This is a genomic window from Sulfitobacter pacificus, from assembly GCF_030159975.1.
GTDB classification, from domain to species: Bacteria; Pseudomonadota; Alphaproteobacteria; order Rhodobacterales; family Rhodobacteraceae; genus Sulfitobacter; species Sulfitobacter pacificus.
Genome location: NZ_BSNL01000001.1, coordinates 1925209 through 2038591, shown reverse-complemented (window position 1 = coordinate 2038591; position 113383 = coordinate 1925209). Strand labels below are relative to the sequence as shown.

109 protein-coding genes and 1 tRNA gene (1 of these 110 cut by a window edge) are annotated in these 113383 nt (G+C 58.1%); 53 read left to right on the top strand and 57 right to left on the bottom strand.

Annotated features, from left to right (window positions below; translation table 11 throughout):
• Nucleotides 1–622, bottom strand: partial view of a DNA topoisomerase IV subunit B gene (parE, locus tag QQL78_RS10195; RefSeq protein WP_284373083.1) — the beginning only. It extends 1340 nt beyond the left edge of the window; 622 of the gene's 1962 nt are visible here — the first part of the coding sequence; the start codon lies at nt 620–622; its stop codon lies beyond the left edge, outside the window.
• 168 nt (nt 623–790) lie between these two features.
• On the opposite strand from parE, the gene QQL78_RS10190 reads away from it, so the two are divergent.
• Nucleotides 791–1399 carry a carboxymuconolactone decarboxylase family protein gene (locus QQL78_RS10190; RefSeq protein ID WP_284373082.1) on the top strand — a complete coding sequence of 203 codons (609 nt, stop codon included), beginning with the start codon at nt 791–793 and terminating at the stop codon, nt 1397–1399.
• Nucleotides 1400–1511: 112 nt separating this feature from the next.
• On the opposite strand, the gene QQL78_RS10185 is transcribed toward QQL78_RS10190, so the two are convergent.
• Nucleotides 1512–2384, bottom strand: coding sequence for an alpha/beta fold hydrolase (locus tag QQL78_RS10185; protein WP_284373080.1), 873 nt, complete (start codon nt 2382–2384; stop codon nt 1512–1514).
• Between the two features lie 359 nt (nt 2385–2743).
• Between QQL78_RS10185 and QQL78_RS10180 the strand changes: the two genes are divergently transcribed.
• Complete coding sequence (locus QQL78_RS10180; protein ID WP_284373078.1) at nt 2744–4114, top strand: MATE family efflux transporter; 1371 nt, start codon at nt 2744–2746, stop codon at nt 4112–4114.
• 10 nt (nt 4115–4124) lie between these two features.
• Here QQL78_RS10180 and QQL78_RS10175 read toward each other — a convergent pair whose 3' ends face one another.
• Entirely contained in the window at nt 4125–4526 is a 402-nt protein-coding gene (locus QQL78_RS10175) for a hypothetical protein (protein WP_284373076.1), read from the bottom strand.
• Nucleotides 4527–4540: 14 nt separating this feature from the next.
• A complete protein-coding gene (locus QQL78_RS10170; protein ID WP_284373075.1) occupies nt 4541–5743 on the bottom strand; it encodes a pyridoxal phosphate-dependent aminotransferase in 1203 nt (400 codons plus the stop codon).
• Between the two features lie 98 nt (nt 5744–5841).
• Here QQL78_RS10170 and QQL78_RS10165 point away from each other — a divergent pair, with 98 nt between their 5' ends.
• The 3 genes from QQL78_RS10165 (at nt 5842) to QQL78_RS10155 (ending at nt 7086) form a co-directional block, all read left to right on the top strand.
• Entirely contained in the window at nt 5842–6240 is a 399-nt protein-coding gene (locus tag QQL78_RS10165; protein WP_284373074.1) for a helix-turn-helix domain-containing protein, read from the top strand.
• Nucleotides 6233–6499, top strand: a complete 267-nt coding sequence (locus QQL78_RS10160; RefSeq protein ID WP_284373072.1) for a succinate dehydrogenase assembly factor 2 — start codon at nt 6233–6235, stop codon at nt 6497–6499. The genes QQL78_RS10165 and QQL78_RS10160 overlap by 8 nt, the downstream gene beginning before the upstream one ends.
• 86 nt (nt 6500–6585) lie before the next feature.
• Nucleotides 6586–7086: a MarR family winged helix-turn-helix transcriptional regulator gene (locus QQL78_RS10155; RefSeq protein ID WP_284373070.1), complete on the top strand. Its 501-nt coding sequence runs from the start codon at nt 6586–6588 to the stop codon at nt 7084–7086.
• Between the two features lie 12 nt (nt 7087–7098).
• Here the strand turns inward: QQL78_RS10155 and QQL78_RS10150 are convergent, their stop codons facing one another.
• From QQL78_RS10150 to QQL78_RS10125, 6 genes are all read right to left on the bottom strand, one after another.
• Nucleotides 7099–7548 (bottom strand): YHS domain-containing (seleno)protein, encoded by a 450-nt coding sequence (locus QQL78_RS10150; RefSeq protein ID WP_284373068.1) that lies wholly within the window; start codon nt 7546–7548, stop codon nt 7099–7101.
• A 79-nt stretch (nt 7549–7627) separates the two neighbouring features.
• Nucleotides 7628–8338 carry a DUF1194 domain-containing protein gene (locus QQL78_RS10145; RefSeq protein ID WP_284373066.1) on the bottom strand — a complete coding sequence of 237 codons (711 nt, stop codon included), beginning with the start codon at nt 8336–8338 and terminating at the stop codon, nt 7628–7630.
• Complete coding sequence (locus QQL78_RS10140) at nt 8335–9066, bottom strand: DUF1194 domain-containing protein (RefSeq protein WP_284373065.1); 732 nt, start codon at nt 9064–9066, stop codon at nt 8335–8337. The genes QQL78_RS10145 and QQL78_RS10140 overlap by 4 nt, the downstream gene beginning before the upstream one ends.
• The gene (locus QQL78_RS10135) at nt 9033–9467 is read right to left on the bottom strand and encodes a VOC family protein (protein WP_284373063.1); all 435 of its coding nucleotides are present in this window, start codon (nt 9465–9467) and stop codon (nt 9033–9035) included. The genes QQL78_RS10140 and QQL78_RS10135 overlap by 34 nt, the downstream gene beginning before the upstream one ends.
• A 79-nt stretch (nt 9468–9546) precedes the next feature.
• Entirely contained in the window at nt 9547–10935 is a 1389-nt protein-coding gene (locus QQL78_RS10130; protein WP_284373061.1) for a surface lipoprotein assembly modifier, read from the bottom strand.
• A 9-nt stretch (nt 10936–10944) separates the two neighbouring features.
• Nucleotides 10945–12027, bottom strand: a complete 1083-nt coding sequence (locus QQL78_RS10125; protein WP_284373059.1) for a hypothetical protein — start codon at nt 12025–12027, stop codon at nt 10945–10947.
• 196 nt (nt 12028–12223) lie between these two features.
• On the opposite strand from QQL78_RS10125, the gene thyX reads away from it, so the two are divergent.
• The 6 genes from thyX (at nt 12224) to QQL78_RS10095 (ending at nt 16690) form a co-directional block, all read left to right on the top strand.
• Nucleotides 12224–13132 (top strand): FAD-dependent thymidylate synthase, encoded by a 909-nt coding sequence (gene thyX / locus QQL78_RS10120; protein WP_284373057.1) that lies wholly within the window; start codon nt 12224–12226, stop codon nt 13130–13132.
• Nucleotides 13125–14009: a DUF4238 domain-containing protein gene (locus QQL78_RS10115; protein ID WP_284373056.1), complete on the top strand. Its 885-nt coding sequence runs from the start codon at nt 13125–13127 to the stop codon at nt 14007–14009. The genes thyX and QQL78_RS10115 overlap by 8 nt, the downstream gene beginning before the upstream one ends.
• Nucleotides 14010–14267: 258 nt before the next feature.
• On the top strand, nt 14268–14549 hold the full coding sequence (locus tag QQL78_RS10110) for a type II toxin-antitoxin system RelE/ParE family toxin (protein ID WP_284373054.1): 282 nt from the start codon (nt 14268–14270) through the stop codon (nt 14547–14549).
• Nucleotides 14524–14835 (top strand): HigA family addiction module antitoxin, encoded by a 312-nt coding sequence (locus QQL78_RS10105; RefSeq protein WP_284373052.1) that lies wholly within the window; start codon nt 14524–14526, stop codon nt 14833–14835. Before QQL78_RS10110 ends, QQL78_RS10105 begins: the two co-directional genes overlap by 26 nt.
• 78 nt (nt 14836–14913) lie before the next feature.
• A complete protein-coding gene (locus QQL78_RS10100) occupies nt 14914–16110 on the top strand; it encodes a cytochrome P450 (protein ID WP_284373050.1) in 1197 nt (398 codons plus the stop codon).
• Between the two features lie 259 nt (nt 16111–16369).
• Nucleotides 16370–16690 carry an ArsC/Spx/MgsR family protein gene (locus QQL78_RS10095; RefSeq protein WP_284375538.1) on the top strand — a complete coding sequence of 107 codons (321 nt, stop codon included), beginning with the start codon at nt 16370–16372 and terminating at the stop codon, nt 16688–16690.
• A gap of 29 nt (nt 16691–16719) precedes the next feature.
• On the opposite strand, the gene QQL78_RS10090 is transcribed toward QQL78_RS10095, so the two are convergent.
• The 5 genes from QQL78_RS10090 to thrS form a co-directional block, all read right to left on the bottom strand.
• Nucleotides 16720–17262, bottom strand: coding sequence for a DoxX family membrane protein (locus tag QQL78_RS10090; RefSeq protein WP_284373049.1), 543 nt, complete (start codon nt 17260–17262; stop codon nt 16720–16722).
• Nucleotides 17259–18017 carry an HvfC/BufC N-terminal domain-containing protein gene (locus QQL78_RS10085; RefSeq protein WP_284373047.1) on the bottom strand — a complete coding sequence of 253 codons (759 nt, stop codon included), beginning with the start codon at nt 18015–18017 and terminating at the stop codon, nt 17259–17261. Before QQL78_RS10085 ends, QQL78_RS10090 begins: the two co-directional genes overlap by 4 nt.
• Entirely contained in the window at nt 18014–18862 is an 849-nt protein-coding gene (gene bufB, locus QQL78_RS10080; RefSeq protein WP_284375536.1) for an MNIO family bufferin maturase, read from the bottom strand. The genes QQL78_RS10085 and bufB overlap by 4 nt, the downstream gene beginning before the upstream one ends.
• A gap of 62 nt (nt 18863–18924) precedes the next feature.
• Nucleotides 18925–19227 (bottom strand): BufA1 family periplasmic bufferin-type metallophore, encoded by a 303-nt coding sequence (locus tag QQL78_RS10075; RefSeq protein WP_284373045.1) that lies wholly within the window; start codon nt 19225–19227, stop codon nt 18925–18927.
• Between the two features lie 227 nt (nt 19228–19454).
• Entirely contained in the window at nt 19455–21404 is a 1950-nt protein-coding gene (gene thrS / locus QQL78_RS10070) for a threonine--tRNA ligase (RefSeq protein WP_284373043.1), read from the bottom strand.
• A gap of 189 nt (nt 21405–21593) precedes the next feature.
• Between thrS and QQL78_RS10065 the strand changes: the two genes are divergently transcribed.
• Nucleotides 21594–21839 (top strand): hypothetical protein, encoded by a 246-nt coding sequence (locus QQL78_RS10065; RefSeq protein ID WP_284373042.1) that lies wholly within the window; start codon nt 21594–21596, stop codon nt 21837–21839.
• Here QQL78_RS10065 and QQL78_RS10060 read toward each other — a convergent pair.
• Complete coding sequence (locus tag QQL78_RS10060) at nt 21836–22261, bottom strand: MAPEG family protein (protein ID WP_284373040.1); 426 nt, start codon at nt 22259–22261, stop codon at nt 21836–21838. The genes QQL78_RS10065 and QQL78_RS10060 overlap by 4 nt on opposite strands.
• A 10-nt stretch (nt 22262–22271) precedes the next feature.
• The gene (locus QQL78_RS10055) at nt 22272–23018 is read right to left on the bottom strand and encodes an ArsR/SmtB family transcription factor (protein ID WP_284373038.1); all 747 of its coding nucleotides are present in this window, start codon (nt 23016–23018) and stop codon (nt 22272–22274) included.
• A gap of 113 nt (nt 23019–23131) precedes the next feature.
• Between QQL78_RS10055 and QQL78_RS10050 the strand changes: the two genes are divergently transcribed.
• From QQL78_RS10050 to QQL78_RS10035, 4 genes are all read left to right on the top strand, one after another.
• Entirely contained in the window at nt 23132–23884 is a 753-nt protein-coding gene (locus QQL78_RS10050) for an alpha/beta fold hydrolase (RefSeq protein ID WP_284373036.1), read from the top strand.
• A gap of 26 nt (nt 23885–23910) precedes the next feature.
• Nucleotides 23911–24339, top strand: a complete 429-nt coding sequence (locus QQL78_RS10045; protein ID WP_284373034.1) for a VOC family protein — start codon at nt 23911–23913, stop codon at nt 24337–24339.
• Between the two features lie 17 nt (nt 24340–24356).
• Complete coding sequence (locus QQL78_RS10040) at nt 24357–25010, top strand: hypothetical protein (RefSeq protein WP_284375534.1); 654 nt, start codon at nt 24357–24359, stop codon at nt 25008–25010.
• 89 nt (nt 25011–25099) lie between these two features.
• Entirely contained in the window at nt 25100–25780 is a 681-nt protein-coding gene (locus QQL78_RS10035) for an alpha/beta fold hydrolase (RefSeq protein ID WP_284375532.1), read from the top strand.
• A gap of 15 nt (nt 25781–25795) precedes the next feature.
• On the opposite strand, the gene QQL78_RS10030 is transcribed toward QQL78_RS10035, so the two are convergent.
• Both QQL78_RS10030 and phaZ read right to left on the bottom strand, forming a co-directional pair.
• A complete protein-coding gene (locus QQL78_RS10030; RefSeq protein WP_284373032.1) occupies nt 25796–26374 on the bottom strand; it encodes a DUF6151 family protein in 579 nt (192 codons plus the stop codon).
• Nucleotides 26375–27664: a polyhydroxyalkanoate depolymerase gene (phaZ, locus tag QQL78_RS10025; RefSeq protein WP_284373030.1), complete on the bottom strand. Its 1290-nt coding sequence runs from the start codon at nt 27662–27664 to the stop codon at nt 26375–26377.
• A 105-nt stretch (nt 27665–27769) separates the two neighbouring features.
• Here phaZ and QQL78_RS10020 point away from each other — a divergent pair, with 105 nt between their 5' ends.
• Together QQL78_RS10020 and QQL78_RS10015 are read left to right on the top strand one after the other, a co-directional pair.
• Nucleotides 27770–29575 carry a PHA/PHB synthase family protein gene (locus QQL78_RS10020; protein ID WP_284373028.1) on the top strand — a complete coding sequence of 602 codons (1806 nt, stop codon included), beginning with the start codon at nt 27770–27772 and terminating at the stop codon, nt 29573–29575.
• A 155-nt stretch (nt 29576–29730) separates the two neighbouring features.
• Nucleotides 29731–30174, top strand: a complete 444-nt coding sequence (locus tag QQL78_RS10015) for a phasin family protein (RefSeq protein WP_284375531.1) — start codon at nt 29731–29733, stop codon at nt 30172–30174.
• 107 nt (nt 30175–30281) lie between these two features.
• On the opposite strand, the gene QQL78_RS10010 is transcribed toward QQL78_RS10015, so the two are convergent.
• Nucleotides 30282–31172, bottom strand: coding sequence for a LysR family transcriptional regulator (locus QQL78_RS10010; protein WP_284373026.1), 891 nt, complete (start codon nt 31170–31172; stop codon nt 30282–30284).
• A gap of 101 nt (nt 31173–31273) precedes the next feature.
• Here QQL78_RS10010 and QQL78_RS10005 point away from each other — a divergent pair, with 101 nt between their 5' ends.
• Nucleotides 31274–32185, top strand: coding sequence for an NAD(P)H-binding protein (locus QQL78_RS10005; protein ID WP_284373024.1), 912 nt, complete (start codon nt 31274–31276; stop codon nt 32183–32185).
• Between the two features lie 84 nt (nt 32186–32269).
• Nucleotides 32270–32854: a polyhydroxyalkanoate synthesis repressor PhaR gene (gene phaR, locus QQL78_RS10000; RefSeq protein WP_284373023.1), complete on the top strand. Its 585-nt coding sequence runs from the start codon at nt 32270–32272 to the stop codon at nt 32852–32854.
• Between the two features lie 18 nt (nt 32855–32872).
• Here the strand turns inward: phaR and QQL78_RS09995 are convergent, their stop codons facing one another.
• From QQL78_RS09995 to secG, 15 genes are all read right to left on the bottom strand, one after another.
• A complete protein-coding gene (locus QQL78_RS09995; protein ID WP_284373021.1) occupies nt 32873–34177 on the bottom strand; it encodes an NAD(P)/FAD-dependent oxidoreductase in 1305 nt (434 codons plus the stop codon).
• A gap of 4 nt (nt 34178–34181) precedes the next feature.
• Complete coding sequence (locus QQL78_RS09990) at nt 34182–35540, bottom strand: glutamine synthetase family protein (protein ID WP_284373019.1); 1359 nt, start codon at nt 35538–35540, stop codon at nt 34182–34184.
• Nucleotides 35540–36217, bottom strand: coding sequence for a type 1 glutamine amidotransferase (locus QQL78_RS09985; protein WP_284373017.1), 678 nt, complete (start codon nt 36215–36217; stop codon nt 35540–35542). The genes QQL78_RS09990 and QQL78_RS09985 overlap by 1 nt, the downstream gene beginning before the upstream one ends.
• A gap of 9 nt (nt 36218–36226) precedes the next feature.
• Nucleotides 36227–37561, bottom strand: a complete 1335-nt coding sequence (locus tag QQL78_RS09980) for a glutamine synthetase family protein (RefSeq protein ID WP_284373015.1) — start codon at nt 37559–37561, stop codon at nt 36227–36229.
• A gap of 105 nt (nt 37562–37666) precedes the next feature.
• Nucleotides 37667–38473: an ABC transporter permease gene (locus QQL78_RS09975; protein ID WP_284373013.1), complete on the bottom strand. Its 807-nt coding sequence runs from the start codon at nt 38471–38473 to the stop codon at nt 37667–37669.
• Between the two features lie 85 nt (nt 38474–38558).
• The gene (locus QQL78_RS09970) at nt 38559–39440 is read right to left on the bottom strand and encodes an ABC transporter permease (protein ID WP_284373011.1); all 882 of its coding nucleotides are present in this window, start codon (nt 39438–39440) and stop codon (nt 38559–38561) included.
• Nucleotides 39441–39535: 95 nt separating this feature from the next.
• A complete protein-coding gene (locus tag QQL78_RS09965; protein ID WP_284373009.1) occupies nt 39536–40273 on the bottom strand; it encodes a transporter substrate-binding domain-containing protein in 738 nt (245 codons plus the stop codon).
• Between the two features lie 30 nt (nt 40274–40303).
• Nucleotides 40304–41080 (bottom strand): ABC transporter ATP-binding protein, encoded by a 777-nt coding sequence (locus tag QQL78_RS09960; RefSeq protein WP_284373007.1) that lies wholly within the window; start codon nt 41078–41080, stop codon nt 40304–40306.
• 111 nt (nt 41081–41191) lie between these two features.
• Nucleotides 41192–41632 (bottom strand): tellurite resistance TerB family protein, encoded by a 441-nt coding sequence (locus tag QQL78_RS09955; protein ID WP_284375529.1) that lies wholly within the window; start codon nt 41630–41632, stop codon nt 41192–41194.
• A 36-nt stretch (nt 41633–41668) separates the two neighbouring features.
• Nucleotides 41669–42106, bottom strand: a complete 438-nt coding sequence (locus QQL78_RS09950; RefSeq protein WP_284373005.1) for a tellurite resistance TerB family protein — start codon at nt 42104–42106, stop codon at nt 41669–41671.
• 11 nt (nt 42107–42117) lie between these two features.
• Nucleotides 42118–42768, bottom strand: coding sequence for a hypothetical protein (locus QQL78_RS09945; RefSeq protein WP_284373003.1), 651 nt, complete (start codon nt 42766–42768; stop codon nt 42118–42120).
• A 51-nt stretch (nt 42769–42819) separates the two neighbouring features.
• On the bottom strand, nt 42820–43113 hold the full coding sequence (locus tag QQL78_RS09940) for a DUF1330 domain-containing protein (RefSeq protein WP_284373001.1): 294 nt from the start codon (nt 43111–43113) through the stop codon (nt 42820–42822).
• A 12-nt stretch (nt 43114–43125) separates the two neighbouring features.
• Nucleotides 43126–43902, bottom strand: a complete 777-nt coding sequence (gene rlmJ / locus QQL78_RS09935; protein ID WP_284372999.1) for a 23S rRNA (adenine(2030)-N(6))-methyltransferase RlmJ — start codon at nt 43900–43902, stop codon at nt 43126–43128.
• An 88-nt stretch (nt 43903–43990) separates the two neighbouring features.
• Entirely contained in the window at nt 43991–45637 is a 1647-nt protein-coding gene (pyrG, locus tag QQL78_RS09930; RefSeq protein ID WP_284372998.1) for a CTP synthase, read from the bottom strand.
• Between the two features lie 178 nt (nt 45638–45815).
• Entirely contained in the window at nt 45816–46178 is a 363-nt protein-coding gene (gene secG / locus QQL78_RS09925; RefSeq protein ID WP_284372996.1) for a preprotein translocase subunit SecG, read from the bottom strand.
• Between the two features lie 127 nt (nt 46179–46305).
• Here secG and nthA point away from each other — a divergent pair, with 127 nt between their 5' ends.
• The 3 genes from nthA (at nt 46306) to QQL78_RS09910 (ending at nt 47997) form a co-directional block, all read left to right on the top strand.
• Complete coding sequence (gene nthA, locus QQL78_RS09920; RefSeq protein WP_284375527.1) at nt 46306–46923, top strand: nitrile hydratase subunit alpha; 618 nt, start codon at nt 46306–46308, stop codon at nt 46921–46923.
• A gap of 85 nt (nt 46924–47008) precedes the next feature.
• Nucleotides 47009–47686 carry a nitrile hydratase subunit beta gene (gene nthB / locus QQL78_RS09915; RefSeq protein WP_284372994.1) on the top strand — a complete coding sequence of 226 codons (678 nt, stop codon included), beginning with the start codon at nt 47009–47011 and terminating at the stop codon, nt 47684–47686.
• Complete coding sequence (locus QQL78_RS09910; RefSeq protein ID WP_284372992.1) at nt 47683–47997, top strand: nitrile hydratase accessory protein; 315 nt, start codon at nt 47683–47685, stop codon at nt 47995–47997. Before nthB ends, QQL78_RS09910 begins: the two co-directional genes overlap by 4 nt.
• A 44-nt stretch (nt 47998–48041) precedes the next feature.
• Here the strand turns inward: QQL78_RS09910 and QQL78_RS09905 are convergent, their stop codons facing one another.
• Complete coding sequence (locus tag QQL78_RS09905) at nt 48042–48437, bottom strand: DUF6524 family protein (protein ID WP_284372990.1); 396 nt, start codon at nt 48435–48437, stop codon at nt 48042–48044.
• Nucleotides 48438–48623: 186 nt separating this feature from the next.
• On the opposite strand from QQL78_RS09905, the gene QQL78_RS09900 reads away from it, so the two are divergent.
• Genes QQL78_RS09900 through QQL78_RS09890 form a run of 3 tightly spaced genes read left to right on the top strand, consistent with a single transcriptional unit; the run spans nt 48624 to nt 50507 of the window.
• On the top strand, nt 48624–49916 hold the full coding sequence (locus tag QQL78_RS09900) for an adenylosuccinate synthase (RefSeq protein ID WP_284372989.1): 1293 nt from the start codon (nt 48624–48626) through the stop codon (nt 49914–49916).
• Between the two features lie 13 nt (nt 49917–49929).
• On the top strand, nt 49930–50151 hold the full coding sequence (locus QQL78_RS09895) for a DUF2842 domain-containing protein (protein WP_284372987.1): 222 nt from the start codon (nt 49930–49932) through the stop codon (nt 50149–50151).
• The gene (locus QQL78_RS09890) at nt 50148–50507 is read left to right on the top strand and encodes a glyoxalase superfamily protein (protein WP_284372985.1); all 360 of its coding nucleotides are present in this window, start codon (nt 50148–50150) and stop codon (nt 50505–50507) included. The genes QQL78_RS09895 and QQL78_RS09890 overlap by 4 nt, the downstream gene beginning before the upstream one ends.
• 88 nt (nt 50508–50595) lie before the next feature.
• Here QQL78_RS09890 and QQL78_RS09885 read toward each other — a convergent pair whose 3' ends face one another.
• Nucleotides 50596–52884, bottom strand: a complete 2289-nt coding sequence (locus QQL78_RS09885; protein ID WP_284372981.1) for a hypothetical protein — start codon at nt 52882–52884, stop codon at nt 50596–50598.
• Between the two features lie 135 nt (nt 52885–53019).
• On the opposite strand from QQL78_RS09885, the gene QQL78_RS09880 reads away from it, so the two are divergent.
• Complete coding sequence (locus tag QQL78_RS09880; RefSeq protein ID WP_284372979.1) at nt 53020–53718, top strand: thiamine diphosphokinase; 699 nt, start codon at nt 53020–53022, stop codon at nt 53716–53718.
• Here QQL78_RS09880 and QQL78_RS09875 read toward each other — a convergent pair.
• Together QQL78_RS09875 and QQL78_RS09870 are read right to left on the bottom strand one after the other, a co-directional pair.
• A complete protein-coding gene (locus tag QQL78_RS09875) occupies nt 53651–54577 on the bottom strand; it encodes a DMT family transporter (RefSeq protein ID WP_284375525.1) in 927 nt (308 codons plus the stop codon). The genes QQL78_RS09880 and QQL78_RS09875 overlap by 68 nt on opposite strands.
• A gap of 374 nt (nt 54578–54951) precedes the next feature.
• Nucleotides 54952–56355 (bottom strand): diguanylate cyclase, encoded by a 1404-nt coding sequence (locus tag QQL78_RS09870; RefSeq protein WP_284372977.1) that lies wholly within the window; start codon nt 56353–56355, stop codon nt 54952–54954.
• A gap of 105 nt (nt 56356–56460) precedes the next feature.
• On the opposite strand from QQL78_RS09870, the gene QQL78_RS09865 reads away from it, so the two are divergent.
• The 6 genes from QQL78_RS09865 (at nt 56461) to QQL78_RS09840 (ending at nt 62251) form a co-directional block, all read left to right on the top strand.
• The gene (locus QQL78_RS09865; protein ID WP_284372975.1) at nt 56461–56745 is read left to right on the top strand and encodes a DUF3572 domain-containing protein; all 285 of its coding nucleotides are present in this window, start codon (nt 56461–56463) and stop codon (nt 56743–56745) included.
• Nucleotides 56742–57470 (top strand): HAD family hydrolase, encoded by a 729-nt coding sequence (locus QQL78_RS09860; protein ID WP_284372973.1) that lies wholly within the window; start codon nt 56742–56744, stop codon nt 57468–57470. The genes QQL78_RS09865 and QQL78_RS09860 overlap by 4 nt, the downstream gene beginning before the upstream one ends.
• Nucleotides 57471–57565: 95 nt before the next feature.
• Nucleotides 57566–59128 carry a trimethylamine methyltransferase family protein gene (locus QQL78_RS09855; protein ID WP_284372972.1) on the top strand — a complete coding sequence of 521 codons (1563 nt, stop codon included), beginning with the start codon at nt 57566–57568 and terminating at the stop codon, nt 59126–59128.
• Between the two features lie 113 nt (nt 59129–59241).
• Complete coding sequence (locus QQL78_RS09850; protein WP_284372970.1) at nt 59242–59832, top strand: heme NO-binding domain-containing protein; 591 nt, start codon at nt 59242–59244, stop codon at nt 59830–59832.
• Nucleotides 59829–60863: a GGDEF domain-containing protein gene (locus tag QQL78_RS09845; protein WP_284372968.1), complete on the top strand. Its 1035-nt coding sequence runs from the start codon at nt 59829–59831 to the stop codon at nt 60861–60863. Before QQL78_RS09850 ends, QQL78_RS09845 begins: the two co-directional genes overlap by 4 nt.
• 344 nt (nt 60864–61207) lie before the next feature.
• Entirely contained in the window at nt 61208–62251 is a 1044-nt protein-coding gene (locus tag QQL78_RS09840) for a glycosyltransferase family 2 protein (protein WP_284372966.1), read from the top strand.
• On the opposite strand, the gene QQL78_RS09835 is transcribed toward QQL78_RS09840, so the two are convergent.
• Nucleotides 62252–62998, bottom strand: a complete 747-nt coding sequence (locus QQL78_RS09835; RefSeq protein ID WP_284372964.1) for a WecB/TagA/CpsF family glycosyltransferase — start codon at nt 62996–62998, stop codon at nt 62252–62254. It lies immediately after the preceding gene.
• Nucleotides 62999–63193: 195 nt separating this feature from the next.
• Here QQL78_RS09835 and QQL78_RS09830 point away from each other — a divergent pair, with 195 nt between their 5' ends.
• From QQL78_RS09830 to QQL78_RS09795, 8 genes are all read left to right on the top strand, one after another.
• Entirely contained in the window at nt 63194–64651 is a 1458-nt protein-coding gene (locus QQL78_RS09830) for a hypothetical protein (RefSeq protein WP_284372962.1), read from the top strand.
• A 262-nt stretch (nt 64652–64913) separates the two neighbouring features.
• The gene (locus QQL78_RS09825; protein WP_284372960.1) at nt 64914–71363 is read left to right on the top strand and encodes a type I polyketide synthase; all 6450 of its coding nucleotides are present in this window, start codon (nt 64914–64916) and stop codon (nt 71361–71363) included.
• Entirely contained in the window at nt 71336–72367 is a 1032-nt protein-coding gene (locus QQL78_RS09820) for a glycosyltransferase family 2 protein (RefSeq protein WP_284372958.1), read from the top strand. The genes QQL78_RS09825 and QQL78_RS09820 overlap by 28 nt, the downstream gene beginning before the upstream one ends.
• Nucleotides 72364–76917 (top strand): MupA/Atu3671 family FMN-dependent luciferase-like monooxygenase, encoded by a 4554-nt coding sequence (locus QQL78_RS09815; protein WP_284372957.1) that lies wholly within the window; start codon nt 72364–72366, stop codon nt 76915–76917. Before QQL78_RS09820 ends, QQL78_RS09815 begins: the two co-directional genes overlap by 4 nt.
• Nucleotides 76914–77621 carry a 4'-phosphopantetheinyl transferase family protein gene (locus tag QQL78_RS09810; RefSeq protein ID WP_284372955.1) on the top strand — a complete coding sequence of 236 codons (708 nt, stop codon included), beginning with the start codon at nt 76914–76916 and terminating at the stop codon, nt 77619–77621. Before QQL78_RS09815 ends, QQL78_RS09810 begins: the two co-directional genes overlap by 4 nt.
• A gap of 4 nt (nt 77622–77625) precedes the next feature.
• On the top strand, nt 77626–78570 hold the full coding sequence (locus tag QQL78_RS09805; RefSeq protein ID WP_284372953.1) for a hypothetical protein: 945 nt from the start codon (nt 77626–77628) through the stop codon (nt 78568–78570).
• The gene (locus QQL78_RS09800; protein WP_284372952.1) at nt 78567–81083 is read left to right on the top strand and encodes a hypothetical protein; all 2517 of its coding nucleotides are present in this window, start codon (nt 78567–78569) and stop codon (nt 81081–81083) included. The genes QQL78_RS09805 and QQL78_RS09800 overlap by 4 nt, the downstream gene beginning before the upstream one ends.
• Nucleotides 81080–81913: a glycosyltransferase family 2 protein gene (locus QQL78_RS09795; protein ID WP_284372950.1), complete on the top strand. Its 834-nt coding sequence runs from the start codon at nt 81080–81082 to the stop codon at nt 81911–81913. Before QQL78_RS09800 ends, QQL78_RS09795 begins: the two co-directional genes overlap by 4 nt.
• Here the strand turns inward: QQL78_RS09795 and QQL78_RS09790 are convergent.
• The 4 genes from QQL78_RS09790 to QQL78_RS09775 form a co-directional block, all read right to left on the bottom strand.
• Nucleotides 81910–83100 carry a glycosyltransferase family 4 protein gene (locus QQL78_RS09790; RefSeq protein ID WP_284372948.1) on the bottom strand — a complete coding sequence of 397 codons (1191 nt, stop codon included), beginning with the start codon at nt 83098–83100 and terminating at the stop codon, nt 81910–81912. The two genes, QQL78_RS09795 and QQL78_RS09790, sit on opposite strands and share 4 nt — an antisense overlap.
• Nucleotides 83101–83113: 13 nt before the next feature.
• Nucleotides 83114–84424, bottom strand: a complete 1311-nt coding sequence (locus QQL78_RS09785) for a GumC family protein (protein WP_284372946.1) — start codon at nt 84422–84424, stop codon at nt 83114–83116.
• Between the two features lie 175 nt (nt 84425–84599).
• Nucleotides 84600–85529, bottom strand: a complete 930-nt coding sequence (locus QQL78_RS09780) for a CpsD/CapB family tyrosine-protein kinase (protein WP_284372944.1) — start codon at nt 85527–85529, stop codon at nt 84600–84602.
• Nucleotides 85530–85604: 75 nt separating this feature from the next.
• Entirely contained in the window at nt 85605–86348 is a 744-nt protein-coding gene (locus QQL78_RS09775) for a sugar transferase (protein ID WP_284372942.1), read from the bottom strand.
• A gap of 535 nt (nt 86349–86883) precedes the next feature.
• Here QQL78_RS09775 and QQL78_RS09770 point away from each other — a divergent pair.
• The 8 genes from QQL78_RS09770 to QQL78_RS09735 all read left to right on the top strand — a co-directional run bounded on the left by QQL78_RS09770 (nt 86884) and on the right by QQL78_RS09735 (nt 95788).
• Nucleotides 86884–87915 carry a LacI family DNA-binding transcriptional regulator gene (locus QQL78_RS09770; protein WP_284372940.1) on the top strand — a complete coding sequence of 344 codons (1032 nt, stop codon included), beginning with the start codon at nt 86884–86886 and terminating at the stop codon, nt 87913–87915.
• 415 nt (nt 87916–88330) lie between these two features.
• Nucleotides 88331–89632: an ABC transporter substrate-binding protein gene (locus tag QQL78_RS09765; RefSeq protein ID WP_284372939.1), complete on the top strand. Its 1302-nt coding sequence runs from the start codon at nt 88331–88333 to the stop codon at nt 89630–89632.
• A 156-nt stretch (nt 89633–89788) separates the two neighbouring features.
• A complete protein-coding gene (locus QQL78_RS09760; RefSeq protein WP_284372937.1) occupies nt 89789–90655 on the top strand; it encodes a carbohydrate ABC transporter permease in 867 nt (288 codons plus the stop codon).
• An 87-nt stretch (nt 90656–90742) separates the two neighbouring features.
• On the top strand, nt 90743–91573 hold the full coding sequence (locus tag QQL78_RS09755) for a carbohydrate ABC transporter permease (protein WP_284372935.1): 831 nt from the start codon (nt 90743–90745) through the stop codon (nt 91571–91573).
• 11 nt (nt 91574–91584) lie between these two features.
• Nucleotides 91585–92589, top strand: coding sequence for an ABC transporter ATP-binding protein (locus QQL78_RS09750; protein ID WP_284372933.1), 1005 nt, complete (start codon nt 91585–91587; stop codon nt 92587–92589).
• Entirely contained in the window at nt 92586–93359 is a 774-nt protein-coding gene (locus tag QQL78_RS09745) for an L-iditol 2-dehydrogenase (protein WP_284372932.1), read from the top strand. Before QQL78_RS09750 ends, QQL78_RS09745 begins: the two co-directional genes overlap by 4 nt.
• Nucleotides 93359–94855, top strand: a complete 1497-nt coding sequence (locus QQL78_RS09740) for a mannitol dehydrogenase family protein (protein WP_284372930.1) — start codon at nt 93359–93361, stop codon at nt 94853–94855. Before QQL78_RS09745 ends, QQL78_RS09740 begins: the two co-directional genes overlap by 1 nt.
• A gap of 9 nt (nt 94856–94864) precedes the next feature.
• Nucleotides 94865–95788 carry a carbohydrate kinase family protein gene (locus QQL78_RS09735; RefSeq protein WP_284372928.1) on the top strand — a complete coding sequence of 308 codons (924 nt, stop codon included), beginning with the start codon at nt 94865–94867 and terminating at the stop codon, nt 95786–95788.
• 843 nt (nt 95789–96631) lie between these two features.
• On the opposite strand, the gene QQL78_RS09730 is transcribed toward QQL78_RS09735, so the two are convergent.
• From QQL78_RS09730 to QQL78_RS09695, 8 genes are all read right to left on the bottom strand, one after another.
• On the bottom strand, nt 96632–97258 hold the full coding sequence (locus QQL78_RS09730; protein WP_284372927.1) for a Crp/Fnr family transcriptional regulator: 627 nt from the start codon (nt 97256–97258) through the stop codon (nt 96632–96634).
• Between the two features lie 121 nt (nt 97259–97379).
• Nucleotides 97380–98462, bottom strand: a complete 1083-nt coding sequence (locus tag QQL78_RS09725; RefSeq protein ID WP_284372925.1) for a zinc ribbon domain-containing protein — start codon at nt 98460–98462, stop codon at nt 97380–97382.
• A 136-nt stretch (nt 98463–98598) separates the two neighbouring features.
• Nucleotides 98599–98673, bottom strand: a tRNA-Glu gene (locus QQL78_RS09720).
• 79 nt (nt 98674–98752) lie between these two features.
• Nucleotides 98753–100492 carry a single-stranded-DNA-specific exonuclease RecJ gene (gene recJ / locus QQL78_RS09715; RefSeq protein WP_284372923.1) on the bottom strand — a complete coding sequence of 580 codons (1740 nt, stop codon included), beginning with the start codon at nt 100490–100492 and terminating at the stop codon, nt 98753–98755.
• Nucleotides 100493–100577: 85 nt separating this feature from the next.
• Nucleotides 100578–101546, bottom strand: a complete 969-nt coding sequence (gene glpX, locus QQL78_RS09710) for a class II fructose-bisphosphatase (protein ID WP_284372921.1) — start codon at nt 101544–101546, stop codon at nt 100578–100580.
• 68 nt (nt 101547–101614) lie between these two features.
• Entirely contained in the window at nt 101615–102043 is a 429-nt protein-coding gene (locus QQL78_RS09705; protein ID WP_284372918.1) for a YqaA family protein, read from the bottom strand.
• A 21-nt stretch (nt 102044–102064) separates the two neighbouring features.
• Nucleotides 102065–103363, bottom strand: coding sequence for a homoserine dehydrogenase (locus QQL78_RS09700; protein WP_284372916.1), 1299 nt, complete (start codon nt 103361–103363; stop codon nt 102065–102067).
• A 117-nt stretch (nt 103364–103480) separates the two neighbouring features.
• Nucleotides 103481–103768 (bottom strand): hypothetical protein, encoded by a 288-nt coding sequence (locus QQL78_RS09695; protein WP_284372914.1) that lies wholly within the window; start codon nt 103766–103768, stop codon nt 103481–103483.
• A 76-nt stretch (nt 103769–103844) separates the two neighbouring features.
• Here QQL78_RS09695 and QQL78_RS09690 point away from each other — a divergent pair, with 76 nt between their 5' ends.
• Nucleotides 103845–104426, top strand: a complete 582-nt coding sequence (locus QQL78_RS09690) for a TetR/AcrR family transcriptional regulator (RefSeq protein WP_284372913.1) — start codon at nt 103845–103847, stop codon at nt 104424–104426.
• Between the two features lie 26 nt (nt 104427–104452).
• Here QQL78_RS09690 and QQL78_RS09685 read toward each other — a convergent pair whose 3' ends face one another.
• Nucleotides 104453–105196, bottom strand: coding sequence for a porin family protein (locus QQL78_RS09685; RefSeq protein WP_284372911.1), 744 nt, complete (start codon nt 105194–105196; stop codon nt 104453–104455).
• Between the two features lie 174 nt (nt 105197–105370).
• The gene (locus QQL78_RS09680) at nt 105371–106282 is read right to left on the bottom strand and encodes a pirin family protein (protein ID WP_284372909.1); all 912 of its coding nucleotides are present in this window, start codon (nt 106280–106282) and stop codon (nt 105371–105373) included.
• 558 nt (nt 106283–106840) lie between these two features.
• Here QQL78_RS09680 and QQL78_RS09675 point away from each other — a divergent pair.
• Complete coding sequence (locus QQL78_RS09675) at nt 106841–107791, top strand: NAD(P)-dependent oxidoreductase (protein WP_284372907.1); 951 nt, start codon at nt 106841–106843, stop codon at nt 107789–107791.
• A 235-nt stretch (nt 107792–108026) separates the two neighbouring features.
• On the opposite strand, the gene QQL78_RS09670 is transcribed toward QQL78_RS09675, so the two are convergent.
• The 3 genes from QQL78_RS09670 to QQL78_RS09660 form a co-directional block, all read right to left on the bottom strand.
• Nucleotides 108027–108749 carry an aquaporin gene (locus tag QQL78_RS09670; RefSeq protein WP_284372905.1) on the bottom strand — a complete coding sequence of 241 codons (723 nt, stop codon included), beginning with the start codon at nt 108747–108749 and terminating at the stop codon, nt 108027–108029.
• 97 nt (nt 108750–108846) lie between these two features.
• Nucleotides 108847–110220 (bottom strand): L-serine ammonia-lyase, encoded by a 1374-nt coding sequence (locus tag QQL78_RS09665; RefSeq protein ID WP_284372903.1) that lies wholly within the window; start codon nt 110218–110220, stop codon nt 108847–108849.
• Nucleotides 110220–110915 (bottom strand): glutathione S-transferase family protein, encoded by a 696-nt coding sequence (locus QQL78_RS09660; protein WP_284372901.1) that lies wholly within the window; start codon nt 110913–110915, stop codon nt 110220–110222. Before QQL78_RS09660 ends, QQL78_RS09665 begins: the two co-directional genes overlap by 1 nt.
• 235 nt (nt 110916–111150) lie before the next feature.
• Between QQL78_RS09660 and rpiA the strand changes: the two genes are divergently transcribed.
• Nucleotides 111151–111939, top strand: a complete 789-nt coding sequence (rpiA, locus tag QQL78_RS09655; RefSeq protein WP_284372899.1) for a ribose-5-phosphate isomerase RpiA — start codon at nt 111151–111153, stop codon at nt 111937–111939.
• Between the two features lie 11 nt (nt 111940–111950).
• Nucleotides 111951–113315, top strand: coding sequence for a glutathione-disulfide reductase (gene gor, locus QQL78_RS09650; RefSeq protein WP_284372897.1), 1365 nt, complete (start codon nt 111951–111953; stop codon nt 113313–113315).
• The last annotated feature ends 68 nt before the right edge of the window (nt 113316–113383 follow it).

Here is a 113383-nt window from a genome sequence, read left to right as displayed (position 1 = left end):
CGGAGAATAGATAGGCCTTGGATTGCACCGATTTATAGAGTTTTGCAGGCTTGAACCGATGCCCGCCAAAAATTTCTGGATCAGCGTGGAAGGTCACCGTGGTGCCGCGCCGATTTGGGGCTGCGCCCAGCTTTTCCAGCGGGGCCAGCGGCACACCACGTGAAAACCGCTGTTCGAACAATTCGCGGTTCCGGGCGACCTGCACCACCATGCTGTCAGACAGGGCGTTCACCACAGAAGACCCCACACCGTTCAGACCGCCCGAGGTCTGATAGGCCTTGCCCGAAAACTTCCCCCCCGCATGCAGGGTACACAGGATCACCTCAAGCGCGGATTTCTCGGGGAATTTGGGGTGTGGATCGACCGGAATACCGCGCCCGTTGTCGCGGATGGTGATGGCGTAATCGGCATGTAGCTCAACCTCGATCCGGTTGGCATGGCCTGCCACCGCCTCATCCATGGCATTGTCCAGCACCTCTGCCACCATGTGATGCAGCGCGCGTTCATCGGTGCCGCCGATATACATGCCGGGACGCAGACGCACGGCCTCCAGTCCTTCCAGCACCTCAATCGAAGAGGCATCATATTTCTCGGGTTCCTGACCGGACAGAAGATCGCTCATGGGGCTGCTCGCTATTTTTACTTTGGGCCATTCTGACAGGCGGGGCAGGCCCGTGCAATCACGCTTCTGGGTTCATCCACAGGTTTGCATACCCTCTGCCGCGTAAAAAGCAGTTGCAGCGATCCGCGTTTCGCGGTCCTGTCGCGGCAGAACAACAAGGAACCCGCCATGCCCTGGATCAAAACCATCCCTTTCGACGCTGCCACCGGCAAGCTGCGCGATCTTTATAAACGGGTGACCGGCCCCAATAATAATGTTGATAACATCATGATGATGCACTCCTTGCGCCCGCATACGATGGAAGGGCATATGGCGATCTACAAATATGTGCTGCATCACAAGGACAATGCGGTGCCAAAGTGGTTTCTGGAAACACTGGGCGTTTGGGTTTCGTCGCTGAATGCCTGTTCCTATTGTGTGGAGCATCACTTTGCCGGTCTTAAGCGCCTGCTGCGTGATGAGACGCGGGCAGATGCGTTGCGGGCCGGGATCGAGGCGCGCGATATTGCAGCGACCCCATTGGATGCGCGTGAACAGGCGGCGCTGGTTTATGCGCAAAAGCTGACTGTGGCACCGCAGGACATGGTACAGAGTGATGTACAGGCGTTGCGCGATGCCGGTTGGGAAGATGGCGAAATCCTCGAGATCAATCAGGTCAGCGCGTATTTTTCCTATGCCAACCGCACTGTACTGGGATTGGGCTGTTCAACTCAGGGCGATGTGATCGGCCTTAGTCCCGGCAACAATGACGATCCCGATGACTGGGGCCACGCGTAGGGCGGGATTTATCCCGTCACCCCACGCCAACACCCATAGAGCTGATTACCGCCCCGGCGTATGCCGGGATTTATCCCAGCGCCTGCGCCACCACCCCCTGCGGTCCCGGTATTCACGCAACCCAGTCAAGGATCGCTTCCGCCACGGCTTCCGGCTGCTGATGATGTAGCCAATGATCTGCCCCCGCGATGTCCACCCGGGTAAGGTCAGACGCGAAATCCTCCAACCCCTCCGTCGCTTCTGGCAATAGCGCGGTGTCATTGGCACCCCAGATCAACAGATGCGGACAGCGCACCATCAGCCTGTCCAGCGGCAGATCGGGCATCTGCGCGACCTCACCCACCTTTGGCACCACCAAGGGGGATGCGCGGTACCAGTTGAGCATGCCCCGCATCCGTCCCGGACGGCCCCATTCCGTGCGATAGGCGGCAGCGGTGGCGGCATCTGCCCAAGCGTGATCCATATTGGCGGAAAACAAGGTGGAGAGCTTGGCAAAATTATCCTCTGCCAAACGCTCTTCGGCCCCCGCGCTGCGCAGGTAGTGGATATATTGCGAGGCCTCCGCCTGTGCGCCGCCCTTGGCCAACGCGCGCTGGAACGGCACCGGATGCACACCGTTCATGATGATCAGCTTTTCCACCAATTCCGGGCGGAACATCGTCAGCCCATAGGCCACCGCCGCCCCCCAGTCATGGCCCAGCACATGAACCGGCGCATCGCCGATCAGCGCCGCCATATCTGCCACCAGTTTTGAGGTAGCATATTGCGATACCTCGGCAGGGGCCCAGCTTTGACCAAAGCCGCGCTGGTCCGGTGCGATGCAATGAAAACGTTTCGACAGCAGCGGGGCAAGCTGTGCCCATGCCCCGCCATATTCAGGAAACCCGTGCAGCATCAACAGCTTCGGCAGGCTGTCATCCCCCCAATGGCGGACAAAGAAAGGCTGGCCATTCAACGCGCGTATTTCGGTTCTGGGGGCATTCATTTGCGGGTCCTTTGCACTTTTGCCGACAGGCGCGGGTAATGGCGGATCGCCTGCACCGGCTTGCAATCGCGGCATTGCAGAGCTCAACATGGTATACTGTCCACCGGGTCCACATCACCGCCTTGTGGTGCCACTCAACCATATCGCTGTCCCCGCTGACAACGCTGAACCGGGCCGGGCAGGGTGTTCCGTTACGGCGCAGGGCGTGATCCGCGCAATGTGGGCAATGCCGGGCACCCCCCACAAGACCGCCGTGCGGCAGCACGTATGGCGGGAAAATGCCGCCGGATTTCTACCGCCCTTCAGTTTCCTGCGTCAGCCCCCTTTCCCTTGGTATCGCGCGGGCGTATGCCTAACTTATGAGCACTCAAATGACATATCCGGGACACATCCGCGCTGTCCTGACCCTTGGCTTGCCGCTGATTGGCGGGCACCTTGGGCAAATCGCCATCACAGTGACCGATACGGTCATGATCGGTTGGTATTCTGTCGAAGCACTGGCCGCGGTCACCTTGGCAGGCACATGTTTCTTTGTGCTGTTCATCTTTGGCTCCGGCTTTGCCTTTGCGGTGATGCCCATGGTCGCCTCCTTTGCCGCGGAAGAGGATGAGGTTGCAATCCGGCGCACCACTCGAATGGGCTTGTGGCTGTCGCTGGCCTTTGGGGTGCTGGCGCTGCCGGTGCTGATATTCTCGCAACCTTTGCTGCGGCTTCTGGGACAGGGCGAGGCGGTGGCGCAACAGGCGGCCGCCTATCTGGCAGTGGCTGGTTGGGGCATCCTGCCAGCGCTTCTGGTGATGGTGCTGAAATCCTATCTGGCGGCACTTGAACGCACGCAGGTGGTGCTGGGCATCACCCTGCTGGCCGCTGCAGTGAATGCGCTGGCCAATTACGCCTTTATCTTCGGCAATTGGGGTGCACCCGAGCTGGGCATCGTCGGGGCGGCTCTTGCTTCGGTCACAACACAGCTTGTCTCGCTTGTCGGGGTGGTGATCTATATTCTGGTGGTGGTGCCACAACATCAGCTGTTTGTACGCTTCTGGCGGGCGGACTGGCAGATGTTGGCACGGGTGTTCCGGCTGGGCCTGCCCATCGGGCTGACCACCCTCAGCGAAGTGGGGCTGTTTGCGGCTGCGGCAGTCATGATGGGCTGGCTGGGCACAATCCCTCTCGCGGCGCATGGCATTGTGATGCAGCTGGCCTCGATCACCTTCATGGTGCATCTGGGCTTCAGCAACGTGGCGACAATCCGCGCGGGCAATGCGCTGGGGCGGCGGGATACGCTGCATATGGCACGTGGTGCGGCTTTGGTCACCGTGATGTCAGTGGTGTTTGCTGCCGCGACAATTGCGGTATTTGTGATCTGGCCGGAACCGCTGATCCTGCTCTTCATGCAGGAAAACGAACCGGCGCGGGCGGAAATTCTGGCCGTGGGTGTGGGGCTTCTGGCGATGGCGGCCCTGTTCCAGCTGGTCGATGGGGCACAGGTGATTGCCCTGGGCGTGCTGCGCGGGGTGCAGGACACCAATATCCCCATGTGGATGGCTGCGTTCAGCTATTGGGGGCTGGGCGTGCCCTGTTCCTATCTGTTGGGGTTTGTGCTGGGCTGGGGCGGTATCGGTGTCTGGGCCGGGCTGGTGATCGGGCTGGCCTTTGCCGCTATTCTGCTGAACCTAAGGTTCTGGAAATTCACCTTGCCGGGCCTGCGCAAAACGATGCAGCCAGCCTAAGCCGGCAGCCCTATTTCTTAAGCAACCGATCCGCCTTTTTGCGCACCAGGGTGCTGCGCAGATCGTGCATCGCCAACAACAACTGGTCCGTCACCGCCTCCAGCTGTTCGCTACTGGCCTTGGACTGGACCCATTGCGTGGTCAGGTTCATATAGTCCACCGCGCGAAAGATATCATCAATGTCGCGCTGCGCCAGCACCTGCATGCGTTCGGCCATCCAGTTCTGGATGGTGGTGCGGTCTTCTTCGGAGAGGCTGCGGTCACCATGCGGCTTGATCTCGCCGTTTTTGATATTCACCACCGCGATCTGATCCATCTCGATCCGGCGCTGGCGGTTTTCCGTATCGACACGAAAAACCGCAGCGCCGTTTTCACGGACGCGGAAGTAATATTCTGGCAATTCCGCAGACATGCCTGCGCCTCCTGTTACGTCAGACCCGCACAGAATGTCTGAATGCGGGTGCAGGCCTCCGTCAAGGCTGCATCGGAGGTAGCGTAACTCACTCTAAAGTTGGGTGAAAGGCCGAATGCCGCGCCGAACACCACCGCCACGCCGGTCTCTTCAAGCAGTGCTGTGGCAAAAACCTCGTCATCGGTGATCTTCACACCCGCCGCCGAGGTCTTGCCAATGCAGCCTGCAATTGATGGGTAGACATAGAATGCACCATCCGGCACCGGGCAGCGGATGCCCTCGGCCTCGTTCAGCATTTTCACCACCAGATCACGGCGACGGGCAAACATTTCGTTGTTGGGGGCAATGAAATCCTGCGTGCCGTTCAGGGCTTCGACTGCGGCCCATTGGCTCACCGAACAGGGGTTGGAGGTGGATTGCGATTGCACCTTGCGCATCGCCCCGATCAGCTTTTCCGGCCCGGCGGCATAGCCAATGCGCCAGCCCGTCATCGCATAGGCCTTGGACACGCCATTCACTGTCAGCGTGCGGTCATAAAGCTGTGGCTCAACCTGTGCAGGGGTGCAGAACTTGAAATCATCATAGACCAGATGCTCATACATATCGTCCGTCATCACCATTACATGCGGGTGGCGCAGCAATACATCCGTCAGCTGTTTCAGCTCTTCCCAGGTATAACCCGCACCAGTCGGGTTCGAGGGGGAGTTGAAGATCAGCCATTTGGTTTTATCCGTAATCGCCGATTCCAATTGATCCGCTGTCAGCTTGAACCCGGTCTGCAAGGAGGCTTCAGCAATCACCGGTGTGCCACCGGCCAACAAGACCATATCGGGATAGCTGACCCAATAGGGGGCGGGGATGACCACCTCGTCGCCTTCGTTCAGCGTTGCCATCAGTGCATTATACAGGATCTGCTTGCCGCCGGTACCGACGCTGACCTGTGACGGTTTATAGTCCAGATCATTGTCGCGTTTGAACTTGGCGCAGATCGCCTGCTTCAGCTCGGGGATGCCGTCCACGGCGGTATATTTCGTCTTGCCCTCATTGATCGCCGCAATCGCCGCATCCTTGATGTTCTGCGGCGTATCAAAATCCGGCTCACCGGCACCAAGGCCGATAATATCCTGTCCTGCGGCCTTCAATTCGGCGGCTTTGTTGGAAACAGCGATGGTTGGGGAAGGTTTGACACGATCAAGCGTTGCGGAGAGCAGTTCCATTCTGGGCCTCAGAGCGTTATGGGTTCAGGTACACTCATAGGGTCCACCTCTGCGCCGTTCAAGCGCATTGAGCGTGACCAAAAAGGAGAGACAAAGCGATGACCAATGAAACCGACTGGTACAGCCCCGAAGCCGCAACCTTTGGCGACCGTGTTGCGGCCGCCCGCGAACGCGCCGGCATGAGCCAGGGAGTGCTGGCCAAACGGCTGGGGGTCAAACTGGCCACCCTGCGCGCCTGGGAGGAAGACCGGTCCGAACCGCGCGCCAACCGTCTGTCGATCCTCGCCGGGTTGCTGAATGTTTCGATGATGTGGCTGATCAACAGCGAGGGAGAGGGCATCGAAGCCCCGCAAGACGTTGAAAGCCTTGGCGAAGACATGCAGACGATCCTGACTGATATCCGTCTGTTGCGGGCCGAGATGCTGGTGAATGTCGAAAACCTGGGCCGTCTGGAAAAACGTCTGCGTCTGGCACTTGAGGCACCGCAACATGTCTGAGGAACAGCGGGAGCATAAGATCAAACGTCTGTACATGCGTTCCATCCGGCGCGGGATCAAGGAAATGGACCTGATCCTGACCTCTTTTGCGGATCGCAATCTGGCGCAGATGACGGATGCAGGGCTTGATCGTTATGACGCCATGCTGAACGAGAATGATCATGATCTTTATCAATGGGTCACTGGCCAGCAACCGGCGCCCGCCGAATTTTCCGGGCTGATTGCCGAAATCGCTGCGGATTTCGCCCCGTTGAAATAGCGGGGGGCGGGGCACCGTCACGGTTTAACGAAATATTCTGTTTTATTCTTCAGGTTCTGGCTCAACAAATGAGTCGGAGACCTTGGATGAGTATTCAACACCCCATCGGGCAAAGCGCTCGAAACAACGATTTTATGATCGGCTATCTCGAAGCGCTGTCATTGGTGGAACGGCTGCACCGCCTGTTGCTGGACGTGATCAAGGATGAATTTGAACGCGTCGGCGCGTTGGAAATCAATGCGGTGCAGGCGCTGCTGCTGTTCAACATCGGTGACAATGAGGTGACCGCTGGCGAATTGAAAAGCCGCGGCTATTATCAAGGCAGCAACGTCAGCTATAATCTGAAAAAACTGGTTGAAATGGGCTATATGCACCATCAGCGGTGCGAGATTGACCGCCGTTCAGTGCGGGTGCGCCTGACAGAGAAAGGGCGCAATATCCGCGATGTGGTTGCAGATCTGTTTGAACGTCACGCTGATGGCCTGCGTGATAAAGGGGTGCTGGGACAGGACGGCATTTCCGAAATCACCGGATCGCTGAAACGGATGGAGCGGTACTGGACCGATCAGATCCGCTATATCTATTGATCCGCCCGCGCGTTAGCCAAGGGTGTCCCAATGGGCCTGCGCCTTGGCGATGATTGCGCTGGCATCTTTGTCAAACGCCTTGCCACCCTTGGGTTGGGCAAAGAGGTAAAGCCTCCCCTCGAAAATGCGCCAGACCTCCGGGTCACTATCCACCACTTTCTTAAATGACATCGCACGGGTGCAGAACCCGCCAAACTGCGGGGCATAACGGGCAGGGGCGGCAGCAAACATCGCGGCGTCTTCTTCTGTTGCGAAATGCCATGCTACCCCATTCCAGGCGACCTGATGTGCCTCTGCACCTTTCGCTGCCTGCCCATCGCTCCAATAGGCGCGGGTGTCATACCCCTGAATGGCCACGCCGTCCCGACCCCTCGAAACAGGGTGCCCGCCGGCAAAAACAGGCCGTATCAAACACAGGCTGGCGGCGGCGGTGACAAATGAACGGCGGGTCAAATCAAGCATTACACGCTCCTTCAAGGCATGCCGCCAAATACCATCCTGTCGACCGCGCCCAAATGCACAATCCTGTGACAGCCCCGTCCTAACGCGCTGACAGCACCAGACCTTCCAGCTCTCGCACCAGCTTTTGCGTCATGGCGCGGGCATAGTCGCCAAACCCAAGCGCAGTTTGCACAAATGCATCCGGCCCCAGAAGCACCTCAGCACGGAAATAGGACGACAGCTCTGCAATCTCGGCCTGCCGGATGTCATCCGTATCGGGGTCGTCGACCCCAATCACCAATGCATTGATGGTGATCCCGCTGCGCGCCAGCCGGGCCTGCATGTCACGGGGAGGGGGCCCAAGATTGGATTTCCCATCACCCGACAGATCCAGCGTGCGTTTCCAACACTCCCCTTGCGCGCGTAAATGCAATTCACCCTCATTCATCGCCACCCCCAGCGCCGTGCCGGGGCTGGCATCCCGCCGCTCGGTCGCCCTCAGGGTTGCGATCACCCCGTCCAGTGCCGCCAAGCTGCTGATCTCTGTCCAGGGCACAACGACCGCCTGATCCGCAGGCCCGGACCATTCAAACACCATCACCCTGACCGGTGCGGCAGGCATCATCATCAGTTTCTCGCGCACCTCTGCTGCGTTCAACGCCGTGGCCAGACCATCCATCTGCAACCGATATTCCCGCGCATCCACCGATCCCGACACATCCAGCCCCAGCGCCAGCGCCTGCCGACACTCTGCCGCGACCACTGTCGCCCCAAGGACCATAGCCGCGGCCAAGGCCAAGGCCCGTATCATCTGCGCGCCCCGTCCAGCTGCCCGATCACCACCGGCATCACCTCGCGCACCAGTTTGCGCCGCATCGCACGCTCGTAATCGGCAAACCCATTGGCAATTTCCAGAAAGGCCCCCGGCCCGTGCAGGACTTCGGCGCGGTAAAACGGGATCAACCCCAGTTCGCCCTCGAAATCCCCGGCGTTCACCACCAGCCCGTTCACTGTTACCCTGTCAAACGGATAGGCGTTATAGGCATCCTGCGGGCCGAAACCCTCATTGTTTTGCCCATCACCTGCCATGTCCAAGGTGTGGCGGGTGCAGGGCGGTGCTGCTTCTAACAGACGCGCGCCAAAACCCAGCGCATGCCCCATCGCAGTAGGATAATCCGCATGTCCGCGCCTTGTCCCGGCAAGGGTTTCCGCCGCTTCGATCAGGGCGCGGGGGCCGTCGATCAACGTCCAATCCAGCAGGATGTCCTGTTGTTGCCGCCCTGACCATTCATAGATGGCCAGCGCAACCGGCTGGTCGGTGGCGAAAAACGCATCCGCAACTTCTGGCGCGGTCAATGCGGCCACCACACCGCCGCGTTGCAAGGCATCCTCTGTCGGGTCAACCGAACTGGACACATCCAGCGCCAAAACCAATGCCAGACGGCATTCTGCCGCCGCCGCCCCCGATACGGCAATAAGCATGCTAACAAGGGCGGCGGCAGTTTTCACCAGTGACCGGTGTTTTCCATGCTGGCCCATGGCTCTGCCGGTTCCAGCGCATCCCCCTGCTGCAACAGCTCGACCGAGACGTTGTCAGGGCTGCGGACAAAGGCCATCCGCCCATCACGTGGCGGACGGTTGATCGTCACACCATTGTCCATAAGGTGCTGACAGGTCTCGTAAATATTATCCACCGAATAGGCCAGATGACCAAAGTGACGACTGTCACTGGGCAGCGCATCATCGCCATCCCAGTTATAGGTCAGCTCAACATCCGCATGCCCGTCATCCATGCCCGGCGGGCAAAGGAACACCAGCGTAAAGCGGCCTTGCTCATAGTCATTGCGGCGGCGCTCGACCAGTCCAAGCAATTTGTAAAAGGCGATGGAGGCATCAAGATCTTTGACGCGCACCATCGTGTGCAGGAATTTAATCGGCATGTGAAGCTCCTTGGGTCAACATTTCCCCAAGCTTATCATAGCCATCTGCCGTTGCCAGCCACTCGCTATAAGTTGACCGCTAGAAAGCGGATTTAATCCCGATGCTTAGGCCAACACGGTTCACGTCATACAGCCCGACATTACTGTTGGTCCGGGAGGCTGACAGGGTCAGTGCAGGGTTGAACCCGTAGTAATCGATGTCCTTGAAGGTCGCTGTAACATCCGCAAAAATACGTTTGTCCTGCCGCCCGTCACGGGAGTCGCGCGAAACATCATACTCGCGCCAGCTTGCCCCCAGTCCGAATTGTATCTGCGCGCCCATTACCGGTTTTCGTAAGGCAAGCCCGGTGCGAAGACGTACTTCGGAATATTCGATATTGGCATCGGGGGATTGGGTGCTGGTCAGGTACAGCCCCGCAAAGCCCGAATTCCCCGAGGCAAAAGCCTGTGTGATGCTGGCGGACAGGCCGATAAGATCCCGGTCAGACGTGGCTTGTCCCCATTGGCGTTCGGCTTCACCGCCAAAACGCAATTGCTGGCGGGGCGACAGATAGAGGGATTGCTGCACTTGGGTGCGCAGGAAACTCGCATAACGATTGCCGCCATACCAGCTTTGCCCGGCTTCGACATCCGCAGCAAATTCGCCCTTTTTATCCAGCACAAACCGGCGATAACCATAGCCCAGCGAAGCACTGCCAAACGCGAAATCCGACCCGCTGACGTCAGAGTCTCCCAGATCATCCGTGATGCTAAAGGTCCGATAGGAAAGCGCGAATTTCGCATCATGGGCGGTATCCGGCGTTTGGTGAAACCGGTAGCGCGATCGCACCGCACCGCCGATTTCAATACCCGCGATGGCCTGCGCCTCTGCGGTCAGATCATATTCGATTGGTTCGCCAAACAGAATTTCTGAAATCGCATAGTTCAGCCGTGACCGGTCGCGGGCAGAGCCGTTGTTGATATTGGAATTGGGCGCGAAGGTGAACGTCAGATCCGTTTTCCACGGGTTTTGCTGTTTCACATAGCCAAAGTCACGTTCGGCCCGTGCCCGCAATGCATCGTTGGGCGCATGTTGCGCAGCACGGCGCAGCCAAAGCTGGGCGCGGGTGCGTTTGCCCTGTGATGAAAGAACCTGTGCGGTGATCAGGGCGGCGGCGTACTTATCCGCTACATTGTTGGACAGACGCCAGGCGCGGCGCATCATCTGGCGCGCTTCGGTCAAGCGCCCAAGGTCACGCAACGCGCGCCCCCGGATCAGCAGGGCGGTCAGATCGTTCCTGTCACGCCCCAGCAAGGCTTGCGCCAGTGCCTCCGCCTGTGCGGACTTGCCCGCCTTCAGGCTCTGCCCGGCGGCGATGCGCATCTCCTCAACTGTCAGGACGTCCTGCGCAACTGCCCCCCCGCCAAGGGCGAGGAGACTGCCAAGGGCAACCGTTGCCCCTAAAACCCGCAGTTTATGCCAGACCATTTAAACGGCCTAGTCGCGGTAAACGATGAAGCCGCTGGTGTCTCTTACCGTGACATTATCAAGCTCGGCAGTGTTTTCCGTCACAAGGACCCCGACAATCTCATTCGTGTCATCACCGGATACAATCGCGTAATACTTACCGGATTCATATTCCCGAACCCGCCCGTTTTCGTCGACAAAGTTGCTGAAGACGTTCCCGATGATCTCACCATTTGCATCCATGACACCCGGCCCAACTTCAAAACGCGCATCTGGAATACTGCCCAGGCTGGCGTCGTTCTTGGCGTTGATGCGGCCGACGATTGTATCGGTGATATCAGCCCCGTTCACGTCATAGACCCGTCGGTTCGAGAAGGTGCCGCGCACAGCGTCACCGCGCACACCGCTGGAGGCATTGAAGGACTCAAAATCAATGGCGATTTCCACATTTGCGGTTGAATACTCCAAACCTCCACTGCCGTCATAATCCCGCAAACCCGCGCTTCTGCCGTTAAACACAGCTTGCCCGCCTGTGGGCAGCTCCACTGAGCCTTCGCGCTGATATACAAATCCACCAAAGCCGTAAGGGATATAGGCACCCGTGCGCACAATCGCGAACTGCGTCTGCGGGTTGCCCTCGGAATCAAGGTTCCGGCTGACACCATAAATCGCGCGATGGGTGAACTGGTTGATCAGCTCGTCATTTGAACTGTCGGGGAATTGCTGGAACGCCTCATAGACGGCGAATTCACCATTCAGGCTGCTGACGTTTACGCCACGCGCATAGCGGTTGCCACCGTCAAAGGCCAGGCCATCAACCGTAAACACATCCGTGTCCCCGTCATAGCGGATGCCGGTGGCAGAGCCGTCACCCAGATTGCCACCTTCCGCTTCGGTAGGTTCAGAGCGCACGATGCGCGAGTCTGGCGCGGGAGAGGCCGTGCCCGGTGGCAAACCTTCACGAATGATTCCGGTGCCGTCACCCACGTCGCCGCCAGTGCCAGTGCCGCCATCGGTGCCGGAATCCGTGGCATCCTCGCCAAAGGGGGCATCTCCGCCGCCGCACCCAACAAGAAATGTACAGAGCAACAGCCCCGCTGCGTTGATTTTCATGATTGCCTGCCTGTGTCGTAAATTCCAGGAACAATCCCAAGAACAGCGCCCCTTTGTCAACGGCTCCTCTCGAAAATCACCGAATAACCTCCGGTATATGTTTTCGGGACACATTACCCCATATGGCTGTTCCTGCTTTGCATACCTCCAGATATAGTGGGGGCCGAATCCCAGACACTTTCCAAGGACGCCGCCCATGCCTCTCTCACCCGAACAACAAGCTGAAATTGACGAACTGCGCAGTCAAACAACGCCAACCCTGCGTGCCACCGTACCGGGGATGGAGGCGCATCTCTACAAAGCCTATGACGTGCTGGACCACGGGTTCATCCGCGTCATCGACTATATGGGCGACGATTCCGCCATCTGTCAGGCCGCGCGTGTCTCCTATGGCAAGGGCACCAAATCCGTGCAGAACGACGAGGGGCTGATCCGCTACCTCATGCGCCACTGGCATTCGACCCCGTTCGAGATGTGCGAGATCAAGCTGCACGTCAAACTGCCCGTCTTTGTCGCCCGCCAGTGGATCCGCCACCGCACTGCCAACGTCAACGAATACTCCGCCCGCTATTCGATCCTTGACCGCGAATTCTATATCCCCGCGCCGGAACATATCAACGCGCAGTCGGTTGTGAACAATCAGGGCAGGGGCGGCGTGCTGGAGGGCGAGGAAGCGGCGAGAGTTCTGGAAATCCTAAAGTCAGACTCGACGCGGGCCTATGACAATTACGAATCCATGATCTCGCAAGACGGGCAAGACGGCCTCGCCCGCGAGCTCGCCCGCATGAACCTGCCTGCGAACATTTATACCCAATGGTACTGGAAAGTGGACCTCCATAACCTGTTTCATTTCTTGCGCCTGCGGGCAGATAAACATGCACAGTATGAAATAAGGGTTTACGCCGACGCGATTTGTAAGGTGGTCGCGGATTGGGTGCCTGCCGCCTATGGCGCGTTTGAGGATTACCGTCTGGGCGGTGCGACCATGTCCGGCAAGGCGCTCGACTGCGTGCGCCGCATGATCGCGGGGGAAGAGGTGACGCAGGAGACGTCTGGGATGTCCAAGGGGGAATGGCGGGAGTTTATGGGGGTTGTTGGTGGCTGAAAAGCGTTCGAAGCGTCACCACTATATTCCGCAAGGGCTACAGAAGTACTTTACGGACGAAAACGGCCAGGTGTGGTTTTCAGAACTCGGACATTCTGGTCGCTTTACCGAGCCCGAACCGCGAAATACAAAATCGGTATTTCAAGAGAAAGATTACTATACGGTGCTTCAAGGTGGTAAGTTGTCAGACGTCGTCGAGCGCCGTCATTTCGGACCGATCGACGATTTTTTAGGTATTTTCTTGAAGGAGTGTATACCCCTCCTGTCCGTAGGAAAAGTGCCGCGCCTTGAGAGGGGGACAGAAAAAGACCTTATATCTGTTGTGTTTTCGATGTTAAAGCGGAACCCTAACTTCGTCGAACGCTCCATAATCCCCGACGGCGAAGAAGAAATCGGTCGCCAATACTTTCAAGATATTTTGGATGAAATAAAGCCGACTGACCAAATCGATCCAGCTGAGATTGAGGAGCTTCGGAAGCAAGCTGAAGATCGATATCAATTGAGGAAATTTGGAAGAGACATCAGGGTCAGGGGGCAACTGGAAACTTCGCCACGGGTGGACGCCGAGCTTGAAAATTTCCACGTTCGGTTTGGTAGTAGCAAAACAAAAGCGTCCTTTATACTTCCTGGATGTGCTTTGCATCGAGTTGGTAACCGAGAAAAAAATGGTTTTAGAAATCCGAAAATGGAAGTTTGGATGCCAATTTCTCCGAAGCACGTACTTATCCTACTGCGTGACCCACAAAGAAATTTTGTTGGAGTTAACGAGATTCAATATGAGAAAGTCCGTGAAGTGAACTTGTTCGGTATGCGAAATAGCAGTCAACTTGCGTCACACTCTAAAAGTCTTCTTCAGTCAGTAATAAACCCGCGGTAACTCTACAATCGATTATGATGATCGGGGGCAATAAGGCGTAACCCAATAGCTCCGAAATCTCAGCCGACTTACCGCCTGCGATAACCCCACCCGAACCCCAAAACACGTCCGGCACCGCCGGACAGCGCCCGGACCTCCCCCATGGGGAGGGCGCTTCGCACCCACCCCGAGGTCCAAGCGCCGTCCTTTGCCGCAAAGCCACACCTCAAATTCCGAATTGACACCACGTCCAATCCATGATACGTACCGCGTACCGTCATGATCAAAACCTTCGCCTGCAAACACACCTGCGCCCTGCACATCGACGGTCAAGCGGCCCGTCAGTTCCGCCCCTTTGCCCGCCAAGCCAAGCGCAAACTCCTGATGCTGCATGCCGCCAGCGAATATCGCGACCTCACAAACCCACCCGGCAACCGCCTCGAAAAACTTCAGGGCAACCGCGCCGGGCAATCTTCAATCCGTATCAACGACCAGTGGCGTATCTGTTTCCGCTGGGACCAAGGAGACGCCTACGATGTCGAAATCTGTGATTACCATTGACCCGATCCACCCCGGCGAAATCCTGTCGGAAGAATTTCTTGCCCCCCATGGCCTCAGCGCGACCGCCTTTGCCAAGCGCCTCGGCGTGCCCGCTAACCGCATCACGCGGATCATCGCGGGTACTTCATCGGTGACCGCTGACACCGCCCTGCTGCTCGCCGCTGCATTCGATGTCTCACCGGAGTTCTGGCTGAACCTGCAAACCACCTATGATCTGGACCGCGCCCGCCGCGATAATGCGCTGGCCGAAAAGGCGCGCGCTGTGCAGGTGATCGCTGCTGAATAGCATGCACCACCCGGTGCATCGGGGGTGCACAGGGGGTGTACGCTAGACACCCCCCTCTAAAACCCCCAAACTCACCGCATGTTTGACCTCGCCAATCCCCCCGCCGGTTTCATCGAAAACCCCTTTCCCCATTATGATGACTGGCTGCAAAACAGCCCCGTCATGGCGCAGCCTGACGGCTCGTACCTCATCACCAGACACGCCGATCTGAACGCCATCTACCGCGATACATCCACCTATATTTCCGATAAAAAACAAGCCTTTGCGCCCAAGTTCGGCGAAGGGTCGCCGCTGTTTGAACATCACACCACCAGCCTTGTTTTCAACGATCCGCCGCTGCACACGAGGGTGCGCCGGATCATGACATCGGCGCTGACGCCGCGCGCCTTGGCCCGAATGGAGCCGGGGCTGATTGCGACAGTGGACAGATTACTTGATGGCATGCCGCAAGACACTGATTTGATTGAAGATTTCGCCTCCACCATCCCGATTCAGATCATCGGGAACCTGCTTGATATCCCGATGTCCGAACGCGCCCCGCTGCGGGATTGGTCGCTTGCGATCCTTGGTGCCTTGGAGCCGACGCTGACCCCGGAACAACTCTCCCTTGGGCATCGTGCGGTCAGTGAGTTTAAGGCGTATTTACAAGACCTTATCGCCCGCCGCCGTGCCGCGCCAGGGGATCCTGATACGGATGTTTTGACCCGTCTCATCGCCGGGGATACCGAGGGGCAGCTGACAGAGATTGAGCTGATCCAGAACTGTATTTTCATCCTGAACGCGGGCCATGAGACCACCACCAATCTGATCGGCAACGGCTTTGCCTTGCTGCATGATCACCCTGACCAAAAGTCCAGACTTCTCAATGACTTCACCCTGATTGATACCTGCGTGGAGGAGGTGCTGCGCCTGCGCTCCCCCAACCAGTTCGGCAACCGTGAAACCACTGCTGCTGTGACGATTGGGGGCTGTGAAATTCCGCCTAGGACCAATCTTCACCTTTGTATCGGTGCGGCAAATCGGGACCCGGAAGTGTTTGATAATCCGTCCGAATTTGACATCACCCGTCATCCCAACCGGCACCTGGCCTTTGCTGGCGGGCCGCATGTCTGTGTCGGCCTGACCCTCGCCCGCATGGAGGGGCGCATCGCGATTGAACGTTTCCTGCGCCGCTATCCTGAATACTCTCTCTCCGACAAGCGGGTCGCCGGTGGCCGTATCCGGTTCCACGGCTACTCCGCACTCCCCGCGCAGCTTGTCGCTGGTGAGGTTTAGAAAACTGGAGGCACCCCACATGGGGCGCCAGTTTCGACAGCTGACTGTATGATGCCGGCCTGCTTAGAAAGACGTCTTTGGCATAGCTGAGGGGGATCGCCGGGCAGCGAAAGCTGCGCGTAAAGCTCTGCTGCTAAACCATTTCTTGGTTGAGTGGCTGGCGGATGCGTCTTTGCGCGCAGCCTTTGCATTTTCGCGGTTTTCCACTGGTTAAAATGCTGTAAGTTCCGTCACATCAGCTTTTGGAGAAGGGGCGATGGTGGTTATTTACGGGCTCAAGAATTGCGATACCTGTCGTAAGGCGCTCAAGGCGCTGCCGCAGGCTCAGCTATGTGACGTGCGCGCGGATGGTGTGCCGGATGAGGTCCTTGCGACCGCCTTCGAGCAGTTTGGCGAAGCGTTGTTGAATACCCGTTCAACCACATGGCGGGGGCTTGATGCCCAGCAGCGCGAGGCCGCGCCGCTGGACCTTATCAAATCCCATCCGGCCTTGATGAAGCGCCCTTTACTCAGCTTGAACAATCAGCTTTTTCTAGGATGGAACAAAGAGGTGGAGGCGGAAGTTAAAGCTCTGCTTTAACTGCATAGCCGCAGGCACGCCCTGCGATTTTACCCGGATTTTGATGCCAGGGCACGGTCAAAAGACAATGGCCCGGCCCCTTTGATCACCAGCACCAGTAAGAGAAAAACCCAAAGGGCGCGCTGGTCGAGGATGACGGCGTCGGGAAAGCGATCGAACCACGCACCCAGCGCATCTGTCGCGCCATGGCCGTAAATGTCCGTCAGCGATTGTACGGTGACAAACCCGATCATCCCCAGCGCCGCAAGCCGGGTCAACAGGCCCAGAACAATCAGCACGGGAAGGATGAACTCGGCCCAAGTCCCTGCAAGTACTATGATTTTATGAAAGAAGGAGAGCGCATCAGTGTCGTAACCGGCAGCCTCCAACACGCGTGGGAAAATCTGCGCATAGGCCCCGACTGATGGTGTCCAGATCCCGGAAAAACCCTCGCCAAGTTTTGTCAGGCCAGAATTCAGGAAATAGACCAGCAGGATGGCTGCGAAGAGGAAACGCGCCACGGTGGGCAAGAGCCAATCGGCGCGCTCAAGTTTGGCGACGATAGTGGCATAAAGGGACAAAAGTGCAGTCATGTCAGGTCCTTATGGTTCAATGTGGCGAAAGCACCGGTGCTAAGTGCTAGGCCCAGGCTTGTAGATAGATCGAAATCTGGGGCGGTGGCCGTTGCCGCATCATGGGCCGCCCCGAAAGTTGCCTTGGCATCAAGTTCAGCAAGCCACTGGGCGGCCCCGGTGGGAAGTAGATGCGGAGCAGGATCAAACGTTTGACGTGTGATCAGTATATCCTGTGCGGCATTGCGCGGTTTGCCGACATCGCGGTTTTGGTTATAGGCCCAGATGTCGAAAAGTGGCCAAGCGGATCGCAGGATGATCGTGGCAGGCGCGAGGGTAAGCGTCGCGGTGAGCAGAGCCTCAGGCGACAGGAGTTCAAAGCCGCTGGGGTCAAATGGGGCGACATCTGCGGCGTGATAGGACTGGCGCAAGGCCAGATCCAGGCGTGCAGCATCGGGCAGATAGGCAATATGTGAAAGTGGCGTGAAGGTTTCCAGGAACTCAGGAAATTCAATGCCATAGAACATCATCAGCGGAGAAGAGGGCGGGTGCTGGCGCACAAAGAGACGGGCGAGCTGGGCGAAATTCTGGGCACCGATCAGTTTGCCAACCAAGGGAAAGGCGGTTTTCATCGCCTCGATTAGCGAGCTGGTGACGTTGTTGCGATAGACCGCATAGCGCTTGCCAGCGGGCCCAGAAGCGCCGTCAGTAAGCCCTTGCGGCACCGGGGCAGTAGGGTCCAGCAGGGCTGCGCGAAAGGTGGTCTGATCTGTCACGTGGTCAACGCAAGTGCCGCGCGGGTGGCTTCGGCTTTCAGGGTCGGCCAATCCGGGACGTCATTGTCCCATTCGATCAAGACCGGTGCCGGGCCGGTCTGCGCCAGCGTATATTCCAAAAGGGTCCAGACCGGGTCAACAACGGGTTTGCCATGGCTGTCGATCAACAGGGTGGCCCCGTGGTCATCCTGATCCTCATCATGCCCGCCGACGTGAAGCTCTGCGACCTTGTCCGTTGGGAAGGCATCTATATAGGCTTCCGGGCTGAGGCCCAGATTGGTCGCGGAGATGAACACATTGTTCACATCCAGCAAGAGACCACAGGTGGTTCTGTGGGTAACTTCAGCTAGAAAGTCGGTTTCCGACAAGCTGGATTCTGCGAAGGCTAGGTAGCTTGACGGGTTTTCCAGCAACATTTGACGGCCCAGAACGTCCTGAACCTGATTGATGTGATCCGCCACGCGCGTCAATGTCGCCGGCGTATAGGGCAGGGGCAGCAGATCGTTCAGAAATTCGCTGCCATGGGTGGACCATGCCAGGTGTTCGGAAAAACTGGCCGGTTTGATCCAGTCGCACAGTTTTTTCAGGCGGGCCAGATGGGAGGTATCAAGCGGGGCCTCGCCGCCGATAGACAGGCCGACACCATGTACAGAAATGGCGAATTGTTCGGATAGGGCGGCAAGCTGTGCAAGCGGGCGGCCGCCGTCGCCCATGTAATTTTCGGCATGGACCTCGACCCATGCCACTGGGCCGGGATCGGATCGCAAGTCATTGAAATGTTGTGGTTTATATCCCACGCCAATGGCGTTTGGCAGGCGGTCAAAGCGGGTGGAGGTGTCAAGCATGAACATCTGATCCTCTTTGAACGGGGGACCTTGGGCGGGAAATCCGCCCAAGGTGAACGGGCTTATGCAGGCAGGTCGCGATCAAGTGCTTCAAGCGAGCCTGTCCGCTCTGTGCCGTCTGCCATCTCCGGCAATTCGATCTCTTCGCAGGTGCCTGCGTCAACCAAAGTCCAGGCGTTGCCCTGATAATCGGTGACGGAAGTGCCAGCACATGTTGTGCCGGGGCCGGCGGCGCAGTCGTTTGCACCAGCCAGGGAAACGCCATAACATTTTTCTTTTGATGCGGCATCGGCGGCTGTTGTCTGTGCTGTCATTGCGGCAGCAACGGCACCGGCGATGGCGACTGATTTCATTACGTTAGACATGTGATCTTCCTTCTTTGTTCATTAGGGTCACAGGGTGATGAGGACACTAAAACACCCAGTGAATGATAAATCCATTCACGAGCAAGTGTGTCACGATCCTGTCAGGTTTTTTGCCCGAAACATTGCTAATATTACGGGAATCTACTGCAACTGTCACGGTTTGTTACAGATTTTGCAGGTCCGGCAGCGTTGTAATCTGCCGAACCTGTCGAAATATTACAGCCGGTTTACGCGCGCAGGTCAGGCGGTGTGGCCTCAACCGCCAATTCCCGGGCAACATCACTCAGCGCCTGAACGGATGTTTGTTTTTGCCCCAAACGGCGGACAGAAACGGTCTTTTCCTCAACTTCGCGTGCACCGACGGCCAGAATGACCGGCACTTTGCCAACAGAATGTTCGCGGACCTTATAGTTGATCTTTTCGTTGCGCATGTCAGCTTCGGCGCGCACGCCTGCGGCTTTCAGGGTCTCGACGACCTCCGTGACATAGTCGTCCGCTTCGGAGGTGATGGAGGCCACGACAACTTGGCGCGGTGCCAACCAGAAGGGCAGCTTACCAGCGTGTTCCTCGATCAGGATGCCGATGAAACGCTCAAACGAGCCCAGTGTCGCGCGGTGCAGCATGACGGGGCGGTGCTTGCCGCCGTCGGACCCGACATAGGTTGCGTCCAGCCGCTCGGGCAGGACGAAATCAACCTGATGGGTGCCGCACTGCCAGTCGCGTCCGATGGCATCGGTCAGGACGAATTCCAGTTTCGGGCCATAAAACGCACCTTCACCGGGGTTCAGCTCTGGTTCGATCCCGGCTTTGCGGGTGGCGGACAGCAATGCCTCTTCCGCTTTATCCCAAACCTCGTCTGATCCTGAACGTGTCTCGGGGCGGTCCGAGAATTTGACCTTAAAGTTTTCGAACCCGAGGTCCTTGTAGATGCTGCGCAGGAATTCGATGTAGATCGCGGTTTCTTCCTCAATCTGGTCCTCGCGGCAGAAGATGTGGCCATCATCCTGTGTAAAGCCGCGCACCCGCATGATGCCGTGCAGGGCACCGGACGGTTCATAGCGGTTGCAGGAGCCAAATTCGGCCATGCGCAGGGGCAGGTCGCGATAGGACTTCATGCCTTGGTTGAAAATCTGTACGTGGCAGGGACAGTTCATCGGCTTCAGGGCGTTCACGGCCTTTTCGCGGGCATGCTCCTCGTCCACTTCGACGATGAACATGTTTTCTTGATATTTTTCCCAGTGACCCGAGGCTTCCCACAGCTTGCGGTCCACAACCTGCGGTGTGTTGACCTCGACATAGCCGCCTGCGCGTTGTTTGCGGCGCATGTAATCTTGCAGCTGGGTATAGATCAGCCAGCCGTTGGCGTGCCAGAAGACCTGACCGGGGGCCTCTTCCTGCATATGGTAGAGGTCCATTTCGCGGCCCAGCTTGCGGTGGTCGCGTTTGGCCGCTTCCTCAAGCATATTCAGATGTGCGCGCAGTTTTTCCTTGCCGGTGAAAGCGACACCGTAAATGCGTTGCAGCATGGCGCGGTCACTGTCGCCGCGCCAATAGGCACCGGCAATCGACATCAGCTTGAAGGCATCACCGGGCACTTGCCCGGTATGCTGTAAATGCGGGCCGCGGCAGAGGTCCTGCCAGTCGCCGTGCCAATACATGCGCAGCGGTTCATCGCCGGGAATGGCCTCGATCAGCTCCACCTTATAGGGCTCACCGTTGTCTTCATAATGTTTGATCGCGCGGGCGCGGTCCCAGACTTCGGTGCGGACTTCATCACGTTTATTGATGATTTCCTTCATCTTTTTCTCGATGGCCCCAAGGTCTTCGGGGGTGAAGGATTCGGCACGATCAAAGTCATAATACCAGCCGTCCTTGATCACCGGACCAATGGTTACTTTGGTATCGGGCCAGATTTCCTGCACCGCGCGGGCCATGATATGGGCCAGATCGTGACGCACCAGCTCATTGGCCTGCTCTTCGTCAGCCATGGTGTGAATGGCAATGTCGGCATCTGCGTCGATCGGCCATGCCAGATCGTAATGCGCCCCGTTTACGGTGGCGCTGATCGCCTTTTTGCCAAGGGATTTGGAGATGTCGGCCGCGACTTCGCCCGCAGTGATACCTGCGTCGTACTGTCGTGCATTGCCATCAGGAAGGGTGAGTGAGATTTGAGCCATCAATGGGCCTCCTCGTCAGTTTGGCGCCCACGAGACGCCCGGTTGCGGGTTATATGTGGCGGTCTTGTGGCGCGGCTTGCCGGTCAGGTCAAGAGGGACAAATCTATGTGTTGACTGCGACGGGTCATGAAGTATTTACGACACATAGGTCGGCAGCTGCGCTGACATGCACCGTTGGGGGATCACAGGATGCAAAGCTATAACCGGACGTTCCAGCTGACCATTGAGGATGTCGATCTGATCGAAGAGGCGCTGCGCGCACGCGGCCGCGAGCTGTGCAAGATGCGCCGCGCGCTGAGTGATGAAGATCTGGCGGGCATCGAAGCGATCCGTGTGATCGAACAAGATCAGCGCAATGGTGAAGAGTTGCTGGGCCGGCTGCATGATCAAAAGATCTTTTACCGGCCCAAAACATCGACCTACGTCAGCGGCTAAGCCATCCGGCTGGCAAAGACGGCATAGCCCAGCAGCAGGCAACAGACCCAGCCGATGTTATACAGCATCGGGCGCAGGGGCATGCGGGCCCAGCCGGTGATCATGCCCACCGCATGGGCAATGCGCACCCAGAAGAACAGGATCGCGACCCAATAGGTCAGCGATGTGAATCCGTTGACGCGATCAAGGATCAGCACCAGCACTGCAAAGGGCACAAATTGCTCAAGTAGGTTCAGATGTGCGCGATGGGCACGGTGGACCCATGCGGGCAGTTCGTTCAGGTTTCCGGGGCGCAAAAACGTATCCGGTGCGCCTTCGGGCAGGGGGTTACGCACCACCCCTACAATATAGGGGATCCACATCGATGCGGCAAAAAGGGTGAGGCATGTCAAAATGCCAAGCTCTGTCGGGAAGGTTTCCATCGGTTTCTCCCTACATCGCCATTTTCAGGGCAGTGCCGGTTTCCAGCCATGACTTGAGCGATGCGGCAAGGCGCGCCCAGCCTTCGCCAACCCCCTGCTGCCCTTCGGGGACATCATAATGTTCGATGGTCAGTTTGCAGATATCTCCCTGTGGCTCGATGATGAAGGCCATCCGCGAACCCGGAGCGTCAGGACCAAAGAAATGCGGTTCAAACTCCGCTTCGATGCGGGTTTTGGGAACCACCTTGGTCGGGCGCTGCGTCAGCATTTTGTTGCCATCGGGCAGAATCCAAGTCAGCGCGCCGCCTTCGACGGCCTCGCCCTCCACACGTTCGCACATGAAGTGATAGGCCGCCATGCTGGCCGGATCGCTGAGCGCATCCCACAGGGCGTCCTGCGTACAGCGGATAAAGGTCTGCATCATGAAATCGGGTTTGGTCATCAGGTGGTTCCTTTCTAGGGTTGATTTGAGGTCCAGCACTGCTCGGGCCACTGGTTTTGCGCGCATCGGCTCAATCCAGCGATCAATGGTTTGTTGCAGGGTCACGGCGTTCAGATAGTGATATTTGAATCGCCCTTTCTTGCGGGTCACGACCAGCCCGGCGGATTCCAGCACACCAAGGTGTTTCATCACGCCAAAACGGGTCATCTCCAGCAGTTCGGTCAGCTCTTGCAGGCTTTGCCCGTCCTTTTGACGCAGGGCGTCCAGCAGGGTGCGGCGGGCCGGATCGGCAAGGGCTTTGAAAACTGCGTCCATATCATCCTTATAGGTGGCTAAATAGTCACGTGACAAGTGAGTTACATATTAAATCCGACTGTTGAACTTGGGCAGATGCGGGCGCATGATTGCGAAAAAACAAGGAGACACCCATGGGTGAGCCATCATTTTTGTCAACAAAACAAGGGCGCAAGCTCGCGTATCATCGTACAGAGGGGCGCGGGCCTTGGGTGGTGTTTTTAGGTGGCTTAAAATCGGACATGCAGGGCACCAAAGCGGTGTTTCTGGAGGAATGGGCAAAGAAGCAGGGGCGTGCGTTCCTGCGGTTTGACTACTCCGGCCATGGCGAATCGTCTGGTGAATTTACCGAGGGCTGCATCGGCGATTGGGCTGAAGACACGGCCGAAGCGGTGGCGGCGCTGACCGATGGGCCGATCCTGCCTGTAGGCTCATCGATGGGGGGCTGGCAGGCGCTTTTGCTGGCACGGGCCATGCCCGAACGGGTAGCAGGGTTGGTCACCATCGCCGCCGCGCCTGATTTCACCGAAGACGGCTATTGGGCAGGGTTTTCGGATGCGCAGAAGCAGACCCTGGAAGAGGTCGGGCATGTCGAGCTGCCCTCTGACTATATGGAGCCCTATGTCATCACCAAGCGAATGATCGAGGACGGGCGTGACCAATTGGTCCTGCGCAGCCCGCTGGCATTGCCTTTCCCGGTGCGTTTCCTGCAAGGTACGGCAGATACGGCGGTCAGCGTGGAAACCGCTGTGCGCCTGTTGGAACATGCCACGGGGCCGGACATGCAGTTGCGTCTGGTCAAGGATGCGGATCACCGGTTTTCTGACGGGCCATGTCTGGGGCTGATTGCAAAGGCGATAGATGAAGTGGAGCAGGCAAGCCTTTGAATACAAGTCTTAAAGGAGCGCATCTAATGCAGCAGAGAATCTCGCTTATCACCCTTGGGGTGCAGGATATGACAACCATGGCTGCCTTTTACGATGCGCTTGGCTGGCAACGTGTGGAGACGCAGGATGGGGTGGTTGCCTATGATCTGATTGGCCAGACTTTGGGTCTTTATCCGATCGAAAAGCTGGCCGAAGACATGGGTGTTGATGTGCAAGAGCTGGGCCACGGGGCGATGACCCTTGGCCATAACGTTTCAGAAAAATCCGAAGTGGCGGCGGTGTTGGACGCGGCCAAAGCGGCGGGGGCGCGTATCCTGAAACCGGCATCGGATGTGTTCTGGGGTGGGCATCATGGCTATTTCCAAGATCCCGAAGGGCATATCTGGGAGGTGGCGCATAACCCGTTTTCGCCATTGCGCGAGGATGGGGCGTTTCGCTGGAACGGATTTGGCTGATGCGCAAACCGGCCGGCATGTGGAGCCTTGAGACCTTTGGCCGCCAACGTCTGTCCAGATATTTCTTTATGCGCGATTTCATGTATTCCGAGATTTCGGCCTTTCATGGCATCCCGAATATTCCCGAAAACCCGGATCTGGTGCTGGAGAATGGCCGTGCCTATTGCAGGCTTTTGCTGGATCCGCTTGAGGAAACCTTTGGCCGCATCGGCCTGCGCTCTGGCTACCGCTCGCCGACATTGAACCGATACGGCAATGAAAACAAACTGAACTGTGCCCGCAACGACAACCCTTTGGAATGCCATATCTGGGATTGGGGGCAGGGGGCGCAGGCGGTTGCGGGGGCAACAATTGTGGTGCCCTGGTTCGCGGATCAATATGATCAGGGGCGCGACTGGCGTGATCTGGCCTGGTGGCTGCATGATCATCTGCCCTATTCAGAGATGTGGTTTTTCCCGAAGCTGGCCGCGCTTAATCTGGTCTGGCGCCCCGATCCGCAGCGCACTATTTCCAGCTATATTGCGCCCCGGGGCATGCTGCTGCGGGCAGGGGAAGCGGCGGATGAGACGGCAGAGGAGCGCCGGGCACGATATGCTGATTTCCCGCCGTTTCGGGGGTTGAGGCCCCCAGCGGCCCCAGCGTATGCTGCAAATGGACCGCCCATACTCTAGGGTGGCACTCGAACCGCGCGGAGCAATTTCTTCATGTCATTTCAACGGTGTACCTCTTGACGCACGAACCTTTGGTCCTTCTGCCCGGCATGATGTGTGACGCACGTCTTTTTGGCCCGCAAATTGCTGAACTGTCTTCGGATATGGCCGTGATGGTCGCCCCCGTCACCCAAGGGGAGCGGATCGAGGAAATCGCCTCGGGGTTGCTGGATCTATTGCCCAAACGGTTTGCCCTTGCAGGGCTCAGCATGGGCGGGATTGTCGCGATGGAGCTGCTGCGCCGCGCGCCGGACCGCATATCGCGGATTGCCTTGATGGATACCAACCCTTTGGCGGAAACGCCGGTGGTGGCAGCCAACCGTGAACCGCAGATCGTCAAGGTCCGTTCGGGTCGGCTGTTGGAGGTGATGCGCGATGAGATGAAGCCGAATTATCTGGCCCCCGGCCCCTATCGGGGGGAGGTGATGGAGCTGGTGATGGACATGGCCGAGACGCTGGGCCCAGAGGTGTTTATTCGTCAATCACGTGCGCTTCAGCGGCGGCGCGACCAACAGGCGGTGCTGCGCAAATGCCGCACGCCGGCCCTTGTGTTATGTGGTGAGCATGATCAGCTGTGCCCGGTCAAGCGCCATAGTTTCATGGCAGAGCTGATCCCCTATGCGGAATTGGTGGTGATACCGGATGCGGGGCATCTGCCCACGCTGGAAAGACCTGCCGAAACCACAGAAGCAATCCGCAACTGGATGCGGCAACCGCTGGTTCTGCAATAGGGGCTGGAACTGGGGCTAAGGGGTGTTCTGTGCAAGAATCCTTGCGATTTCACCTTTTGGCAGCACTTTGACCTCGGCAACGGGTTTCAGCGTTTCAGTATCGAAAAACGGTGTCTGTGTCCAACGTCCGGTGATCCGCCCGATCAAGGCCCGCCACAACATGCCAATCACCAAAGGCAGGATGCCTTCGTGGCGCTGTTTGCCATCATCTGCAGGGATGAAACCACGCGAGGCAACAGGGCCTAGTGGCGTGGGGTCATCGATCCGATTCGTGCGCAAGGCAGCAAAGGAAACCTTTGGGTTGCGAAGTGTGTTGAACAGCAAAGCGCCACAGCAGGAGGCCTGCCAGCGCAGCAGGTTCTTGGGGCCGAAGGAAAACACTGCCAGCTGGTCCTGACCTGACTGAAAGCTGATCTTGTCTGGGGTGGTTTGATAGACGGTGATGCCCTCACCGCCGGGGTCTGCATCACCAGTATGGATGTCCGCAGCGCGGCAGGACTGGCAGAAACAGCGGGCATGATTGCCCCAACCAATGTCAGATAAGGTCCCCTGTATCCTGCCACATCGACAAGAGAAGGGGACCTGAGCCCGCATTTAGGCGGCTTTACTTTTCTTGGCGGAGGCAGATTTGCCCTTGGCCGGGGTGGGGGCCGTCTCGCCATGCGCGTCAATGAAATCCAACACCAAGGGGCGGATGTTCTTGCGCCAGCTTTTGCCAGCAAAGATACCGTAGTGCCCCGCGCCGTCTTCAAGGTGGCTGGCTTTCTTGTCGTCCGGCAGGCCGGTCAGCAGGTCAAGCGCCGCGACACATTGGCCAGGTGCTGAAATGTCATCCTTGGACCCTTCGACGGTTTTCACCGCGACTGTGGTGATCTTGCCAATATCCACGTGCCGCCCGGCAACGGTGAACTGGTTCTTGGCGATCTCGCCTTCTTTGAAAATCCGGTCGACGGTCGACAGGTAGAATTCTGCCGGCATATCCATCACGGCCAGATATTCATCGTAGAACTTGTTGTGCTTGTCATGCTCATGAGCTTCGCCACGCATGACATTGCTGATCTGGTCCTGAAACGCCTTCATATGAGTTTCGGCATTCATCGAAATAAAGGAATTCAGCTGCAACAGGCCGGGATAGACCATGCGCCCGACGCCAGCATATTTAAAGCCGACGCGCTGGATCATCATTTCTTCCAGCTGGCCCATGGTAACGGAATGACCAAAGTCGGTCACATCTGTTGGGGCGGCGGAAGGATCAATCGGCCCACCGATCAATGTCAGTGTGCGCGGCTGTGCGGCGGGATCTTCTTCGGCAAGATAGGCGGTTGCGGCCAACGCTAGTGGGGCCGGCTGGCATACAGCGATGACATGGGTATCGGCACCCAGCTCGCGCATGAAATCAACAAGGTAAAGTGTGTAATCCTCGATATCGAACTTGCCGGCGCTGACTGGGATGTCGCGCGCATTGTGCCAGTCGGTGATATAGAGGTCACAATCAGGCAGCAGCGAAATAACGGTGGAGCGCAGCAGGGTTGCATAGTGGCCGGACATCGGTGCCACCAGCAAAACCTTGCGTTTGGGTTCTGTACGACCCTGAACGCGGAAATGCAGCAGATCGCCAAAGTCACGTTTCACAACGATTTCCTCGACAACAATGCGGTCCTGACCGTTGGATCCTACGAAAGGCGGGATGTTCCAGTCGGGTTTTGTCACCATCCGCGAGAAACTACGTTCCGTCACTTCGCCCCAGGCAGCCATCCATTCAAGCGCAGGGTTTGGAAACATAGAGAAAGCAGGGTATGATGCAATGGCAAGCGCTGAGGCACCCATCCATTGGTTCGTGTTCCGTACCGTTTCCATAAGATCGTAGGTTGCCATATAGCGCATGTGGGGGGTCTCCTTTTTGGGCCCGTGTATGGGCATGCCATCGCTCCTGCCCCTGAAGAGGGCGACGTTATGCTGCAAGTGCGAAGATAGGAGCAAAAGGTTAAGATGACAACTAAAACAACCGATAACCCTGCAACGGCCGAAATTTCTGCGGCACGTATGGCTGAAAATCTGCGAAAAGTCGAAGCTCTGACCGAGCGTCTGGGGCAGGTGATGAGTAGCCGGCAGGGGCATCAGGCGGCGCTGGATGGGCCGAATCAAGAGTTGTTTGCCAAGGCCGGACAGGCCTATGCATCCGAGGCGCTGACCAACCCGGCCAAGCTGATGGAACATCAGATGGGCTATTGGACGAAAACGGTCACCCATTTTATGGAAGCACAACAAGCCTTGGCCAAGGGCACCCTATCTGCCCCCGAGGATAAGACCGGCACTGACCGACGCTTTGCTAACCCATTGTGGGAAACGCACCCCTATTTCAATTTTGTTAAACAACAATATCTGATCAATGCCGCCGCCGTGACACAGGCGGTTGAAGACGTCACTGACATGGAGCCGCGCGAAAAGCAGCGGCTGGCCTATTTCAGCCGCCAGATTGTCGACATGATGAGCCCGACCAATTTTCTGGCCACCAACCCCGACGCTTTGCAACGGGCGATCGACACAGAGGGCGAAAGCCTGATCAAGGGTCTGGAAAACCTGATTGGCGATCTGGAATCAAACAATGGTGAATTGATCGTTAAGCTTGCCGATGAAAAAGCGTTCGAGCTGGGTCGTAACATCGCAACCTCACCGGGCAAGGTGGTGTTTCGCAACAAGATGTTCGAGCTGATCCAATATGCGCCAACAACGGAAAAGGTGCATGCTACGCCACTGCTGATCTTTCCGCCTTGGATCAACAAATTCTACATTCTGGACCTCAAGGAACAGAATTCCCTGGTCAAATGGCTGGTGGATCAGGGGCATACCTTGTTTATGATCTCATGGGTGAACCCCGATGCCACCTATCGCGATGTCGGCATGGAAGACTACATCGAAGACGGGTATCTGGCCGCAATCCGCGAGGTGAAAAAGATCACCGGCGAGAAAAAGGTCAATGCGGTGGGCTATTGCATCGCCGGAACCACCCTGTCGTTGACCCTGAGTCTGATGAAACAGCGGGGCGACAAATCGGTCAAATCCGCCACCCTGTTCACTGCGCTGACGGATTTTTCTGATCAGGGGGAATTCCGGCCTTTCCTGACGGATGACTTTATCGACGGGATCGAGGCAGAGACAGCAGACAAAGGTATCCTGCCGTCCATCATCATGGCGCGAACCTTTTCCTACTTGCGGGCGAATGACCTTGTCTATGGGCCGGCGGTGAAAAGCTATATGATGGGAGAGACCCCACCTGCCTTTGATCTGCTGTACTGGAATGGCGATGGTGCCAACCTGCCGGCGAAAATGGCGATGCAGTATTTGCGCGGCCTGTGTCAGCGCAATGAACTGGCCGATGGCGGGTTTGACCTGATGGGGCATCATCTGGTGCTCGATGAGGTGGATGTGCCGCTGTGTGCCATTGCCTGCGAGACCGATCATATCGCGCCGTGGAAAGACAGCTATCGCGGGGTTCAGAAGATGGGGGCCAAGGACAAGACCTTTATCATGACCCAGTCAGGGCATATTGCCGGTATCGTCAATCCACCCTCGAAGGGGAAATACGGACATTATACCAATGAGGATATGGGGCTGACCCATGAGGACTGGCTGGAAGGGGCGAAGTTTCACACGGGATCCTGGTGGCCCCGTTGGGGAAAGTGGTTGGAGAAGCAGTCTGGCAAGATGATTCCCGCACGTATTCCGGGAGCCGATGGGCATAAAATCATCTCGGATGCGCCGGGGGAGTATGTGGCAAAGAAAGCAAACCACTGAATTCACATCTGATTTACCCTAGGTAAGAAAAATATGCTGCACCGCAGAAAAAGCTTGAAATGCTGCGGTGCAGCACGTATATCCTTTGCAGACGCAGAAACACGGGGCATCATCCCGGTTGGCGCCAAGTGAAAATGCAAATGAAGGATAGACAAATGACAAAGACACCAGACATGACAGCGATGCTGAAAGACGTAATGGGTGCTTTCCCGGTTGACACATCCGCAATGGAAGGCGCGTTCAAGACATCCGCTTCCCTGAATGAAAAACTTTCCGGCGTTGCTTTGAACGCAGTTGAGAAATCCACCGAGATTTCCACAAAGTGGACCAAAGAAACAGTTGCGAAAATGACTGAAATGTCAAAAGCCAAAGCTGAGCCAGCGGATTACGCCAAGGCAATGACCGACTTCGCTTCTGCTTCCGCAGAATCCGCAGCCGAGCACATGGCCGCTTTTGCTGAAATCGCCAAGAAGGTCCAGATGGACACTGTTGAGCTGATGATGGCTGCCGGCAAAGACGCACAGGAAGAAGCAACTGCTGCTGTTAAAAAAGCATCTAACGATGTTCAGGCTGCTGCCAAGAAAGCAACATCCAAGTAATAGCCGTTCCTACGGTTATGCGATCTCATCTGTTCCTATCGTAAGGAACGAGAGGTTAAGGCGGGCTTCCCTGAGCCCGCCTTTTTCTATGTTTGAAGAGTAACGAATTAGACCGGCGATAGCTTTTTGCCCAACATGCGGCCCAGTTCGTCATAGACCTTGCGGATGCGCGGGGTCTGGCGCAGCTCTGAATGTGCGGCCAGCCAAACCGGCAATTGCCCCACGGGATCGGGCCCGGACACACAGACCAGATCCGCATCGGCCTGCGCAATCACGTTCTGGTTAAAGCCGATGCCAAACCCGGCCCGCACCATTTGCCAGCAGACAACCTGATCGTCGCTGCGGAACTTGAAAGACGCGCGGTCTGCCTGCAGTCCAATGGCGCCCATTCCGTCGATGATCATCGTATTGCGATCATAGCCAACCAGATCATGATCAAGAATATCCTCAAATCCTTGAGGCGCGCCGCGCCGGGCGATGTAGTCGTGGCTGGCATAGGCTCCCATATCCAGATTGCCGATGTGTTTGGCGATCACATCACCTTGGGTCGGGCGGTACATCCGCACAGCAATATCCGCCTCGCGGCGCAACAGGTTGTTGGTGTCATCTGATGCAACAAGTTCGATTTCCACCTCGGGGTAGAGCAAGTGCAATTCGGTCAACACCTCAGGCAGCAGATAGGTGGCGACGATCTGGCTGGCCGTGATCCGCACCGCGCCGGCCATAGCGCCATCACCGCCGTCTGACAGGATCGACAGCCGCGCCGCCGCATCCGCCATTTCACCCGCATGCACCAATAACGCGCGGCCCTTTTCGGTCAGGGTGACACCCGTCTTGGTGCGGCTGAACAGGCGTGCACCCAGCGATTGTTCTAAGAGTGCGATATGGCGGCTCAGGGTGGGTTGGCTGCTGTGATGCGCACGGGCAGCGGCTGAAAGGGAGCCATGTTCAGCAACAGCGACAAAGGAATGCAGATGGGACCAGTCAATTTGAGGCATTAGGTATCCGATTTTGAATAACGGTAGGCAGTATTGGCCTAATGCTATCTGTTTTTCGATACCTTATCTGAGTTCATGACAAATGGAACAGGAGATATGGCATGGGCAAGGTAATCGTACTGGGGGCGAAGGGACGTTTTGGCAATGCGGCGGCACGGGCATTTGCAGAGGCCGGATGGCAGGTAATCGCGTTTGCCCGTAACTGGGACAAAGCGCCTGCGGCACCCATTCAAACGCTGGAGGGGGATGCGCGGGATCCTGCAACACTGGCGGCAGCCTGTCAGGGGTTTGATGTAATCGTGAACGCGCTGAACCCGCTTTACGAAAACTGGGTGCGGGATCTGATGCCCATGGCGCAGGCGGTGATTACGGCGGCAAAGGCCAGCGGGGCCACGGTGATCATCCCCGGCAATGTCTATAATTACGGGGCTGAGGGACCGGAGCTTTGGACAGAAACAACACCATGGCACCCGACGACACGTAAAGGCAGGCTGCGGGTGGAGATGGAAAACGCCTTTCGCAATGCAGGTGTGCGTACGATTGTGTTGCGTGGCGGCGACTTTATCACCGGGGGCATGACCACAAACTGGTTCGAGGCCCATATCGCCAAGGCTTCGCGCAAAGGGCGCACTATGTATCCGGGGCCTCGGGACCGGATACATGCATGGGCTTACCTGCCTGATATGGCCCGTGCCGCCGTACAGTTGGCCGAGCGGCGGGAGCAGTTTGCCGCGTTTGAGGAATTCGGCTTTGATGGATATACCCTGACAGGGGCGGAACTGATCGACGAAATCGCGCGAGCCACCGGCAAGACACAAAAGGTATCAGCCATGCCATGGCCGTTGCTGCGCCTTCTGGGGCTGTTCAACCGTCGCATGCGAGAGATCGGCGAAATGCAATACCTGTGGAATATACCGCACCGTATGGATGGCAGAAAACTGGAACGCACCTTGCCTGACTTTCGCCAAACTCCAGTGGCTGAGGCGATGCAACAGGCGCTTGCGGACCGTTAAATCCAATAGTTCGCAGGGTCACGCTTTCATTTTCCGCAATCTGTGCTTAAGCTGCAGTGCAGCAGGCCTTCTGGGAGGAAAACCGTGGCGGATACACCGAAACCCCTATTGATCAAGCGTTACGCGTCGCGGCGGCTTTATAACACCGAAACAAGCGATTATGTGACGCTGGAGGATATCGGCGGTTTCATTCGGGACGGCCGCGAAGTCCAGATTATCGACCTGAAGTCGGGCGATGATCTGACCCGCCAGTATCTGCTACAGATCATCGCGGAACACGAAAGCCGCGGTGAATCCGTGCTGCCGGTTGGCGTACTGAACGATTTGGTGCGCAGCTATATGTCCGGCAATGTCTCTGTAGTGCCGCAGTTCCTGCAAGCCTCCTTTGACATGTTGCGCGACGGGCAAAGCAAGATGGTCGAAAATATGAATTCGATCAATCCCTTGGCCAATATGCCCGGGATGACCGGCATGCCGGGCATGGAAGCGATGCAAAAGCAGCAGGAGGCGTTTCTGAAAGCCATGACCGGCGGTTGGGTAGGCGGTGGTGCCGGTACAACGGCACCAAGCCCAGAACCGGAACCAAGCTCTGCCGAACCTGCGGAAGATCTTGATGCGATCAAGAAACAGCTCGCAGATTTGCAGGACAAGCTGTCAAAACTCAAATGATCCTTTGACCGGTTCGGTTTAGACGCCCAACCGGTCACGCATCGCATACCAGCTCATCGCGAGGGCCAGTAACGGTGTGCGCATTGCGCTGCCACCGGGGAAAGCCGGGGTTGGGATCACCGACATCGTGTCAAACCCATCACCATCGCCCTGAACCGCGCGGGCCATCAATGCGCCCGCATGGGTCGCTGTGCCAACGCCGTGACCGGAATAGCCGGAGGCCGACAAGATGTTACGCCCGACCCGCGCCATATAGGGCAGGCGCTTCATGGTGATGGCCAGGGTGCCGCCCCACGCGTAGTCGATTTTCACGTCTTTCAACTGTGGAAACACCACTGACATCGGTTTGCGCACCTTTGCGGCAATATCGGTGGGGAACTTATAGCCATAGCTTTCACCACCGCCAAACAGCAGCCGCCCATCATGGCTAAGCCGGAAATAGTTCACAACAAACCGCCCGTCCGCCACTGCCACATCACGGGGCAAGACGTCTTTGACGCGATCCCCCAAGGGCTCGGTTGCGGCGACGAAGTTGTTGATCGGCATGACCCGCGCAGCAACCTTGCGGTTTAACCCGCCCAGATAGCCATTACAGCCCAGAATGACGTGATCCGCCACCACATGGCCCGCATCGGTTTGCACCTTGATCTTGGTGCCTTCCTCGATGTGATGGACCGCGCTGCCCTCGTGTATTCTGACGCCCGCGTCCTTCGCGGCCCGCGCCAGACCCAGCGCATAGTTCAGCGGATGCAGATGTGCCGCGCCCATATCGAGAATACCGCCGCGATAATCGGGGGAAGGGCAGACCGATTGCAGGGCCGCATGATCAAGGGTTTCGATCTGGTCATAGTTATATTGGCCACGCAGGAAATCCGCATATTCATGCAGCTCTGTGACATCGCTGTCCGTTGACGCGGTCCATGCCACGCCGGGTTTGAGGTGACAGTCGATGTTATGGGTCGTGATCAATTCCTTGGTGAGGGCGACCGCTTCCAGCCCCATATCCCAGAGGGTTGCAGCGTGATCAGCACCGGCCATCCGCGCCAGAGAATCCTGTTGTACCCGTTGCCCCGTGCCCAGTTGCCCGCCATTGCGCCCGGATGCGCCAAAGCCGACGCGCTGTGCCTCAAGCAGGATCACATCCCGCCCTGCCTGCGCCAGATGCAGGGCGGCGACCAAACCGGTATAGCCGCCGCCGATTACACAGACATCTGCGGTGGTGGCCCCCTTCAACGGGGTGAAACGGTCCTGCGGCGTGGCGGTTGCGGCGTACCAGCTGTCGGGGTACTGGCCGCGCTGGTCATTGGCGTAGAGCAGGTTCATCGTGTCACACGTTCAACAACAGGTGTTCACGCTCCCAAGGTGAAATCACCTGTAGGAACTCGTCATATTCCGCGCGTTTCACAATGCCGTAGACGCGGGCAAACTCTGGGCCAAGCACCTCATGCAGTGCGTTGGCTTCTTCAAAGATATCAAGCGCTTCACCCAATACGCGCGGGATATCCCCGTCACCGTCATAGGCATCCCCCTTGAATTGTTCCTTGGGATCTTTGGCATCCATCAACCCCAGATACCCACAGGCCAGAGAGGCCGCGATGGCCAGATAGGGGTTGCAATCCATCCCTGCCAGCCGGTTTTCCACCCGCCGCGCGGATGGGCCGGACAGCGGTACGCGGATGCCGGTGGTGCGGTTGTCATATCCCCATTCCAGATTGATCGGGGCGGCGTGATCTTTCACATAGCGCCGGTAGCTGTTCACATAGGGCGCGATCACCGCCAGCGCGGAGGGCATGTGGTTTTGCAATCCGGCGATGAAATGCATGAACTCGGGGGTTTCGCCGCCATCCTTGTCGGAAAAGATATTCGCGCCGGTTTTCTTGTCCAGAATCGAATGGTGGATATGCATCGCTGAACCGGGTTCATCGGCAATCGGCTTGGCCATGAAGGTGGCGTAGCATTGATGTCGCATCGCCGCTTCGCGGATCAGACGTTTGAAATAGAACACCTCATCGGCCAGTTTCACCGGATCACCATGCAGGAGGTTGATTTCCAACTGTCCCGCGCCGCCTTCCTGCGTGATGCCGTCAATCTCAAACCCCTGTGCCTCAGCGAAATCATAGATGTCGTCGATCACCGGGCCAAATTCATCTACCGCTGTCATCGAATAGGCCTGACGTGCGGCGGCGGGGCGGCCCGAACGGCCAATCATCGGTTCAATCTGATGCGCCGGGTCAAGGTTGCGCGCCACCAGAAAGAACTCCATTTCGGGGGCGACCACAGGCTCCCAGCCCTTGTCATGATAAAGCTGCACAACGCGCTTCAGCACATTGCGCGGTGAGAATTCGACGGGGTTATTATGGCGGTCATAGGCATCGTGAATGACCTGAAGTGTCCAGTCACCTGTCCAGGGGGCGGCGGTGGCTGTGCTCATGTCAGGCTTGAGGATCATGTCCTTTTCGGTGAAGCCTTCGTCGCCTGCGGCTTCACCCCAGTCGCCGGTGATGGTCTGATAAAAGATGCTGTCGGGCAGGTGGAAATACTCCTGCCGTGCAAATTTGGAGGCGGGTACCGCCTTGCCACGGGCAATGCCGGGCAGATCAGAGATGATGCATTCCACTTCGTCCAGCCGTTTGCCCTCAAGGTAAGTGGCGGCAGCTTCGGGCAGTGTTTCTTTCCAATCGGCCATCAGGCCCTCTCTTTCTTGAAAAATGCAGTCATCCGCGCGGCGACCTTCTCACGGTCCAGTGCGGTGTTCAGTTTGGCCTGTGCGGCTTTGATCTGTGGATCAGGCACCAAGCCCTTGCCACGATGGGTCAGCAGCCCTTCGATAAAATCATGATCGTATTCAGGATGCGGCTGGATGGTCCAGAAGGTGTCGCCATAAAGCAGGGCTGCATTGGCACAAAAATCGGTGGATCCGATAACCTCTGCCTCGGTGGGTTTGGTTGTGACCTGATCCTGATGCCAGGCATTGATCGCAAGGGTTTCCCCCTCAAGCGCATAGTCGACCGCGCCGACGGACCAGCCACCCTCGAACTTCTCAACCTTGCCACCCATCGCCTGGGCAATGATTTGATGACCAAAACAGACGCCGATCATCGGGACTTTCGCCCCGTAACAGTCGCGGATGAACTGTTCCAAAGGCGGAATCCACGGGTGGGGTTCATAAGCACCATGGCGCGAGCCAGTGATTAGCCAGCCTTCGGCGTCCTGTACGCTGTCCGGCATCTCGCCGTCGACAACAGACCAAGCCTGATAGGTAAACTCCTGATCACCCAAAAGCCGCTCGAAATATGCGTCATACCGTCCTTTGCCGGACAGTTCTTCGGGGGGGTGGCCCGTGATGAGAATGCCGATTTTCATGGAAAGTCCTTACACGGTTTCAAGGTAAATTTCGACCTGCTCTTCGCTGCTCAGCTCGGTCATGTCGCGCAGTTCCTGCCGTTTGGTCATCACCAGATTCCGAATAAGATCGGCAGGGAAAATCCGCGCGACGGCAGGGTCGGTTTCAAACAGATCAATCGCGGTTTTCCAGTCGCCCGGGATCTGCGGCAGATCAAGGCTGTAGGCATTGCCGGTGATGGGGGCAGTGGGCTGCGCGGCATCTTCGATACCGGCAATCGCGGCCCCCAGAACTGCGGTCAACATCAGATAGGGGTTCACGTCCCCCCCCGCGACACGGTGCTCAATGCGCCGTGCCTTCGGGTTGCCCGAGGGAATACGGATCGACGAGGTGCGGTTTTCATAGGCCCAGCAGACCGAGGTCGGGGCATGGGCATCCGGTACGATGCGGTCATAGCTGTTGGCATGGGGGGCAAAGATCAACCCCGACCCCTGCATTGCCTCAAGGCAGCCGGCAACCGCGTGACGCAGCACTTCAGTGCCCTCTGGGCCACCGTTGTCAAAGACGTTATTGCCGTCTTCATCCAGTACAGAGAAGTGCATATGCAGGCCGGACCCGGCGTAGTCGGGATAGGGTTTCGCCATAAAGCTGGCGGCAAACCCGTGTTTGCGCGCCAGGCCTTTAACCAGCATCTTGAACAGCCATGCATCATCTGCCGCCCGCAGTGCATCGTCGCAATGCATCAGGTTGATCTCGAACTGGCCCAGCCCCGCTTCGGAGATTGCGGTATCGGCGGGAATATCCATTTCCTCGCAGGCGTCATAGAGTTCGGTGAAAAAGTTGTCGAATTGGTCTAGGGCTCGCATTGACAGAATGTCCCCTGCCTGACGGCGTTTGCCAGAGCGTGGCGAGGGGGGCACCTGCAGTTTGCGCCCAGAATCATCGATCAGAAAGAATTCCAGCTCAACGGCGCAGACAGGGGTCAGGCCCTTTGCTTTGAAACGTTTCAATACTGCATTCAGGGCATGGCGCGGATCCCCGGCAAAGGGGCGGCCATCGTCGTGATACATCCAGATCGGCAGCAGGGCAGTTGGGTTCTCCAGCCACGGCATCGGCATGAAGCCGCGTTCGGTGGCCCGCAAAACGCCGTCTTTGTCGCCGCTGTCCATGACCAGCGGGCTGCCTTCGATGTCTTCGCCCCAGATATCAAGGTTGAGAACAGAAAAGGGGAACCGCGTGCCGTCCTCCAGCGCTTTATCAGCGAAACGGGTCGGAATACGTTTGCCGCGCGGTTGCCCGTTCAGGTCAGCAGCAGCAACCCGTACAGAGCGGACAGCAGGATTTTTTCGTAGCCAGTTATTCATAGCGCACCCTAAAGACGGTGGGCCAAGCGGTTTGGCAGCGCCCATTTGGGTCCGCCAAATGCACCCGCCGCCCACGCGCCGGATAATTTGATCAAATCTTGGATACTACCGTATCAGATTGGGACGCAAGCGCATTTTTTGTCGTTGTTGTTGAGGCAGGTGGCGATTCAGCCGTTTGTTGATCATCCCGAACAGTCCGATAATCCCCAAAGTCAGCAGGATGAAATAACCGGCAAGGATGGGATAGGGGATAAATGGATTAAAGGTTTTATCCGCAAAATAGCTTGCGTAATACAGGGCATCTCCACGCTGTTGCTGCGCCGGGAAACCCGTGAAAAATACCAGTGTCGTGGCATGAAACAGAAAAATTGCCTCATTCGTATAAGCAGGCCATGCCAGTCGTAACATCGTCGGCCAGATCACCCGTTTGAAGCGGGACCAGCCGGACAGACCATAGGCGTCAGCCGCCTCGACATCGCCCTTGGGGACGGATTGCAGCGCACCGTAAAAAATTTCTCCGGTATAGGCCGCTGTGTTGAGAAACAGCACCACCAACGCCCCCAACCAGGCCGAGGAAAAGGCGTCAAAGACGGGGGCAACCTGTTTTAATGACAGAAACAGGAAGTAGCCAAAGAAGAATTGGATAAACAGGGGCGAGCCGCGGAACAGAAAGATGAACCATGCCGCCGGTTTGTGGAACAAGGGATTGCTGCTGGCCTTGCCGACCCCGACAAGGGTGGCCAGCAGAAAGCCAAAGCCAAGGGCGAAAACCCCGAAATAGACATTCCAGATCATCCCTGACCCGATCAGTGTGACCTGTTCGCATAGGGTGAAATCTTCGCGCGGCAACAGGCGTTCGCCATATCCCAAAGAGCGCAGACCATAGTCCTGAATGGTTTGGAGGCAGCTCATTCAGCCTGCTCCTTCAAGAGCCGCCGGGCCGGTGCCGCAGGTGCGAAAGATGCGCATGCGGCCTTGTTTCTTACTGTCGCGCCGGTCATGCGTTTTTCCTTTGCGCTTCACCGCCCGTGGTGGCTTGCCCAAGGGTAAGCCGGTTCATCAAACGATCCAGCACCAGTTCGGACACCCGCGTGAAGGCAAGATAGAACACCAGAAGCACCAAGAAATAATAGACCCGCCAATCGCCATGGGGATACTCGGTAAAGCGTGGTGTTTTCGCGCTGCCCAGATCGCGCGCCCAATAGACGATGTCCTCAACACCCAGAAGGAACAGCAAGGGGGTGGCTTTGATCAAAACCATCCACAGGTTCGACAGGCCGGGCAGGGCATAGACCCACATTTGCGGCACGGTGATACGCCAGAAGGTCTGGCGCGGCGTCATGCCGTAAGCCTCGGCGGTTTCCACCTGTGCACGGGGCACAGCACGCATGGCTCCATAAAGCACATTGGCGGCAAAGGCCCCGAAAACAATTGCGAATGTTACAACGGCAAGGGAAAACCCATAGACCTCATGCACCCATTGTGGCGCGTTCCCCAGCGGCATTTTTGCAGCCTGACAAACAATGAAGTCACTGCCCTGACGGAGGGGCTCATCCCAGTCGGGGCATTTCATCTTGTGGCGCAGGTATTCCAGCCCCTGATCCAGTGCGATGACGAAAAACAGAAAGAATGCAATGTCCGGCACGCCGCGCACAACGGCGATATACCCCTTACCAAACCAGCGTAGCGGGGCAAATCGCGCCCGCGCTGCCATCGCACCGCCAAAGCCGAAAGCCAAGGCGGTGGGCGCAGTGATCGCCAGCAGCAACAGCACCGTGCCAAAGGCCGAATAGAAGGCCAGATGTTTGCCGGTGGTGAGATAACAGCTCAGCCATTTCAGCCCCTCAAGGGAGGGGGGATCAATACAATACTCAAACATGACGCAGGCTTTGCTGCTGCGCGAGGTGAGGGATATGGCCGGGGATCAGAAACATAGGTAAAAGGGGCAGGCCCAAGGCCCGCCCCAAATCTGGATTATTCAAAAACCTTGGCGTCTTCGCCAAACCATTTGACGATTGCCGCGTTGATTGTGCCGTCCTCTTTCATCGAGGTAATGGCCGCGTTGAACTTCTCTTTCAGTTCTGTGTCGCTTTCACGCAGACCCATGCCGATGCCGCCGCCCAAAGGCACGTCGTCGCCGGCAAAGATCAACTCGCCGCCGGAGGCTTCAACGGTTGGGGCCAAGGCGTCCTTGTCGGCAAATACCGCATCCGCTTCACCGGACATAACAGCGGCCACAGTGTCGTCATAGGTTGCGAATTCCAACAGGGTTGCACCGGATTCTGCCACATATCCCGCCTGGATTGTGCTGGTCTGTGCGGCAATCACGCCCCCTTTCAGATCCGCATCCGCAGATTTAGCCATATAGGCAGAGGCTGCTGGTGGGAAATAGTTCTGAGTGAAATCAATCACTTCATCGCGCTCGTCCGTGATCGACATGCCTGCAATGATGGTGTCGTAGTTGCCTGACGTCAGGTTCGGGATGATGCTGTCCCATTCGTTTGTAACCCATTCACAGGTCAGCTCGGCGCGTTTGCACATCTCGTCGCCCAATTCGCGTTCATAACCGTCAACCTCGCCTGCGTCGTTGAGGAAGTTATAGGGAGGGTAGGCACCTTCGGTCCCCATGCGGATGGTTTTGGCGTGACCATCGGCCATGGCAACACCGGCTGTGAGTGCAAGCGCAACAGTGGAAAGAATGATCTTCTTCATGTGGTAGTCTCCCGTTTTTGGTTTTTTTGTTTACGTCGCTAGGGTTGCCGATAGGAACCCGCGCAAGCGTTCTGATTTGGGTGCGCCGAACAATACGTCCGGCGACCCTTGTTCTTCGATCAGGCCCTGATGCAGGAAAATCACCTGATCGGACACATCTGCGGCCAGTTTCATGTCGTGGGTCACGATGATCATGGTGCGCCCTTCGGTGGCCAGATCCTTGATCACCTTGACAACTTCCTGTTCCAGCTCTGGATCCAGCGCTGATGTCGGTTCATCAAACAACAGCGCCTCGGGCTCCATGCAAAGGGCCCGCGCAATTGCGGCCCGCTGCTGCTGGCCACCGGAAAGCTGGGCCGGATAGACGTCACATTTGTCACCGATGCCAACCTTGTCGAGATACCCGCGCGCGGCTTTCTCGACCTCTGCGCGGTCCCGGCGCAAGACGGTCAGCGGCGCTTCCATGACATTTTGCAAGATCGTCATATGGGCCCAGAGGTTAAACTGCTGAAACACCATCGACAGGTTTGTACGGATGCGCAGCACCTGTTCTGCATCGGAGGGGCGGCGGTCGTGGCCCGTGCCTTTCCAGGTCAAAGGTTCGCCTTTGAACAGGATGTCGCCCTGTTGGCTGTCTTCCAGCAGGTTACAGCAGCGCAACAAGGTGGATTTGCCGGACCCAGAAGAGCCGATCAGCGATATCACATGCCCGCGCGGGGCGGACAGGCTGACGCCTTTCAAGACTTCCAATGCACCATAGGCCTTATGCAGGCCGTCGATCTGTATGACAGGGGGCGGTGTGCTCACTCAGGGGTACTCTTGCTGCTTGCACAAAGATAAGGGGGCAAAACGCCACCAATTGCAACGGATTCGATAATATGACAGTCAACCTGACCCGAAGTCAGGCCATCTGCGCCCCTAGCTGCTCTGTGCCACGCGCTGACGGGCGGTATGGCTGTCGGTGTCTGTCACACCCAGCAGATTGGCCACAAGGCGCAACAATGCGTTTTCCTCGTCAGAACGGGTGCCATCAGCCAGCACCACCTGCCAAAGCGCTTCGATCACGGCCAACCGGTCCTCATAAGCTACGGCTTCCTTAATGGCGCGGGTAAAGCGGACGGTATCAGGGGCCTCGCGCTCAAGCGCTTCGCCTTGGCTGCGCAAATCTCGCGCTTGCGCCGCATCCAACCCATAGCGTGTGGCGGCAATCTCTTCGATCAGGCGTGCCTCGGACGTCGCATAGTCATTGTCGGACCGTGCAACACGGACCAAAAGGGCTGTCAGGGCCAGACGCGCGTCAGAATCGGCCAGCGGGGCGGGGTCGGGCTGTGTCAGCCGTTTTAGAAAATCACCAAACATGAGGTCCATATAGGGGCACCGAACCAAAAGGCCAAGTCAGCGTGCCCGCGTTGCCTTTTCGCGCAGATCTTCAATGTCCTGATCGGTCAACCCCAGCGCGGTTTCGATGGCCAGCAGCTGAATTTCCTCTTTTTCATGACGATGTCCGTCGGCAAGGGCAACGGACCACATGGCCTCGCCCAATGCCAGCCTGTGGGCATAATCGACCTCTTCGCGCAGAATGCGGGCAAATTCCGGGGTTTCCGGTGCATCGCGTTGCAGTGCTTCGGCGGTGGCACGCAGTTTCGCAGCCTCAATTGGGCCGATGTTGAAAGTACGCGACAGGATGCGGTCAATCTGGCCGATCTCGGTTGCACGGTAATTGCTGTCCGCAAAAGCCACCCGCACCAGTAATGCACCCAGTGCAAGCTGGGCGTTGGGCTGGGGCAGAGGTTTCGGTTCCGGGACACGGCTGGGAAAGAGACGTTCAAACATAACAACAATCGTTAACTCAAGTCGGGTGGTTTTCCAAAGCGTAAACTGTCCATTGCCAGCCCTTGAGGGTCAGTATTTGTGACAATAAAACCCGCAATGTCCGCATGCCCGCCCGAACGCAGGAAGGCGACAGCAAATTCACCGGTCGGCTGGATCGCTACAGGTCCGATAAAACTGCCATCCCGGCGGTAAAAATGCACCAGCGCGGCACCGTCCTCACCGCCGCGCAGATCAAAGGCAAGGGCGGATTGGTCCTGATCGAACAGCACCGCGATAGCACCTTCGCCCTGTCCGTCACGCTTGGGGAAACCCGCGCGGCCATATCCGTTCAGCACCGTATTGCCTGCGAAATTGACCAGCGAAAGGTTCTGCCCGGCAGGTCCCGCCATCAGGGTCAGAGGGGAGAAAGCATCACCGAATATCTCGTCATGGGCCCCGCGTGCGGTCACGCTTTGCCCCGCGAAATGTTCGCCAAAGGTGGCCCCAAGCAAGGGCAAGACCTCATCAATATTATGGCCCGGTCCAGCACCGGAGCGTTGATCCTCAAAGGTGATGATCCGGGTCAGGCTCAGGCTGGCGGGATCAACAAGGCAAACTGGCGCGCCGCAGGCCAGTGCCGCGCTTGGGGTCAGAGCCAGAATGAGGGCCGCCAAACGGATCATGGCAGCAGCTTAGCACAGTTTTGCGGCCATTGGCGTGATTCTTGAAAAGCGCTAGTTTTCGTAGCCTTCGACAATCACCATGTTGTTGTCTGCAACAGGGACGCGGATGTCCTTGGCCGCTTGATAGGCCTCGCTTTCGTAACAGGCGATGGCATCGGCGTAGCTGGCGAATTCGATGACCACAGTACGGCTGCGCCATGTGCCTTCGGTCTGGATCTGTGTGCCGCCGCGCACCACAAAACGCGCACCATAATCGGCCAATGGTTTGGCGTTCGCGGCGCGATAGGTGTCATAAACCGCAGCGTCTTTCACGTCCATCGTGGCGATCCAGTATCCTTTGGGCATGGGGGCCTCCCTTTAAAGCGTGTTGAATTTCTGGCTGAGCTTGCCGGCTTCGACGTCCAGCCCGTAAGGCGGATTTATCACGAACATGCCGGATCCGACCATACCGTGACCGGGACGGGCAGGGGGGAAGCGGACCTCATGGCGCATCGCTTGCGGGTGGTCGGCCATCATGGCGTCAAGCATCGGCAGATGGGCCTTGTTGGTCAGGATCGGATACCACAGGGCAATAATGCCGACATTCCACGCGCGGGTGAATTTGGCGATATGACGCGGGATGGTAAGGTAGTCGTCTTTGATTTCATAGCTGGGATCAATCAGCATCATGCCGCGGCGCGGGGTTGGCGGGGTCAGCCCATGGGCCATGTCAAACCCGTCACGCAGATGGATTTTTGCGGGATAGGGCGACATCGCCAAGGTTAGAGCGGCATGTTCTTGCGGATGCAATTCAGCCAGATGAATGCTGTCGGTGGGGCGCAGCAGGCTTGCCGCGATTAATGGAGAGCCGGGATAGCTATCGGCCCCGTCACTCGCCGCAACCTGTCGCAAAACAAGAGTAAAAGGGTGTTCGGTGCCAAACCAGTGCCGCGTCTTTTCAATGCCCTGCGCGGCCTCGCCGGTCTTGCGGGCAGCCGCATCGGTCAGGTCATAAATCGCCCGCCCGCCATGGGTTTCGATATAGGTCAGCGGTTTGTCTTTACGCGTGAGATATTCCAGCATCCAGGCCAGCAGCCCGTGCTTATGGACGTCTGCCAGATTTCCGGCGTGATAGATGTGTTGGTATGAAAGCATCTGTCACCTTTGCCGGGGACGTCGAAACACCAGCAAGCGTTTCGACATGAAATGTTAAATTGTACTGGATGTCATACCAGCACGGAGGTCACACCAGCCGCGACATGTCTTTTGCGGCGCGGACGAAATCCTTGAACAGCGGGTGGGGGTCAAAGGGTTTCGATTTCAGTTCCGGGTGGAACTGTACCCCGATGAACCACGGGTGATCCGGCCATTCGACAATCTCTGGCAGTTTGCCATCGGGGGACATGCCGGAAAAGACCAGACCGGCTTTCTCCAACTGGTCCTTATAGGCAACATCGACCTCGTAGCGGTGGCGGTGGCGTTCATCAATGGTGGTGGTGCCATAGGCTTCGGCGACGCGTGACCCGGGGGTCAGGGTTGCGTCATAGGCACCCAATCGCATGGTGCCGCCCTTGTCGTCGCCGACCTTGCGTTCGACCTTGTGATTGCCCTGTACCCATTCTTTCAGGTGGTACACCACTGGCTCAAAACGCTTTTTCCCGGCCTCATGGTCGAATTCTTCGGAGCCGGCGGTTTTCACACCGGCGACATTGCGGGCCGCTTCGATTACCGCCATCTGCATGCCCAGACAGATACCAAGGTAGGGCACCTTTTGCTCGCGGGCGTATTGTGCCGCCTTGATCTTGCCTTCGGTGCCGCGCTCGCCAAAGCCGCCAGGCACCAGAATCGCGTGGAATCCTTCAAGGTGGGTGGCCACGTCTTCGCTGCTGTCAAAAACCTCTGCATCGACCCAGTCGATCTTGACTTTGACGCGATTGGCCATGCCGCCGTGGGTCAGCGCTTCGGCAATGGATTTATAGGCGTCTTCAAGCTGTGTGTATTTACCGACAATGGCGACACGCACCTCACCTTCGGGGTTGTGCACACGGTCATAGACATCATGCCAGACGTTCAGATCGGGTTTGGGGGCGGGGGAGATGTCAAAGGCATCCAGAACCGCCTGATCCAGACCCTGCGCGTGATAGGCCAGCGGGGCCTCATAGATGGATTTCAGATCGTAAGCCGCGACCACATGTTCTTTGCGCACGTTACAGAACAGGGCAATCTTCTCGCGCTCTTTTTCCGGGATCGGCTGTTCCGAGCGGCAGACCAGAATGTCCGGTGCAATGCCGATGCTTTGCAATTCCTTGACCGAGTGTTGGGTTGGTTTGGTTTTCAATTCGCCCGAGGCGGCCAGATAGGGCAGCAGGGTCAGATGCATGAAGATGCACTGGCCGCGTGGCTTGTCGTGGGAGAACTGGCGGATCGCCTCAAAGAAGGGCAGCCCTTCGATGTCACCCACGGTGCCGCCGATTTCACAGAGCATGAAATCAACCTCATCATCGCCGATTTTTAGGAAGTCTTTGATTTCATTCGTTACATGCGGGACCACCTGAATGGTTTTCCCCAGATAGTCACCGCGGCGCTCTTTTTCCAGCACGGTGGAATAGATCCGCCCGGAGGAAACGGAATCGGTCATCCGCGCGGGCACACCGGTGAAGCGTTCGTAATGGCCCAGATCCAGATCGGTTTCCGCACCATCGTCGGTGACAAAAACCTCACCATGTTCAAACGGGCTCATCGTGCCGGGATCGACGTTCAGATAGGGATCAAGTTTGCGCAGTCGGACGGAAAACCCACGCGCTTGCAACAGGGCCCCCAAGGCGGCAGAAGCGAGACCTTTGCCAAGGGATGAAACCACACCGCCGGTGATGAAAATATAGCGTGCCATGTGCCCGAAGACCCCCGTGAAATTCTTAGATGTATGCGGAATCTCCGCCGGTTGCATGCTCTTAAAGCCGCACCATCACGGGATTTAAGAATAGCAGGATTCGCCGCAGCAAAGCAAGGCCACGCCGCAACATCCTGTTGCGAAAAATGGCATTGCCTCAAGGTTTAGATGTTTGTGGTTAGTCGGAAAGCGGGACCAAAGGTGCGTCACTGTCCGTCGGGGGCAGCAAGAGGTCACCGGAAGGAGCCGAAGTATCGTCGCCCTGAGTTGCCGCTGGTGGTGTTACACCCAGACGGTCGATCACCGAAGCACCGGAAGATTTCTGTGCCACAATAATGGTCAGGGTAATTGATGTGACGAGAAAGGCCGCGCCAAGGATCCATGTCAGCTTGCTCAGCGCGGTTGCTGCTGAACGTCCCGGTACCGCGCCGCCGCCGCCGCCGCCCATACCAAGGCCGCCACCCTCAGAGCGTTGCATCAGCACAACGGCGATCAGGCCGAGGGCCAGCAAGAGGTGGATGATCAGAACGACATTTTCCATGGGTAGGCTGCTTTCGATTGGCGTTTGCGGCTATCTATGCATGTTTGGCCTGCGGGGCAAGGGAGGAACGCGGTCATCGGGGCAAAAGCAAATGGACAAGGCGCGAAAGCTGGGGCAGGTTTGCATCATGCCACATGATCACCCTTCACACGATGACCCGCATGCGCTTTTGCCCTCTGACCCGGCTTTGCGGGTTAAGGCGTTGGAAACCCTGTTGACCAAGAAGGGTCTGATTGATCCGGCGGCGCTGGATGAAATCATCGATACCTATGAAAACAAGATCGGTCCGCGCAATGGGGCACGGGTCGTGGCGCGGGCCTGGTCCAATCCGGCGTTTCGCGATGCGTTGCTGAAAGATGCCACAGCTGTTGTTGCGGATCTGGGTTTCTATGGCCGTCAGGGTGAACATATGATGGCGGTGGAAAATACCGACAAGGTGCATAATATGGTCGTCTGTACCCTGTGCAGCTGTTACCCGTGGCCCCTGCTGGGGATTCCGCCGGGCTGGTATAAATCCGACGCCTATCGCGCCCGTGTGGTGCGGGAACCGCGCAAGGTTCTGGCGGATTTCGGAGTGGTTTTGCCAGAGGAAACTGCGGTGCGGGTTTGGGATAGCACCGCGGAAATGCGTTATCTGGTGATCCCGCAGCGCCCTGCAGGGACGGAAGGTATGGATGAAGAGGCCTTGATGGCATTGGTCAGCCGCGACAGCATGATTGGCACTGGACTGGCGGGTGCATCATGAGGGGGGCTGATCATCCAACAGGGGCTGAAGCCGTATTTGGTGTATCCGCCGCTTTGGCGGCGCCTAGCTTGTGGAGGCGACGGATATGAGCCGACTTCACGACATGGGCGGTCGTTTTGGTGATGGTCCGGTTGTACCGGAGCCTGAAGATGTTATTTTTCACGCCGACTGGCACCCGCGCGCGATGGCGTTGACGGTGGCTACAGGGGCGGTGGGGGCGTTTAATCTGGATATGTCCCGCCATGCCCGCGAATCCCTGTCACCCAAGGATTATATGCGGTTTTCCTATTATGAAAAATGGCTGGGCGGATTGGCAAATGTCCTGACGCAGGTGGGGGTTGTCACCCGTGAGGAACTGGCAGGAACCGTTGATCCCACACCCAGCCCCCTGGCCGAACGAAAGTTAAATGCGGATCGGGTTGCGGGGGTGCTGGCCAAAGGTGGGCCGGTGGATCGTCCTTCTGATGTGGCACCGGTTTTTGCAGCAGGGGATCTGGTGGTGGCCCGCAGGTTTGCCGATAATGCAGATGTCAGCGGCGGCCATACCCGGTTGCCGTCTTATGCTGCCGGGGCGCGGGGGCGGATTTTGCGCTTGCATGGCACCCATGTGTTTCCTGACAGCAATGCGCATGGCGGTGGCGAAGCGCCGGAGCCGCTTTATGCGGTGGTGTTTGCGGCTGCTGAACTATGGGCACATCCAGAACATCCTCATGACGAGGTGGTTGTGGACATGTGGCAAAGCTACCTGACGGCAGCAACATGAAGCCGGAACCGGTTTTTGAGGCACCCTGGCATGCGCAGGTCTTTGCCTTGACCGTCCACCTGAACGAGGCGGGACATTTTGAATGGGGGGCCTGGGCGGAACGTTTTGGTGCAACATTGAAGCAGCACGGAGTAGCGCGGGAATTGAATGGCGGCGAGGATTATTTTGCCGCCTGGCTGGAAACTTTGGAAGGGTTTCTGGCCGAGATCGGCATGGCAGCCCCTGCGGAACTGCGCATGCTGCGTGATGCCTGGGAAGCGGCCTATCTCAGCACGCCACATGGAATGCCGGTGAAACTGGCGGGTGCCTGACGGCGCTGTTGGCCAAGGGCCAAATCGCCCCGCCCGCCGTCCCGCTATTCGTCGACATCATCCATATCGGCCTGACCGGAGAGGGCGCGGCGCACATGGCTCCAGCTGAGGCCGATTCCCAGAACAAAGCTGAGTGCAGCCAGCCCGAGCCAGAGGTTGAATGTGGCATCATCCAGTCGCAAGACTTCGAAATCATAGAGGACCCAAAGGCAGGCACCGACCACAGCCATCACCAGCATCATGCCCAAAGCGCCGATCGAACGCAGGGTGGCGCGCAGATAGATGATATAGCCGATGCACAGGATCAACCCGGCAAGGACGGCGATGGAGAGGTTGTCATCGCCGTAGCTGCGCACCCATGAGACGTAGTTATACTGGGTGGGGTTGAAGGTGGCGGCCAAGAGAAGAAAGGCGCAGAGCCAGCGCAGGATAAAGCCCATGAGAGTGTCCTTGTTGCGGTTTGGGGATGCCTAGCGCGGCGCGGTGGTGAAAGTCTACTGTTTGCGCGTGTGGAGGGTGCAGACAGTATATAAGGCCAAAAAGAGGGGCAAGGGTGCGTTTTGCTGTTTAACGGCCCGGTTGGGGCCGCTATGACGGGCGCGGTAATCTGCAAAGGAAAGAGCATTATGGCCAATGTCGTTGTTGTCGGGGCCCAATGGGGCGACGAAGGAAAAGGCAAAATTGTCGACTGGCTGTCGGAAAGGGCCGATGTCATTGCGCGTTTTCAGGGCGGGCATAATGCGGGCCATACTTTGGTGATTGATGGTGAGGTGTTCAAACTTGCGGCATTGCCATCGGGCATCGTGCGTGGCGGTAAGCTGTCAGTGATTGGCAATGGCGTGGTGTTGGACCCCTGGCATTTGTTGAAGGAGATTGAGCAGATTCGCACGCAGGGCGTGATTGTGTCCCCCGAGACTTTGATGATTGCAGAAAACACACCCTTGATCCTGCCGATCCATGGTGAATTGGACCGTGCGCGCGAGGCGCAGAATTCTGTGGCCAAGATTGGCACAACCGGGCGCGGCATTGGGCCGGCCTATGAGGATAAGGTCGGGCGCCGGTCGGTACGTGTGGCGGATCTGGCAGATGATGCAACACTGGAATTGCGGGTGGATCGCGCGTTGGTGCATCATGATGCGCTGCGCCGGGGTCTTGGGCTTGAGCCGGTCGACCGGGATGCCTTGTTGGCAAGCCTGCGCGAGATTGCGCCAGCGATTCTGGAATATGCCGCACCGGTCTGGAAGGTGCTGAATGAAAAGCGCAAAGCCGGCAAGCGCATCCTGTTTGAAGGGGCGCAGGGTTCTTTGCTGGACATTGATTTCGGGACTTATCCTTTTGTGACCTCCTCGAATGTGATTGCAGGTCAGGCGGCGACCGGCACTGGCGTAGGGCCGGGTACCATCGATTTTGTGCTGGGCATCGTCAAAGCCTATACCACACGGGTGGGTGAGGGGCCGTTTCCGGCTGAACTGGATGATGCGGATGGTCAGCGTCTGGGCGAGCGGGGACATGAATTTGGCACCAACACAGGCCGCAAACGCCGCTGTGGCTGGTTTGATGCGGTGCTGGTGCGTCAGACCTGTGCCACCTCTGGCGTGAACGGCATTGCCTTCACCAAGCTGGACGTGCTGGATGGTTTCGAGACCCTGAAGATCTGTGTCGGTTATGAATTGGACGGTACGCGTCTTGAGTATCTGCCCACCGCGGCGGATCAGCAGGCCCGTTGCACACCGATTTATGAGGAAATGCCGGGCTGGTCGCAATCCACCGAAGGCGCGCGCAGCTGGGCGGATCTGCCGGCGGAGGCGATCAAATATGTGCGCCGCGTGGAAGAGTTGATTGATTGCCCGGTTGCGCTACTTTCCACTTCACCGGAGCGCGAAGACACCATTCTGGTGACAGACCCGTTTTCGGATTGATCGGAGGCCCCCCGTGGCACTGAGTTACAAAGCACGCAGACGTTGGTCACTGGTGATCCTGCTGGTGGCCATGCCGCTTTATGTGGTGGTCGCGGTCAATATCGTGGCGCTGTTCGAGCGGCCCTCGATCCTGATTGAGCTGCTTGTCTATGTAGGGCTTGGCGTTGCTTGGGTGCTGCCGCTTAAGAGCATTTTTAAAGGGGTGGGGCAGGCCGATCCCGAAGCCGAAGAATGAAGCCACCCATCCCGATACTGCGCAGCTTCGATGAAGCTGTGACCCGGGAATTCTATGTTGATTTTCTTGGATTTTCCGTGGAATTCGAGCATCGTTTCGCGCCGGGTACACCGCTTTACATGGGCGTTGCGAAAGGGACTTGTGTCTTGCACCTTTCGGAGCATTTCGGTGATGCCGCACCGGGTGCATCGCTACGCATCGAAGTCGAAGACCTGCGGGCCTATGCCAGAGAATTGAACGGTAAAGCCTATAAAAACGCGCGCCCGGGCATTCAAGAGCAGCCTTGGGGAGAAGATATGTCGATTTCCGATCCAAACGGGAACCGGTTGATTTTTCATTCACCGCGAAAAGACTGACCTGATCTTTCAGGCCCCCGCGCCAACGAAAAAAGGGGTCACTCCTGACGGAGTGACCCCAGTACTCGTTACACAACGTTGACTTGTGTTATCCGGCGGCCCGCTCATCCGGGCGATAGCCGATATCATCGGAAACCGTAAACCGGCCGCCTTTGATTTTCTCGATCTTGCCAGCCCGCAGCAGCTGACCGAAAGAACGCAAGCCCTCTTCGCGGCTGAAGCCTTCGGGAACGCCGGCCTGACGTACCTTTGTCATCAATTGCGGGCGCGAGAACTGATCGCGGCCTTCGACAAAGGACATATAGGCGGCTGCCGCTTCCAGAAGCTGAGGCAGGGTCGATGCCCCCATCTCTGCGGCAAAATCGGTAAAGCTTTCGCCATCCGCGGCTGGCAGTACCTCTTCGGCGGCTGCGGCAATGCGGCGGGGGCGCACGGGGCCTGCGTTCGCAGCGGTTTTTTGAACATCGATACGCTGTTCGGCTACCAGTTTCAGCGGTGCCGGACGGGATTCGCCGGGGCGTTCGGTGCGTGCTGTGGTGCTGGTCGGGCGGCGCGGACGCACCACTTCCGCCAGATCCTCGCGGTAAGCCCCGTCACCTTCCGCATCCTGACCTTTGCCACCCATGGCCACATCGGCCTTTTTGGCGGCGACGGCGGCACGCAGATGGGCAAAGGCATCGCGGCGGGTCGCGCTGCCGGGCTCGTCCATTTGATGATCGGTTTCGGCCAGCAGGCGGTTCACATCTGTTTCAGTGGTTTCATCGATTGCAGGCAGGGAGTGGCGTGCGGCCTCTGAACGGCGCAGCGGTGCCTCAGCGGGCGTATCCTCTTGGTCAGAAATGTTATTTTCTTGTTCCAACTCGGCCAGCTCGCGGGCCAGTTCGGCGGCGTCCTCTTCGGAGAGGGTGCTTTCTTTCTTGCCGCGCGAGGGGGCAAGGTCGTCAAGTTTTGGAGCCGCCGGGGCTTTTGCCTCTTCCGTCGAGGTTTCCTCCGCGTCATCGCCGTATTCTTCAAGGTCACCCTTATCAATTGCGGCTTCAAGATCGGCGCGTTTGACCTTGATCACCCGAGCACGGGGGGCCGGTTTGACGGCTTCTGCCGCTTCTCCTGTCTCGTTTTCATCCGCAGCAGTTGCCGGATTCGCCTGTGGCTCAGAACCCTCAGCCGGTGCCGCTGTCGCGGGTGTCTCTGCGTGCAACCCTGCTTCGCTGTCGAACAGATTGCTGACGGTATCTTCTACACTTGCCTCTTCGGATGTGTCTTCCACATCGGCCAAAGACAGATCCTCAAGAGGTTCGGAAACCTTCGCTGTGACATCTGCCGCCTTGACACCTGCGGTGTTCTTCAACCGGCTAAGGATCGCGCTGACGTCGTCCTCTTCAGACGCATCCTCAGCGGTGGCTGTTTCTGCCTCTGCAATGATCGCATCATCGGCGTCCAGCGCCTCTTCGATGTCGGCGCGGGCATCTGCGATTACATCATCCGCCGAGGGGCCATTGGCGGGTTCCGCCTCTGCATGTTCGTCCTCAAGGTAGTCATCTTCTTCATCGTCTTCCTCATGCTGCGCAACAACCGCGCGAATGCGCTGCAGTTTGGCGGCGATGCTGTCCGGGGCCGGGGCCTTTGCCGGGGCAACGTCTTCTGCTTCGACCGCAGTGATCTGCGGCGCGGCGGGGGCGTTGTCGGCTTCGATTTCATCCTCTTCCATTGGCAGATGCGCGACCTTGTTGCTTTCAGCAAAGAAGGCCTCGACCTCGGAGTCGGGCTGACCGGGGACGATATCATTTTCGTCTTCGATGAATTCCGGCTCTGCGGCGGCGCTTGCTTCTGCGGCAACTGCTACTTTGTCCTCTTCGGCCTGCGGCGCATCCGCGTCGGCTTCCGACGTGTCGTCTGGTGCCGCCAATGTTTCGGCAACGGTGGTGGGGGCGAGCGGCGCAGGTTCCTCAACGGTGACGGCCTGAGGAGCTTCCGGTTCTGGCATCACCACATCGGAGGCGGCTGTGCTCACCTCAACAGCGGGGGTTTTCGCCGGGGTCGCGGCCACGGGTTCGACCTCAGCGGGTGCGTTGGACGGCTCGGATGTGATCGCGGCAGCAGCAAGCGGTGCAGCGGCGGCTTGATCTTCGATGGCGCTGAGGACAATTTTGCCATCTTGCTCACGGGCCTGAACCCGGCGCGACACTTCTTTCTGTGCGATGCGTGCCAGCATATCAGCGTCGGGCTGTGGCGGCTCTGCACCGAAATACCGGTCATCGGCGGCAAGATCTCTAAAATACTCTGCAATAGCCTTCATCGTGCCGAAGGAATCGTCAAATCCCTCCAGCGTGCACGAAAATGTGCCATAGGAGACCGTAAGAATTTTGTTATTATTCATCATCGGATGCTCGTCCTCTGCGGTTTTCTAATTTACCGTTTACCACGATATCCAAGACCAAAGCGGCCCGAATCTGTGCCCTGCACCGTATCATTTCGTGGCGAGAATGTGATGAGTTTCCGAAAAGGCGGGTAATTGCCAAGTTTTGACCCCATTGTTCACAGTTCTAACCCCGTTACCTTGGTTGGTGGGGGGGAGGCTACGCCGCAGGACCTAGCAGAAGCGTTAACGCTGGCCCCTGTTTGTGTCGCTGTGGATGGCGGCGCGGCATTGGCCCTGCAGGCGGGGGCAGAGCTGGCGGCGGTGATTGGCGACTTTGATTCCCTGAGACAAGAAGATCTGGCGCGCATCCCTGCGGATCGGTGCCACCGCATCGCGGAGCAAGACAGCACCGATTTCGAGAAAGCACTAAGCCGGGTTGCGGCACCGGTTGTTGTCGGGGTCGGGTTTCTGGGGGGACGGGTGGATCACCAGCTGGCCGCCTTCCACACGCTTGCCGCCTGTCGCGCGCAGCCCTGTGTTTTGTTGGGGCAAGATGAGGTGGTGTGTCTGGCCCCCCCCAAGGTGTGCTTGCCGACACAGGCGGGTGACACCGTTTCCCTGTTTCCGCTTGGGCCGGTAGCGGGGCGCAGTGCGGGGTTGGAATGGCCCATTCAAGGGTTGGAGTTTGGCCCTTTGACGCGCATCGGAACTTCAAACCGGGCCAAGGGGCCGATGATTCTGGAGATGCAGACCCCGGCGATGCTGCTGATCCTGCCGCGCCGACTTATGCCGGCGCTTGTATCAGCTCTTGCGCAGCCAGAGTGCGCGCGATGGAACGCTCGCGTAGAATAACGTAAAGCCCCGCGATGATGGTGATCGCAATCCCGACACAGGCCAGCACATTGGGAAATTCACCAAAGATCAGCAGGCCAAGCAATGTCGCAAAGGGAATTTCCAGATATTGCATGGGCGCAAGTGTTGCGGACGGGGCAAAGCGCAGGGACCAAGTCATCAACAAATGTGCAATGGTGCCCAAAACCCCCAACCCTAGAAGCAAATTCCACTGTCTAATGGTTGGGCTGGTAATTTCAAGTGCGGGGATTTCCCAAAGGCTGCCCAGGGCCAGAAAGGGGATCATGATCACGATTGCCATCACGCCGCTGACAGCCTGAAGGCTGATCGGGTCGGTCTTTTTTGCGATTTGGCGGGTGATCAGCATGAAGACTGCGAAATTCGCCGCAACTGCGACCGGCAGCAAGGCGGGCCAACCGACGGTGACGAAACTGGGCTGGACAACGAACAGCGTACCGATAAATCCGACCAGACAGGCGATCATCCGCCGCGCGCCAACTTCCTCTTTTAGAACAAATCTGCCAAGGATCAGCATGAAGAAGGGCATGACAAATGCGATGGCAACCGCATCTGCCAGAGGCAGATAGGTGAGTGCCGTGAACATGGTCGCAATGCCTGTGATGTGCAGGACTGTCCGGGCCAGCACCAGCCAGAAAACCTGCCCCTGAACGCGCCAGACGCGACCGGAAACCCAAACCAAGGGGAGTAGAATGGCCACCTGCAACGCAAAACGGATCATCACAACCTGCCCAAGCGGGACAGATGTACCAAGGGTTTTTGCAATCGCATCAGCCAAAGGCGCAAGCAGGCAAAACCCGAGCATTAAGGAGATGCCGATGATGGGCCGGTCTTGGATCATGAAAGAAGCGTAGATAAATCGCCTCACGCTTGCAACCTTTGGTTGATATCGGCTGGAAACGCAAGAATTTAACGTCGTGCATAGGGCAGGGCAGCAGAAGGAAACACATCTATCTATATGTTCGTGTTTGTTTTTTGTCGACGACTGCTCTCCCAGCGTGGCGGCAGGTCCTTGCCAAAGCATGTGTTTTTGTCGATCTGGTGTCTCGGTCAGCATTGCGACGATAGGGAAAAGAGCGGTCTGATGCTTCCAAGAACCGGGTTCAGGGTACCAGGTCCCCTGAATCGCGTAGTGTTGCGCTTCAGGGGAACATTTCTGCGTGTAGGTAGAAATGTTTACTGGAGAGATTTGGGGCTGGCAGGTGATCTTGCGGTTCAGGCTGCGGGACGGCCCAGATTGACCTGATTTCGGCCCCGGCCTTTGGCGGCATATAGCGCACTGTCCGCTTCCTCCAGAAGGCTTAGACCGTTTTCCTGCTGAACTTCCTCGGGGCGGGAACGGCTGCCGCCAATGGCCATACCGATGCTGACGGTTACAGAGATTGCGGCGGCACTGCCCGGTACAACAAACGGTTTGGCCGAGATATCACCGCAAATGCGCAGGGCGGCCTTCTGCGATTCTGCCAAATCGGTGGCCGGCATGATCATTAGAAATTCCTCCCCGCCTATCCGCGCAACCATATCGGAACTGCGTAACGAACCGCGCAGCCGATTGGCCACTTCGACCAGCACCGCATCGCCGGAACTGTGTCCGTAGGCATCGTTAATCTGTTTGAAATGGTCCAGATCCGCCACCATGACGGCAAAAGTCCGGCCTGTCTTGCGGGCGTGATCAGAAATACGTTCAAGATGGGGCATGGCGTAGCGGCGGTTGTAAAGCCCGGTCAGGGGATCAAACACCGCTGCTTGTAGTCCGGTGCGCACACTGGCGCGCAATTGTTCGCCCATCCGTTTGCGGCGCATCACCGCCTTGATCCGCAGCGCCAATTCGGCAGCGTCAAAGCCATAGGTCATCAAATCATCCGCACCCAGATCAAGCGCATGCGCCCCCAATCCGGCGTCCGGTGTGGTTTGCAGCACGATAACCCCCGTGTGGTGGGCACTTGCATTGGCCCGCAGGGTCGAGATCAGGCGCAGGTCCTCCATCGCCGCGTTGCAATCTTTCGGCAGGACCAGCACGAATACATCTGGCAGGGCGTCAATGGTGATCTCCCGCATCAATGTGGCCGTACTGGACAGGACCAGTTTGGCGCGCAAGACAGGGCGCAGGTGCGCAGCGAACTTCTGTAATTGCGGGGTGTCCGAACCCACCAGAACACAGCGGCATTGTTCCTCAAATTCCACTTCGGGTTCCGCCAGTCCAAGGGCGCGGCAGGTGTCCTCGCGCATGCGCCATTCGGCGGTGGTGTTATGGGCGCGGATCAGGCTGCGCACACGCCCCAACAGCAGCGTTTCATCAACCGGTTGCGACAGAACATCATGCACACCGGCCTCCAGCGCAGTCATGCGCTCCGCGGCGTCTTCCTGCTGGCCAATGGCGATGACCGGAATATGGTCGGTTGATACATGGGTCGCCAGCGCGCGTCGCAGGGCGGCGGCCCCACCGTCGGGCAGCGCAAATGCACAAATCACCAGATCAGGCAGATCCGAGCGCACAGCCTTGACTGCCTCGACCATGCCTGTGGCATAGCTAACGTCATAAAAGGCTTTTCTCAGTTTGACCTTAAGAACGATCCGGTTAGTCGCAATCGCATCGACAATGAGGATTTTACCCTGCACGCATATCGCCTTCCCTCGTAAAAAGAGTTTCACATTTCATGGCGCAGTCTTTGCGGCTATTGGTTAACAAAGCGTTTCCATAAGTCTTAAAAACGGAATGACATGATGCAAAAAGCGCAAGACTCCGCCGAAACCCTTGCCCTGCAGGTATTGGGCTGGTTGGTGGGGGATGAAGACCTGATGCCGGTGTTTCAGGGCAGCACAGGGGTGTCAGAGGCAGACATCCGCGCCCGTGCGGATGATCCTTTGTTCCTTGGGGCGGTGCTGGATTTTCTGATGATGGATGATGCTTGGGTGATCCGGTTTTGTGACGCACACACAATACCTTACGAGAGAATTATGCAGGCACGTGCGGCATTGCCGGGCGGGGAACAGGTGAATTGGACATGACAAGAACTACAGCGGCAAACATCACCGGGATCGTGTTTGACAAAGACGGCACATTATTTGATTTCGCGGCCACTTGGGCAGCATGGGCAAGTGCATTTTTGATGCGGCTTTCGAACGGGGATGCGGTCAAGGCGGCCGAGATCGGCGAAGTCATCGGATTTGACATGCAGCAAAAGACCTTCGCCCCAACCAGTCTGGTTATCGCCAGCACCGCAGGCGAAGTAGGCGCGGCCCTGCATCCCTTCTGTCAGCATCTGACGATTGAAGAACTGATGACCGAATTGAACGATGAGGCGGAACTGGCCCCACAAACGCAAGCCGCGCCGCTGGAACCCTTGTTGCGCGGCTTTCGTGCGCGCGGTCTGCGTCTTGGCGTGGCGACCAATGATGCAGAAAAGCCGGCGCGGGCCCATCTGGCACAGGCAGGCATCGGTGATTTGTTTGATTTCATTGCAGGTTATGATTCGGGACATGGCGGTAAACCGGCACCGGGACAGCTTTTGGCCTTTGCTGCGGAATGCGGGCTTGATCCGGCGCAGGTACTGATGGTGGGGGATAGTACCCATGATCTGCACGCGGGACGGGCGGCAGGGATGATACCGGTTGGCGTGCTGACGGGGCTTGCCTCGCACGCGGATCTGGCACCTTTTGCTGATGTTGTCTTGCCCGATGTCGGTCATCTGCCTCAATGGCTTGATCGCAACGCGCTTCCCGGTAGCGTATGAGGGGCGGCGCTCAAAAACGACAGATATCGTCGCGAACGGAAAGGCCGCGGCTGCGGCCTTAAGGCCTTCTGAGATCAGTTTCAGGAGGACGCGATATGACCGATGGACCCAGCAAACGCAGGACCAGGGGCGGCGGACGGGCCGGGGCCAAGGACCGGCGCGGCACCTCTGTTATCGAGCAAATGCCATGGAGCCCGCCGATCAACATCGACCGGCCTGTCGAACCATTGGGCCCGGAAGGTGTTGCCGCGATCCACGACGGCGCGATGCGGATTCTGGAAGAGATCGGCATCGAGTTCCTGAACGCCGAGGCGCTAGAGATCTTGCGCAGGGCGGGATGCACCATCAATGGCGAAAACGTCCGCATGGGGCGCGACTTTGTCATGGAGTGGATTGGCAAGGCTCCGTCCGAATTTACCCTGACCCCGCGCAACCCGGAGCGCAAAATCACCGTTGGGGGCAAGAACCTGTTGTTTGGCAATGTGTCTTCGCCGCCGAACTATTGGGATATGGCGATTGGCAGAAAGGTGGCGGGCACCCGTGATCAATGCCGGGATCTGCTGAAACTGACGCAATATTTCAACTGTATCCATTTTGCCGGTGGGTATCCGGTGGAACCCTGCGACGTCCATGCCTCCGTACGCCATCTGGATGTGCTCTATGACAAGCTGACCCTGACCGACAAGGTGATGCACGCCTATTCGCTGGGCGCGGAACGGGTCGAGGATGTGATGGAGATGGTGCGCATCGCCGGTGGGTTGACCCACGAGGAATTCGACGCCACGCCGCATATGTACACCAACATCAACTCCACCTCGCCGTTGAAACATGATTTTCCGATGATGGATGGCTGGATGCGGATGGCGCGGCGCGGGCAGGGGCTGGTGGTGACACCCTTTACCCTGGCCGGGGCGATGGCACCGGTCACCATGTCGGGTGCTGTGGCGCAATCGCTGGCAGAGGCGCTCTGCGCGGTGGTGCTGGCGCAGATCATCCGCCCCGGCTGTCCGGTGGCGATTGGCACCTTTACCTCTAACGTTGATATGAAATCTGGTGCACCGGCCTTTGGCACGCCGGAATATATGCGGGCCACTCAAATGACCGGTCAGATGGCGCGGTTCTATGACCTGCCGCTGCGCTCTTCGGGGGTATGTGCAGCGAATGTGCCGGACGGGCAGGCGATGTGGGAAACCTCGAATTCGCTATGGGCGGCGGTGCAATCGGGCACCAATATGGTTTATCACGCAGCGGGCTGGCTGGAGGGCGGGCTGATCGCAAGCCCTGAAAAGTTCATCATGGATTGCGAGGTGCTGCAACAGATCCAGCGCTATATGCAGCCGGAGATTTGCGCAACGGGACCGGATGAAATTGCATTGGACGCGATCAAATCGGTCGGCAATCAGGGCCATTTCTTTGGCATCCAGCACACCCAAGACCGCTACACCACGGCGTTTTATCAGCCTTTCCTGTCGGATTGGCGCAATTATGAGGGCTGGGAAGTGGCGGGCGGGGTCTGGACGGCAGAACGGGCGCATCACATGTTCAAGGAGATTGTCACCAGTTTTGAGGCACCGGAAATGGATATTGCGATCCGTGATGAGCTGGCTGATTTTGTGGCGCGGCGTAAATCCGAAGGCGGCGCACCGACTGATTTCTGATCCATGGCCGTACATATCTATACCGGCCGGGAAATCGCTAAAATCAGCTATATTGGCTAATTGTTAACTCCGCTTGGTCTAGAACTCCCTGGGGTATGAGGGAGCAGATGACCATGCACGGACTGATAAACCGCAGCATTCAACAATATGTCAGCCATACCTATGGCAGACCGATCTGGGAACAGATCACCACCAATGCCGGGCTGGATTTTTCCGACTTTGAGGGCATGCTGCGCTATGCGCGGTCTTATACGCCTGACCTGCTTCAATCTGCAGAAGAGGTGTTGGGCCGTCCGCGCGGTGATATCATGGAAGACATCGGTGCCTTTCTGGTCTGCCACCCCGGTTTTGAGGCGGTGCGCCGGTTATTGCGGTTTGGCGGCGTCGATTTTGTCGATTTCATGCATTCGCTGGATGATCTGGATGACCGGGTGCGGCTTGCGGTGCCTGACCTGATCCTGCCCAAGGTCGAATTGCAGGTCTGTGCCGACGGGCATTTCAGTCTGATTTGTGATGCTTCGATCAAAGGGTATGGCCATGTGATGATGGGGGTATTGCGGGCGATGGCCGATGACTATGGCGCTTTGGCCCTGCTGGAGCACTCCCAGGGCAGGGCTGCAGGAACAGAGATGGTCTCGATCACATTGGTCGAAAATGATTTTGCCGAAGGCCGCGCCTTTAGCCTTGCGGCGGGTGTCCCATGAGCTCTGCCAAAGAGGTATCAGCGCTGGATGTTCTTTGTCCGATGCATCTGATCCTTGGTCCTTCGGGCCATATTTTGCATGCTGGGCCGACCCTGTGCAAAATGCGCAAAGGGCAGGGGCTGAGCGGGCAACGCTTTCTTGAAGTCTTTGAGGTGAAACGTCCCCGCGCATTGAATTGCATGGCGGATCTGATGTCGGATGAGCCGCAGAAACTGCGGCTGAAACTGCGTGCAGCCCCCCATACCGCGTTTAAAGGTGTGCTGGTGCCTGCAAAGGAGGGCGATGGTACGATGATCGTCAATCTGAGTTTTGGCATCTCCATTCTGGATGGGGTGCGGGATTTCGCCCTGACCAATGCCGACTTTGCAGCGACCGATCTGGCCATTGAAATGCTCTACCTGATCGAAGCCAAGACCGCGGCAATGGAGGCATCTTATAATCTGAATTCGAAATTGCAGGGGGCCAAGATTGCCGCGGAGGAACAGGCCTATACCGACACGCTTACCGGGCTGAAGAACCGCCGCGCGTTGGATACGGTGCTGACGCGGTTGTTGAGCGCCAGCAACTCTTTTGCGGTGATGCATATTGATCTGGATTATTTCAAGACGGTGAATGACACGTTGGGCCATGCCGCGGGTGATCATGTGCTGCAACATGTGGCGCGTATCATGGTGGATGAAACCCGCAGTCGTGATCTTGTCGCGCGGGTGGGGGGGGATGAGTTTACGCTTGTCCTGCCCGAAGTGCGTGACGAAGGCACCCTGCGCCGCGTGGGCCGGCGGATCATCGAACGGCTGGAGGTGCCGATCCCTTACGATGGTACGGATTGCAGGATTTCTGCCAGCATCGGCACCGTCTGGATTCAACCCGGCGAAAGCCCATCCATGGAAGACCTTTTGTCCAATGCGGATGTCGCACTTTATGCATCCAAACATGCAGGCAGAGCGACGCAAACACTTTATACACCTGACCTGCGCGATGCCGCGAACGCCATCGGGGCACCTGCGGCCCGTGCGCCCAGACCGGCATAGGGCTTTGGGCCCTTGCACATCGGGCCATGCTGCGCGGTACTCCTGGCCTGATGAGAGAGGTATAATTCAGGTCCAGTGTGAGCTAAATCGCCGTGGCTGTATCATTTGGCGGGTAGTGAATCGCCTTATATTTCCCCGAATTGCCTTGAACTGAAATTCAGCTGGGGGAGTACGGGGTTTGTCGCTTCATGCATCCTACGCCATGTCGCTAAAACAATCCTGCCTCACCCGACCGGGCCGTCCGCCTTTGCAACATGGGACGCAAATGCCCAACTTAAACGGAAAGAACAGCGCATCATCGTGCGGGAGTGGACCGCGGGTGCCGGCTGGCTTATCAGACCTTTATGAAAAGTCCTGCCCATATCCTGCGCCGCCTGTGGCAGCGTGCCGCCGAACGCCGCCGCATCGCTCGGTTCAACAAGGCGCTGCGCCATCTGCACGGGCCGAAGACACCGGAAATTCCGGCCGATGAGGTGCTGGCCATCGTGCTGGTGCGCAATGGCAACTACTATATGGATGCATTTTTCGACTATTACCGCGCGCTGGGTATCAAACATTTTGCCTTTATCGACAATGGTTCTACAGATGACACCATTGAACGGTTGCGCCGTGAGCCGGGGGTGATCCTTGATCAATGCGCCTTGCCGCTGGCGGGCTACGAAGACCTGCTGCGCGCCTATCCGGCCCAGACCTATGGGCAGAACCGCTGGTGTCTTTATATCGACATGGACGAAGTGTTCGATTTTGAAGGGCGCGCGCGGATCGGCCTGACAGGGCTTGTCAGCTACCTTGAAGGGCAGGGCGCAACGGCGATGGTCGCGCAAATGCTGGAAATGTTTCCCAAGGCACCGCTTAGTGCTGTTGCGGATTTCAGCTATGCCCATGCGCTGGATGAATTTACCTATTTCGACATCAGCCGTCTGGATCGCTTTGACTATCACAGCGTCGAGATTCCCTTTGCCGCGCTGCTGGAGGGAAACACCATTTCAAATGCGTCGCTTCAATTCATGTTTGGCGGGGTACGGGGTAAGGCGTTTGGCGAAAACTGCTGTCTGACCAAACATCCGCTGGTTTTTAACGGACCAGAGGTTGCACCAGGGCTGCATCCGCATTTGTCAGCCGGGGTGCGCTGCGCGGATATTACCGGCGTGATCAAACACTATAAGTTTGCCGGTGACATGGCGGCACGGGATGCGGCTTCCTTGCTTTCGGGCGATCTGGCACATGGGGAGGATGCGGCGCGGACTGCCGTGCTGTCACAAACCCCTGATGTCACATTGTTTTCGCTGGAAGCGCGGCGCTGGAACCGGGTGGAGCTGTTGATCCGTGCAGGGTTTGCCCTTGGGTCGGATCAATACACGGCCTATCTGGAACAACATCACTCCTGACTAGCGTTCCCGCAGCGCCTGCATCATCAATCCCGGCAGGATGGCAAAACATTTGGCATAGCGCGGCACCATGCGCATGGGGCTTTGCAATGCCCGCCACAGCCATTCCAGCGCCAGAATTCGCATGATTTTGGGCGCGCGTACCTGATGGCCTGACAGGAAATCCAGCCCGGCCCCGATAGAGGCAAAGCCAACCGTCGGTGCCCGTTCACGTCCCCGCGCGGCAAAGAGTTCCTGTTTGGGCGCACCAAGGGCGATGAAACACAGGCCTGCCCCGCTGGCCGTCAGGTCATCGAATATCGCATCCGCCTGTTTCCCCGCCGGATCAAACCCATAGGGCGGGGCATGGGTGTAGCTGATGCGCAGCCCCGCCACCTTTTCCTTCAGTGCTGCCGCTGCACCTGCGAGTGCATCATCGGAACTGCCAACCAAGGCAATCGGCACTGACAGTTCGGCACAAAGCGCGCAGAGCGGCAGGATCATGTCCGACCCCGGCATCAATTCCAGCTTCTGCTTTGCCATGGCGGCGAGCCAGACCACAGGCCGACCGTCCGCCACCACCAGATCATGGGCACGATAGGCGGCCAGAAAATCGGGATCGACCGGCAATTTGGTCAGGTGATCAAGGTTCAGCGTGGCCAACGCAAAACCTTCTCCGGCGTTTAGTCGATCCCGGACGGCCTGAAACAATGCCTGTTTCGTGGGGGTATTGACCGCGACCTGATGGGGAATGCTGCCAAATTTCAAAACGCAAAGAACCGTGGTGTTGTTGCCGATAGGCCGCAGCCGAAAGCGGGAAATTTAAATTTGTTGAAGCTATTCAATGTCTTGGCGTCCTGTGCTTGGCGATCGTCTCAATCTGTTGCCGAACCTAGCGGGATGACAGCCCCCGCGCCAAGTGCTAATTTACACTTCACCAAGGAGCAAAAGACAAAACCAATCATGGGAAACGGACTTGCATATTTGATGCTGGCCATCTGGCCAGTGGTCTGCCTTGTGCTGTTTCGCACCCAAAAGGTTGAGCGCGCGCTGATCTGGTCGATTCTTGGCGGCTATCTTTTCCTGCCCCCATTGACGGAGTTTGACCTGCCGCTGGTGCCCAGCATGGATAAGGTGTCGATCCCAAACCTGTCGGTTCTGTTGATCATGCTGTTTGTGGTGCGCCACAAGGTCCGGTTCTTGCCCGACTCGCGACTTGCTCAGATTTTGGTGGTTGGGTTGATACTCTGTGCGGTGCCAACGGTGTTGACCAACACAGATCCAATTGTTTTTCAGGTGTTGAGCGGCGCAGATCCGATTGTGTTTGAGGTGGATGCGCTTCCGGGACAGTCGCTGCGCGATGTGGGGTCGGTGCTGATTGCGCAGGTGTTGACCGTGGTGCCGTTCCTGCTGGCCCGGCAATTCCTGTCGTCAGAGGATGGTTTGCGCGAAATCCTCTTGGCGCTGATGGTTGGAACCTTGATCTATTCTATCCCTTCGCTGATCGAGATCCGGCTTAGCCCGCAGATCAACGTCTGGACCTATGGGTTTTTCCAGCATTCCTTTGCCCAAACCATGCGGGCGGGGGGGTTCCGGCCCATTGTTTTCCTGCCGCACGGCCTGTGGCTTGCCCTGTTTGTGTGCATGGGGCTGTTGGCAACGGCGGCTCTGTTTCGCAACGCCCCGGAAGTGCAGCGGCGGCAATTGCTGTTCGCGATGGGTTATATCGCGATACTCTTGGTCTTGTGTAAAAGTCTGGCTTCCTTTGCCTATGGTCTGGTGCTGACACCTGCTGTGCTGTTCCTGCCATCGCGTTGGCAGATCAGGATTGCCGCGCTTTTTGCATTTGTTGCTGTGACCTACCCGATGTTGCGCAATTTCCATCTGATCCCGCTTGATGCGATTCTGGCACAGGCAGAGGCGATCAGTACAGATCGGGCGCATTCGCTGGGCTATCGGTTCTTTAACGAAGAGCAACTGCTGGAACGTGCTGCTGAAAAGCCGGTCTTTGGCTGGGGGGGCTGGGGGCGCAGCCTGATCCGGGATGCAGAAACCGGTGAGATTATTTCGATCCCGGACGGGCGTTGGATCATCATTTTCGGCACCTTCGGCTGGGTTGGATATCTTTGCGAATTCGGCCTTTTGGCGCTGCCGCTGATTATGATGTGGCGTTATGTGCGCAAATTCGGGGAGGCCACGCTTTCTCCCTATATCGCGCCGCTTTGTCTGATCCTTGGCATTACGATGATGGACATGTTGCTGAATGCGACGCTTACCCCGCTGACCTGGCTGACTGCCGGTGCCATTCTGGGCTATGCGGAGAAACGCAAACCAAGGCAGGCACGCAAACCCAGGTTCGCCCTCAGTGGTGCCCTGATGCAGGGGGATGCCCCCATCGAAGGCAAACGCACCGTACTTTAAGGCGGGAAATGGGTGGGCTGGCCACTGTCGAAAAGGGCCGATTGTTGCCCTGTTGGCAAAAATCCCGGCGGATTGCGTGAATTGTTGTGATATTCCCCTGCATATTACCCGCGAGAGTGTCGTAAGATGCCCGCAATGCAGCGTGGATTGCGAAAAATGGCATAAAAATGCCTGAATTGCGCGATAGAGAATGCGGGTATTTCTTAGGTAACCCATGGGGCCCAGAATCGGATTATTTCGATGGCGGGGTAAATTGCGAACGATGAAAACAGCAGCCAAAAACGCACGTGCTGGCGAAGACATTGCTATTGTTGGCCTTTCTGTCAACGTACCCGGCGCTGGTGATGTTGATGCCTATTGGGCCAATCTGCGTGACGGGGTGGAATCAATCCGCCGTCTGTCTGAGGAGGAATTGCTGAACGCGGGCGAAAGTGCGCAGGCGATTGCCCGCAAGAATTATGTTCCTGCTGCCGCAATTCTCGAAGGGTTCGACACTTTTGACGCGGATTTTTTTGGCTTTTCGCCGAAAGACGCGGCGATCCTTGACCCGCAGCACCGCAAGTTTCTTGAGGTGGCATGGGAAGCGATGGAGCAGGCGGGTCATCCGCCGGAAACCATGGCCGGACCAATTGGCGTCTATGCGGGTTGTGGCATGGGCAGCTATTTCTATTTCAACATCTGCTCGAACCCCGATCTGGTGGATGATGTGGGCATGTTCCTGTTGCGCCATACCGGCAACGACAAGGATTTCCTGTCAACGCGGGTCAGCCATGTGTTTGACCTCAAAGGCCCGTCGATCAACCTGCAAACCGCCTGTTCGACCTCTTTGGTGGCGATCCACTATGCCTGTCAGGCCCTACGTGCGGGCGAAATTGACATGGCGCTCGCCGGTGGGGTGACTATCGAATTGCCGCATGGGCGCGGCTATGAATTCAAGGAAAATGAGATCCTGTCACCCGACGGGCATTGCCACGCCTTTGACCACCGCGCGCAGGGTACGGTTTTTGGATCGGGGGCAGGGGCGGTTGCCCTGCGCCGTCTATCGGACGCGATTGCGGATGGGGATCACATCTGGGCCGTGATCAAAGGATCTGCTGTCAACAATGATGGAGCGGCCAAAGCGGGCTATCTTGCCCCCTCGGTCGACGGTCAGACACAGGCCATTGCGGCGGCACTGGACGCGGCTGGCGTTGCTGCGCAAAGCATCGGTATGGTCGAATGTCATGGCACAGGCACCTATCTGGGTGATCCGATTGAGGTTGCCGCCCTGACCGAAGCCTACCGTGCGGAAACCGATGCCGTTGATTTCTGTCGCATCGGGTCGGTGAAAACCAACATCGGCCACCTGGATACCGCTGCAGGTGTTGCGGGGCTCGCCAAGGCGACGCTGGCGTTGCACAACAAACAAATGCCACCTTCGCTGGGGTATGAGGCACCAAACCCGGCAATCCCGTTTGAGGGCTCTCCCTTCCGCGTCAACGACAGCCTTGCGGATTGGGCTGCCGGTGATACACCACGCCGCGCCGCGATCAATGCGCTGGGCGTGGGGGGCACCAATGCTCATATGATCCTGGAGGAAGCGCCGGAACGCACAGCCTCCGAGGAAAGCGACTGGCCGTTTCATGCGCTGGTGGTTTCAGGTGCGTCGAAAGCGGCGCTGGATGCCAATACCGCTGCCCTTGCCGCACATCTGCGCGCGCATCCTGAACAGCCATTGGCGGATGTTGCACATACGTTGAAAAATGGCCGACGTGCCTTTGAAAAACGCCGTGTGGTGGTGGCGGAAACCCATGCCGAAGCCGCCGACCTGCTGGGCGGCGCGGATACCCGCCGCGTCTTTACTCATGAGGCGCTTGGTGAAAACCCTGAAGTCGTCTTCATGTTCCCCGGTGGCGGGGCGCAATATGCGGGCATGGCACGGGACCTTTACGAAACCGAGCCGGAATTTGCCGAATGGATGGACCGTGGGTTGGAGCATCTGTCGCCGCAGCTGGATTATGACATCCGTGCGCTGTGGCTGCCCGAGGTGGGGCAGGCTGATGCGGCTGCGGAACGGTTGAAGCAGCCATCGGTGCAACTGCCGCTGATCGCTATTGTCGAATATGCGCTGGCAAAACTCTGGATGTCATGGGGCGTGCAACCCGCCGCGATGGTAGGCCATTCCATGGGCGAAAATGTTGCGGCCTGCCTTGCCGGTGTGATGACATTTGAAAACCTGATAGATCTTGTTCTGCTGCGCGGTCGGTTGTTTGACGAGGTGCCCGCCGGTGGCATGTTGTCCATCTCGGCCCCGTTGTCGGCCATTGAGCCACTGCTCGGCGAGGATCTTGATATCGCGTCGATCAACGCGCCTGAACTGATCGCGGTTTCTGGCCCGCAGGCGGCGCTGGCTGCCATGCAGGGCCGGCTTGACGCGGCTGATATTGAATATCAGCGCATCGCCATCGATATCGCCGCGCATAGCCGCATGCTAGAGCCGATCCTTGCACGCTACCACGCCTTTTTGGCCAGCATCGACTTGCAAGCACCTAATATGCCGTTTGTCTCCAACCGCGGCGGCGCACAGATTACCGCGCAGGAGGCGACAAGCCCCGACTACTGGGTCGCCCAGCTGCGCAATACCGTCAACTTTGCCGATTGTATCACCACGCTCGCGGCCCCGCGCAAACGGATCTACCTTGAGGTCGGGCCGGGCAAGGCCCTGTCCGCCCTTGCGCAGATGCACCCTGATGTTGCGCCCGCACAGGTGCTGTCGACCCTGCGCCATCCCGATCAGGAAATTGCGGATGATGCCTATTTTATTTCGGTGATTGGCCGTCTTTGGGCCTGTGGGCTTAACGCCGATTGGTCCCAGATCTGGGGAGAGGCGAAGCGCAACCGTGTTATTCTGCCCACCTATCAATTCCAGCGCAGCCGCTATTTCATCGAAGCAGGGCAAGCGGCGCTTGCACCTGTGGCTGCGCCGCTTACGCGCAGCGATGCCATCGAAGACTGGGGCTCTGTCCCCGCATGGCGTCCGCGATTTGCCGATACGGATATGGATGTGACACGCGATCTGGGGGATGTCCCCTTGACGTGGTTGATGTTTGCGGATGGTGCGGGTCGTGCTGCGCCCGCCCTTCAACGTCTGAAAGATGCCGGTCATAGGGTTGTCACCGTGCGGGCGGGTGATGCTTTCGCCCAGGCGGATGATGCGACCTATACGCTTGCCCCCGAACAGGGCCGTCAAGGCTATGACCAGCTGATCACCGACCTGAAACAGCGCGACTTGCTGCCTGACCGGATTGGGCATTTCTGGCTGACCGATGATCATCTGCCCCCGCGCGCAGGATCGTCCGAATTCGACCGCAATCTGGAACAGGGATTCTGGAGCCTGACCTGGCTTGCGCAGGCCCTGTCCGAGGCCGAATTTGATAAACCCCTGCACCTCCTCGCCTTTACAGCAGGTGCGGCGCAGGTCCGCGAGGAGGCCGTTCCCCACCCCGAAGAGGCGCTGATTGCCGGACCTGTCGGTGTCTTTGCCCGCGAAATGCCCGATGTAACCTGTGCGCAGATTGATCTGGAGCCGGTTGCGGCGGCTGTTGCCCCGTCCAAAGGGTGGTTTTCAAAACCTGTCGAAACCCCGCCTGATGACAGTCTGACAGAGCCGTTGTTGGAAGAGCTGTTGGCCGTGCCAGCCAATACCATTGCGGCGCTGCGCGGGGCGAAACGTTTTGAACAAACTTACCGCGACATTGGATTGCCAGAGGCAGAGGCACCGGCGTTCCGCGATGGCGGCACCTATCTGATCACCGGCGGTTTCGGTGGCATCGGCCTGACCTTGGCAGCCGATATTCTGGGACAGCATAATGCCCATGTGGTGCTTTTGTCGCGTGACCCGATGCCGGAACGGCAAGCCTGGGAAGGATACCTCAAGACCCACGCGACCACCGATCGCACCGCGCGGCGAATGCATGCGGTGATGCGTCTTGAAACACTGGCGCAAGCGCGGGGCGGCACCATTGAGGTGGCACAGGGCGATGTGGCCAACCTTGCCCAGATGCGCCGGGTGACACAGGATTTGACCACGCGCCATGGTGGGCTGACGGGAGTGATCCACGCCGCTGGTACGCTTGATGATGCGCCGCTGCTGGCCAAATCGGATGCCAGCATTGACGCGGTATTGTCGCCCAAGGTTCAGGGGCTGCGCGTCCTTGATCAATTGCTGCCCGATGGCACGTTGGAACTGATGGTGCTGTTTTCCTCTACCTCGACGGCCACACGGGCCGCAGGGCAGACCGACTATGTCGCCGCCAATGCCTGGCTGAATGCTTTTGCTGCTGCACGGCGCAACGGCAAAACCAAAGTGGTTGCGATCAATTGGGGCATCTGGTCGGATGTGGGCATGGCCGCCAAGGCGCTGAATGGTGCGGCCAGCGACGTCCTGCCGCCGCGCCCGGTTGAGGCCGCATTTCTGAAAACCGTGGGTGCGGATGCGGCGGGTGATCTGGTGTTCACCGCCCCTTTCACCACGCAAGATTGGCTGCTGGACCAGCACCGCACGGCACAAGGGCAGGCGATCCTGCCCGGCACCGGCTATATCGAACTGCTGGCCGAGGCGGCCAAGGCACAGGGCATGACAGGGTTTGACATCCAAGACCTGTATTTCCTGCGCGCCATGCCGGTGGAGGAAGACAGCAGTCGTCAGATGCAAGTCACCCTGCGCCCGGACGGCAAGGGCTTTGCTGCCGAAATGCGCAGTGATTGCCGGTTGCAAGGCAGGGATGGTTGGCAACTGCACGCGCAAGCCGCCCTGAACCCGCTGACCGGAGTTGCGCCGGAAGATGTTGATATCGCATCACTTTCCGCGCGATGTGACGTGGCTCAGCAAAGCACTGCCGAGGCCCGTCTGAAATCCCCGCAAGAAGCGCATTTGAAATTCGGCCCCCACTGGCATGTCCTGTCCGAAACCCGGATGGGCAGGGGCGAGGGAGTGGCCAAGCTGACCTTGCCTGACGCCCTGCGCGGCGCTGAAAACGCGCCAGTGCTGCATCCCGGACTGATGGATCTGGCCACTGGCTGGGCCATCGCGCTGGTGCCGGGATATGGCGCGACCCATCTTTGGGTGCCGGTGTCCTATGGATCAATCCGTGTTTATGCGCCGCTGCCGGATATGGTGTATTCTTGGGTACGCTTGCGCGACGGGCAGGGTGATTTTGCCCGTTTTGATGTGACAGTCTGTGACCCGGAAGGCCGCGTTCTGGTCGAAGTCAGCGATTTCGCGATGAAACGGCTTGAGGGCGACCTTGCAGCAATGCCTTTGACCATAGCCGAAGTGACTTTCACCGATGACAGCGCGGATGATGACAGCCGCAGTCCTGCCGAGGAACAGCTGGCCTATCTGGTGTCGCAAGGCATCCGCGCCAGTGAGGGGCCGGAAGCCCTGCGCCGTGCGCTTGCGCTGGGCAAGCCGCAGGTCATGGTTTCATCGCTGCCCTTGCAGGGGCTGATCGCGCGCGCCAATACGCCAGCGGTTGAACAGGCTACTTCAGGTCAGAGTTTCGAACGTCCCGATCTGGATGGTTCTTTCGTCGCACCGCGCAACGGTATTGAGGAACGTCTGGCCGGGATCTGGTCGAACCTGCTGGGCATCAGTCCGGTTGGGGTTGAGGACAGCTTTTTCGACCTTGGCGGGCATTCTCTGATTGCCGTGCGCCTGTTTGCGGCGGTGAAACGTGAGTTCAAGGTGGAATTCCCGATTTCGGTACTTTTCGAGGCCCCTACAATTGCCAAATGCGCTGCCCTGATCGCGGCGGAAACCGGCGATCTGGGAGAAGCTTCGGAGGGGGAGACCCCTGCCGCTGCGCCAGAGAAATACGAATTCCTTGTGCCGCTGAACCAAAGCGATCAGCGCGATGCGCCACCCTTGTTCATTGTTGCGGGCATGTTTGGCAATGTGCTGAACCTGCGCCATCTTGCGCTGCCTTTTGCATCGGAACGGCGGGTGTTTGGTGTGCAGGCACGGGGGCTGATCGGGGAAACCGAACCGCATCGCGATGTGGCCATCGCTTCCCGTGACTATCTGGCAGAAATGCAGCGTTTGCAGCCAGAGGGGCCCTATCTGATTGCCGGGTATTCCGGCGGCGGGATCACGGCTTATGAAATGGCCAGACAATTGCGCGATGCGGGCCATGAAGTGGCTGTGGTGGCGATGTTTGACACGCCGCTGCCGGTACGCCCGTCGCTCAGCAGACCCGATAAGGCATTGATCAAGCTGGCTGAGCTGAAATCGAAAGGACCAGCATATCTGGTCGAATGGGCACAGAACCGCTGGGCTTGGGAGATGCGCAAACGCAACGAAGATACTGCGCCTGATGCACCTGCGGGGGCGGAGTTCAACAACCTGAAAATTCAGGATGCCTTCCTTGAAGCGGTGGGGAAATACCAGACACCCGATTGGGACGGCCCGCTCACCCTGTTCCGTCCGGCGCTTGATTTGCATTGGCCGGTGACGGGGGGCAGGTTTGTCAGCAAAGAGCGCGAATATGTGTTCGAGGACAACGACTGGCGTCGATATGCGCCGCAGATTGAGGTGATCGAGGTGCCCGGTGATCATGACAGTATGATGCTGGCCCCAAATGTCACCACTTTGGCGCAAGAGCTGCGCGAAGTGATCGCACGGGCACTAGACGATGGATCGGATGATTGGCAACAGGCAACGGCGGCACAATGATGGCAGTTTCAAACCCTAAAGTACTGGTGGTTTTACTGAACTACCGGACTGCTGAAATGACCCTGCGTGCCGCTGAGGCGGCGCTGGCTGATATGCCTGCGGGGGCTGAACTGGTGATTGTCGACAATGCCTCTGGTGACGGCTCAGCCGGTGTGCTGACCAACGCCATCACTGAACGGGGATGGGATGCGCAAAGTCGTGTGCGCCTGATCCTGTCAGAGGTGAACGGCGGTTTCGGCGCAGGCAATAACCTTGGTTTTAAGGCGGGCATGTCGGATGACAGCCGCCCCGATTATTTCTATGTGCTGAACTCGGATGCCTTTCCTGATCAGGGCTGTTTGCCACATCTGATCCAGCATTTGGAAACCACACCCAAGGCGGGCATGGCCGGCAGCCATGTGCGCGGCGAGGATGATCAGCCCCATACAACTGCCTTTCGCTTTCCGTCCATTGCGGGCGAGTTTGAGGGGGCGGCGCGCACCGGCCCGATTACCCGTTTGCTGAAATCCTATGTCGTCGCGCCTGATTTGCCGCAGACCGCCACACAGGTGGATTGGGTGGCGGGGGCCAGCGTGTTGATGCGGGCCAGCATGCTGGATGAAATCGGCATTTTCGACGAAACCTTCTTTCTTTATTTTGAGGAAACAGACCTGTGCAAACGGGCCGCGGTGGCAGGCTGGGAATGCTGGTATCTGCCGCAGGTCGGTGTGGTGCATATCGGGTCCGTGTCCACCGGCATGAAAGAATGGCAACGCATCCCTGATTACTGGTTCGCTTCGCGTCGGCATTACTTTGTGAAAAACCACTCTCGCGCCTATGCAGCGGCGGCTCTTCTTGCCAAACTTGCTGGGGGGGCAATCCACCACCTGCGCTGCAAGATATCTGGCGCAACGCCGCAAGATCCGCCCGGTTTCAACCGCGACCTTTTGCGTTTCGGCCTTGGCTTGCCCCTGCGCCGTGACATCCCTGTGACCCGCCGTTCCGTATCGAAGGAAAACTCATGACCGCCACCTTCAATCCTCAAGCCTTTGATGCCCTTTTGATGGGCGATGAATCCCTGACCATTGCCTGTGGTGATATGATGTTGGCGGGCGGACATCGCCTGTCGGCGGTGATTACCCGTGATGCCACGGTGCGCAACTGGGCCGAAGACAAGGGGCTGACTGTCTTTAATCAGGCCAAGGAAATTGTGGGGGCTGGCCTTGCCGCGGATTGGTTGCTGTCCATTGCCAACCTGCGGATGATCCCGGCGGATGTGCTGGCGGTGCCCACCAAGGGCGCGATTAACTTTCACGATGGTCCTTTGCCGCGCTATGCAGGGCTGAACACCCCGGCATGGGCGGTGATCAACGGCGAGACCTCTCATGGCGTCAGCTGGCACATGATCGAGGGTGGCGTGGATGAGGGTGACCTGCTCGCGCAAAATGAGGTGGCAATTGCGGCGGATGAGACGGCGTTCAGTCTGAACTCCAAATGTTACGCTGCCGGGATGGAGAGCTTTGCCCGCGTCCTGTCCCAATTAGAAACCGGTGGCTTGGAGCGCACACCTCAGGACCTGAGCCTGCGCAGCTATTTTGCCCGCGATCAGCGGCCTGAAAATATGGGTGTGCTGAATTTCGATAAAGCTGCGGCACAGTTGGACGCATTGGTGCGGGGGCTGGATTTCGGCACCTATTGGAACCCGCTGGGCACAGCCAAACTTGCCCTTGGAAATGCGTTTTACAGTATTGGCGGGCTTGAGCCCGTCGCGGGGCAGAGCGGTGCCGCAGGCGAGGTTCTGGTGGTTGACGCAAAGGGCGTCACAATTGCCACTGCTACCACCGCAGTGCGGCTGCGTGGATTGACCACATTGGACGGCACATCGGTGAACCCGACTACCCTATGTGTGGTTGGTGATGTTTTGGCGTCGGCAGATCTGCCTGAGCTGGAGGTCAAGGACGAAGCCATCTGGCGCAGCGCCCTGAGCAAGACGGCACCGGTTCCCGCCCCCTTTGTGACGGCGCAATCCGGCGATGCAGATTGGGGGCAGCGGGCATTGTCACTGCCTGCCGGGCTGTCTGCTGCGCAGGTAATCACTGCCGCATCCGTGGTCCTGTTGAATGGGGTTGAGGCCGGGCAGGGTGTGTTTGCATTGAAGTCGGCAAACACCCACCGGTTGGCCGCTGACTGGGTTCCGCTGTACATCGCCGCTGATGGCGCAGACGCGGTGCAAACAGTGCATGATGCCGTGGCCCGCCAGTTGGAACGTGCGCAATCCTCTGCCGGTATGGCGCAGGACTTGCTGTCCCGCGATCCGGCGATCGTCGCGCAGGGCCAGCCGCAGATCGGTTTCTCGCTGGCGGCTGAACCCGTTGCATCCGCCGCGTTGACCCTGTGTCATGACGGCAAAGCGGCGCAGCTGATCTATGATAAATCACGCCTGGGCGATGCGGCACTTGATCTGATCTCTGCCCGTATCGAAGCGGCGGCTACCGCCCTTGCCAATGCGCAACGCTGCGACGAACTGCGCCAGATGCCCGCAAGCGAAGCGGCGCTGTTGCAAGGCTGGAACGCCACCGAGCGTGCCTATACCCCTAGCACCATCCATGCGGCATTTGAGGCACAGGTGGCGCGGACCCCAGAAAGCGAAGCAATTGTTTTCGAAGGCGAAAGCCTTTCTTACGCGGCGCTGGATGCCCGCGCGAACAAACTGGCCCATGTGCTGCGTGCCCAAGGGGCCAGACCCGGCACACCCATCGGCTTGTTCACCACACGTGGCCTTGATCTGCTGGTCGGTGCGCTGGGCATCCTCAAGGCGGGCGGGGCTTATGTGCCGCTTGATCCGGCCTATCCTGCGGACCGCATCGCGCATTACATCAGCGACAGCGCCGCACCGTTGATTGTGACGCAAAGCGGCTTGGCTGCACAGCTGCCCGCCCATAGCGCAGAGGTTATTGCACTGGACAGTGATCCGCGTATCGCGGCGGCCCCTGAGGCAGCGCTTGAGGCTACGGCGACGCCTGATGATCTGGCCTATCTGATCTATACTTCCGGTTCCACCGGCACGCCCAAGGGCGTTATGGTCAGCCACGGCAATGTCGCGAACTTCTTTGCCGGGATGGATGATCGCATCGACCATGAGGCCGGCGCGGTCTGGCTTGCTGTCACCTCGCTCAGCTTTGATATTTCGGTGCTGGAACTGTTCTGGACCCTTGCACGCGGGTTCAAACTGGTGCTGGCCGGGGATGAAGCGCGCACTATGGTGTCAAACGGACCCATCGCCGTTTCGGATCGCAAGGTCGATTTTAACCTGATGTATTGGGGCAATGACGATGGTGTCGGCCCCAAGAAATACGAACTGCTGCTGGAAGGTGCCAAATTCGCGGATGCCAATGGGTTCAACGCGGTCTGGACGCCAGAACGGCATTTCCATGCCTTTGGTGGCCCTTACCCCAACCCGTCGGTGACCGGTGCAGCGGTGGCTGCGGTGACGCAGAACCTTTCGGTACGTGCCGGGTCTTGCGTGGCGCCGCTGCACCATCCCGCGCGGATTGCTGAAGAATGGGCGGTGATCGACAATCTGACCAACGGGCGGGTTGGCCTTGCCATCGCCAGCGGCTGGCAGCCGGATGATTTTGTGCTGCGCCCGGAAAACACACCACCCGCCAACAAGCCCGCGATGTATGCGGCCATCGACCAGCTGCGCCAGATGTGGCGCGGCGAGCCGGTGGAGTTTCCTAAACAGGACGGCACCATGCACGCTGTTGTCACCCAACCGCGCCCGGTGTCCAAGGAACTCCCGGTCTGGGTGACCACGGCGGGCAATCCGCAGACCTGGAAAGAGGCGGGCGAGATTGGCGCAAATGTGCTGACCCATCTTCTGGGGCAATCGATTGAAGAGGTCGCGGGCAAGATCAAGATCTATCATCAGGCTTTGCGTGATGCGGGCCATGATCCGGCGGATTTCACCGTGACCCTGATGCTGCACAGCTATCTGGCCGAGACTCGTGAACAGGCGGAAGATATCGCGCGGGGGCCGATGAAGGATTACCTGCGCTCTGCCGCTGCCTTGATCAAGCAATACGCCTGGGCGTTTCCTGCGTTCAAACGGCCTGAAGGCACGTCAAACGCCTTTGATCTGGACCTTGAAGGGGTGTCAGAGGACGAACTTGACGCGATCCTTGAATTCGCCTTCCTGCGTTATTTCAACGACAGCGGTCTATTCGGCACCGTGGCCGATGGCGTGGCGCGGGTCGAACAGCTGAAGATGATCGGCGTGGATGAGGTGGCCTGTCTGATCGACTATGGCATTGATCCGGCGCTGGTCATGGAGGGGCTCAAACCGCTGGCTGAGGTGCTGCGCCTGTCCAATCAGGGCACGGTTCTGGCAGAGGATGATTTCTCGCTTGCGGCACAGGTTGTCCGCCACAAGGTCAGCCACCTGCAATGCACCCCGTCGATGGCACAGATGTTGGTCACCAACGATGGTGCACGGGCGGCGCTGGGTCAGGTGGAACATCTGATGGTGGGTGGCGAAGCTTTGCCCGGATCGCTGGTCAGCGCGTTGCAATCGGCCAGCGGCGCCAGCTTGCAAAATATGTACGGGCCAACGGAAACGACGATCTGGTCGACCACCCAGATGATCAAAGATGCGGCGGATGCGACCGCCCCGATTGGCACGCCGATTGCAAATACTCAGACCTTCATCCTTGATAATAAGATGCGCCCGCAACCCATTGGTATTGAAGGAGAGTTATGGATTGGCGGTGATGGCGTCACGCAGGGGTATTGGCAGCGCCCCGAGCTGAGTGATGAACGGTTTGTGGACAACCCCTTTGGTGCGGGCAAGCTCTATCGTACCGGCGATTTGGCGACATGGGATGCGACTGGTACGTTGCATTTTGCAGGCCGCGCCGATGCGCAAGTCAAGATACGCGGCCACCGGATCGAGCTGGGCGAGATCGAGGCACGGCTGGCCGAATTGCCCGGCGTTACCCAAGCGGTTGTCACCACTGTCGAGGCCTTTGGCAGCGACCATCTGGTGGGATATGTCACATCACCAACACCGCTGGACCCGGAGCAGGCCAAGGTGGCGCTTACAGAAGTGCTGCCCGCGATCATGGTGCCGACCTACTATGTCACGCTTGATGCCATGCCGCTGACGCCAAACAAGAAAATCGACCGCAAGGCCTTGCCACTGCCCGAACGCCGTCAGACACCGCGTGATGATGCCCCAAGCGCGCCCGCCAATGCGACACAGGCGACCATCAGCGAGGTTTGGACACGGCTGTTGGGGGTTGCTGATATCCGGGGCGAGGATAACTTCTTTGGTCTGGGCGGGCACTCCCTGCTGGCCGTGCAGGCGCACCGCGATATCAAGACGGCACTTGGCAGTGACAGCCTTTCGATCACCGATATTTTCCGTTTCCCCACACTTGCAGGGTTGGCCGGGCATATCGACAAGGGGACCGGTGGGGCCGCCCCGGCAGCGGCTGCCCCCGCGCAGCCCGCCGCAACAGAGGCGATTTCGAAACGCCGCGCCATGCGGGCGGGACGCAGCAAGTCGGGTGCATGAGCGTCATGCCGGGGGCGGTGCATCGGGCGCAGACGCAGGCCGTGATTGCCGCGCTGTTTGACGATGCGAATGATATCTCTGTGGCGGTTGGGGTGCGTGATCCACGCGCCCCACAACCGCCGACCCTCGCCGATGAGGCGGCCCATCTGCGACAGGCGCTTGAACCGCGCCAACGGGAGTTTGCCGCAGGACGGGCCGCGGCGCGGGATGCGATGGCGCAGCTGGGCCTTGACCCTATGGCCATTCCCGCAGCCGCAGATCGCGCGCCCCTTTGGCCGCAGGGGGTTCGGGGCAGCATTTCGCATAGCAACTCACTTTGTGCTGCGGTACTTACCCGTGATGCGGCATCGCTGGGCGTTGATATCGAAGCAGACATGCCGCTGGATGCGGATCTGCTGTCCACCATCTGTTCAGATCACGAGCAAGCCCGTATCGCCGGACCAGACCAGCTTTGGCTGGCGAAACTGATCTTTTCTGCCAAAGAAGCCAGCTATAAGGCGCAATACCCGCTGACGCAGATGCTGTTTGGCTTTGACCATCTTGACGTGGCGCTGGACCTGCCGGGGCGGGCGTTTACCGCAACTTTCCTGAAACCGGCGGGGGATTTCGTGGCGGGCGACAAGCTGCCCGGGCGGTTCGATCAAATTCAGGGTCACCTTGTCACGGCAGCTTGGGCTGATAAATCTCTGTTCAAAGGAGCCTGAGTTGATGCCGTTATTTACCCGTCGTGCTGCCCTTGGGCTTTTGACCGTGGCGCTTGGAATCGGTGGCTACAGCTATGTTCGCCGCCAGCAGCAGGCCAGGTTGGTCCAGTCATTTTATGATCAGCCCTTGCCCAAGCCGGAAGGCGGGTTGCAGGTCTACCATCTGGGGCATTCTCTGGTGGGGCGCGACATGCCTGCGATGCTGGCGCAGCTGGCGGGTGCGGGGCACACTTACGACAGTCAGCTGGGCTGGGGCACCTCCTTGATGCAGCATTGGGAGCCGGATCAGCCGGTCAACGGGTTTGACGTGGAAAACGATCATCCCCGGTTTCGCGCGGTGGAAGGGGCGCTGGCTTCTGGCAGCTATGACGTCTTGGTGCTGACCGAGATGGTCGAGATCGAAGACGCCATCCGCTATCACGACAGCGCTGACTATCTGGCGAAATGGACGGCGCTGGCACGGGACAACAAGCCGCAGATACGGATCTATCTTTATGAAACCTGGCATCACACCAATGATGCGGCTGGCTGGTTGACACGGATTGACGCGGATTTGAAAAAGTTTTGGCAGGGGCGGATCATCCATCCGGCCATGGCCAAAACCGATGCGCCGATCCACCTGATCCCTGCCGGTCAGGTGATGGCGGCCTTTATCCGCGCGCTCACGGCGCAGGGTGGTCTGGATGGGGTGACGGGGGCGGATGATCTGATGGCCAGAAATGCGGATGGCACTGCTGACACCATCCACCTGAATGATCTGGGGGCCTATCTGGTGGCACTGACCCATTACGCGGTGCTTTATCACCGCTCGCCCGAGGGGTTGCCCTTTGCATTGAACCGCGCTGACGGCACGCTGGCGGACGCGCCATCGCCCGCGGTGGCGGCCTTGATGCAGCGCAGCGTTTGGGAGGTGGTCCAGCGCCACCCGGAAACAGGAGTAGCGGCATGACCGGTTTGGCGACATTGTTTTCGGTGCTGATGGTCGGCCACAGCCTGTTTGGCCCAACGGGGCCCAGTATGCTGGAACAGGCGCTGCTGGCGGGCACCGGCGATGCAAAGGTTCAGGCGCAGATCATCAACGGGGCACCGCTGCGCTATAATTGGGAGAAATCCGACACTGCCGAAGGAGTTGACGCCCGCGCGGTGCTGCCAGCAGGGGGCATCAGCCATCTGATCCTGACCGAAGCGGTGCCGTTGGAAAACCACACGCAGTTTTCCGAGACAGATGTTTACGCGCAGGCCTTTGCCGGTCTGGCGACCGCTGCCAATCCGAAGGCACATATCTATGTGCAGGAAACATGGCATAGTTTGAAAAGCGGTACTGGTGAAGCGGTGGAACATGATGCCAAGGCGGATATTCCCTGGCGGGTCCGACTGGATCAGGATTTGCCGGTCTGGGAAAATATCGTGGCACAGATTGCGGCGGGCACCCGTGCGCAGACCGCTACGGTTTCGCTGATCCCGGCGGGACAGGCGATGGCCCGGTTACATGATGAAATTGCGGCGGGGCAGGTGGCGGGGATCACGGATATTGCCGCACTTTTTGACGATGACATCCACCTCAATGACACGGGCCATTACTTTGTGGCAATGGTGCAATATGCGACGCTGACGGGGCAATCTCCCCTCGGCCTCCCGGTCGACTTCAAAGACCGGTTTGGCAAGGCCTATGACACCCCGGATGAGGATACGGCCCGTATTCTACAAGCCATCGCATGGGAGGCGGTGCAGGCCTATGGCACCCTGCCTGCAAAACCGGTTTCCCTGACAAAAACAACGGGGCGTGCCAGCATGGCCCCTGCGGCCCCGACCGGCCCGCCGAAAGACCTGAGCCTGCCCCCTGAAGGGGCGGTGCAGGGCAGTAACGCTGTAGCGATCGGTTTGGCCTCTGTCGCGGATTGGAGCACCCAACTGCCCTTCCTTGATCTGATGAAAACCGCGCGCCCCTGGATTGGCCATAAGGCGGGCCAATGGGGCGGTATGGAGCGGGCGCAGATGCGCGCAGAAGGGGTTCTGGATGCTGATGGCTGGCCGCTGAAAATGCCGCGTAGTCTGGGCAGTATTGGCACATTGATCCTGACCGACATGCCCGAAGCGGCCACATCGTTGAAAGGGCGTTACCGGCTGAAGTTTGACGGGAAAGGCGTGATCGAAGTTTCAGGGCGTGCTGAAAAGGTGCGCTATGGGAAGGGAGAGGTCACATTTGACTACACACCGGGGCCGGGCAGTGTCGACATTCGCATCCAGCGCATCAACACCACCAACCCGCCGCGCAACATCAGCGTGGTGCATCGTGACAATATCCGGCGTTTTGATCAGGGCGCGATATTCAACCCTGCATGGACCGCCCGCATCGGGCAGTTTCGTGCGTTGCGGTTTATGGACTGGGCAGAAACCAACAACAGTACGCTGTCGGATTGGGCCGAACGGCCGCAGGTCGGTGACGTCACCTATGTGGACGGGGTGCCGGTTGAGGTGATGATTGATCTGGCCAATGAACTGGAGAATGATGCGTGGTTCAACATGCCCCATCTGGCGGATGATGCCTTTATCCGCGCCTATGCCGAACTGGTCCGCGACCGGCTGGACCCGGAATTGACCGCCTATGTCGAATTTTCGAATGAGGTGTGGAACTGGCAGTTCTCACAGGCGGTCTGGGCGGATGAAAGCGGCTTGGCCCGCTGGGGCGAAAAGGACAAATGGATGCAGTACTACGGGCTGCGGGCCGCCGAAGTGGCACGGATCTGGTCAGAGGTTTTTGCCGGGGAGCCAGAGGATCGGCTGGTCAATGTGGTCTCTTCACAGACCGGTTGGCTGGGCTTGGAGAGTGAAGTCTTCACCGCGCCATTGGCCGTGGCCGAAGGGCTGGCAGCGCCGGTTGACGCCTTTGATGCCTATGCAGTCACAGGGTATTTTGGCGGGGTTCTGGGTTTGGAGGACCGTCAGGAGATGGTGAAAACCTGGTTGGCGGACAGTGCTGCCAAGGCGCAAGCTCAGGCAGAGGCGCAGGGGCTCACGGGGGAGGCGTTGCAGACCTATATCGCCACGCACCGCTTTGACCATGCCACTGAATTGGCAGAGCGCGAGTTGATGAACGGCAGCGTCAGCGGCAACCCTGAGGATACCTTGCAGGATCTGATTGGCCGCGTGTTGCCGCATCACGCGCAGGTGGCCCGTGCGCATAACCTTGATCTGGTGATGTATGAGGGGGGAACCCATATCGTCGGCATTGGCGGTTTGGTCGAGGATACGGATTTGACGGAATTTCTGCATCACCTGAATTATTCTGCCGCAATGGGCCGTCTTTATAGGGCGCTGCTGGATGGCTGGAAAGCGGTCGGTGGACAGTTGTTCAATGCCTATTCAGATGTCTACGCACCGACAAAATGGGGCTCCTGGGGGGCGCTGCGCCATCTGGATGACAGCAACCCGCGCTGGGATGCATTGGTCGATTTCCAATGAAAACCTCGGTTTTGATCCCCGCCCATAACGAAGCGGACTACCTGCCGGCCTGTTTGACGGCCTTGCTGACCTCTGAGCCGGTGGCAGGGGGCGTGCAGGTGGTGGTGATTGCCAATGGCTGCACGGACAATACCGCAGAGATTGCCCGTGGGTTTACCGCGCAGGCCGAGGAAAAGGGCTGGCAGCTGCTGGTGCTGGATGTTGCGCAGGGCGGCAAGTTGAATGCCTGGAACAAGGGTGAGGCGGCGGCGTCGGGTGAGGTGTTGATTTATCTGGATGCGGATGTGGTGGTCTCGCCGCAGGTGGTGGTGCAAATCACCGATGTGTTGGATGTGGACACGCCACGATATGCCAGCGGGCGGGCCAATGTGACCTTGACAGGGGAGGATACGCTGACGCGGCATTACACGCGGTTCTGGTTGACCACACCCTTCATGGTGCATGGTGTGCCCGGTTTCGGGGTGTTTGCGATGAATCGCGCGGGGCGTGCGCGTTGGGGCGACTGGCCTGATATTATTTCGGACGATACCTTTGCGCGGCTGAACTTCACACCCGCAGAACGGCATAGTGTGCCCGCAGACTACGACTGGCCCATGATCGAAGGGTTCACCCGTCTGGTACAAGTCCGCCGCCGTCAGGACATTGGCGTGGCAGAGATCGAAACCGGCTATCCGGAACTGATGGTCAACGACGATACCCATGATCAAACGGTGCCGCTGTGGAAACGCGCGCTGAAAGATCCGGTGGCCTTTGTGGCTTTTGCTGCGGTGCGCCTTGCGATCCGCCTGCCAATCCTGCGCAGCGGCAATCGCTGGGCACGGGGACGTTAGGAGCCGCTGATATGGGCCGCCAGCTTGGCGGCCTCGGTGCTGATGTCATGGCGTTCCAACACGCGCTGGCGCGCCGCATCGCCCATGGTGGTCAGCTTCTTCAAGGGCGTTTTGGCAAAGACCTCTATCGTATCGGCCAAGGCATCAACGTCCCCCGCAGGTACCAGCCAGCCGTGAGTGCCATGCTGCACCAGCTCTGGTGTGCCAGCGATATAGGTGGCGATAACGGGGCGGGCGGCGGCCATGGCTTCCATCACCACCATCGGCAGTCCTTCGGCAAAGCTCGGCATGACCAGCGCATGGGCGGCGGCAAGTTCGCCGTTCACCCCGGCCTCGTCAAGCCAGCCGGTCAGGGTGACCCGGTCCTGTAACTTGTGTTCGGCAATCGCGGCCTCGATCATGCCGCGCATCTCGCCATCTCCGATCAGGGTCAGGTGCACATTGGCCCGCACCTGCGCCAGCGCTTTGATCACGGCGAGCTGGCCTTTCTGTTCCACCAGCCGCCCGATGGCGACAAGGCGGCGCGGGCCGTCCGGTATCGGGGCAGGGTCTGCAAATTTCTGCGGTTCAATCCCGCAATGCACCACTTTGATCTTGTCCCAATCTGCGGGCGCGGCCCAGCGGCACAGCTGCGAGCGGCCAAACTGGGTGATCGCAACGGTGAAATCGGAATGCGCAATCTTGCTGCCCAAGGACAGGGCGCGGGGGGCGTCATATTCTTCCGGGCCATGTACGGTGAAACTGTATTTCGGGCCGTCCAGAAGGGCGCTGAACATCGCCACAGCGGCAGAATTGGTGCCAAAATGCGCATGGGCATGGGCGACCCCTTCGGCGCGACAGCGTTCCGCAACAAAAGCGGCTTCGGCCAGATAGATCAGATGGCGCAGTACGCCGACTTCGGAAACCCGGCCAAGGGTGATGGCGGTTTTGGTCGCTTGCCAGAATTGCGCCGCATCGCGTTTTACCGCGCGCCAGCTGGCACCGAGCAGATGCTTTTTGCCCTCGGCCAACACATATTCCGTGCGCTCTGCTTCATAGCGGTCCTGTGGATCAACCAGAGGATCACCGCTGGGACGCATCGCCATGCGAAACACGTCATGGCCTGTGGTTTCAAGCGCGCGAATCTCGCGGCGGATGAAACTCTGTGACGGCTGCGGGTAGGTGTTTAGAATATATGCAATTTTCAAGGTAGGTTTCCGCCTATCGGCTTGCGGGATGGCGGGCCTGTCGTGCGGCACGCCCTTGCAAACCGGCCTCGCTGCGGTCCTGCCAAAGCTTGGCGATGCCTTTGCGCTTTTTCGGATTACGCGTTTCGGGGATCGAAACCACCGGTAGCAATCCTGTTTCACGCTGCATCTGCCGTGCGGTGCGGATCACAGGGCGGCGCAGTTCCAGCAGGAATGCCAGCACCAAACCCAGCACTGCGGACGCGGCCACACCCAACAGAAGGCGTTTTTTGCGGCTCATGCTGACCGGGTATTCCGGCACACGGGCTTCTTCCAGGGTGATAAACCGCTCGCCGCGCGCCGCGTTTTCCAGCGTAAATCCAACCTCGGCTTCGCTGCGACGGGTTGCAATATCGCTTAGACGCTCGCGCAGTTGCGTTGTGCGCCGTTCAAATTCGGCCAGAGTCCGTTCCACCTCTGGCCGGGTTTCGATGCTGGCGCTCAGGGCGGCGCGGCGGTCCAGCAAAAGCTGGCGCTGGGTGTTCAGACTGTCCAGCAGGCGGCCAAGTTCTTCTTCCTCGCGCTGCACGGTTGCGGCGCGGGTGTTGCCGCTGCGGTCAATGTTTTCAAGGGCAAGCTGCGCTGAGATGATTTCGCGATCCAGCGTCAGCAACGCGTCATTCAGGCTGCCCAGTTCTGAGCGGCTGAAATCAAGCGAACCTTCGATGGAAATGTCATTGGCGCTGCGAAACTCTGCCAAAGCAGTGTCCAATGCCGCAATTTCTGCCTGCACGGTTTTTTCCTGCTCTTCAAAGAAAGCAAGGGTTTCACGGGTTTGCAGCTGGCGCTGCGAGGTTGCAAGGGCGCGGGTCTGATCGGCAAACAGATGGGCGATGGCCTGCGCAGTTTCGGGCGAATCCATTGCGGCGGTGATGGTCAGAACCGCAATGGCCCCATCATCGGAAAACCCTTCACGTACTGCCGCAACACCGGTGATGGTGACAGCCTGACGCAACAGGTCAACCTTGTCGGACATGCCGGGCCTGCTGGCGTCGCCATAAAGGCCGAATTGTTCAATGACCTTTACCAGATTGTCATGGGCCATCAGCTGTTGTTCGATCAGTTGCAGCCGCCGTGCCGCAGAGCTTTCGACGGTGGAGCGGGCCAGCTCATCAGAGATCTGTGGCTGTTCAATCTGCAAAACTTCGGAAGATACATAGGTATGGGGCGTGAGGACGGCCCAGATCAGCGATCCGAAACAACCCGCGATGATCACAGCCGAGATCACACCCACGCGACGGCGCAGCATGTCCAGAAAGTCGGCCATTGAAAAGATCGGTCCCATCAGTCTCTATCTATCCCAGTTTTGTTTCATCAACAAATGCGTGATGCACCCGAAGATAGTCCCATTAATCAGAACATTCTGTCCAGAATAGGGCAAAAACAATCAGAAGATGAGGGGCAAAAAAGGCGGCCAAGGGAAAAAGGCCGCCTGATTGGGGTATGAGTAAGCCCTGATTTTAGGAATAGCGCGGGATGGAGTCTGCGCGTGCCCGGTTCAAGACGACGCCCAGCAGGGGCACTTGATTGTTCAGCAGACGTTCGCATTCCATCAGTTCGCGGCCCATTGTCTGGGTGCCATCCGAAACCAGCAGCACACCGTCAAGCTGTGGCAGAAAGGCAGAGACATCATCATGGGTCAGCATTGCAGGCAGATCGTAAAGAACAATTTCCGGCTGCAGCGCGGCGCGCATGCGTTCCATGGTATGGGCGGTCTCGGCTGACTGAAGGGTTTCAGCCGCTTCAGCGTCCGCGCTATTGTTCAGCCCCAAAGCCAAAGTGTCGCTGACCTTGACCATGTGATCGCCGATGGGCGCATGACCCATCAGAAAATCCCGCATGGAGCCGCGTGGGGTGATGTCAAACGCCTTGGCGATGCCGGGGCGGCGCAGGTTGAAATCCATCAGCACCGTGCGCGAACCCTTTACCCGTGACAGGCTAAGCGCGAGGTTCATCGCGGTGAATGTATTGCCACAGCCCGACGTCGGGGTGGTGATCCCGATATTGGTCCAGCCGTGTTCCTGGGTGATTTGGCGCAGCCTTGTGCGCAGCTGGTCAAAGGCGCGCACAGAAGCGCTGTCGCGGGCCGCATCAACTACGGGCAAGGCGGTGTTATCCTTGCGGCTGGTGCCGGGATCAACCTGATCCAGCTCGTGCCAGCGGGGCAGGTTGGTGTCAGGTGCATAGCTTTTGGGTGATGCGGGGGCCAAAGCGGTTTGGACATGTGATTTGACCGTTGCGGGCACGATGCGCGCATCGGTTTTGTCGCCATTGTCATTCACCAGCGCCCGACGTGGACGGATGCTGTGGCGCATGCCGGCTTTCGACATTACGACTGGCGTGTCCAACATTTCAGCGTGGAGATCCTCTGCGGTATGTAAATCACGCATTTCTGTCTCCTTCGGAGGTTTGGCCATAAGACCTGTTTACACCTTCTTGTGCCATCTCAACATCATGTCCCATACTTAGTGACCCGTCGGGCGCAAAACCACGCCAATGGTTTTGAAAAGGATGGTCAGATCCAGTTTCAGTGTCAGGGACCGCTCATAGGCGCTGTCTACTTCGTTGCGATAGGTAAAACGTTCACTGTTGCGCGCCGAGACCTGCCACAGGCCGGTAATGCCGGGCTTCACAGCGTTGTAATGGGTCGCATCACCATACATTTCCAACTGCTCGGGCATCATTGGGCGCGGGCCGACAAGGCTCATGTCGCCAATCAGGACGTTAAGCAGCTGGGGCAGCTCGTCCATTGAGGTTTTGCGCAGCAGATGGCCCAGAGGCGTGATGCGCGGATCATTGCGCAGCTTCTGGATCTCGTCCCATTCGCGCCGCATTTCAGGGTCTTTGGCAAGATATTCTTCAAGAACCTGATCTGCATTCGGCACCATGGTGCGCAGCTTCAGGATCGAGAACCGCTTGCCCGCTGAACCCAGACGCTCCTGCGTATAAAAAGGATTGCCGCCGCTCACCCAGAGAGCCAGCGCCGACAGGGCGATGATCGGCAGGGAAAAGGGCAGCGTCAGCAAAACAAACAACACATCCATGACACGTTTGCCAAGGTGGCGATACAGGTAGACCGGGCCGGGCTTGGCCGCCAATGCTGCATCCCAGACCGGGCTGCGGCGAACCACGGCAGAGTCAGCAAAAGCCGTTCCATTGGCAAATGGAAACATGCCAAAATCGGCAGAATTCGTTACATTGTCTTTCATTCCAACCCCCCAGGGTCAAATACTCACTTGTTAAACCAGACATCCTCCAGATGCCCGCATACTGCTCTACTGATGTGCTGGGAAGGGGAAAGGTTAACGCAAAGCGCCAAAACCATCCAATTCTTACAGCGACCCGGGCCTTTTTGGTGACACAACAACGTCAAAATGTACAACGTGGTATTGTCGGATCCGGGACCGGTATAAACAGACGCAATATTCTCAACGCATCTATAACTCATTTTCGCCGCATTTGATGAAAAGCCGGGGAAACAGTCTGTTTCTAGCAGGTTTTGACAACATTGACCTAACAATCATGTGATTGTTTACAAAAGCGCTGCTTTACTGCCTAAATTTCTCGTCATACGGGAGCAGCCTATTGCCTCATTTCGGCCATGCAAGTGCAGGCCAGGGGCGCAAAATAGAATCAGTTAGGTGTAATTTTTCACGTATCTAAATTTCCGCGCGACAATTTTGAAATCTTGTTGTAAAGTTTTATTGACCGTATCTTAATGTGCCCTCAAGAAGGTGCTGCACGATGGAACACACGAAGATCAGGAACATGGAAGAATTCGCCTCGATCAGCGGATTGTCACGCCCCACGGTCTCCAAATATTTTCACGATCCCAGCTCTGTGCGGGCAACCACCCGTGCACGGATCGAAGCCGCGCTGGAGAAATACGACTATCGGCCCAACATCTTCGCGATGAACCAGAACCGCAAGCTGACCAAGAATGTCGGCATTCTGGTGCCCTATCTGGCAGATCCGTTTTTTGCCGAAATTGCCCGCAACATCGAGCAGCGGTGCATTGATGCGGGATATAGCCCGACATTGTACAGTTCGCACGGGGATCCCGCGTTAGAAATCGAGATATTGGAAAACCTGCGCGCGCTGAAACCCGCAGGGGCGCTGATTGCCCCCTTGGGACGAATTTCGGACAGCAGCGCGGTGGCCGCGTTCTGCGATGATGTGCCAACTGTTCTGTTTGACAGCAACCTGCCGGACGTCGGCCTTGCCTTTATCGGGTCGGACAATCCACAATTTTCAATGGTCATGGTGGAATACCTCAGCCGCACGGGCGAGCCGCCTTGTTTCTTTGAAATGAAAGACCCGGCCAACCCAAACGCCAACAAGCGCCGTCAGGGTTATCTTGATGCGATGGCAAAGCTGGGGTTTGAGCCGTCAATCGTAAAGGTGGACGGGCAGGGGTGGTCGTTTGAGGAAATCGGCCGTGCCGGGGGCATTCAGACATTGGAGGCAGGGGGCTTTGCGACCAATACGATATTGTGCAGCAATGACCGGCTTGCCATCGGACTATTGGCCGCCTGTTATGAGAAAGGCCTGCGGGTAGGGCGTGAGGCTGGCAGTGATCTGCGGGTTGCGGGGCAGGACGATCACCCATTTTCCAGGTTTACCTGTCCGTCATTGACCACCATTGCACAGGATTATGAAGCAGTGTCGCGCCGCGCCGTTCGGACTTTGTTTGATGTGGTCGAATCCGGTGAACAGACCCGTCCGCATGAAACCGTGCTCTATGAAGGCAAGCTGATCATGCGGCAATCCGCCTAATGCCGGCCTTGCCAACAAACCTGTGTCATGAGTTCACCTTAACGGTTTGTTAACCTCAGGGTCGGTAGTTTCCTCTTGTCCGTGCGTGAAGATATGGCGCTGAACACCCCGGGGCAGATCTTCTTGATGACCCGGTGTGCGGCCCTCTGGTTTCCTTGTTTGCAGCAGGTCGCGGCCGGACCTTGAGGCTAAAACACCGGCTCCTATGCCTATTCAACCGAATTTCTTTTATGAAATGCAGCTTTGCGGATGTCGTGTTTAATTTATTGTTCACAGCAGGATAGGGGGCATTTCAGGTGGCTATCTGCGGAATTTCGATACGAGAAACTTTCCGCGCGTAAATTTTTATTTGACGGCGCGCTTTGTTTTTGACTAACCTAACGGCACATAACATCTAACTTTAGGGAGGATTCGGATGTCTTTGAGAAACGCACTTGGTGCGGCGACAGCGGTATCGCTGATCACTGCAAGTGGCGCATTTGCCGAAACGCTTACAATCGCGACCGTGAACAACGGCGATATGATCCGCATGCAGGGTCTGACCGCTGACTTCACAGAGAAGACCGGCCACGAGGTGGAGTGGGTAACCTTGGAAGAAAACGTGCTGCGCCAGCGCGTCACCACGGACATCACCACCAAGGGTGGATCCTTCGACATCATGACAATCGGCATGTATGAAACGCCAATCTGGGGCAAAAACGGCTGGTTGATCCCGCTGGATGACCTGTCCGCAGACTATAACGCTGCAGATATCCTGCCTGCCATGTCCGGTGGCCTGTCATATGATGGCACGCTTTATGCATCACCTTTCTACGGTGAGTCTTCCATGGTTATGTATCGTACAGACCTGATGGAAGCTGCTGGCATGGAAATGCCAAAAGCCCCAACATGGGAATTCATCCGTGATGCGGCGGCTGCGATGACTGATCGCGAAAAGGAAATCAACGGTATCTGCCTGCGCGGCAAGGCCGGCTGGGGCGAGGGCGGTGCCTTCATCACAGCGATGTCCAACTCTTTCGGCGCGCGCTGGTTCGACATGGACTGGAACCCGCAGTTTGACACCGAAGCATGGGCCAACACGGTCAACTTCTTCAAGGACATGATGGATGCATCCGGTCCTGCCGGTTATGCGACAAACGGGTTTAACGAAAACCTGTCCCTGTTCAACCAGGGCAAATGTGGCATGTGGATTGACGCAACGGTTGCGGCGTCCTTCGTGACGGGCAAAGACTCCACCGTTGCAGATCATGTTGGTTTCGCCTTGGCACCGGACAATGGTCTGGGCAAACGCTCCAACTGGCTCTGGGCATGGGCGCTGGCCATTCCTGCGGGCACCCAGAAAGAAGCCGCTGCGAAAGAGTTCATCGAATGGGCCACCGGTACTGGCTACATCGAATTGGTTGCGGCCAACGAAGGCTGGGCAAATGTCCCTCCGGGTGCGCGTACATCCCTGTACGAGAACCCAGAGTACCAGAAAGTGCCTTTCGCACAGATGACACTGGACTCGATCCTGTCAGCTGATCCGAACAACTCTACTGTTGAAGAAAGCCCTTATGTTGGTGTGCAATTTGCAGCGATCCCCGAGTTTGCCGGCATCGCCACTGACGTTAGCCAGGAGTTCTCTGCTGCTTATGCCGGTCAGCAGACCGTTGAAGAGGCTTTGGCCAAGGCACAGGCGTTGACGAACGACGCCATGGAAGCCGCTGGCTACAAATAAGACCGTACCTGTGTAACTTGTAACGAGTTCACGCGTACTGAAGGGCGGCGGCCCGGTGCAGCCGCCCTTCACACCCCCACCATTTCATTCATAATCCGAAATCTCTGACGGCCCACCGCCCTGATGGCTGGCCCGTCCCCGAGAAAGGTGACTCCAATGGCGACCAAAGCATCCAGATCAGCGGCCCGCGCAATGATGGCACCTGCAGTGATCCTGCTCCTTGGCTGGATGCTGGTGCCGCTTACAATGACTCTCTGGTTCTCGTTCCGGAAATATCTGCCGCTGCGCGGTGGGGATCTGGGATGGGCTGGTTTTGACAACTACATTCGTTTCGTCAGCTCCAGCGCCTTTTGGCCTTCGGTTTTGACCACGCTGCTGATTGTTGGCTCCGTTCTGGTGATCACCGTCTGTCTTGGCATCCTGCTGGCGATGCTGCTGGATCAACCAATGTGGGGGCAGGGGGTCGTGCGCATCCTGGTCATTGCCCCATTCTTCGTGATGCCCACCGTTTCCGCGCTGGTTTGGAAGAACATCTTTATGGACCCCAACAACGGGCTGTTTGCGCATCTTTGGAAATTCTTCGGTGCGGAGCCGGTGTCCTGGATGTCAGAAGCCTCGCTGCCCTCGATCATTCTGATTGTCAGCTGGCAATGGCTGCCTTTCGCCACGCTGATCCTGCTGACCGCGATCCAGTCGCTGGACGGCGAGCAGTTGGAAGCTGCTGAAATGGATGGCGCACCGCATCTGAAACGCTTCTGGTTCATCGTGCTGCCGCACCTGAGCCGGGCGATCACCATTGTGATCCTGATCCAGACCATCTTCCTGTTGTCGATCTTTGCAGAGATCTTTGTGACCACTGGCGGGGCCTTTGGTACCAAGACGCTGACCTATCTGATCTTCCAGCGGGTGCTGGAAAGCCAGAATGTCGGTCTGGGGTCCGCAGGCGGTGTCTATGCGATCATCCTTGCCAATATCGTCGCGATCTTCCTGATGCGCATTGTGGGGAAGAACCTCGATGCCTGATCCTGTCACACCCTTGGTGCCAGCCTTCCGGCTGCGCCAGCCCCGCCCTTCGCTTCTGTCCCGCTTCAAAAATACGAGGACCGCATAATGGCACGTTCCGTCACACCACAACGCAAAGCGATCAATACCACCTTTGCATGGGCGATTGGTCTGCTGATCTTTTTCCCGATCCTCTGGACCATCATCACCAGCTTCAAAACCGAAGCGCAGGCGATTTCCGACCCACCGGTGTTTCTGTTCTTTGACTGGACGCTGGAAAACTATGCCGCAGTGATGGAACGTTCCAACTATGGCCGGTTTCTGTGGAATTCGATTATTATCGCGGGCGGCTCCACCCTGCTGGGTGTGATCGTGGCGGTGCCTGCTGCATGGTCAATGGCCTTTGTGCCGTCGCACCGCACCAAAGATATCCTGCTGTGGATGCTGTCGACCAAGATGCTGCCAGCGGTTGGGGTACTTTACCCGATGTACCTGATCTTTATCAAATTCGGTCTGTTGGATACCCGCACCGGCCTTGTGATCGTGCTGATGCTGATCAACCTGCCGATCATTGTCTGGATGCTTTATACCTACTTCAAGGAAATTCCCGGTGAGATCCTCGAAGCGGCCCGTATGGATGGGGCCACGCTGAAATCAGAGATCATCTATATCCTGACCCCCATGGCCATTCCCGGCATTGCCTCGACCATGTTGTTGAACTTCATCCTCGCATGGAACGAAGCCTTCTGGACGCTTAACCTCACAGCGGCCAAGGCGGCACCGCTGACGGCGTTTATCGCCAGCTATTCCAGCCCCGAAGGCCTGTTTTACGCGAAACTAAGCGCGGCCAGCACCATGGCTATTGCGCCAATCCTCATCCTTGGCTGGTTCAGCCAGAAACAACTTGTACGCGGCCTGACCTTTGGCGCGGTGAAATAAGGACATTCGATATGGGACGTATTACACTCGACAAAGTCACGAAATCTTTTGGCGAAACCGAAGTCATTCCGCCACTGGACCTCACAATCGAAGACGGGGAATTCACCGTCTTCGTCGGCCCCTCGGGCTGCGGTAAATCTACGCTGCTGCGTCTGATTGCGGGGCTTGAAGATACTACCAGCGGGCAGATCCGCATTGATGGCAATGATGCCACGCAATTACCCCCGGCCAAACGCGGTCTCGCAATGGTGTTTCAGTCTTATGCGCTTTACCCGCATATGTCGGTGCGCAAGAACATCGCCTTTCCGCTGAAGATGGCCAAGATGGATCAGGTCGAGATCGACCGCCGCGTCGACAATGCCGCCTCTGTGTTGAACCTTGCGGATTACATCGACCGCAAGCCCGGCCAACTGTCCGGCGGTCAACGCCAGCGGGTTGCCATTGGCCGTGCAATTGTGCGTGAACCTTCCGCGTTCCTGTTCGACGAACCGCTGTCCAACCTTGATGCGGCTCTGCGTGTCGGCATGCGGATGGAGATTTCCGAACTGCACAAGAAACTCGCCACCACCATGATCTATGTGACCCATGATCAGGTTGAGGCGATGACCATGGCGGATAAGATCGTGGTGCTGCGTGCGGGTAACATTGAACAGGTCGGCAGCCCGCTTGAGCTTTATCGTGAACCGCGCAACCTGTTCGTTGCTGGCTTTATCGGGTCGCCCAAGATGAACCTGATTGATGGGGCTGAGGCCGAAAAATACGGTTGCCATACCATTGGCGTGCGGCCCGAACATATCGAAATTTCAGCCAGTGAGGGACCGTGGAGCGGGACAGTTGGCGTCTCGGAACATCTTGGTTCAGATACGTTTTTCCATATCCACGATACGGGTCTGGCCGAAACCATCACGGTGCGAGCAGATGGCGAGGTTGGCTTCAAATACGGCGACCGGGTGCATCTGACGCCGCGCGACGACGTGATCCACCGCTTTGGCGCAGACGGGCTACGCATCGCATGAGACGACTGGACGGAAAAACCGCGTTGATCACAGGGGCCGCGCGGGGCATCGGGCTAAGCTTTGCCAAGGCCTATGTGGCTGAAGGCGCGCGTGTGGCGATCGGGGATATCAACATCGATCTTGCACGCGCGGCCGCTGCCGACATTGGTGATAATGCTGTTGCCGTTGAAATGGACGTGACCGACCCGCGCAGCATCGACGCTGCCGTTGCGCAAACAGTGCAGGCTTTTGGGCAGATCGACATTCTGATCAACAATGCCGCGCTCTTCACGGCGGCACCGATCATCGAGATTGACCGTGCTGACTATACCCGGGTGTTCGACATCAATGTTGCAGGCACGCTGTTCACCCTGCAGGCGGTTGCAAAGCATATGATCGATGCAGACGTCAAAGGTAACATCATCAATATGGCCAGTCAGGCGGGCAGGCGCGGCGAGCCGCTGGTTGCGGTCTATTGCGCCACCAAGGCGGCAGTGATCAGCCTGACTCAATCGGCGGGATTGGACCTGATCAAGCATGGCATCAACGTGAACGCCATCGCGCCAGGGGTGGTGGACGGTGAACATTGGGACGGGGTGGATGCGTTTTTTGCCAAACATGAAGGCAAGGCACCTGGCCAAAAGAAAGCCGAGGTCGCGGCAGCAGTGCCTTTCGGGCGAATGGGGCAGCCCGAAGACCTGACCGGCATGGCGGTGTTTCTGGCAAGCGAGGAGGCGGCCTATGTCGTCGCCCAATGTTATAATGTGGACGGCGGTCAATGGATGAGCTGATGGCAGACGGTGGACAAAATCTGGGCCTGACGGCGCTTGGCAATGCAACTTTGGCAGAGCTGCCTGACGGGATCGCGCGGCCAACCTACGACCGCAGCAAGCTGACAGCGGGGATCGTGCATATCGGGCTGGGCAATTTTCACCGTGCCCATCAGGCTTGGTATCTGCATCGTTTGATGCAGCAGGGCAAAGCACTGGATTGGGCGATCATCGGTGCCGGTGTGCGCGCAGCCGACAGTGCCCAGAGAGATCGCTTGCTGGCGCAGGATTGTTTGACAACGTTGATTGAGCTGGACCCCTCCGGCAAATCGGCAGAGGTAAGCGGCGCGATGATCGACTTTCTGCCAGTGCAGGAAGGTAATGCGGCATTGATTGCACAGATGGCGGACCCTGCCATTCGCATTGTGTCGCTGACCGTGACCGAGGGCGGTTATTACGTTGATCCGGCCACCGGCGGGTTTGACGCGGATCACGAAGACATCCAGCATGACGCCGCTCACCCCGAGACACCGCGCACCGCCTTTGGCGCGATGATCGCGGCCCTGCGTTTGCGCCGGGATGCGAAACGGGGGCCTTTCACCGGGCAAAGCTGCGACAATCTGCAAGGCAACGGGGATGTGCTGCGCCAGACATTGGTGTCTTTGGCGCGGATGTCGGACCCTGATCTGGCCGATTGGATCGCGGCGCAGTGCAGCTTTCCAAATGCTATGGTGGATTGCATCGTGCCTGCAACCGGCCCTTCAGAGATTGCCCTAGCCCGCAGCTTTGGCATTGATGATGCCGCGCCGGTTACCCATGAGAATTTTCGCCAATGGGTGATCGAAGATGATTTTTGTGCTGGCCGCCCGCCTTGGGAGGAGGCCGGTGCGACGATATCAAGTGCGGTGCATGACTATGAGGTGATGAAGCTGCGGGTGCTGAATGGTGGCCATCAGATCATCGCGGACCCTGCCGAGATTCTGGGGATCGAAACGATTTCGGGTGCCATGGCCCATCCGTTGATCCGTGCGCTGTTGGATAAGGTTGCGCGCGACGAGATTGCCCCGCATGTGGCAGCGGTGCCCGGGATCACGCCTTTGGCCTATCTTGATCTTGTCGCCAGCCGGTTTGCAAACCCTGAAATCAAGGACACCACCCGGCGCGTGGCCTTTGATGGCTCCAGCCGCCATGCCGGTTTTCTTCTGCCCTCGGTACGCGAGGGGCTGGCCGCCGGTGCGCCGGTCTCCGGGCTGGCCTTGGTTTCGGCGCTTTGGGCGCGCTATTGCACCGGGCAGCGCGAAGATGGCAGCGTGGTGGCCCCCAATGATCCAGCATGGGATGACCTGCAACAAGTCGCATTGCAGGCAAAATCCGATCCGGCAGCATGGTTGGAGATGCGCCATATTTACGGTGATCTGGCAGAAGCGAAGCCCTTTGCGGATGCCTTTTGCAGCTGGTTGTCGCTGTTGCACAGCGATGGCGTAGAGGCGGCGTTGACGCGCTACGTTCAGGGGTAGGGGCAGGGCATGATCATCTGCTGCGGTGAAGCCTTGATGGATATGATCCCGGTGCAACTGCCGAAGGGCGGCACCGGCTTTGTGCCCCATACCGGAGGGGCCATTTTCAACACCGCGGTCGCTTTGGGGCGTCTGGGCGTTCCTGCCGGGATGATCAGTGGTGTTTCGCAGGATGCCTTCGGTCAGAAACTGGCAGAGACCTTGTCGGCCAACACCGTTGATACGGGTCTGTTGATCCGCTCCAGCCATTTGACAACGCTGGCCATTGTGCATCTGGTTGATGGCCATGCGACCTATGCGTTTTACGACGAAGGATCCGCCGGGCGCAGTATCACGCCCAAGGATTTGCCCGACCTGCCGGACAGCACCAGCGCGCTGTATTTTGGCGGGATCAGCCTTGTCAGCCTCCCGGCGGCTGATGCTTACAGTGACCTTTGTGCCAAAGCTGCGGGTCAATATCCGGTGATGATCGACCCTAACATTCGCCCCTCCTTTATCACCGATGCAGCGGCTTATCGTGCGCGTCTGGATCGGATGTTGGGGCAGGCGGATATTGTTAAAGTATCGGACGAGGATCTGGCGTGGATCACCGGCGGTGCGGGATCATTGGAAGATCAGGCGGCAGTGTTGCAGGCCAAAGGAGCACGGTTCGTGATCATCACCCGTGGTTCCGAAGGGGCGATGGCCCTATGTGATGGGGCGGTTGCCCATGTGTCGGCAAAGCGGGCAACTGTGGTGGATACGGTGGGGGCTGGCGACACGTTCAATGCGGGCGTGTTGGCGCATTTGCAGCAGAGCAAGCGTCTGGACAAGGCGGCATTAGGGCAGATGTCAGCGCAGGATCTGGCGGGGGCGCTGGCCTATGGTGCGCGTGTCGCTGCAGTGACCGTTTCGCGTGCAGGGGCAAACCCGCCCTGGGTGCATGAGCTTTGAAAATCGCTGAAATTTGGACGGGTGCTGAGGCATAGGGATTCGCGGCAGTCGCAACGCACCAAATACACGCAACAACTACCGCACCCTCCACAAGTTGATATTAAATACCCCCCGGCGGAACCGCAAAGGCCTGACAAAAAGGCAGTTGCGAATGGCGGCGACACAATTTCGCCCCCGAAGCTGCTGATTTGCCACAAGAATTGCGACGCGCAGCCCCGGAATTTCAAGCCACATCTGAAGATGCGGACTTTACGGTGAAGACAGCGTACCTATACCCGCCGACTTCATCGTTCCCGCCGCAAGCCGGACAGGAACTGTCCATTTCGCGGAAGCCGTGAACACCTTGCAACAAGGTTAAACACGACAGGCAGCGCATTAATTTCGCGCTCGAACCCTTTGACCTACCCGTAGTGCTGGGCAGGCTGACCCGAAACGCCGGGTCTGGTTTCCTGAAAGATCAGGTGACCGGTAAAAAGTCGGTCTTTCAGGACCGGGCCGTGCCATGACCCGACGAGCATTCCGTTCTATCGGCGCGATGGCGGTGAAGTAGCGTTTGCCGGCGCGCGTCTGAATTCATTTTGGGGCAGGTCGACAAGAACCAGTCTTGTGCGATCCATGGTCAGAAACCCATGTGACGGCACCAGAACATCAAGCGTGCTGAAAAACTTCGCAGGCTTTGCAACACCGGACAGCATCCAAACTATAAAAGATGTATTCCGCGTCGCACTGGCCGTCGTCATCCTGTCCTCCCCGTTTCAATCGTGCGGCCCTTGCGGACCGTGAAACGAACATGCCACGAAAGAGCATGCTGTTCTGCGAACCTGTTCACACAAGGTTAACTATTTAGGTCGGATCGACGTTTTTAATCTTCTCAAGTGCTGCGGCATCGCAAAGGTTGATACGCCCGCGTGACAGCTGCACAATGCCTTCGCGACGCCATTCGGAGAGGATCTTTGAAACCACTTCGCGGGTGACGCCCACGTAATCGGCCAGCTGGGCCTGAGACATCTCAATTTCATTGTCATCCCCCGCCAGATACAGCACCTTTGCAGCCAGCCGGGGCGCGGGGGGCAGAAACACCTGCTCTTCCATTTGCCGGCTCATCCAGCGCATGCGTTTTCCTGCAAGGCTTAACAATTCCGCTGCCAGATGGGGTTCTCTTGCGATTTCGGCAATCAGGGCGGCCTGACGGATATAGCGCAGCTGGCAATCTTCGACCGCTTCAATCCGGGCGGTGCGCGGGCCGGGGTCGAACATGGCAATTTCGCCAAAAATGCTTTCGGGCCGCAGCAGGTTCAGGGCATGTTTTCGCCCATTTGCAGAATAGACACTGACCTCAAGCAGCCCTTTGTCCAAGACGAAAAGCCGGTCGTCATGTTCATCCTGTTCAAACAGGGTCTCGCCCGCCTTAAGGTTTTGGGAAACAAAAGCTTTGTCAAACAGGCGGCGCAGCTCTTTTGAGGTCTCCAAAAAAAAACCGGCCTTATCCACCACTGCTTTTGCCTCCTACAAACACTGTTTTTTCATACCAGTGATTGTGCCAGACGTCTTTACGGGAATGGCTTTCGACGTAATATTTCGCTACGTAACGTCAGCCTTGGGGATTTGTGGCCGGTGTGCCCGATGGCACGCCGCAGGACCCGCAGAATTTGTAAAAGGAATTCTCGCGCTGCCCGCAGTTTTCACAAGAGTTGAACAGGCAAAATCCGCAATGCACGCAGAAATCCACTTTGGTCTCTGCATCGTTGACTGACTTACGGTTTTTGGGCGCACCGAATGGGCGGTCGCAACTGGGACAGATGCACTCCGAAATCTTTTTGATCGCGGTCTCATAGGCGATGGCCTTGCGCTTCTCCGTCTCGGGGCGGTTTTCCTCGTTCTGCTTTTTCTGCAAATAACGCGCCATGCCTCTGGTCGAGAAATGCGCCAGCAGTAAAGCCAGAAGAATGCCAACGATATAGCGGACATAGCCGCCATAAGACGGCAGATAGGGCACCAGTTCGACAAAAAAGGCAAACAGGGCAAAGATGATGAACCCTCGGTAGACTGGCCAATAGGTTGATTGGCGTTTCTTCATGGCGAGCCAGCCAGCAATCAACAGCAAGGGCAGGGTCAGGGCCAGGCGGAAAAGGAATACCTTAAGCACCTCGCGTCGTTGTGCCTTTTGAAACGGGGCATTTGCTGCGGCAAGGATTGCTGTGCGCTGGCCGCGCAGGTCTTTCAGGCTGCGGTTGATCGTGACCACCTCCTGCTGCAAATCTTCGACCTGACGCGCGGCTTTACGCTCTTCCAGTTTCAGCAGTTCAATGGCTTGGGCGCGTTCGATCACCTCGGCGTTCTGGCTGTTTGAACCGGTAGCAGAACGTGTTTTCACCCAGTTCTCGAAACTTGCACGCTGATTAGCGTAATCCAGTTCGCGCGAGCGCAGCATAAACCGGGCATCTTCGATTTCGCCGCTTTTGCGATCAAGCAGTGTCTCGTTTTGCGCAATGGCAGAGGCAGCGGTGTCAAGCTTGGCCGTGTTGACAAAATCGTCTTTGGCGATCCGTTTGCCTGCGGTTGGCACATCCGACATGATCAACGCGCCCAGCTGGATTAGCAATGTCGAAATCACGGCCGACAGAATCCACATGGCGAGGCCATACCAAAACAACGGGCGACGGGCGGCTTTCATATTCAATCCAATACGGTTGGGTGTCAGTGGAGCAAAGGCTATTGAAACAGCTCTCAGGTCGCAACTGCAATGCAGATCCGGTGCAGGCGACAGGGCCGCCGCGTGATACATCTATCTAAGGGGAGGATCAACAAGATGGCAGCCCGTAGGGGAATCGAACCCCTCTTTCCAGGTTGAAAACCTGGCGTCCTAACCGATAGACGAACGGGCCAACATCTTGTGAGGGCTTCACTAAGGTTTGTGCGCAGGACGCGCAAGAGAAAATTCACACCTGTTTGAGAAAAAATGCATTACGCCGGGGCAGCGTCTTCGAGGCGCAGTTGAACCGACCGGCGGCCACGCCAATCGTTGATGTCCAAACGGCCTGCAAGATGGAAACGCGCACCGCCATGGGCTTCAAGCGCGGGGCCAAGCGGGGTGTCATAAGCGCCAAAGGCGATGGCCTCCAGCTTGCCGCCCAGGCCATCACCAAAACTGATCTTGAGGTGGGTGTCACCGACCCGTTTGGCAAACAGAATCTGCATATCGGCGAAGACAAAACGTGGGGCAGGGGCGGCCGCTCCGAAGGGGCCGGCCTGTTCGACCATCTCGGTCAGCTCCACCGTGGCGGCACCGGGCATCAGCAAGCCGGTAACTTTCAGATCTGCGGGGCCGCCCAGATGGGCCCCCTGTTTTGCCATCAGCTCGGACAGGCGCGCCATCGCCGCTTCGATCTTATCCTCTGCAACGGTCAGCCCTGCGGCCATCTTATGCCCGCCGCCCTTGATCAACAGCCCCTCGGCCGCCAGACGCTGGATCGGCGCGCCGAGGTCGATCCCCGAGACCGACCGGCCCGAGCCTTTGCCGATTCCATTCTCGACGCCGATGACAATCGACGGGCGGTTAGAGGCTTCTTTCAAGCGTGATGCAACAATCCCTACCACACCGGGATGCCAGCCGGGACCTGCCGCCCAAACCAATGGCGCGTCAAACCCACGTTCTTCGGCCTGTGCCATGGCTGCGGCGCGCACATTGGCCTCCACATCACGGCGTTCGGTGTTCAACTGATCCAGCCGTTCCGCCAAAGCCGCCGTTTCATGCGGGTCGTTTGAGGCCAGCAACCTTGCGCCCAGATCTGCCTGTCCGATGCGCCCACCGGCATTGATCCGCGGCCCCAAAAGAAAACCAAGGTGATAGGCGGTAGGTGCGGTCTCCATCCGGGCCACATCGGCCAATGCAGTCAATCCAACCCGTTCGCGTCGCGCCATTACCCGCAGACCTTGCCGCACAAAGGCCCGGTTTACACCGGTCAGCGGGGCAACATCTGCTACCGTTGCCAAGGCCACCAGATCCAGCAGCGCCATCAGGTCCGGCCCTTTGCGCTTGGCCTCGCGCAGTTGCCGCCCGGCCTCCACCAACATCAAAAACACCACACCGGCAGCACAAAGATGCCCGCATGCCCCGTCTTCGTCTTGCCGGTTGGGGTTCACCACCGCCAGCGCATCGGGCAGGGTCTCGCCACCCAAATGATGGTCAAGCACAATGATATCCGCCGCTTTGGCCGCGGCAACAGGACCATGCGAAAGCGTGCCACAATCAACACAGACGATCAGATCATGATCTGCCGCCAAAGCCGCCATCGCCTCTTCGTTGGGACCATAGCCTTCATCAATCCGATCCGGCACATAGAGTGTCGCGGCGCATCCCATCTCGCGCAGCCAGATCAGCAACAGCGCCGCTGAACTGCCGCCATCCACGTCATAGTCTGCAAAAACCGCGATTTTCTGCCGCGCGGCCACCGCTGCCAAAAACCGCGTTGCGGCTTTTTCCATATCCTTCAGGGATCGCGGGTCCGGCATCAGATCACGCAGGGAAGGTGCCAGAAAACCTTCGGCTTCCTCCGGCGCAACGCCACGGCGCGCGAGTACCTGACAGACGGCTTGCGGCAGGGCGGTGCGCTGCACCAGCAACTCTACCGCCCGTTCTACTTCAACACCGGGGCCAACCCATGTCCGCCCCGTCAGGGATGCCTCAACGCCTAGAAAACTCATGCGCCGCTCCCAGCTTCATCTTGCCAATTAAACTCAATCCCGCCGCAGCATCGGGGCGCAAACCTCACGCCCCGAAACGCCACATTCAGTCGCTTTCAACCGGTGTGCGATAGTTGATCCGCCGCACCGATCCGGTTTTGGACCGCATGATCAGGGTTTCGGTTGTCATCCATCCCATTTCCCGTTTCACACCGGGTACCAGCGCGCCGTCGGTGACACCTGTGGCGGCAAAAATCACATCTTCGGTAACCATGTCGTCACGGGTGTAGATGCGGTCGAAATCGGTGATCCCGGCCTTGGTGGCACGGGCCCGCTCATCGTCGTTGCGAAACAGCAGACGGGTATACATCTGCCCGCCCATGCATTTCAGCGCCGCTGCGGCCAGCACCCCTTCGGGTGCGCCGCCAGCACCCATATACATGTCGATGCCAGTGTCAGGGTCGGCACAATGCATCACCCCGGCCACATCTCCATCAGTGATCAGACGGATCGCGGCCCCTTTGGCGCGGACCTCTGCAATCATCTCTTCGTGGCGCGGGCGCTCCAGAATACACACGGTGATGTCTGAGGGAGCGCAGCCCTTGGCAGCGGCCAGCGCTTCGACCCGTTCACCCGGTGACATGTCCAAAGTGACCACATCCACAGGATAGCCCGGCCCGATCGCCAGTTTGTCCATATAGGTGTCTGGCGCATGCAGCATGGAGCCGCGCGGGCCCATGGCAATCACGGTCAGCGCATTTGGCATGTCCTTGGCGGTCAGCGTGGTGCCTTCCAGTGGGTCCAGCGCGATATCCACACCGGGGCCATCGCCAGTGCCGACTTCCTCACCGATGAACAGCATCGGGGCCTCATCACGTTCGCCTTCGCCGATGACCACAACACCGGCAATATCGAGCAGGTTCAGCTGTTCACGCATCGCGTTGACCGCCGCCTGATCCGCCGCTTTTTCATCGCCTTTGCCCACCAGCTTGGCCGAGGCAAGCGCGGCAGCTTCGGACACACGGGCAAGGCCCAGAGATAACATGCGGTCTTGAAAATCAGCTTTGGTGGTCATGGATATCTGTCCTTGATGGGGTTTTGTTGCCCCTCGTCTAGCGCTCGGGGCGGATTACGGCAAGCCTGTCAAATCCACGCCAATGTGATCTGGGCCAGAAACAGATAGCGAAATCCTTTGGCCAGCGTGACCAAGAGCAGGAACGATGGCAAGGGTTCGCGCAGGATACCGGCAGCAACGGTGATGGGATCTCCGATCACCGGAAGCCAACTGCCCAGCAGGGACCAGCGGCCATAGCGATGATACCAGCCTTGTGCACGGCTGAGCTGCGCCGCCGAGGCGGGAAACCAGCGTTTGTCCTTGAACCGCAGCAGAAACCGCCCAAGCAGCCAATTCAGAACCGCACCCAGAACATTGCCAAGGGTCGCCACGATCAGCAACGCGGCAACCGGATGATCCCCTTGCAGGATCAGCGCGACCAGCACCGCCTCGGACTGCATCGGCAGGATGGTCGCGGCGATAAGCGCTGACGCGAAAAGACCGGCGTAGGCAAGCATGTCGCTGGTCTACCGGCGGGATTAAACCTCTTCGATGCGCAGCGCCACGGGGGCACCTGCCATCACACCAGTGCTGTCCATTGCCGCAAGAGCAGTCTCTATGTCGGCCTGGGTGGTTTTATGGGTGACGATCAGCACCGGGGCCGAAGTTGCCTCATGTGCATATTGCCGCATGCGGTCGATGCTGACCCCGGCTTCGCCCAGAACCGTGGCGATCTTGGCCAGGGCACCGGGTTTATCCACCAGCTCCATACGCAGATAATAGGCGGCGGGCAATTTGGTCAGCGCCGCCGTGGCATTTACAAGGTTGCTCGCAGGCTGGCCAAAGACAGGACCACGCAAACCGCGCGCAATGTCACAGACATCTGCCATCACAGCGCTGGCTGTCGGGCCTTCGCCCGCACCGGCACCGCGCAGCACGATCTGGCCCACAGCGTCACCTTCCAGCACCACCATATTCGTGCCGCCATCCAGCTGCGCCAGTGGCGAGGTATCGGGCACAAGGCAGGGCTGCATGCGTTGCTCCAACCCACGACCGGTCTTTTGCGCCACACCCAGCAGCTTGATCTTATATCCCATGTCGGCGGCGGCACGGATGTCTTCGATGCTGACGCGCTCGATGCCTTCCAGCTGGATGCCGTCAAAATCAACCCGGGTGCCAAAAGCGATGGCCGAGAGAATCGCCAGCTTATGCGCCGCATCAATGCCGCCCACATCCAGCTGCGGATCAGCTTCAAGGTAGCCCAGCCCGTCGGCCTCGGCAAAAATCTCCTGATAGGTTTTGCCGGAATTCTCCATCCGCGTCAGGATATAATTGCATGAGCCATTCATCACCCCCATCACACGGGTGATTTCATTGCCTGCCATTCCTTCCATCAGTGTCTTGATCACCGGGATGCCGCCAGCCACGGCTGCCTCATACCGCAGGGCAAGCCCTTCGGTTTCGGCCTGTTCGGCGAGCGTCTGACCGTGGATCGCTAGCATCGCCTTATTGGCGGTGACCACATCTTTCCCGGCTTTCAACGCGGCCTCGGTGGCGTCCTTGGCCGGGCCATCTTCGCCGCCCATCAATTCGACAAAGACATCCACATCATCGCGTGTGGCCAGGGCAACCGGGTCATCCTCCCATGCGTAGCTGTCCAGCGACACGCCCCGGTCGCGCCCTTTACTGCGGGCAGAGACGGCGGAAATGGTGATCTTACGTCCGGTACGGGCTTCAAGCAGGGCGGCCTGTTGCCGGATAATGCGCACCACGCCGACACCAACAGTGCCCAGACCGGCAATACCAAGGCGAAGGGGTTCAGACGTGGCATCAGACATGCAGATGGTCCTTTTCAAAGGGAGATTGGTTCAAATCGGTGTTGGGTGGCGATGTAACGGTTTCGCGCGGCCCATGCAACGCGACAAACCCCCGCCGGGGCCAAACAGATATTGCCGTTAGCGCAGGCCGGTTTCAAGCCGGCGCTTTTCTGCATCGGTCAAAACCGTGCCGCGCAGGGCGTTTGCCCGGGCCCGCAGACCGGCCAGCCGGCTGTCCAGATTGTCCTGCGTCTGCACAGGATCGGCACCAGCGGTATTGGCCTGCGCCAACAGCGGCTCTATCGGCACCAAGGCGGGGTATTCCGCCGCGTCCAATGCGCCAGTCTGGGTATGATCCAGATCGGGGAACTGGGTGCAGCCGGTCACGGCGGCGGCAATCATGCAAAAGGATAGGGCGCGTTTCATCCCCTTTACTTGCACCACTGCCTGCGACCGCGCAAGCGGGCTTTGCTTTTGAACAGATGTTCATTAATTTGGCCCCATGGCACGCACCACAGGATCACACGCCGAAATCACCGGCCCCAAAATTCGACAGGCCGCCCTGCGTCTGTTTGCGCAACGCGGCTATGCGGCTGTGTCGATGCGCAGCATTGCAGCAGAGGTCGGGGTGCAGGCCGGTGCGCTGTATAATTATACGCCGGACAAGCAATCCTTGTTGTTCGATCTCATGCGGGGGCATCTGGAGGGGCTACTGGCCGCAGCGATTCCGGCACAGGGTGATCCCCTGGCGCAGCTACAGGAATTTGTTGCCTTTCACATCCGGTTCCACGCTGACCGCCCGGACGAGGTATTCATTGCCTATATGGAATTACGCAACCTTGAACCGGCCAACTTTGCCGAGATCGAGGCCCTGCGCCGCCGCTATGAGGACCGGTTGGAGCAGATCCTGCACGACGGGGCTGCGGCAGGTGTGTTCGAGGTGGCGGATAGTAAAATCGTCACCCTTGCCATCATCGCGATGCTGACCGGGGTGAACACATGGTTCCGGCAGGGCGGGCGGCTGTCGCTGGATGAGGTGGTTGCGCAATATTGGGACATGGTGCGCAAAGCCGTGGGCGCGTGAGGGGCTGCGCCTAACAGGGTGTGCACCTAGAACAGGTTGCGCCGCAGAATCTGGCGCATTGGATCATAGACATGAAAGGACGGCTGGTTGTTGCCGGTGCGGCCCAAGGCAATGCTGACACCTGCACGCAATGTTGTGCTGCCCGCAGCCGGATTGCGCCCGTTCAGCCAATCGTGGGAGGCTTCGGCAAACAGGGAGGCGGGGCTGTTGGCCAAGCGGGTTTGCACGCCGAATATGGCCTCATGTGCGGTGGCGCCAAAGGTCTGTTCGTCAAATTCGGTAATGTCATATCGGGCGTAAACCCGCGTGTTCGTGCTGGGCTGCCAATGCAGACCGCCACCGGCTGTGATCCAGTCCAGATCGCTATCTGCGGAAATGCCCACTGCCGCCCGCAGTTCGACATTGACGTCCTGTGCTACCGCAAACATCCCGGCTGCGCCGATCTGCCCATAGGTGGCCGAGACATCGTTTTTATCCGCGACCATCAGGGTCAGCCCGTATTTCTGGCCCGCCCGCGGTGTCATATAAAGCGTGCTACCCAAACGCCCGACCCCGCCATTGGCGCGTTCTTCGTATTGCAGATCAAGTTGCAGACCGTGGTGTTCGGTGATCGCCACATCCACCGTGCCGCTGACATGGCCACCCTCTAATTCCTGATTGGAATATCCAAGACGCAAGGTGCCGCCGATGATCCCCAAGTTTTCTTCGGCATGGGCGGGCAGGGCAGTGAGGCTGGCAAGAACAGCAGCTTTCAGCAGTGTATGGATCATGGTGACTTTCCTTTGCACAAATCAGCGGTGCACCGGCCCCCGTCGGTGGTGGGACATGTATCGCGCGATCACGTATTTTCGGAAAGTTGAAAGTAAACAGTTGGTTAAATGGTGAATTGGTTAATGCATACAAAGGGCAAAGAGGGCAGATGTACTTCTGCCCCCTTCTTACAGTTAATGCGCAGGCTTGATAAACGTCCCATTGCGCAGCTCTGCCATCGCGGTCTGAAGCTCTTCACGGGTGTTCATCACGATGGGCCCATGCCACGCGACCGGCTCATCGATGGGGGCACCTGAGATCAGCAGAAACCGGATACCTTCGGGACCGGCCTGCACCGTCACCTCATCGCCAGTGCCAAAGCGGATCAAGGTGCGGTCCCCGGACATATCGCGGATGTTGACCTCTTCACCCGCGATCTCTTTCTCAAGCAGAACACCGGCGGGGGGAGACGCATCAGCAAAGGCACCGGCACCGCCAAAGACATAGGCAAAGGCACGCCGATAGGTATCTATCCTGAACGTCTTTTTCACCCCTGCGGGCACGGTGACATCAAGGTATTGCGGATCTGCGGCAATCCCGTCAACCGGACCTTTCTTGCCCCAGAATTCACCGGTGATGACTTTGACGCGGGTGCCGTCATCCTCTGTGACCACAGGAATATCGGCGCTGGTGATGTCCTGATAGCGCGGCGCGGTCATCTTTTGATCTGACGGCAGGTTACCCCAAAGCTGAAAGCCATGCATCTGTCCCGCTGCATTCCCTTTGGGCATTTCCTGATGCAGAATTCCGCGTCCTGCGGTCATCCATTGCACATCGCCTGCGCCCAGACTGCCGTCATTTCCCAGCGAATCCGCGTGGTCGACGGTGCCTTCCAGCACGTAGGTGATGGTTTCAATGCCGCGATGGGGATGCCAGGGAAAACCTTTTTCGAAATCCGCAGGGTTGTCGTTGCGGAAATCATCAAACAGCAGGAAAGGGTCCAGTTCTGACGGGTCCTGAAATCCGAAAGCACGGTAGAGCTTGACACCTGCGCCCTCCAGAGCGGGGCTGGCGCGGCGGGTTTCGAGTGTGGGTCTGAGGGACATATCGTCCTCCTGCAATTGTATATGCACTGAAAATAGGCAGGGGGGTGTTCTGCAACAACACAGCAAAATTGAACCCTATCTGTGCAGGGCTGCACCAATCATCGAATTTCGTGATGTATATCCCAACATATATTCGTTTTGTGAATTTCATAGAAGCCCATAGGTAAGAGCTGCACCATAACCCTAGGAGGCCCTCATGGCGTGCCAAGACACAGATCACAGACCTACATCCCAAGCTGCATTCCCCAAAATGGCCGTGGTGTTCTTAAGCATCTCGGCTGTGTTGCTGGTTCTACTTTTGACCAACTCCAGCGGCATATTGGATGGGTTATCCCAGACGCAAGAAAGCGTGATCCCTGGGGAAGACTGGCATGGCAATGTCCGCCGTTCCCATCCTACCCGATGATCCTGAGCAGGCCCGCCAAACAGGCGGGCCTTTTCACTACCGTAGCGTCAATCTCAGCCAGAGAGTGAGAGCGATGCCGGAAGGGTCGCATGTGGGCGCGACATGTCGGTTTTGCCCTCGCTTCATGGGACAAAGAGAATAGGGAGAGCGCCATGAAAGTCGGGTTTATCGGATTGGGCAATGTCGGTGGAAAACTGGCGGGATCATTATTGCGCAATGGCGTGGATCTGGCTGTATTTGACCTTAACGCAGATTTCGTGGCGGATTTTGTCACGCGCGGTGCGCGGGATGGCCGGTCGGCAGCAGAGCTGATGCAAGGCTGCGATGCGGTGATCACCTGTCTGCCCAGCCCGGCAGCCTGTGCGGCGGTGGTGGCGGAGATCCTGCCGCATGTGGGGCCGGGCAAGATCTGGATGGAGATGTCGACCACAGATGCGCAGCAGATCAAGGATCACGCGGCGGCGGTGATCGCCGCAGGGGGCGAAGCGGTGGATTGTCCGGTTTCCGGCGGGTGTCACCGGGCGGATACCGGCAATATCTCGATCTATGCAGGCTGCACCCGCGAAACTTTTGACAAGGCCCTGCCGGTGCTGACCCATATGGGGCGACGGATTTTACATGTGGGTGATGTGGGCGTGTCGAGCACGTTAAAAGTGATGACCAACTATTTGGCAACCATCAACCTTTTGTCGCTGTGCGAGGCGTTGACGGTGATGAAGGCCGCAGGCATGGATTTGGGTGTGACCTATGAGGCGATTGCGGCCTCCTCGGGGAATAGTTTTGTGCATGAAACCGAAAGTCAGCTGATCCTCTCGGGCGCGCGGGACGTGAATTTCACCTTGGATCTGGTGCAGAAAGATGTCGGTCTTTTCCAGAGCTTGGCGGATGAACATCAGGTGCCGCTTGAACTCTCGCCCTTGATGATTTCGATGCTGACCGACGGGCAGGCACGCTATGGTGAAAAGGCGCAATCGGACCGGATGATTGAGCGGCTGGAAGAAGCAACTGGGTTAAGCATCACGGCACCGGGGTTCCCGAACGAATTGGTGGATGATGAACCTGAAGAGCGGGGCTATGAGGTGCCGGTGCGCGGGCGCGGTTGATCCAGAGGCCGCGCTGACCTGCGATACAATTTTGGGGACTGGCGCGGATGTTCTCACAGAATGTGGTGTGGCGTGTGGTGAAGGGGTGATCCTATTTGCTGAGAGGTGCTTGAGGGATCAATCTGATCCTCAAGTCACCTGTTCAAGGGTGGTGGAGATTCTGCGCGGGGTAAAGGACAGGCCAATCACAGATTGGTGCCTGCGGCATCCTTGACCTCGCGCAGAATCACCGGGTTCACGTGCTGGCGTCGACACGCACGTCGGTCTCGGGTGCTTCGGCGTCCAGCAGCCCTGTACGGAACAGGATACCTGCGGCAGCGCCACCGATCATCGGCGCAAGGATGAAGAGCCAGAGCTGCGCCATTGCCGCGCCGCCCGAAAAGAGGGCGGGACCGAAGGACCGCGCGGGATTGACCGAGACACCTGTGACATTGATGCCAACGATGTGGATAACAATGAGGGTCAGACCTATACCAAGACCGGCAATCGCCGTGGCTGCGCCTTTTCCGGTGGCCCCAAGGATCACAACGACAAAGAGGAAGGTGGCAATGATCTCGAAAAGAAGGGCGGAGAACATATTGAATTCGCCCAGATAACCGGTTCCCCATCCATTGGCGCCGTAGCCGCCATCATAACCGCCGATTTTGCCTTGCATGATCAGGACCAGCGCCAATGCGCCCAGCGTTGCACCGACCACCTGTGCCGCCCAATAGCGGAACATTTCGCCCTGGGGCATGCGGCCTGCCAGCATGGCACCGAGTGAGACCGCCGGATTGATGTGGCAGCCTGACACCGCGCCGATACCATAGGCCATGCCGATGAGTGCGAGGCCAAAGGCCATTGAGATGCCGACGAGGCCGGGGCCGAGATCAGGGTTGGTGGTCGCGAGAACCGCAGAGCCGCAGCCCAGAAAGACGAGGGTAAATGTGCCGATACATTCGGCGAGGAGCTTGTTCATGGTTCTGTCCTTTTTGTTGACTAAGGACAGTTCTGAGGTGTGTAAATCCATAAAACATGGGGAAAATGTCGCTAAATGTACCCCATTCAGGCGAAGCTCAGCAGTTCGGCACGTTGACGGCAAGGCCGCCCAGCGAGGTTTCCTTATATTTTTCGGACATATCCGCACCGGTCTGGCGCATGGTTTCGATGCAGGCATCCAGCGGCACAAGGTGGGTGCCGTCGCCACGCAGGGCGAGAGAGGCGGCAGAGACGGCCTTGATCGTGCCAAGCCCGTTGCGTTCGATGCAAGGCACCTGCACCAGACCCTTGACCGGGTCGCAGGTCATGCCAAGGTGGTGTTCCAGCGCAATCTCAGCGGCGTTTTCTACCTGTTCCGGTGTCCCCCCCATCACGGCACAGAGACCAGCGGCGGACATTGCGGCGGCAGAGCCGACTTCGGCCTGACAGCCGGCTTCTGCACCGGAGATCGAGGCGTTGAATTTGACCAGCCCACCGATGGCGGCGGCGGTCAGCAGGAAATCTTCGATATGGGTTTCGGAGGCACCTGGCACGTGATCAAGGTAATATCGGATAGTCGCCGGCAGCACCCCGGCAGCCCCATTGGTCGGGGCGGTGACAACCTGACCACCGGCGGCGTTTTCCTCGTTTACCGCCATGGCATAGGCCCCCATCCAGTCGTTGATCGTATGGGGTGCGGGCTGGTTCAATCCGCGTTCCGCCATCAGCGCGTCATGGATGCCTTTGGCACGGCGCTTTACATTGAGGCCGCCGGGCAGGGTGCCTTCGCTGTTCAGCCCACGGTCAATACAGTCGTTCATCACCTGCCAAAGGCGTTTTGTGCCGGCACGCAGGTGGATTTCACCGTTGCGGGACACCTCATTGGCGCGTTTCATCTGGGCAATGGTTTTGCCCGATGTTTTGGACATCTCCAGCATTTCGGTGGCGGATTTGAATGGAAACGGGATTGGCGCGCCTTCGTCGGTGTCTTTGCCGGCGGCCAGTTCCTTTTCGGTCATCACAAAGCCGCCGCCGATGGAATAATAGGTTTCACGCAGGGTGACGTCGCCCTGGGCATCGGTGGCCATCAGCATCATGCCATTGGCGTGGCCCTCAAGTTTGGTGTCATAGTCAAAGATCAGATCGGTTTTCGGGTTGAAGGCAAGCGGCGGCAGCCCGTCGACCGTGATCCGGTGATCCGCATTGATCATCTGGAGTGTGGCCTCGGCTTTTTTCGCGTCATAGCTTTCCGGGGTGAATCCGGCGAGTCCAAGGATCGTGGCGCGGTCGGTGGCATGCCCCACACCGGTAAAGGCCAGCGAGCCATGCAGCGAGGCGCGCAGCCCTGCAAATTTGAACGGCGAGGCGCGCATTGCATCAAGGAAGCGGGCGGCAGCCACCATCGGACCCATGGTATGCGAGGACGATGGACCGATGCCCACTTTGAACATATCGAAGACGGAAAGAAACATCAGGTGGCGCTGCCTATTGGTGGGGTGGGAAACTGGGGATCGCTGAACGGATGTGTGCCCAAGCCTTCGGTGATCTGCAAGCACTCTATCACCGGCAGGGTTTCGAGCCGCAGGCAGATGCGTTGAAGCGCGGGGTAATTTGCCAGTGAAAACCAAGTCTTGTCGTGCTCTGCGGGGTAAATTGCCGACCAGCGTAACAGGGCGGCGGCGTAAAGCTCAAGCACCGTGGGACTGGCCCCGGCAAACAAGGCGGGGTTCCCGGCGGCCGCCTGATCCAACGTGGTAAAGCTTTGGTGCAGGGTGTCCGCCAGCCCCGCCCGCAAGGCTGCGATATGGTCGTCTGCGATATATTTGGCGGGGTAGAACATCATCCGCAGGGCGGGATGGATCGTGTTGGAGATAAAAAACAACCATTTCAGGAAGTCCGCGCGGGCAGAACTCTCCGGGGCGGGGCCAAGTCCGCCATGTGTATCGGCCAGCCAAAGCAGGATTGCGCCGGTTTCAAACATCGGACCCTGTGGCGTTTCCAGCACCGGGATCAGACCGTTGGGGTTAAGGGCGCGGTAGGCGGGCGACATTTGTTCCTTGCTGCGGCGATCGACCAGCTGTGTGCGATAGGGCAGGCCGCGCAGTTCCAACGCGGCACGGATGATCAGGGAGGCGTTATCAGGCGCGTAGTGCAGGATATATGTCATGTGGGCTTTGTAAGCGGTTGGGCGGGCGTTGCACGTATGAATACGACCTGATGTAGTTCAGAACGGGCGCTGTTGTGCTTGAAGGCTGCTTAATATTCGGTTGCGGGTAAAGGATGTTTCGCCAGTGGCGGGGAGGGCGGGATCAAAAAAGCAGCATCCTGCCCTCGCGCCTGCAAGGGAATCTACCTATAAGACCCGAAAGATGATCTGCACACGACCTGCATCGGAGCTGCCCATGGCCGGAGAACTGTCCCCCATCGACAAGGCAAAGTTTGTTGCTGCCAAACGCGCGGCGCAATTCGTCGAGGACGGCATGCGTGTGGGGCTGGGCACCGGATCCACAGCCGCCTGGCTGGTGCGTTGTCTGGGGGAAATGGTGCGCGACGACGGTTTGCGGATAAAAGGGGTGCCGACTTCCTCGCGCACGGCAGAACTGGCACGCGGTGTCGGGATTGAAGTGATTTCGCTGGACGAGGCCAAATGGCTGGATTTGACCATCGACGGGGCGGATGAATTTGACGGCAGTTTGAACCTGATCAAGGGCGGCGGTGGTGCCTTGTTGCAGGAAAAGATCGTTGCGACGGCGAGTGACCAGATGGTGGTGATTGCCGATGTCGGCAAAGAGGTTGAGAGCCTTGGTGCCTTTCCCTTGCCGGTTGAGGTGATCCCCTTCGGCTGGCAAACCACACAGGCGCTGATTGAGGAAACGCTGATTTCCATGGATGTTCTGGGGCGGACTTCGACTCTGCGGATGAATGGCGATGTGCCTTATGTGACAGATGAGGGGAACCATATTCTGGACCTGCACCTGAACCGCATCGGCAATGCCCGCCAGCTGGCGCTGGTGGTCAACCAGATGCCGGGTGTGGTGGAAAATGGTTTGTTCATCGACATTTGTGACGCGGTTGTGATCGGTTACGGGGATGGTCGTGTCGAAGTGCGTGACATAAATGAGGGGACAGTCGCCACCGAGCGGCTGGATTTTGTCGAGTCGGACAATCTGTTCTCCGACCTCTCTGATTAAGGACCTATACCATGGCTGACACCTTTGATTTTGATCTTTTCGTCATCGGCGGCGGCTCTGGCGGTGTGCGCGCCGCGCGGGTTGCAGCGGGCGAACATGGCGCACGTGTCGGGCTGGCCGAAGATGACCGCTATGGCGGCACCTGTGTGATCCGGGGCTGCGTGCCCAAAAAGCTGATGGTGTTCGCCTCTGAATATGCCGACATGCCGGCAGAGGCTGCGGCCTATGGCTGGGACATCAAATCGGGGCCGTTTGACTGGACCGCTTTTCGCGGCAAGATGACGGACGAGCTGGACCGGCTCGAAGGGGTGTACCGCAAGCTGCTGGCGGGATCGGGTGTGGAAACATTTGATCTGCGTGCCAGCATCAAGGACCCTCATACGGTGGCCCTGTCGGATGGAACCACCAAGACGGCGAAACATATCCTGATTGCCACCGGCGGGCATCCGGTGCGGCCTGATCTGCCCAATGCAGATCTTGGCATCGTGTCGGATGATATCTTTCACTTGGAAAGCCTGCCCAAGTCGATCCTAATCATCGGTGGTGGCTATATCGCCTGCGAATTCGCTTGCATTCTCAACGGCTTGGGGGTCGAAGTAACACAGTATTACCGCGGCGCGCAGATCCTGCGCGGCTTTGATGACGAGGCCCGCGGTCTGGTGGCGGACAGCATGATTGAAAGCGGGGTCAATCTGCATCTGGGCACCAATATTGTTGAGATGGATAAGGCAGAGGGCGGCATCCGGGTAAAGTCCACCAACGGCAGTGAGGTGGTTTTTGATCAAGTGATGTTTGCTACAGGCCGCGATCCTTCAAGCCAGAACATGGGGCTTGAGGAGGTTGGCGTGGCACTGGGCCGCAAAGGCCAGATCGAAGTGAATGAATACAGCCAGACCGGCGTGCCATCGATCTATGCGATTGGCGATGTGACCGACCGGGTGAACCTGACACCTGTGGCAATCCGTGAAGGCATGGCTTTTGTACAGACGGTATTCGCCGGTAATCCAACACCCGTGGATCACGAGCTGATTGCCAGCGCTGTCTTCACCCAGCCTGAAATGGGCACCGTGGGGTTAAGCGAGGAAGAGGCCAGCGCACAGGAAGAGGTCGAGATCTATGCAACCTCTTTCAAGCCGATGCAAACCGCCTTTGCTGGCAAACCGGACCGGGTGCTGATGAAACTTGTGGTTTCCAAATCCAGCCGGATCGTGTTGGGATGTCACATTGTCGCGCCAAATGCGGGTGAGCTGATCCAGATGGTGGGTATTGCCGTGAAGGCAAGGCTGACAAAAGAGCAATTTGATGCCACATGTGCAGTGCATCCCACCATGTCCGAAGAGCTGGTGACAATGCGCACGCCAACACGCAGCGCATGAGGAAGAGACAAGCCGACCACAACGGAGCGGTTGAAATTGACGGTTTAACAACCACATCTTGATGTAAT

What these genes read in the sequence shown, in the direction of transcription:
- QQL78_RS09995 (WP_284373021.1), bottom strand. Translation starts at nt 34,177, where the DNA reads ATGAACCTGCTCTACGCCAATGACCAGCGCGGCCAGTACCCCGACAGC.
- QQL78_RS09860 (WP_284372973.1), top strand. Translation starts at nt 56,742, where the DNA reads ATGACAAGAACTACAGCGGCAAACATCACCGGGATCGTGTTTGACAAA.
- QQL78_RS09855 (WP_284372972.1), top strand. Translation starts at nt 57,566, where the DNA reads ATGACCGATGGACCCAGCAAACGCAGGACCAGGGGCGGCGGACGGGCC.
- QQL78_RS09775 (WP_284372942.1), bottom strand. Translation starts at nt 86,348, where the DNA reads ATGAAAGACAATGTAACGAATTCTGCCGATTTTGGCATGTTTCCATTT.
- QQL78_RS09990 (WP_284373019.1), bottom strand. Translation starts at nt 35,540, where the DNA reads ATGGCCGATTGGAAAGAAACACTGCCCGAAGCTGCCGCCACTTACCTT.
- QQL78_RS10190 (WP_284373082.1), top strand. Translation starts at nt 791, where the DNA reads ATGCCCTGGATCAAAACCATCCCTTTCGACGCTGCCACCGGCAAGCTG.
- QQL78_RS09685 (WP_284372911.1), bottom strand. Translation starts at nt 105,196, where the DNA reads ATGATCCATACACTGCTGAAAGCTGCTGTTCTTGCCAGCCTCACTGCC.
- QQL78_RS10035 (WP_284375532.1), top strand. Translation starts at nt 25,100, where the DNA reads ATGATGTGTGACGCACGTCTTTTTGGCCCGCAAATTGCTGAACTGTCT.
- QQL78_RS09840 (WP_284372966.1), top strand. Translation starts at nt 61,208, where the DNA reads ATGAAAAGTCCTGCCCATATCCTGCGCCGCCTGTGGCAGCGTGCCGCC.
- QQL78_RS10140 (WP_284373065.1), bottom strand. Translation starts at nt 9,066, where the DNA reads ATGGGCCAGCATGGAAAACACCGGTCACTGGTGAAAACTGCCGCCGCC.
- QQL78_RS09670 (WP_284372905.1), bottom strand. Translation starts at nt 108,749, where the DNA reads ATGAACAAGCTCCTCGCCGAATGTATCGGCACATTTACCCTCGTCTTT.
- rpiA (WP_284372899.1), top strand. Translation starts at nt 111,151, where the DNA reads ATGGCCGGAGAACTGTCCCCCATCGACAAGGCAAAGTTTGTTGCTGCC.
- QQL78_RS09800 (WP_284372952.1), top strand. Translation starts at nt 78,567, where the DNA reads ATGACCGGTTTGGCGACATTGTTTTCGGTGCTGATGGTCGGCCACAGC.
- QQL78_RS10125 (WP_284373059.1), bottom strand. Translation starts at nt 12,027, where the DNA reads ATGAAAATCAACGCAGCGGGGCTGTTGCTCTGTACATTTCTTGTTGGG.
- QQL78_RS10090 (WP_284373049.1), bottom strand. Translation starts at nt 17,262, where the DNA reads ATGACTGCACTTTTGTCCCTTTATGCCACTATCGTCGCCAAACTTGAG.
- QQL78_RS09975 (WP_284373013.1), bottom strand. Translation starts at nt 38,473, where the DNA reads ATGAGCTGCCTCCAAACCATTCAGGACTATGGTCTGCGCTCTTTGGGA.
- QQL78_RS09805 (WP_284372953.1), top strand. Translation starts at nt 77,626, where the DNA reads ATGCCGTTATTTACCCGTCGTGCTGCCCTTGGGCTTTTGACCGTGGCG.
- gor (WP_284372897.1), top strand. Translation starts at nt 111,951, where the DNA reads ATGGCTGACACCTTTGATTTTGATCTTTTCGTCATCGGCGGCGGCTCT.
- QQL78_RS09950 (WP_284373005.1), bottom strand. Translation starts at nt 42,106, where the DNA reads ATGTTTGAACGTCTCTTTCCCAGCCGTGTCCCGGAACCGAAACCTCTG.
- QQL78_RS09745 (WP_284372932.1), top strand. Translation starts at nt 92,586, where the DNA reads ATGAGACGACTGGACGGAAAAACCGCGTTGATCACAGGGGCCGCGCGG.
- QQL78_RS09980 (WP_284373015.1), bottom strand. Translation starts at nt 37,561, where the DNA reads ATGAATAACTGGCTACGAAAAAATCCTGCTGTCCGCTCTGTACGGGTT.
- QQL78_RS10065 (WP_284373042.1), top strand. Translation starts at nt 21,594, where the DNA reads ATGCAAAGCTATAACCGGACGTTCCAGCTGACCATTGAGGATGTCGAT.
- QQL78_RS10155 (WP_284373070.1), top strand. Translation starts at nt 6,586, where the DNA reads ATGAGTATTCAACACCCCATCGGGCAAAGCGCTCGAAACAACGATTTT.
- QQL78_RS09765 (WP_284372939.1), top strand. Translation starts at nt 88,331, where the DNA reads ATGTCTTTGAGAAACGCACTTGGTGCGGCGACAGCGGTATCGCTGATC.
- QQL78_RS09795 (WP_284372950.1), top strand. Translation starts at nt 81,080, where the DNA reads ATGAAAACCTCGGTTTTGATCCCCGCCCATAACGAAGCGGACTACCTG.
- QQL78_RS10110 (WP_284373054.1), top strand. Translation starts at nt 14,268, where the DNA reads ATGATCAAAACCTTCGCCTGCAAACACACCTGCGCCCTGCACATCGAC.
- QQL78_RS10055 (WP_284373038.1), bottom strand. Translation starts at nt 23,018, where the DNA reads ATGGACGCAGTTTTCAAAGCCCTTGCCGATCCGGCCCGCCGCACCCTG.
- QQL78_RS10100 (WP_284373050.1), top strand. Translation starts at nt 14,914, where the DNA reads ATGTTTGACCTCGCCAATCCCCCCGCCGGTTTCATCGAAAACCCCTTT.
- QQL78_RS09865 (WP_284372975.1), top strand. Translation starts at nt 56,461, where the DNA reads ATGCAAAAAGCGCAAGACTCCGCCGAAACCCTTGCCCTGCAGGTATTG.
- glpX (WP_284372921.1), bottom strand. Translation starts at nt 101,546, where the DNA reads ATGACCACCAAAGCTGATTTTCAAGACCGCATGTTATCTCTGGGCCTT.
- QQL78_RS10130 (WP_284373061.1), bottom strand. Translation starts at nt 10,935, where the DNA reads ATGGTCTGGCATAAACTGCGGGTTTTAGGGGCAACGGTTGCCCTTGGC.
- QQL78_RS09750 (WP_284372933.1), top strand. Translation starts at nt 91,585, where the DNA reads ATGGGACGTATTACACTCGACAAAGTCACGAAATCTTTTGGCGAAACC.
- QQL78_RS09815 (WP_284372957.1), top strand. Translation starts at nt 72,364, where the DNA reads ATGACCGCCACCTTCAATCCTCAAGCCTTTGATGCCCTTTTGATGGGC.
- QQL78_RS09725 (WP_284372925.1), bottom strand. Translation starts at nt 98,462, where the DNA reads ATGAAAGCCGCCCGTCGCCCGTTGTTTTGGTATGGCCTCGCCATGTGG.
- QQL78_RS10075 (WP_284373045.1), bottom strand. Translation starts at nt 19,227, where the DNA reads ATGTCTAACGTAATGAAATCAGTCGCCATCGCCGGTGCCGTTGCTGCC.
- pyrG (WP_284372998.1), bottom strand. Translation starts at nt 45,637, where the DNA reads ATGGCACGCTATATTTTCATCACCGGCGGTGTGGTTTCATCCCTTGGC.
- QQL78_RS09780 (WP_284372944.1), bottom strand. Translation starts at nt 85,529, where the DNA reads ATGCGTGATTTACATACCGCAGAGGATCTCCACGCTGAAATGTTGGAC.
- QQL78_RS10040 (WP_284375534.1), top strand. Translation starts at nt 24,357, where the DNA reads ATGTGGAGCCTTGAGACCTTTGGCCGCCAACGTCTGTCCAGATATTTC.
- QQL78_RS09810 (WP_284372955.1), top strand. Translation starts at nt 76,914, where the DNA reads ATGAGCGTCATGCCGGGGGCGGTGCATCGGGCGCAGACGCAGGCCGTG.
- QQL78_RS10145 (WP_284373066.1), bottom strand. Translation starts at nt 8,338, where the DNA reads ATGATACGGGCCTTGGCCTTGGCCGCGGCTATGGTCCTTGGGGCGACA.
- QQL78_RS09695 (WP_284372914.1), bottom strand. Translation starts at nt 103,768, where the DNA reads ATGAAACGCGCCCTATCCTTTTGCATGATTGCCGCCGCCGTGACCGGC.
- QQL78_RS09690 (WP_284372913.1), top strand. Translation starts at nt 103,845, where the DNA reads ATGGCACGCACCACAGGATCACACGCCGAAATCACCGGCCCCAAAATT.
- QQL78_RS10180 (WP_284373078.1), top strand. Translation starts at nt 2,744, where the DNA reads ATGAGCACTCAAATGACATATCCGGGACACATCCGCGCTGTCCTGACC.
- QQL78_RS10020 (WP_284373028.1), top strand. Translation starts at nt 27,770, where the DNA reads ATGACAACTAAAACAACCGATAACCCTGCAACGGCCGAAATTTCTGCG.
- QQL78_RS09735 (WP_284372928.1), top strand. Translation starts at nt 94,865, where the DNA reads ATGATCATCTGCTGCGGTGAAGCCTTGATGGATATGATCCCGGTGCAA.
- nthA (WP_284375527.1), top strand. Translation starts at nt 46,306, where the DNA reads ATGCCACATGATCACCCTTCACACGATGACCCGCATGCGCTTTTGCCC.
- QQL78_RS09760 (WP_284372937.1), top strand. Translation starts at nt 89,789, where the DNA reads ATGGCGACCAAAGCATCCAGATCAGCGGCCCGCGCAATGATGGCACCT.
- QQL78_RS09955 (WP_284375529.1), bottom strand. Translation starts at nt 41,632, where the DNA reads ATGTTTGGTGATTTTCTAAAACGGCTGACACAGCCCGACCCCGCCCCG.
- QQL78_RS10150 (WP_284373068.1), bottom strand. Translation starts at nt 7,548, where the DNA reads ATGCTTGATTTGACCCGCCGTTCATTTGTCACCGCCGCCGCCAGCCTG.
- QQL78_RS10135 (WP_284373063.1), bottom strand. Translation starts at nt 9,467, where the DNA reads ATGCCGATTAAATTCCTGCACACGATGGTGCGCGTCAAAGATCTTGAT.
- QQL78_RS10160 (WP_284373072.1), top strand. Translation starts at nt 6,233, where the DNA reads ATGTCTGAGGAACAGCGGGAGCATAAGATCAAACGTCTGTACATGCGT.
- QQL78_RS10015 (WP_284375531.1), top strand. Translation starts at nt 29,731, where the DNA reads ATGACAAAGACACCAGACATGACAGCGATGCTGAAAGACGTAATGGGT.
- thyX (WP_284373057.1), top strand. Translation starts at nt 12,224, where the DNA reads ATGCCTCTCTCACCCGAACAACAAGCTGAAATTGACGAACTGCGCAGT.
- QQL78_RS09900 (WP_284372989.1), top strand. Translation starts at nt 48,624, where the DNA reads ATGGCCAATGTCGTTGTTGTCGGGGCCCAATGGGGCGACGAAGGAAAA.
- QQL78_RS09885 (WP_284372981.1), bottom strand. Translation starts at nt 52,884, where the DNA reads ATGAATAATAACAAAATTCTTACGGTCTCCTATGGCACATTTTCGTGC.
- rlmJ (WP_284372999.1), bottom strand. Translation starts at nt 43,902, where the DNA reads ATGCTTTCATACCAACACATCTATCACGCCGGAAATCTGGCAGACGTC.
- QQL78_RS09905 (WP_284372990.1), bottom strand. Translation starts at nt 48,437, where the DNA reads ATGGGCTTTATCCTGCGCTGGCTCTGCGCCTTTCTTCTCTTGGCCGCC.
- QQL78_RS09700 (WP_284372916.1), bottom strand. Translation starts at nt 103,363, where the DNA reads ATGTCTGATGCCACGTCTGAACCCCTTCGCCTTGGTATTGCCGGTCTG.
- QQL78_RS09825 (WP_284372960.1), top strand. Translation starts at nt 64,914, where the DNA reads ATGAAAACAGCAGCCAAAAACGCACGTGCTGGCGAAGACATTGCTATT.
- QQL78_RS10045 (WP_284373034.1), top strand. Translation starts at nt 23,911, where the DNA reads ATGCAGCAGAGAATCTCGCTTATCACCCTTGGGGTGCAGGATATGACA.
- QQL78_RS10175 (WP_284373076.1), bottom strand. Translation starts at nt 4,526, where the DNA reads ATGTCTGCGGAATTGCCAGAATATTACTTCCGCGTCCGTGAAAACGGC.
- QQL78_RS09910 (WP_284372992.1), top strand. Translation starts at nt 47,683, where the DNA reads ATGAAGCCGGAACCGGTTTTTGAGGCACCCTGGCATGCGCAGGTCTTT.
- QQL78_RS09740 (WP_284372930.1), top strand. Translation starts at nt 93,359, where the DNA reads ATGGCAGACGGTGGACAAAATCTGGGCCTGACGGCGCTTGGCAATGCA.
- QQL78_RS09985 (WP_284373017.1), bottom strand. Translation starts at nt 36,217, where the DNA reads ATGAAAATCGGCATTCTCATCACGGGCCACCCCCCCGAAGAACTGTCC.
- QQL78_RS10165 (WP_284373074.1), top strand. Translation starts at nt 5,842, where the DNA reads ATGACCAATGAAACCGACTGGTACAGCCCCGAAGCCGCAACCTTTGGC.
- QQL78_RS09850 (WP_284372970.1), top strand. Translation starts at nt 59,242, where the DNA reads ATGCACGGACTGATAAACCGCAGCATTCAACAATATGTCAGCCATACC.
- QQL78_RS09665 (WP_284372903.1), bottom strand. Translation starts at nt 110,220, where the DNA reads ATGTTTCTTTCCGTCTTCGATATGTTCAAAGTGGGCATCGGTCCATCG.
- QQL78_RS09940 (WP_284373001.1), bottom strand. Translation starts at nt 43,113, where the DNA reads ATGCCCAAAGGATACTGGATCGCCACGATGGACGTGAAAGACGCTGCG.
- QQL78_RS10050 (WP_284373036.1), top strand. Translation starts at nt 23,132, where the DNA reads ATGGGTGAGCCATCATTTTTGTCAACAAAACAAGGGCGCAAGCTCGCG.
- QQL78_RS09705 (WP_284372918.1), bottom strand. Translation starts at nt 102,043, where the DNA reads ATGCTTGCCTACGCCGGTCTTTTCGCGTCAGCGCTTATCGCCGCGACC.
- QQL78_RS10010 (WP_284373026.1), bottom strand. Translation starts at nt 31,172, where the DNA reads ATGCCTCAAATTGACTGGTCCCATCTGCATTCCTTTGTCGCTGTTGCT.
- QQL78_RS09770 (WP_284372940.1), top strand. Translation starts at nt 86,884, where the DNA reads ATGGAACACACGAAGATCAGGAACATGGAAGAATTCGCCTCGATCAGC.
- QQL78_RS10005 (WP_284373024.1), top strand. Translation starts at nt 31,274, where the DNA reads ATGGGCAAGGTAATCGTACTGGGGGCGAAGGGACGTTTTGGCAATGCG.
- QQL78_RS09970 (WP_284373011.1), bottom strand. Translation starts at nt 39,440, where the DNA reads ATGTTTGAGTATTGTATTGATCCCCCCTCCCTTGAGGGGCTGAAATGG.
- QQL78_RS09675 (WP_284372907.1), top strand. Translation starts at nt 106,841, where the DNA reads ATGAAAGTCGGGTTTATCGGATTGGGCAATGTCGGTGGAAAACTGGCG.
- QQL78_RS09945 (WP_284373003.1), bottom strand. Translation starts at nt 42,768, where the DNA reads ATGATCCGTTTGGCGGCCCTCATTCTGGCTCTGACCCCAAGCGCGGCA.
- bufB (WP_284375536.1), bottom strand. Translation starts at nt 18,862, where the DNA reads ATGCTTGACACCTCCACCCGCTTTGACCGCCTGCCAAACGCCATTGGC.
- QQL78_RS10030 (WP_284373032.1), bottom strand. Translation starts at nt 26,374, where the DNA reads ATGCGGGCTCAGGTCCCCTTCTCTTGTCGATGTGGCAGGATACAGGGG.
- recJ (WP_284372923.1), bottom strand. Translation starts at nt 100,492, where the DNA reads ATGAGTTTTCTAGGCGTTGAGGCATCCCTGACGGGGCGGACATGGGTT.
- QQL78_RS09755 (WP_284372935.1), top strand. Translation starts at nt 90,743, where the DNA reads ATGGCACGTTCCGTCACACCACAACGCAAAGCGATCAATACCACCTTT.
- nthB (WP_284372994.1), top strand. Translation starts at nt 47,009, where the DNA reads ATGAGCCGACTTCACGACATGGGCGGTCGTTTTGGTGATGGTCCGGTT.
- QQL78_RS09830 (WP_284372962.1), top strand. Translation starts at nt 63,194, where the DNA reads ATGGGAAACGGACTTGCATATTTGATGCTGGCCATCTGGCCAGTGGTC.
- QQL78_RS10185 (WP_284373080.1), bottom strand. Translation starts at nt 2,384, where the DNA reads ATGAATGCCCCCAGAACCGAAATACGCGCGTTGAATGGCCAGCCTTTC.
- QQL78_RS09845 (WP_284372968.1), top strand. Translation starts at nt 59,829, where the DNA reads ATGAGCTCTGCCAAAGAGGTATCAGCGCTGGATGTTCTTTGTCCGATG.
- QQL78_RS09785 (WP_284372946.1), bottom strand. Translation starts at nt 84,424, where the DNA reads ATGGGACCGATCTTTTCAATGGCCGACTTTCTGGACATGCTGCGCCGT.
- QQL78_RS09680 (WP_284372909.1), bottom strand. Translation starts at nt 106,282, where the DNA reads ATGTCCCTCAGACCCACACTCGAAACCCGCCGCGCCAGCCCCGCTCTG.
- QQL78_RS10105 (WP_284373052.1), top strand. Translation starts at nt 14,524, where the DNA reads ATGTCGAAATCTGTGATTACCATTGACCCGATCCACCCCGGCGAAATC.
- thrS (WP_284373043.1), bottom strand. Translation starts at nt 21,404, where the DNA reads ATGGCTCAAATCTCACTCACCCTTCCTGATGGCAATGCACGACAGTAC.
- secG (WP_284372996.1), bottom strand. Translation starts at nt 46,178, where the DNA reads ATGGAAAATGTCGTTCTGATCATCCACCTCTTGCTGGCCCTCGGCCTG.
- QQL78_RS09890 (WP_284372985.1), top strand. Translation starts at nt 50,148, where the DNA reads ATGAAGCCACCCATCCCGATACTGCGCAGCTTCGATGAAGCTGTGACC.
- QQL78_RS09660 (WP_284372901.1), bottom strand. Translation starts at nt 110,915, where the DNA reads ATGACATATATCCTGCACTACGCGCCTGATAACGCCTCCCTGATCATC.
- QQL78_RS09965 (WP_284373009.1), bottom strand. Translation starts at nt 40,273, where the DNA reads ATGAAGAAGATCATTCTTTCCACTGTTGCGCTTGCACTCACAGCCGGT.
- QQL78_RS09875 (WP_284375525.1), bottom strand. Translation starts at nt 54,577, where the DNA reads ATGATCCAAGACCGGCCCATCATCGGCATCTCCTTAATGCTCGGGTTT.
- phaZ (WP_284373030.1), bottom strand. Translation starts at nt 27,664, where the DNA reads ATGCGCTATATGGCAACCTACGATCTTATGGAAACGGTACGGAACACG.
- QQL78_RS10170 (WP_284373075.1), bottom strand. Translation starts at nt 5,743, where the DNA reads ATGGAACTGCTCTCCGCAACGCTTGATCGTGTCAAACCTTCCCCAACC.
- QQL78_RS10060 (WP_284373040.1), bottom strand. Translation starts at nt 22,261, where the DNA reads ATGGAAACCTTCCCGACAGAGCTTGGCATTTTGACATGCCTCACCCTT.